91 protein-coding genes and 1 tRNA gene (2 of these 92 running past the window's edge) are annotated in these 115343 nt (G+C 54.4%); 39 read left to right on the forward strand and 53 right to left on the reverse strand.

Translation table 11 applies throughout. The annotated features are described in order from the left end of the window. A protein-coding gene (locus SD425_RS09455; RefSeq protein WP_324677810.1) for a hypothetical protein crosses the window boundary here: on the reverse strand, positions 1-474 show its 5' portion. 21 nt of this gene lie to the left of the window's left edge; only the first 474 of its 495 coding nucleotides appear in the window; the start codon lies at positions 472-474; its stop codon lies off the left edge, out of view. 209 nt (positions 475-683) lie between these two features. Between SD425_RS09455 and SD425_RS09460 the strand changes: the two genes are divergently transcribed. The 7 genes from SD425_RS09460 to acs all read left to right on the forward strand — a co-directional run bounded on the left by SD425_RS09460 (position 684) and on the right by acs (position 9896). After that, positions 684-1106, forward strand: a complete 423-nt coding sequence (locus SD425_RS09460) for a transposase-like zinc-binding domain-containing protein (RefSeq protein WP_324677812.1) — start codon at positions 684-686, stop codon at positions 1104-1106. A 133-nt stretch (positions 1107-1239) separates the two neighbouring features. After that, positions 1240-2736, forward strand: coding sequence for a hypothetical protein (locus tag SD425_RS09465; RefSeq protein ID WP_324677814.1), 1497 nt, complete (start codon positions 1240-1242; stop codon positions 2734-2736). Between the two features lie 78 nt (positions 2737-2814). Further along, a complete protein-coding gene (locus SD425_RS09470) occupies positions 2815-4299 on the forward strand; it encodes an MFS transporter (RefSeq protein WP_324677816.1) in 1485 nt (494 codons plus the stop codon). Positions 4300-4395: 96 nt separating this feature from the next. After that, positions 4396-4617 (forward strand): hypothetical protein, encoded by a 222-nt coding sequence (locus SD425_RS09475; protein ID WP_324677819.1) that lies wholly within the window; start codon positions 4396-4398, stop codon positions 4615-4617. Between the two features lie 66 nt (positions 4618-4683). Next, positions 4684-7431 (forward strand): sensor histidine kinase, encoded by a 2748-nt coding sequence (locus tag SD425_RS09480; RefSeq protein WP_324677821.1) that lies wholly within the window; start codon positions 4684-4686, stop codon positions 7429-7431. A 90-nt stretch (positions 7432-7521) separates the two neighbouring features. Continuing rightward, on the forward strand, positions 7522-7890 hold the full coding sequence (locus tag SD425_RS09485) for a response regulator (RefSeq protein WP_324677823.1): 369 nt from the start codon (positions 7522-7524) through the stop codon (positions 7888-7890). 95 nt (positions 7891-7985) lie between these two features. Then, positions 7986-9896: an acetate--CoA ligase gene (acs, locus tag SD425_RS09490; RefSeq protein WP_324677825.1), complete on the forward strand. Its 1911-nt coding sequence runs from the start codon at positions 7986-7988 to the stop codon at positions 9894-9896. Positions 9897-9969: 73 nt separating this feature from the next. On the opposite strand, the gene SD425_RS09495 is transcribed toward acs, so the two are convergent. Together SD425_RS09495 and SD425_RS09500 are read right to left on the reverse strand one after the other, a co-directional pair. Next, positions 9970-10938 (reverse strand): nucleoside hydrolase, encoded by a 969-nt coding sequence (locus SD425_RS09495; RefSeq protein ID WP_324677827.1) that lies wholly within the window; start codon positions 10936-10938, stop codon positions 9970-9972. Between the two features lie 28 nt (positions 10939-10966). Next, the gene (locus tag SD425_RS09500; RefSeq protein WP_324677829.1) at positions 10967-11482 is read right to left on the reverse strand and encodes an MOSC domain-containing protein; all 516 of its coding nucleotides are present in this window, start codon (positions 11480-11482) and stop codon (positions 10967-10969) included. 282 nt (positions 11483-11764) lie between these two features. Between SD425_RS09500 and SD425_RS09505 the strand changes: the two genes are divergently transcribed. After that, positions 11765-12415 (forward strand): DNA starvation/stationary phase protection protein, encoded by a 651-nt coding sequence (locus SD425_RS09505; RefSeq protein ID WP_324677831.1) that lies wholly within the window; start codon positions 11765-11767, stop codon positions 12413-12415. A 79-nt stretch (positions 12416-12494) separates the two neighbouring features. Here SD425_RS09505 and SD425_RS09510 read toward each other — a convergent pair whose 3' ends face one another. Continuing rightward, a complete protein-coding gene (locus SD425_RS09510) occupies positions 12495-12959 on the reverse strand; it encodes a low affinity iron permease family protein (protein ID WP_324677833.1) in 465 nt (154 codons plus the stop codon). Positions 12960-13218: 259 nt separating this feature from the next. On the opposite strand from SD425_RS09510, the gene SD425_RS09515 reads away from it, so the two are divergent. Continuing rightward, positions 13219-13301: transfer RNA gene (locus SD425_RS09515), tRNA-Leu, on the forward strand. A gap of 57 nt (positions 13302-13358) precedes the next feature. Here the strand turns inward: SD425_RS09515 and SD425_RS09520 are convergent. Beyond that, positions 13359-14906, reverse strand: coding sequence for an NFACT RNA binding domain-containing protein (locus SD425_RS09520; protein ID WP_324677835.1), 1548 nt, complete (start codon positions 14904-14906; stop codon positions 13359-13361). A 428-nt stretch (positions 14907-15334) separates the two neighbouring features. On the opposite strand from SD425_RS09520, the gene SD425_RS09525 reads away from it, so the two are divergent. Next, entirely contained in the window at positions 15335-16126 is a 792-nt protein-coding gene (locus SD425_RS09525) for an FkbM family methyltransferase (RefSeq protein WP_324677837.1), read from the forward strand. A gap of 22 nt (positions 16127-16148) precedes the next feature. On the opposite strand, the gene SD425_RS09530 is transcribed toward SD425_RS09525, so the two are convergent. The 3 genes from SD425_RS09530 to SD425_RS09540 form a co-directional block, all read right to left on the reverse strand. Beyond that, positions 16149-16916, reverse strand: a complete 768-nt coding sequence (locus tag SD425_RS09530) for an MBL fold metallo-hydrolase (protein ID WP_324677839.1) — start codon at positions 16914-16916, stop codon at positions 16149-16151. Positions 16917-17012: 96 nt separating this feature from the next. Next, positions 17013-17390, reverse strand: coding sequence for a response regulator (locus tag SD425_RS09535; RefSeq protein ID WP_324677841.1), 378 nt, complete (start codon positions 17388-17390; stop codon positions 17013-17015). Between the two features lie 57 nt (positions 17391-17447). After that, on the reverse strand, positions 17448-21515 hold the full coding sequence (locus tag SD425_RS09540; protein ID WP_324677843.1) for a PAS domain S-box protein: 4068 nt from the start codon (positions 21513-21515) through the stop codon (positions 17448-17450). 187 nt (positions 21516-21702) lie between these two features. On the opposite strand from SD425_RS09540, the gene SD425_RS09545 reads away from it, so the two are divergent. Beyond that, complete coding sequence (locus tag SD425_RS09545; protein ID WP_324679517.1) at positions 21703-22779, forward strand: glycosyltransferase; 1077 nt, start codon at positions 21703-21705, stop codon at positions 22777-22779. Then, on the forward strand, positions 22776-23711 hold the full coding sequence (gene miaA / locus SD425_RS09550; RefSeq protein WP_324677845.1) for a tRNA (adenosine(37)-N6)-dimethylallyltransferase MiaA: 936 nt from the start codon (positions 22776-22778) through the stop codon (positions 23709-23711). Before SD425_RS09545 ends, miaA begins: the two co-directional genes overlap by 4 nt. On the opposite strand, the gene SD425_RS09555 is transcribed toward miaA, so the two are convergent. Beyond that, on the reverse strand, positions 23708-24346 hold the full coding sequence (locus tag SD425_RS09555; protein ID WP_324677847.1) for a hypothetical protein: 639 nt from the start codon (positions 24344-24346) through the stop codon (positions 23708-23710). The two genes, miaA and SD425_RS09555, sit on opposite strands and share 4 nt — an antisense overlap. Positions 24347-24468: 122 nt before the next feature. Then, positions 24469-25440, reverse strand: a complete 972-nt coding sequence (gene pfkA, locus SD425_RS09560; RefSeq protein ID WP_324677849.1) for a 6-phosphofructokinase — start codon at positions 25438-25440, stop codon at positions 24469-24471. A gap of 253 nt (positions 25441-25693) precedes the next feature. On the opposite strand from pfkA, the gene SD425_RS09565 reads away from it, so the two are divergent. Beyond that, positions 25694-26149, forward strand: coding sequence for a TerB family tellurite resistance protein (locus SD425_RS09565; protein WP_324677851.1), 456 nt, complete (start codon positions 25694-25696; stop codon positions 26147-26149). Here SD425_RS09565 and SD425_RS09570 read toward each other — a convergent pair. From SD425_RS09570 to SD425_RS09600, 7 genes are all read right to left on the reverse strand, one after another. Continuing rightward, positions 26146-27357, reverse strand: coding sequence for an aspartate aminotransferase family protein (locus SD425_RS09570; protein WP_324677853.1), 1212 nt, complete (start codon positions 27355-27357; stop codon positions 26146-26148). The genes SD425_RS09565 and SD425_RS09570 overlap by 4 nt on opposite strands. 231 nt (positions 27358-27588) lie before the next feature. Beyond that, on the reverse strand, positions 27589-28080 hold the full coding sequence (locus tag SD425_RS09575) for a Spy/CpxP family protein refolding chaperone (protein ID WP_324677855.1): 492 nt from the start codon (positions 28078-28080) through the stop codon (positions 27589-27591). Between the two features lie 32 nt (positions 28081-28112). After that, a complete protein-coding gene (locus SD425_RS09580) occupies positions 28113-28571 on the reverse strand; it encodes a hypothetical protein (RefSeq protein WP_324677857.1) in 459 nt (152 codons plus the stop codon). Between the two features lie 30 nt (positions 28572-28601). After that, positions 28602-29144 carry an RNA polymerase sigma factor gene (locus SD425_RS09585; protein WP_324677859.1) on the reverse strand — a complete coding sequence of 181 codons (543 nt, stop codon included), beginning with the start codon at positions 29142-29144 and terminating at the stop codon, positions 28602-28604. A 369-nt stretch (positions 29145-29513) separates the two neighbouring features. After that, positions 29514-31142 (reverse strand): RagB/SusD family nutrient uptake outer membrane protein, encoded by a 1629-nt coding sequence (locus SD425_RS09590; RefSeq protein ID WP_324677861.1) that lies wholly within the window; start codon positions 31140-31142, stop codon positions 29514-29516. An 11-nt stretch (positions 31143-31153) separates the two neighbouring features. Continuing rightward, positions 31154-34213, reverse strand: coding sequence for a SusC/RagA family TonB-linked outer membrane protein (locus SD425_RS09595; RefSeq protein WP_324677864.1), 3060 nt, complete (start codon positions 34211-34213; stop codon positions 31154-31156). 686 nt (positions 34214-34899) lie between these two features. Beyond that, positions 34900-35646, reverse strand: a complete 747-nt coding sequence (locus SD425_RS09600; protein WP_324677866.1) for a DUF481 domain-containing protein — start codon at positions 35644-35646, stop codon at positions 34900-34902. A 245-nt stretch (positions 35647-35891) separates the two neighbouring features. Between SD425_RS09600 and SD425_RS09605 the strand changes: the two genes are divergently transcribed. After that, positions 35892-36479 (forward strand): hypothetical protein, encoded by a 588-nt coding sequence (locus SD425_RS09605; RefSeq protein WP_324677868.1) that lies wholly within the window; start codon positions 35892-35894, stop codon positions 36477-36479. 126 nt (positions 36480-36605) lie between these two features. Here the strand turns inward: SD425_RS09605 and SD425_RS09610 are convergent, their stop codons facing one another. The 6 genes from SD425_RS09610 to SD425_RS09635 all read right to left on the reverse strand — a co-directional run bounded on the left by SD425_RS09610 (position 36606) and on the right by SD425_RS09635 (position 43535). Beyond that, entirely contained in the window at positions 36606-38006 is a 1401-nt protein-coding gene (locus tag SD425_RS09610) for a vWA domain-containing protein (RefSeq protein WP_324677870.1), read from the reverse strand. Between the two features lie 152 nt (positions 38007-38158). Beyond that, positions 38159-39619 (reverse strand): MFS transporter, encoded by a 1461-nt coding sequence (locus SD425_RS09615; protein WP_324677872.1) that lies wholly within the window; start codon positions 39617-39619, stop codon positions 38159-38161. Between the two features lie 78 nt (positions 39620-39697). Then, the gene (gene bcp, locus SD425_RS09620) at positions 39698-40144 is read right to left on the reverse strand and encodes a thioredoxin-dependent thiol peroxidase (RefSeq protein ID WP_324677874.1); all 447 of its coding nucleotides are present in this window, start codon (positions 40142-40144) and stop codon (positions 39698-39700) included. Positions 40145-40201: 57 nt separating this feature from the next. Further along, complete coding sequence (locus SD425_RS09625; protein ID WP_324677876.1) at positions 40202-40759, reverse strand: lipocalin family protein; 558 nt, start codon at positions 40757-40759, stop codon at positions 40202-40204. Between the two features lie 105 nt (positions 40760-40864). Beyond that, positions 40865-42832, reverse strand: coding sequence for a M23 family metallopeptidase (locus SD425_RS09630; protein WP_324677878.1), 1968 nt, complete (start codon positions 42830-42832; stop codon positions 40865-40867). 88 nt (positions 42833-42920) lie between these two features. Continuing rightward, positions 42921-43535 (reverse strand): fumarylacetoacetate hydrolase family protein, encoded by a 615-nt coding sequence (locus SD425_RS09635; protein ID WP_324677880.1) that lies wholly within the window; start codon positions 43533-43535, stop codon positions 42921-42923. A gap of 286 nt (positions 43536-43821) precedes the next feature. On the opposite strand from SD425_RS09635, the gene SD425_RS09640 reads away from it, so the two are divergent. Further along, positions 43822-44613 carry a M48 family metallopeptidase gene (locus SD425_RS09640; protein WP_324677881.1) on the forward strand — a complete coding sequence of 264 codons (792 nt, stop codon included), beginning with the start codon at positions 43822-43824 and terminating at the stop codon, positions 44611-44613. Between the two features lie 25 nt (positions 44614-44638). After that, on the forward strand, positions 44639-45214 hold the full coding sequence (locus tag SD425_RS09645) for a hypothetical protein (RefSeq protein WP_324677883.1): 576 nt from the start codon (positions 44639-44641) through the stop codon (positions 45212-45214). A gap of 171 nt (positions 45215-45385) precedes the next feature. Here the strand turns inward: SD425_RS09645 and SD425_RS09650 are convergent, their stop codons facing one another. Further along, positions 45386-45688, reverse strand: a complete 303-nt coding sequence (locus tag SD425_RS09650; protein ID WP_324677885.1) for a hypothetical protein — start codon at positions 45686-45688, stop codon at positions 45386-45388. Between the two features lie 198 nt (positions 45689-45886). Beyond that, positions 45887-47269, reverse strand: coding sequence for a UDP-N-acetylmuramate--L-alanine ligase (locus SD425_RS09655; RefSeq protein ID WP_324677887.1), 1383 nt, complete (start codon positions 47267-47269; stop codon positions 45887-45889). A gap of 223 nt (positions 47270-47492) precedes the next feature. Here SD425_RS09655 and dnaB point away from each other — a divergent pair, with 223 nt between their 5' ends. The 3 genes from dnaB to ygiD all read left to right on the forward strand — a co-directional run bounded on the left by dnaB (position 47493) and on the right by ygiD (position 50776). Beyond that, positions 47493-49106, forward strand: coding sequence for a replicative DNA helicase (gene dnaB / locus SD425_RS09660; protein ID WP_324677889.1), 1614 nt, complete (start codon positions 47493-47495; stop codon positions 49104-49106). A 96-nt stretch (positions 49107-49202) separates the two neighbouring features. After that, positions 49203-49808 carry a Crp/Fnr family transcriptional regulator gene (locus tag SD425_RS09665; RefSeq protein WP_324677891.1) on the forward strand — a complete coding sequence of 202 codons (606 nt, stop codon included), beginning with the start codon at positions 49203-49205 and terminating at the stop codon, positions 49806-49808. 137 nt (positions 49809-49945) lie between these two features. Next, complete coding sequence (gene ygiD, locus SD425_RS09670; protein ID WP_324677893.1) at positions 49946-50776, forward strand: 4,5-DOPA dioxygenase extradiol; 831 nt, start codon at positions 49946-49948, stop codon at positions 50774-50776. A gap of 172 nt (positions 50777-50948) precedes the next feature. Here ygiD and SD425_RS09675 read toward each other — a convergent pair whose 3' ends face one another. The 3 genes from SD425_RS09675 to SD425_RS09685 all read right to left on the reverse strand — a co-directional run bounded on the left by SD425_RS09675 (position 50949) and on the right by SD425_RS09685 (position 55346). Continuing rightward, positions 50949-52874, reverse strand: coding sequence for a rhamnogalacturonan lyase (locus SD425_RS09675; RefSeq protein WP_324677895.1), 1926 nt, complete (start codon positions 52872-52874; stop codon positions 50949-50951). Positions 52875-53025: 151 nt separating this feature from the next. Next, the gene (locus SD425_RS09680; RefSeq protein WP_324677898.1) at positions 53026-54597 is read right to left on the reverse strand and encodes a glycoside hydrolase family 28 protein; all 1572 of its coding nucleotides are present in this window, start codon (positions 54595-54597) and stop codon (positions 53026-53028) included. 80 nt (positions 54598-54677) lie between these two features. Then, the gene (locus SD425_RS09685; RefSeq protein WP_416381037.1) at positions 54678-55346 is read right to left on the reverse strand and encodes a CatB-related O-acetyltransferase; all 669 of its coding nucleotides are present in this window, start codon (positions 55344-55346) and stop codon (positions 54678-54680) included. Between the two features lie 150 nt (positions 55347-55496). Between SD425_RS09685 and SD425_RS09690 the strand changes: the two genes are divergently transcribed. The 3 genes from SD425_RS09690 (at position 55497) to SD425_RS09700 (ending at position 60022) form a co-directional block, all read left to right on the forward strand. After that, a complete protein-coding gene (locus tag SD425_RS09690) occupies positions 55497-56552 on the forward strand; it encodes an acetamidase/formamidase family protein (RefSeq protein WP_324677902.1) in 1056 nt (351 codons plus the stop codon). A gap of 275 nt (positions 56553-56827) precedes the next feature. Beyond that, entirely contained in the window at positions 56828-59302 is a 2475-nt protein-coding gene (locus SD425_RS09695) for a M1 family aminopeptidase (protein WP_324677904.1), read from the forward strand. 285 nt (positions 59303-59587) lie between these two features. After that, entirely contained in the window at positions 59588-60022 is a 435-nt protein-coding gene (locus tag SD425_RS09700; protein ID WP_324677907.1) for a VOC family protein, read from the forward strand. 170 nt (positions 60023-60192) lie between these two features. Here the strand turns inward: SD425_RS09700 and SD425_RS09705 are convergent, their stop codons facing one another. After that, entirely contained in the window at positions 60193-60633 is a 441-nt protein-coding gene (locus SD425_RS09705; RefSeq protein ID WP_324677908.1) for a helix-turn-helix domain-containing protein, read from the reverse strand. Between the two features lie 99 nt (positions 60634-60732). On the opposite strand from SD425_RS09705, the gene SD425_RS09710 reads away from it, so the two are divergent. From SD425_RS09710 to SD425_RS09720, 3 genes are all read left to right on the forward strand, one after another. Then, positions 60733-61593, forward strand: a complete 861-nt coding sequence (locus tag SD425_RS09710; RefSeq protein ID WP_324677911.1) for an SDR family oxidoreductase — start codon at positions 60733-60735, stop codon at positions 61591-61593. Positions 61594-61927: 334 nt separating this feature from the next. Further along, positions 61928-64558, forward strand: coding sequence for an MGH1-like glycoside hydrolase domain-containing protein (locus SD425_RS09715; protein ID WP_324677913.1), 2631 nt, complete (start codon positions 61928-61930; stop codon positions 64556-64558). A gap of 207 nt (positions 64559-64765) precedes the next feature. Next, positions 64766-65548 (forward strand): S1/P1 nuclease, encoded by a 783-nt coding sequence (locus SD425_RS09720; RefSeq protein ID WP_324677915.1) that lies wholly within the window; start codon positions 64766-64768, stop codon positions 65546-65548. Between the two features lie 61 nt (positions 65549-65609). Here the strand turns inward: SD425_RS09720 and SD425_RS09725 are convergent, their stop codons facing one another. After that, complete coding sequence (locus tag SD425_RS09725; RefSeq protein ID WP_324677917.1) at positions 65610-65813, reverse strand: hypothetical protein; 204 nt, start codon at positions 65811-65813, stop codon at positions 65610-65612. A gap of 260 nt (positions 65814-66073) precedes the next feature. On the opposite strand from SD425_RS09725, the gene SD425_RS09730 reads away from it, so the two are divergent. Further along, positions 66074-66793, forward strand: a complete 720-nt coding sequence (locus SD425_RS09730; protein WP_324677919.1) for a dienelactone hydrolase family protein — start codon at positions 66074-66076, stop codon at positions 66791-66793. 67 nt (positions 66794-66860) lie between these two features. Here SD425_RS09730 and SD425_RS09735 read toward each other — a convergent pair whose 3' ends face one another. Further along, positions 66861-67838, reverse strand: coding sequence for an AraC family transcriptional regulator (locus tag SD425_RS09735; protein WP_324677921.1), 978 nt, complete (start codon positions 67836-67838; stop codon positions 66861-66863). A gap of 301 nt (positions 67839-68139) precedes the next feature. Here SD425_RS09735 and SD425_RS09740 point away from each other — a divergent pair, with 301 nt between their 5' ends. From SD425_RS09740 to SD425_RS09750, 3 genes are read left to right on the forward strand one after another with little or no spacing between them, the layout of a single operon-like run. After that, on the forward strand, positions 68140-68364 hold the full coding sequence (locus SD425_RS09740) for a hypothetical protein (protein ID WP_324677923.1): 225 nt from the start codon (positions 68140-68142) through the stop codon (positions 68362-68364). 38 nt (positions 68365-68402) lie between these two features. Beyond that, positions 68403-69059 carry a head GIN domain-containing protein gene (locus SD425_RS09745; protein WP_324677925.1) on the forward strand — a complete coding sequence of 219 codons (657 nt, stop codon included), beginning with the start codon at positions 68403-68405 and terminating at the stop codon, positions 69057-69059. Between the two features lie 8 nt (positions 69060-69067). Continuing rightward, on the forward strand, positions 69068-69619 hold the full coding sequence (locus tag SD425_RS09750) for a hypothetical protein (RefSeq protein WP_324677927.1): 552 nt from the start codon (positions 69068-69070) through the stop codon (positions 69617-69619). A gap of 16 nt (positions 69620-69635) precedes the next feature. Here the strand turns inward: SD425_RS09750 and SD425_RS09755 are convergent, their stop codons facing one another. From SD425_RS09755 to SD425_RS09785, 7 genes are all read right to left on the reverse strand, one after another. Beyond that, positions 69636-69995 (reverse strand): ankyrin repeat domain-containing protein, encoded by a 360-nt coding sequence (locus SD425_RS09755; RefSeq protein WP_324677929.1) that lies wholly within the window; start codon positions 69993-69995, stop codon positions 69636-69638. Positions 69996-70304: 309 nt separating this feature from the next. Continuing rightward, positions 70305-70895 carry a DUF4202 domain-containing protein gene (locus SD425_RS09760; RefSeq protein WP_324677931.1) on the reverse strand — a complete coding sequence of 197 codons (591 nt, stop codon included), beginning with the start codon at positions 70893-70895 and terminating at the stop codon, positions 70305-70307. Positions 70896-70988: 93 nt separating this feature from the next. Then, positions 70989-72062: a bile acid:sodium symporter family protein gene (locus tag SD425_RS09765; protein WP_324677933.1), complete on the reverse strand. Its 1074-nt coding sequence runs from the start codon at positions 72060-72062 to the stop codon at positions 70989-70991. Between the two features lie 99 nt (positions 72063-72161). Next, entirely contained in the window at positions 72162-72461 is a 300-nt protein-coding gene (locus SD425_RS09770) for a DUF3861 domain-containing protein (protein WP_324677935.1), read from the reverse strand. Between the two features lie 37 nt (positions 72462-72498). Then, positions 72499-73809, reverse strand: coding sequence for a PepSY-associated TM helix domain-containing protein (locus SD425_RS09775; RefSeq protein ID WP_324677937.1), 1311 nt, complete (start codon positions 73807-73809; stop codon positions 72499-72501). Positions 73810-73924: 115 nt separating this feature from the next. Further along, positions 73925-76429 (reverse strand): TonB-dependent siderophore receptor, encoded by a 2505-nt coding sequence (locus SD425_RS09780; RefSeq protein WP_324677939.1) that lies wholly within the window; start codon positions 76427-76429, stop codon positions 73925-73927. A gap of 236 nt (positions 76430-76665) precedes the next feature. After that, positions 76666-77703, reverse strand: coding sequence for an LLM class flavin-dependent oxidoreductase (locus SD425_RS09785; RefSeq protein WP_324677941.1), 1038 nt, complete (start codon positions 77701-77703; stop codon positions 76666-76668). A gap of 203 nt (positions 77704-77906) precedes the next feature. On the opposite strand from SD425_RS09785, the gene SD425_RS09790 reads away from it, so the two are divergent. Beyond that, entirely contained in the window at positions 77907-78668 is a 762-nt protein-coding gene (locus tag SD425_RS09790) for a sulfite exporter TauE/SafE family protein (protein ID WP_324677943.1), read from the forward strand. 8 nt (positions 78669-78676) lie between these two features. On the opposite strand, the gene SD425_RS09795 is transcribed toward SD425_RS09790, so the two are convergent. Continuing rightward, positions 78677-79093, reverse strand: a complete 417-nt coding sequence (locus SD425_RS09795; protein WP_324677945.1) for a hypothetical protein — start codon at positions 79091-79093, stop codon at positions 78677-78679. A gap of 317 nt (positions 79094-79410) precedes the next feature. On the opposite strand from SD425_RS09795, the gene porV reads away from it, so the two are divergent. Next, positions 79411-80526, forward strand: coding sequence for a type IX secretion system outer membrane channel protein PorV (gene porV, locus SD425_RS09800; protein WP_324677947.1), 1116 nt, complete (start codon positions 79411-79413; stop codon positions 80524-80526). A gap of 78 nt (positions 80527-80604) precedes the next feature. Here porV and SD425_RS09805 read toward each other — a convergent pair whose 3' ends face one another. Next, the gene (locus SD425_RS09805) at positions 80605-81096 is read right to left on the reverse strand and encodes a hypothetical protein (RefSeq protein WP_324677949.1); all 492 of its coding nucleotides are present in this window, start codon (positions 81094-81096) and stop codon (positions 80605-80607) included. A gap of 195 nt (positions 81097-81291) precedes the next feature. On the opposite strand from SD425_RS09805, the gene SD425_RS09810 reads away from it, so the two are divergent. The 3 genes from SD425_RS09810 (at position 81292) to SD425_RS09820 (ending at position 85763) form a co-directional block, all read left to right on the forward strand. Then, a complete protein-coding gene (locus tag SD425_RS09810; RefSeq protein ID WP_324677951.1) occupies positions 81292-82326 on the forward strand; it encodes an SDR family oxidoreductase in 1035 nt (344 codons plus the stop codon). A 315-nt stretch (positions 82327-82641) separates the two neighbouring features. After that, positions 82642-84126, forward strand: a complete 1485-nt coding sequence (locus SD425_RS09815; RefSeq protein ID WP_324677953.1) for a M48 family metallopeptidase — start codon at positions 82642-82644, stop codon at positions 84124-84126. A gap of 62 nt (positions 84127-84188) precedes the next feature. Next, on the forward strand, positions 84189-85763 hold the full coding sequence (locus SD425_RS09820) for a DUF6770 family protein (RefSeq protein ID WP_324677955.1): 1575 nt from the start codon (positions 84189-84191) through the stop codon (positions 85761-85763). Positions 85764-85868: 105 nt separating this feature from the next. Here SD425_RS09820 and mutM read toward each other — a convergent pair whose 3' ends face one another. The 5 genes from mutM to SD425_RS09845 all read right to left on the reverse strand — a co-directional run bounded on the left by mutM (position 85869) and on the right by SD425_RS09845 (position 96684). Next, the gene (gene mutM / locus SD425_RS09825; protein WP_324677957.1) at positions 85869-86702 is read right to left on the reverse strand and encodes a DNA-formamidopyrimidine glycosylase; all 834 of its coding nucleotides are present in this window, start codon (positions 86700-86702) and stop codon (positions 85869-85871) included. Positions 86703-86945: 243 nt separating this feature from the next. After that, positions 86946-87839 (reverse strand): PhzF family phenazine biosynthesis protein, encoded by an 894-nt coding sequence (locus tag SD425_RS09830; protein ID WP_324677959.1) that lies wholly within the window; start codon positions 87837-87839, stop codon positions 86946-86948. 117 nt (positions 87840-87956) lie between these two features. Further along, a complete protein-coding gene (locus SD425_RS09835) occupies positions 87957-91661 on the reverse strand; it encodes a PKD domain-containing protein (RefSeq protein ID WP_324677961.1) in 3705 nt (1234 codons plus the stop codon). A gap of 216 nt (positions 91662-91877) precedes the next feature. Beyond that, positions 91878-95588, reverse strand: a complete 3711-nt coding sequence (locus tag SD425_RS09840; protein WP_324677963.1) for a PKD domain-containing protein — start codon at positions 95586-95588, stop codon at positions 91878-91880. Between the two features lie 211 nt (positions 95589-95799). Beyond that, positions 95800-96684: a membrane-binding protein gene (locus SD425_RS09845; RefSeq protein ID WP_324677965.1), complete on the reverse strand. Its 885-nt coding sequence runs from the start codon at positions 96682-96684 to the stop codon at positions 95800-95802. Positions 96685-96988: 304 nt separating this feature from the next. On the opposite strand from SD425_RS09845, the gene xrtK reads away from it, so the two are divergent. Next, a complete protein-coding gene (gene xrtK / locus SD425_RS09850) occupies positions 96989-97522 on the forward strand; it encodes an exosortase K (RefSeq protein ID WP_324677968.1) in 534 nt (177 codons plus the stop codon). After that, entirely contained in the window at positions 97506-100355 is a 2850-nt protein-coding gene (locus SD425_RS09855) for an MSEP-CTERM sorting domain-containing protein (RefSeq protein ID WP_324677970.1), read from the forward strand. Before xrtK ends, SD425_RS09855 begins: the two co-directional genes overlap by 17 nt. 123 nt (positions 100356-100478) lie before the next feature. On the opposite strand, the gene SD425_RS09860 is transcribed toward SD425_RS09855, so the two are convergent. The 4 genes from SD425_RS09860 to SD425_RS09875 form a co-directional block, all read right to left on the reverse strand. Beyond that, positions 100479-102263 (reverse strand): ABC transporter ATP-binding protein, encoded by a 1785-nt coding sequence (locus SD425_RS09860; RefSeq protein ID WP_324677972.1) that lies wholly within the window; start codon positions 102261-102263, stop codon positions 100479-100481. A 179-nt stretch (positions 102264-102442) separates the two neighbouring features. Further along, positions 102443-103936, reverse strand: coding sequence for an efflux transporter outer membrane subunit (locus SD425_RS09865; protein ID WP_324677974.1), 1494 nt, complete (start codon positions 103934-103936; stop codon positions 102443-102445). Positions 103937-104158: 222 nt separating this feature from the next. After that, on the reverse strand, positions 104159-105376 hold the full coding sequence (locus tag SD425_RS09870) for an efflux RND transporter periplasmic adaptor subunit (protein ID WP_324677976.1): 1218 nt from the start codon (positions 105374-105376) through the stop codon (positions 104159-104161). Positions 105377-105448: 72 nt separating this feature from the next. Further along, positions 105449-108805, reverse strand: coding sequence for an efflux RND transporter permease subunit (locus SD425_RS09875; protein WP_324677978.1), 3357 nt, complete (start codon positions 108803-108805; stop codon positions 105449-105451). 392 nt (positions 108806-109197) lie between these two features. Between SD425_RS09875 and SD425_RS09880 the strand changes: the two genes are divergently transcribed. Together SD425_RS09880 and SD425_RS09885 are read left to right on the forward strand one after the other, a co-directional pair. Next, positions 109198-110154 (forward strand): bifunctional helix-turn-helix transcriptional regulator/GNAT family N-acetyltransferase, encoded by a 957-nt coding sequence (locus tag SD425_RS09880; protein ID WP_324677980.1) that lies wholly within the window; start codon positions 109198-109200, stop codon positions 110152-110154. 4 nt (positions 110155-110158) lie between these two features. Beyond that, entirely contained in the window at positions 110159-110569 is a 411-nt protein-coding gene (locus SD425_RS09885; protein ID WP_324677982.1) for a DUF2000 domain-containing protein, read from the forward strand. Positions 110570-110667: 98 nt separating this feature from the next. Here SD425_RS09885 and SD425_RS09890 read toward each other — a convergent pair whose 3' ends face one another. Beyond that, the gene (locus tag SD425_RS09890; protein WP_324677984.1) at positions 110668-110970 is read right to left on the reverse strand and encodes a hypothetical protein; all 303 of its coding nucleotides are present in this window, start codon (positions 110968-110970) and stop codon (positions 110668-110670) included. Between the two features lie 378 nt (positions 110971-111348). Between SD425_RS09890 and SD425_RS09895 the strand changes: the two genes are divergently transcribed. After that, positions 111349-111723: a spore germination protein GerW family protein gene (locus tag SD425_RS09895; protein ID WP_324677986.1), complete on the forward strand. Its 375-nt coding sequence runs from the start codon at positions 111349-111351 to the stop codon at positions 111721-111723. A 27-nt stretch (positions 111724-111750) separates the two neighbouring features. Here SD425_RS09895 and SD425_RS09900 read toward each other — a convergent pair whose 3' ends face one another. The 3 genes from SD425_RS09900 to SD425_RS09910 all read right to left on the reverse strand — a co-directional run. After that, entirely contained in the window at positions 111751-113421 is a 1671-nt protein-coding gene (locus SD425_RS09900; RefSeq protein ID WP_324677988.1) for an MFS transporter, read from the reverse strand. A 241-nt stretch (positions 113422-113662) separates the two neighbouring features. Next, complete coding sequence (locus SD425_RS09905) at positions 113663-114421, reverse strand: OBAP family protein (RefSeq protein ID WP_324677991.1); 759 nt, start codon at positions 114419-114421, stop codon at positions 113663-113665. Positions 114422-114710: 289 nt separating this feature from the next. Then, positions 114711-115343, reverse strand: partial view of a chemotaxis protein CheB gene (locus SD425_RS09910; RefSeq protein ID WP_324677993.1) — the 3' portion only. 384 nt of this gene lie beyond the right edge of the window; only the last 633 of its 1017 coding nucleotides appear in the window; the start codon falls outside the window, past its right edge; the stop codon is at positions 114711-114713.

The following is a 115343-nucleotide window of genomic DNA, read 5'->3' on the forward strand; positions in this document are numbered from 1 at the left end:
CCAGACCCAGCCTACCTGTACGGTAAAGAATGGCTCACCATCTGCGGTTTCAGCTTCCCAATGTGGTCTATTGAGCCCCCATGAACCAAGCTCAGCAAAGTCTTCGGGCCAGTAAGCTTCAACTTGCGCCCGAGCTGTCCAGTGTAGTTCTGTCACTCCCGGCAGTTGTTGGTACTCAGTTGGAAAGGGTAAGTTGGCTTCTGGACCAAAGAAATTCTCATACAGTGTTTTTCGGTCTTCTAAGCCTGCTACGAGTTGTGAGCGGCCAGACTCAGGCTCGAATAGCCAAACGGCTAGGTAGTAATCTGGGAAGTGCGGTACTATTTGCGCGTGCCAGGCGTGATAATCAGCAACAAGTCGGCTCACCCAAGCCTGACGAATCACAAGAGGCGGTTTCTCATTAACTGCCCAAGGAGCTAGGCCTAGCTTTTCATAATCACGGTGCGTCTGTCTGAAGTAGTCAATATCAAACAACTCGGGTATTGCGGCGCGCCGTTGATGGTCGCGTAAGTGGCGCCGAAAGCCACGAATTCGTTTTTTCGTCTATTCAGGTTGAGAATCCTTTTTGCTATCATATTCAATATCACCAATTACGTACAAGGTTGGTTAAAACATATCTTTGCTAATCTAGTATATGTTTGCTCAACAAGTATAGCTAGCTTCCTACTTCTTTTACTTTCCTCATGACCAAGCCTGCTTGTCCCAAGTGCGATTCGACGGAAGCTACTAAAAGTGGCGTAGTGGGCGGTCGACAGCGGTATAAGTGTAAAAACTGCGGTTATCATTACTCCGTCGATAAAGTGGGGCGAGAGGTTAGTTCGTACTACGTCATCAAAGCATTGCAGCTGTACGTGGAGGGGGTGAGCTACCGCGAAATTGAGCGCTTACTAGGGGTGAGCCATGTGAGCGTGATGAACTGGGTGAAAAAGTATGGCGTACGAGCACCTCGGCAGACGGATTACCACCCTACATATAAAATCTTAACGCAGAAAGAGCTAGCTGACTTCTTCCAAAATTCGCAAAACCTGAAAGGCGCAGGCTTGATGGTGACGGAGCTAGGCGATAAGTACATGATGATCCGGTGGGAACGGTTCAAAGAAGGGTAAAGCTATAGTCGTTTAGCAAAACGATAGCGTAAGTGTGCTTTCCGGGCATCAATTCTTCTACTTGGTCGAGTGGGACTGATAACGCTGTATCAGCTCCAGAGAATGTTTGTCCCACTTTCTCTCACCAAGTTTCATGCGAAAACTACCTTATGCTGTTGTCATAGGCAGTTTGCTTACGGCCGGCAGCACGAAGGCTCAGGTCACGCCACCTGTGGGCCAAAAGCCATCTATCCAACCAGCACCCGCTACCGATCCGCAGAACACGCCTGCGCCGCCCCTCCCCGAACCGTATGGATCGGGCTTGCGCGTCGACCTTTCGTCGGATGGGGCAAAGTATCTGCGCTTCATCACCTGGACACAAGTGTGGATGCGCTACAACCAGAACAACACCGGTACGTTGCGCGCCCCAAGCAAGCCGAAAAACGACCAGCTTGACTTTAGCTTGCGCCGTTCGCGCCTGCTGGTAATGGCGCAGCTGAACACTCGGTTTCTGATCTACACCCACCTAGGTATCAATAATCAGACGGCAGTGAGCGGTGGGGTGAATGCCGCCGTCGACGGTAAAAAACCACAAGTATTCATTCACGACGCCGTGACGGAGTACAAGGTGAACCAATACCTAAGCCTGGGAGCGGGGTTGCATTACCACAACGGCATCTCGCGCATGACCAACGCCAGTACGCTGAACATCCTGACGCTTGATGTGCCGCAAACCAACTGGCCTACCATCGAGCAGACCGACCAGTTTGCCCGCTGGCTCGGGGTGTATGCTAAGGGTATCATTGGGCCGATCAACTACCGGGTGTCGGTGAGTGACCCGTTCTTGACCAACCAAACTAGAAACCCGCTGGACCTAGGTATAGCTAATGCGGCTGGTACGTCGAATACCGGCGCAAACGTAGCAGATTACAACCCTCAGAATACCAGTCACGTGTACCAGGCCTATGCTAGCTATGGCTTCTTTGAGCAGGAGCCTAGCGCGCTGCCCTACATGGTGGGTACCTATTTAGGCACCAAAAAGGTGCTCAACATTGGCGCAGGCTTCCTCTATAACAAAGATGGTATGTATTCGCGGCCAACGAGCAGCACAGTAGCCCTTCCGCTCCCCACCGGGGCCGACCCCTTCCTGATTGTACCGACTGAAAAGTATGCTATAAAGCTCTTCGGGGCCGATGTGTTCTACGATTCGCCCTTGGATGCTGATAACAACCTAGCTCTCACAGTGTATGGAGTATATTACCGCTTCGATTTCGGCCCCAACTACGTGCGCTACGTGGGCGGCCTAAATCCTGGTTATGGAGCCGTAGCCACGCGCGGCAACGCCGTGCCGCAATCGGGAACGGGGCACGCGACTTACCTGCAAGCTGGCTTGCTATTGCCTAAAAACCTGCTAGGTCCTAAGGAGCGATTACAGCCCTACATTGCGTATCAACACAGCAGCTACGAAGGCTTGCGCCAAGCTAATGGCGACCGGCAGCCTTCGAAAGTATTAGACCTAGGTGCCAACATCCTGCTCGATGGGCACAACGCCAAGCTCACGCTCAACTACCGCTCCCGGCCCGACTTCACCAACCCGCAGAACATCAACTACCGCCCCGAGATAACCCTGCAAACCATGGTCTTCTTGTAAGGCTAGGTTGCTGCGCAATAAGTTTCTTACATCTTCCCAATTCCCACTTCTCATCACACTTCATCAAGCAAAACGAGTATGGAACAGAGTATCCCTAATGCGCGCGGCTACGTACCCGATGCTCCCGCGGAGCACGACAACAACGCTGTATCGGCCGGCACGATCTGGCAGGTGATTACGGCTTCTTCAGTAGGGACCGTCATCGAATGGTACGATTTCTACATCTTCGGTTCGCTAGCCGCCATCATCGGGCCGGTGCTGTTTGGGCAGGCCGGCAAAATTGAGGATACGTTGCTCGGGGCCTTGGCCGTATTCGGAGCCGGGTTTGTGGTGCGCCCATTCGGGGCCATGTTCTTTGGCCGCCTCGGCGATATGATCGGGCGCAAATACACGTTCCTAGTCACGTTGCTTATTATGGGCGGCGCCACGTTCATTACGGGGCTGATACCTAGCTACGACACGATTGGCATTGCGGCGCCGCTGATTGTGGTGGTGCTGCGTTTGTTACAAGGCCTAGCGCTTGGTGGCGAATATGGAGGTGCGGCTACCTATGTGGCCGAATACGCCCCTGATAAGAAGCGCGGCTACTACACCAGCTTTATCCAGATTACGGCCACTGGCGGCTTGATCCTAAGTATTTCAGTGATCCTGATAACCCGAAAGCTGATGGGCGAAGATGCCTTCAAAGAATGGGGCTGGCGCATTCCATTTCTGCTCTCGGGATTCTTGGTTATTGCTTCGTACTACATCCGTCGCAAGCTGCACGAGTCGCCGTTGTTTGCCAAAGCCAAAGCCACAGGCACGACCAGCAAGAGCCCACTACGTGACTCGTTCATGAACCCCGTCAACCGCCGACTGGTACTGATTGCGTTGTTTGGCGTAACGATGGGCCAAGGTGTCATCTTCTATACCAGTCAGTTCCAGGCTTTCACCTTCATGAACGCCACGCTGAAACTGGATATCGTTGATTCCAGCATCATCATGGTCGTATCCATGTTGTTAGCCACGCCTTTGTTTGTGTACTTCGGCTCGCTCTCCGACCGTATTGGCCGCAAGCGCATCATCATGACTGGTATGATCTGCGGGGCGCTGTTCACTATTCCGCTTTTCTACGGTATCAAAGCCTTTGCTGGGCCACTCACCGAAGTTACCCCGGCCACCGTGGATGCTGCTGGCAAAGCTGTGCCGGCCGTGATGAAGGCCCTTACACCTAATGTGCCAGCCATGATTGCACTGGTGTTCTGTCTAGTCGTATTCGTAACAATGGTGTACGGCCCCATTGCCGCTTATCTTGTGGAGCTGTTCCCCACCAAAGTGCGCTACACGTCGCTATCAGTGCCTTATCACATTGGCAACGGGATATTCGGCGGCTTTGTGCCGCTAATTGCTACTTCCATCGGGGTGTGGGCCGCCGCCCAACCCGAAGGGACCTTTGCCAAGGAACACAGCAGCCTCGTTGGCTTGGTATATCCGGTGGTTATCGCCTTGATCTGCTTCTTGGTAGGAATGGCCATGATGAAGGACGTGCGCAACGTGAAGCTGATGGAAGACAAGGAAGTGTAACAAACTAGTGGGAGTAACTGGGCGATTCGCTGAATGGCTTTGCTCGGTTACTCCGCTATTTGGTTGCTTCTGCAAAGCTGCCCCTTTCGTTAGCCTATGTCTTCTATGCCTCCCCATGAGCAAGCGGAGCAGCGCCGCGGGCAACGGCTGCTCTTCGTGAGCCTACTGTTTACAGTGCTGCTCAACTTCCCGCTACTCGCTGTTTTCGACCACGAAGGGCGGGTGGCAGGCATTCCGGTATTGTATCTATACTTACTACTCGTCTGGGTTGCACTAGTAGTAATCACGGGCTGGCTGGTGCGAAAAAGTACGCCATAGTTAGCGCAGAACTTATCTGCAAGCCACTCACACTGCGCTTATTAGCGAGTTTCTCCTGTTGCCTACATGAATCGGTTGCTGGTTATTGGCTTTTCGCTGGGCTACCTAGCACTGTTGTTCGGGGTGGCCTACGCGGCCGAGCGCCGTTCGGCAGAGCGGCGAAGCTTAGTGAGCAACCCTTACGTGTACGCTCTGAGCATGGCTGTGTACTGCACGGCCTGGACGTTCTACGGTAGTGTAGGCCGCGCCGCGCACTTCGGCCCGGCCTTCGTCGGCATCTACCTAGGTCCTACCTTGCTGGCACCGGCGTGGTGGCTGGTCTTGCGCAAGATCATCCGCATCTGCCGCTTGCAGCGCCTCACGTCCATTGCCGATTTTATCTCCGCCCGCTACGGTAAGAGTGCGTGGCTAGGAGCCCTGGTTACGGTGGTGTGTGTGCTCGGCGTGGTGCCGTACATTTCGCTGCAAATCAAAGCTATTGCTGCTTCCTTCGATATTATCACGCAGCAAGGCGCCTCACTCCAAGCTGCCAGCGCCCAGGCAGGCATTAGTTCAGCTTTCTACATAACGGTGGGGCTAGCTTTCTTCACCATCATCTTTGGAGTGCGTTCGGTGGAAGCCACCGAGCGCCACGAGGGTATGATGCTGGCCGTGGCCCTGGAGTCGCTGGTGAAGCTAGTGGCCTTTTTGCTGGTGGGCGGTTTCGTTACGTTCGGGTTGTTTGGAGGTTTTGGGGATGTCTTTGCCCAGGCCGCCGCTGTGCCTGCGCTCAGCCGACTTTTTACGTTGCAGGAGGCCGGCACGAGCGGCTCCCAGTGGCTTACGCTATTGTTGCTGAGTGTATCAGCTATTCTGCTGCTACCAAGGCAGTTTCAAGTGGCGGTGGTCGAAAATGTGAATGAAGACCACTTGCGCAAGGCCATGTGGCTGTTCCCGCTCTACCTGATTATCATCAACCTATTTGTGCTGCCTGTGGCGTTCGGCGGCGCTCTGCGCTATGCTGGTCGTGGCCTCGACGCTGACACCTTTGTCTTAACGCTGCCGCTCGATACTGGGCATCGTTGGTTGGCGCTACTCACCTACCTAGGTGGTCTTTCCGCTGCCAGCAGTATGATCATCGTCGAAACCATTGCCTTGAGCGTGATGATGAGCAACCACTTGCTTATGCCCGTGTTGGTCCGCATCCCTGCAACCCACGCCGATAGCCGTTGGTTTGCGTACCTAGGTCGGATGGCGTTACAAAGCCGCCGGCTGGCAGTAGGGGGGGTATTACTGCTGGCTTATGGTTACTATGCGGTAGTTGGTCACTTGCTGTCACTGGTTGATATCGGGCTCATCTCCTTCGCGGCGGTGGCGCAGTTTATGCCCGTTTTGCTCGGCGGGCTTTACTGGAAGGGCGGAACGCAGCAGGGCGCCACAGCGGGTATTCTGGCCGGTTTTGCCGTCTGGTTTTTCACGTTGGTAGTGCCCACAATGGTAGGAGCCGGCATGCTGCCAATGGCCATTTTGGAGCATGGTGTTGGCGGGCTATCTGCTCTGCGTCCTGCTGCTTTGTTTGGGCTGCAGGGGCTCGACTCATTGCCCAACGGGCTGTTCTGGAGTTGGTTTTTCAACGTGGGCTTGTACGTGGGCGTTTCGCTAGCTGGGCAGCCTTCAGGGCTGGAACAACGGCAGGCTGCCGTGTTTGTGGATGTATTCCGGTACCGTAGCGTGTTCGAGGGGCCAGCGGGCTGGCAGGGTGCCACGCCACTGCCCGACCTCCGGGCGCTGCTCACGGGCTTCCTCGGCAAGAGGCGCACAAACCAAGCCTTGCAGGCCTTTGCTGAACGCGTACCCGATGCTCCGCTTACCGATACCATTCCGGTGCACGCCGATCCACGCTTGCTCGCTTACGCCGAAAAGCTGCTGGCTGGTACCATTGGACCGGCCTCGGCGCGGCTGCTGCTGGCGTCGGCCGTGGGTGCCGAGGAAGCAATCAGTCTCGATAATGTCGTAGACATTTTGCGCGAGTCGCAGCAGCTAGTAGAAGCCAACCGGCAGCTACAGAAACAGTCGCGGCAGTTGCAGCGCCTTACCGTCGATCTGCGCAACGCTTACCAGCAATTACAAGAGCTAGATACGCGCAAAGATGAGTTCCTGTACACCGTTACGCACGAGCTACGCACGCCAATAACCAGCATCCGTGCTCTGTCAGAAATCCTCTTCGATAACCCCGAGATTGAAGAAGAGGAGCGTCTGCGCTTTTTGAACACGATAACCAAAGAAACGGAACGCCTGAGCCGACTCATCACGCTCGTTTTAGATTTGGAGAAATTCGAGTCGGGCACGGCAACGCTCGACTGCACCACACTCGATGTGGCCGATGTTATCAACGATGCCCTTGACTCGGTGGGGCAATTGCTGCGCGATAAGCAAATCGGCTTAGAGGTGAACGTACCTGCTAGCTTGCCGCCGCTCACCGGCGACCGTGACCGGCTCATGCAGGTACTCGTCAACTTGCTCAGCAACGCGGTGAAATCATGCCGTGCCGATGGCAGCGGCTGCATTTGGGTGGCCGCCGAAGCCGCTGCCGGTGCGGTGCGCATCGCAGTAGCCGACAACGGTAAGGGAATCGATCCAGCCTTTCACGAACTCATTTTCGACAAGTTTTTCCAAGCCCAAAACCAGACCATGCGCAAGCCGGAGGGCTCAGGGCTAGGGTTGGCCATCACGAAAAAGATTGTGGAACTGCACGCCGGCCGTATTTGGGTGGAAAGTGCGCTCGAACAAGGTGCCCGCTTTTCCTTCGAACTCCCCCTCGCGCTCGATCATTAAACTGCTTCTTCCTCCATACCTATTCCGCCCCGAACTGCGGCTGAGTGGTGTAATAACACAACGATCTGAGTACCGCCCATGACTTCCGTTATGAATTCGCCCCACGTATTGATTGTCGATGATGAGCCGAACATCGTTATGTCCTTGGAGTTCTTGATGCGCAAAAATGGCTACCAGGTTAGTATTGCCCGCAACGGCACCGAGGCTTTGGAGGCCATTGACCACACGCCTTTTGCCGTGATTCTACTCGATGTGATGATGCCCGACGTGGATGGCTATCAGGTGTGCTCCCATGTGCGCCAACGCCCCGACCGCCAGGCTACTAAAGTGATTTTTCTGAGTGCAAAAAGCAAAGAAGCCGACATTCAGAAAGGGTACCAAGTGGGGGCCGACCTCTACATTCCCAAGCCCTTCAGCACTCGGCAGCTAATGGAGCAAGTGCGGACGCTAGTTGGGTAAGCTCCAATACATTTTCCTGCGTTGCGCGCTGAAAAGTCTTTATTTGCTCTCGTCTTCCTTGAAATTCCCCACGCTCATTTTAAATTTTTGCCATCATGCCCGCTGAACACCCTCGTATTCGCACGTTTGAAGAGTACCAAGACGCCTACCAGCGTAGCGTCGAAAATCCTGAGCAGTTTTGGTCCGAAGTAGCCGAACCCTTTACCTGGCGCCGTAAGTGGGATTCGGTGATGCAGGCCGATTTGGTTGGTGGTCATAACAAATGGTTTAGCGGTGCCAAGCTCAACATCACCGAAAACTGCCTCGACCGCCACTTAGAGCAGCGCGGCAACAAGCTAGCCCTCATCTGGGAACCCAATGATCCTAAAACGCGTGGCCTGCGCTACACCTACCGGGAGCTGTATCAGGAAGTGTGCAAGTTTGCTAATGTGCTGCACAACAATGGCGTAGAGAAAGGCGACCGGGTGTGCCTCTACATGCCCATGATTCCGCAGCTCGCCATTGCTACCCTAGCCTGTGCCCGCATTGGCGCGGTGCATTCCGTTATTTTCGCGGGCTTCTCCGCTAATGCCATTGCCGACCGCGTCAATGATGCCCAAGCCTCTGTGGTGATTACCTCCGATGGCCTCGACCGTGGCGCCAAGCAAATCCCGGTGAAGCGTGTGGTAGACGAAGCTTTGGAAAGCTGCCCCTCCGTGCGAGGCGTGATTGTGGTGGAGCATGTGGGCTGGCCCGTGCACATGCAGGAAGGCCGCGACGTGTGGTACCACGAAGAAGTAGCCGAGGTAGAGAAAACCTGCCCCGCTGAGGAAATGGAGGCCGAAGACATACTCTTCATCCTGTACACCTCGGGCAGCACTGGCAAACCTAAAGGTGTGGTGCACACCCAAGCAGGCTACATGGTGTGGACCGATTACACCTACCGCAACGTGTTTCAAGTCAACGAAAACGATGTGTATTGGTGCACCGCCGATATCGGTTGGGTAACCGGTCACAGCTACTTGCTCTACGGTCCTTTGTTGGCGGGCGCTACTACCCTCATGTTTGAGGGTGTACCCACTTTCCCGAGCCCAGGCCGCTATTGGGAAGTAATTGATAAGCACGGCGTGAACGTATTCTATACGTCACCGACGGCTATCCGCTCCCTCATGGCGCAAGATATCAACCACGTGCTGGCGTATTCCCTGGATTCGCTGCGGGTGCTAGGTTCGGTGGGCGAGCCCATCAATGAAGAGGCGTGGCACTGGTACCACACCCATATTGGCAAAGACCGCTGCCCCATCGTGGATACGTGGTGGCAGACGGAAACCGCCGGGGTTATGATCTCAGCGCTGGCGGATATCACCCCGAGTGTGCCGGCTCGGGCCGGTTTGCCGCTGCCCGGCGTGCAACCTGTGCTCCTGAATCAAGAAGGGCAGGAGATTGAAGGCAACGATGCCGAAGGCTACCTAGCTATTAAGCAGGCGTGGCCCGGTATCATTCGCACAACCTACGGCGACCATGAGCGCTGCCGTCAAACCTACTTTGGCGTGTATCCCGGCTACTACTTCACCGGCGACGGTGCTCGCCGCGAGCAAAACGGCCTCTACCGCATTATGGGCCGCGTAGACGACGTAATCAACGTGTCGGGTCACCGCTTCGGTACGGCCGAAATCGAAAACGCCATCAACCAGAATAGCCACGTGGTGGAATCGGCTGTAGTGGGCTACCCGCACGATGTAAAAGGCCAGGGCATTTACGCCTTTATCATCTGCCATGACCCTGTAGACGCCGCCGAAGAACCTCGTTTGGAAGCAGGTATTATCGAGACTATTGTGGCAGAAATTGGCCGTATTGCCAAGCCCGACAAGATTCAGTTTGTGTCGGGCCTGCCCAAAACCCGCTCGGGCAAGATCATGCGCCGCATCTTGCGGAAAGTTGCCGAAGGAGAAATCAGCAACCTAGGTGACATCACTACGCTCCTCGATCCAGATATCGTGAAGGAGATTGTAGAAGGTCGGAAGTAAGTCCGCCACCTCCTGCAAATAGCAAGAGCCGCTGACGGTATCGTCAGCGGCTCTTGCTATTTATTACCCTCGGTTACGATACTACTAGGTCCTGCTTCAGCAACTCAAATAAGAACTCATAAAAGCGTTCTTTCTGCACACCAACGGCCGTTTTTACCCATTGCCCTGAGCTAGGCTTGCGATACGTATTGCCGGCATCAGCGCTGCTGGGCGAAACTTCTAGTTCGATCATCTCAAATTGAAAAGCTTCCGGGATAGCTAGGTAGCTGGTGGTGAGTACGTCCCACATGAAGTAGGTGTACTCATACGCTGGAATAGTGTCGATGGTAGTAGCCCAAAATTGCCCAGCTAGGTTAGAAAAGAAGTAACCTGCTTGCGAAGCTAGCTTCTTCAAAAAGTCGAAACTGACAGGAACGGTGTTCGTGGTATCCAAAGGCACCAGCGTAATCGGCAAGCCCGACCGGAATAGCTTGTGTGCCGACATGGGGTCCCAAAACACGTTCCATTCGGCAGTACCGTTGTGGTTGTAGGTTTTTACATTGCCAATTACATCAACGGCGCCACCCATCCACACCACCTCGGCTATCTTCTCGCGTAGGCTAGGCGCCTGTTCAAGGGCGTGCACCAAGCTGGAGCAAGGTCCAGTCATGAGGAATGTAACGGGCGCGGGTGCTGCTTCCAGCCGCCGGATGATGAACGCGGTGTTGTCGTCGTAGTGGGCTGCATGAGGGCCTACTTCCACGTTAATCATACTCGGCAACGCGTTCAAGATCTTTGGCTTGGCGCGCCAATCGGAAGGGAAGGCATTCATGCCGTGGTAGTTGCCGCCGCTTACTTCTACATCATTGCGTTGAGCAAGCGCAAGCAGCTTATGCGTGGTGAGCAACGCATTTTCCAGGTAGCAGTCTGCCGGCGTTACCGATACCCCCAGCAGTTGAACGTGGCGCATGTGCAGCAAGAGCAGCAGCGACAGGAAATCATCGACCCCACCATCATGGTCGAAAAAGACAGGTGTTGTAGCAGGCGAAGAGCTAGGTTGCATCCGTAATTACTGTCCGTTTAAAAGAAGGTTAGTCTAACACCCGCACTATGTCGCCCACCTTGATTACGCCACCATGCAGGATGCGAGCCGTAAGCCCCCCGTGGCCCCGCATGGCATTGTAGCCACCAGGGCCTAGCTCCTCTTCCATGCGCGAGCAGGGATGACATTCGCCAGTAATTTCTAGCTGTACCTCTTTACCGATCTGTATTTTGCGATTCTTCAATGACAGTAAGTTCAAGCCGCGTATCGCTAGGTTGCGGCGCAGGCGGTCAGGGGCAATCGGCTCCGACAGACCTAGGTAGCTTGCTACCGCAGCTAAGTCCTCGTGCTGAATGAGGGTTACTTGCCGCTTGCCACCCGGCTTGGGCGTCGCGTGGTCACCCTGAATGTGACGGTCTGTCTCAACGGTTGCTTCCCGCATGGCGACCAGCGGCGCACGACGTACCGGCCGAATGCCTATCCACTCTAAGTGGCCCACCTGAGGCAGGGTTTTTAGCAAATTAGCGATAGTCGATTTGTCATCGCCGGCGAATGGGAAAGCCATGGTGTGTTAGCGGTAAACGTGAGGGGTAGGAGAGAGCTAGAACGCTAATTACTTAGGTGCAGCCTTCTGGCTAGCAGTTACAAGCTTACACGAGCTAAACAAGTCGTATAAACCAAAGCAACAGCTTTCTTGAATTCCAAATAAGTGCGGAAGGTAACCTCACTTTGCCCATAAAATATACCAAGCAGGCTCAACCTGAGGATAGCATATGCGTAAAGGAGGTATCCTTGCACGAACCGTTTAATTCGGGCAAGCTCCTCATCCGTCTATAATATCTGCATCATGGCAACCGCAACCAAAGCACCTGCGAAGAAAGCAACCCCTAAAGCATCAAACGATCAAGCTGAGCAAAGCAACCCTGCTGTTAGCGTTCAGCCTATCCTCAATCAACAAAAGTTAGCTCCTGCTCCCTTGCAGCGCTTCGGCACCGTATCGCAGCGCCTCCCCATCGGCCTCGACGAGAATGTGCGCCAAGAGAGTGTAGACATGTTGAACCTGCTGCTAGCGGACACTTGCTCGCTGCGCGACATGTACAAAAAACACCATTGGCAGGTAGTAGGCCCTACGTTTTACCAACTACACTTGCTCTACGACAAGCACTACGAAGAGCAAGATGCCCTAATCGACCAGATTGCGGAGCGTATTCAAATCTTGGGAGGCATCGCAGTAGCCATGGCTGCCGATATTGCCGAAACCACCAGCATTCCTCGTCCTCCACGCGACCGGGAAGAAGCTCCAATCCAAGTTTCGCGCTTGTTGGAAGCACACCAGATCATTCTGAAAAACTGCCACGAGTTCGCCAAAAGAGCTGCTGATAGCGGCGACGATGGCACCAACGACTTGATCGTGAGCAATGTAATGCGCACGAATGAACTGCAAGTGTGGTTTGTATCGGAGCACGTAGTTGATTCGCCCCTAGCGCAAGCCGAGTAGAAAGCTTTAGTAGCTTGATAAAAACAAAAAGCCCTGCTTCTAGCCAGAAGCAGGGCTTTTTGTTGAATAATTGCCGTGCTTAATCACGATGAGCACTCAACTTCTCGGCATGATTCTCTTCCGCTTCCTCTACTGAGTGCGTCTGACCTAGGTCATTGTCGAGCTTTGCCTTTTCTGCCAACAAGCAATAGTATTGGTGAATGAGGTTGATTTCGCTTTCGGTAAAGTCCTGGGCATTAATCAGGCGGTTACTTGCGCCCTTAGTAGCTGCGATGAGTTCGTTGAGCTTCAGGTGCAGTACAAGAGAATCTTTGTTTTGCGCCCGCTGGATCAAAAAGACCATCAGGAAGGTGATGATGGTCGTGCCGGTATTAATGACAAGCTGCCAAGTTTCCGAGTAGTGAAAAATAGGTCCTACAGCAGCCCAGATAACAACAAGCGCCAATGCGCTACTGAAGGCTATCGTAGAGCCGGAAAACTTAGTAATACTTTCAGCGAAGCTGGCAAAAAAGGACGAAGACGCGGAGGAGGGCTTGGTGAGCATAAAAGGGCGTGACTAGGGAGATAGGGGAGGAGAGAAACACGAAAATGCCCTTTGATGAATAAATTTCTGATGAAGCTTAGTGGCTGAGTCATAAGCACGAACCTCCGTCGTAGTAGCTAGGCCAAGGGAAAGAAGTAGAAAAAACTAGCTTGGATACTTGCACCACGATACCGCAGTAACTACTTTTGTCCCCACTTCGCCACCTCAGCGAAGCGAGAAGCTCAAAAGCTTCTGTTGAATACCAGACTTAAAGTCAACTGCGCACGTGGTGAAACTGGTAGACACGCCATCTTGAGGGGGTGGTGCCCTCCGGGTGTGGGAGTTCGAATCTCCCCGCGCGCACAAAAAAGCCCAACCATTATTGGTTGGGCTTTTTGCTTTCCAACGCTATACGCCAAGCTAACTTATGCGCTCAAAAGGGTTAGCGGGTACTACCAGTACTACTTTCTCTCGCTCTACAATTACGGCGCCTGGCGCCGCCCCCTTGGGTTTGCGCACAAATTTCTTAGGCGTCACCGTGACTGGGCACAATGAGTCGTTTTTGCGCCGCGAGTACCAGGCTGCTAGTTGCGCTGCGCGCTCTATCACAGGTTCCGGTACCACCTGCCCGGCTTTGTGCCGCACTACAACGTGTGAACCAGTTACATCTTTCGCGTGCAGCCAGAGGTCGTCTTTGTGGGCGTAACGCTGGGTGAGCAAATCATTGTTTTGCGCGTTGCGGCCCACCATTATTGTAAAGCCATTGTCTTCAAATACCTTAAACGGTAACTCAGTGACCGTAGGAGCTTTCGTTTCGGGTTGAAGGTTGTGCGTTTTGCGCCAAGCGCGTAGGGCTCGTAGGTCGGTTATAGTAGTTAGATCCTCCAGTCGCTCCAGGCACCAAAAGGCCTCGGCCTCGCGCCGCTCCACACGCTCTTGTAGCTCCTGAACTTCAATTTTCTGGTTTTTTGCTTTCCGGTATAAGTTCTGCGCGGTGCGCTGTGGCGTTTCAGTCGCTTTAAGCTTCAGTACGCGTGGCTGGTCTTGGTAAAAGTCATACACCTCTACCTGCGTCGCACCTACCGGAATCTGGGTCAAATTGGCCATAATTAGATCGGCAGTTTGGCGGTAACCAGCCGTGTGCTCCAGCGCGTGCAAGCGCGTGCGCGCCTGGCCAGCACTCACAGTGGCTTCTTCGGCTCGCCGCTCCAGGAGTTGACGTACCTGGCGTAGCTCAGTCTCGTAAGCACGCCGACCTAGGTACGTGGGCACAAACAACTGGAGGGCTGCAATCGGCTCCGGCGCCAAAGTCTGTTCTATCTCGCCTATAGGCAGCAAACTGAGCCGCGTACGGCCATCCAACATGATTAGGTAGAAATGAGCTGGGTTCTCCAACTCAGCTACAACAGCCTGTACCATTTCCTCCTTCTGGGTCTGAGAAACTTGGTCATAGCCTTGAGCACGTAGAAAGCGTGGGGGCAAGTCGCCTAAGCTAGGATATTGCTTGAGCGGGTCTGCTACTGCTGGGAGAGCAACAGAAGTAGGCGCTAGGTCTGCGTCGGCCGCATAGCGTTGGTGGAATAGCTCGGCTGGGGCGTCAGGTGCCGGTCGGAAGACAGCATTGGGACGTGGCCCGTAAAGTTTAATTAAGAGCGTAGCGCCGTCGGTGAGGGTAAGAGTAAGTACCCGGTCATTTGGAAAAACACCGAAGCTAGCTACCGTGCGCCCTAATAAGCCGGGCAGCAAATCAACTGAGTTGGTACGGGCTCTATTAAATGTTTCCGGTAGTGCCAGCACTGGAAAACTAGCCGAAAGCTGCGCACGTAGCCAGAATTCCTGCGAACCATTTTCCAACCCGATTACTAACTCATCCTTCTCTTGTGAAAAGCAGGTGACTATGCTATAGCCAGCTAGCTTCTGCGTGAGAGCCGGTGCCAACTGGCGTAAGAAGTAATAGTTATTATGCATGAGATGATGCCATAGCTTGGTTAGTACAACCTCGCAGACGTTTCGTAAAAAGTAGGGTGAGTAGCACCAAATTAGGACAGATTATTGTACATAGCTGCTACTACAAGTCATGTTTTAAAGATTGTAGTTCTTAGTAGGAATATATTTTAGTAGAATCTTGAGCTAACAGCTAAATAACTTATTAATAGTTATAGAATAAAATACTGACAAAGCAGCAAATTTATCTTACTATAAATAGAGTATGGTTGCTCTTTCAGAAAGAGATCTACACGCAAGTCATTATAAGGTATGAGCAAGCTATTTTAGTATGCAATACACAAGTGTGTTTAATTAAATATTAAAATAAATATATTTTTTATTTTATCTTATTAATCAGTTATTAACCTCCTCGCATTTTACTTCTAACCTATAAACACACACTGATTTTCATGCAAGCATTAAAGAATCTGGCAAAGAAGTTTGTTGCCCTCAAAGCCCAGGAGAACGTAGTACCATTAGAGAAATTGGTTTACCTAGGGTCCAACTTCCAAGGGTATTACGTTCCTGATAATTATCTAAACGCCTGTTCCATTTGCTATTGTGTAGGAGCAGGTGTTGATATTTCCTTGGATGTTGAGTTGGCTACTATGTTCAACGCCCAGGTATTTATTTTCGATCCGATGCCTTATGCTTTGGATCATTTTAACACATTAATTGAAAAAACAGAGCGAGGTGAAAAATTCAGCGCGAGTGGGGGAGATGGTAAATACATTTATACAGTAAAACGTTCGCAGTTTGATACTATCCAATTCCTCGCAACTGGTGTTTGGAATGAAAAGAAAATAGTTAAGTTTTACTCTCCATCTAAAGAAAATTATCCTGGACACTCAATTACAAATCTTCAAAAAACCGAAGATTACATTGAAGCTCCAGTAGATAAGTTGGTGAACATCATGCAAAGCTTAAATCACCAGCATATAGATCTATTAAAAATAGAAATAGAGGGCTCTGAATACGTAGTAATCGAAGACCTACTTCGTGACCAGCTAGATATCAGAGTCATCTTGGTGGAGTTTGATGAATTTCACCATCGGGAGGGTAAAGTACTAGCTACGATAAACCGTATCAACCAGACTACTAATAAGCTTCTCAAAGCTGGCTACAAGCTGGTGCATTCTCTTAGCTTTTACAAGCGTACGTTTGTTAGAGCTGATGTATTTGACGCTTTGAAAAATAAGTAGAGCATAAGTGTCACGTATAGCTTTACAGCTGTACGCGCAAACCATCGTAGGCCAGACGAACAAAATCAGGCAGGGTCGCTTCCACTTCGCGGTGGCGACCTAGCATGTGGCTAATGTGTGTAAGGTATGCTCGTTGCGGAGCTAGGTCCTCCAGAATAGCTACAGCTTCAGGGAGCGAAAAATGGGAGATGTGTGGTTCATTCCGCAAGGCGTTTAACACAATAACCTCGGAACCACGCATTTGCTCTAACGCTTCCGGTGCCAGATAATTAGCATCTGTTACGTAAGTAAAACCGCCAATACGAAAGCCGAGTACCGGCAGCTTATAGTGGAGAGCTCGAATAGGCTGCACCTCTACGCCCTGAACCAAGAAGCTAGCTTTGTCACTCTCAAGCGGCATAAGCTGCACTTGTGGTACGCCTGGGTATTTTTTATCGGCAAAAATGTAAGCAAATTCTTGCTTCAATTGCGCCAGTACCCGCGGCTCAGCATACACAGGCATATCTTGCCGTTGCCGAAAATTGTAAGCCCGGATGTCATCAAGGCCAGCCGTGTGATCCTTGTGCTCGTGCGTGAACAGCAGCGCATCTAAATGGTCAATCCGTTCGCGTAGCACCTGCTGGCGAAAGTCAGGGCCAGAATCAATAATGAGGCTTTTGCCTTGTACCTGCAAGTGGACTGAGACCCGCAGACGTTTGTCGCGGTAGTCTATGGAGCGGCACACGGCGCATGTGCACCCAATGACCGGGACGCCCTGAGAAGTGCCAGTGCCGAGAAAAGTGATTTCCATCTATTGAATAGCTAAACGATTATATGAGCAAATGGTTGACTACCCTAATTACATGTTAGGATGGTCAACCATTTACTTATTTAGCAATTCAACGGGTTATCCCACGTACTGCTTCACCACGCGTACTAATGCGTCGAAGTCGAGGGGCTTAGGCAAATAATCTGTAACGCCAGCCTCTTTAAACTGCTCCATCGAGTAGTTGTTGGCGTTACCGGTGATGGCAATAATCGGTAATTGGGCAATACGCGGATCTGAATGACGACGGATCTCGCGAGTGCACTCCATACCATCCTTCACGGGAATATTGATATCCATCAGAACACAGTCGATCGGTTGTGCTTCTACTTGCTTAATAACCTCACCGCCGTTCTTGGCCGACACAATGCGATAACGCTGCAGTTCTAGGATCTTTTTAGTTAGGTTCAAAATAACGGAGCTATCCTCCGCAATTAGGATTGTTTTAGAATCGGCCATGGAAATGAAATTAGAAATGCCGGGTATGGTGGATGAATAAAGTGTTACGTTGTTGAGTTAGGCAGCGTTAATTAGCGAAGGATAAGCAGCAACGAACTGTGCAAAGTAACGCAGCAAGAGTTGAAAATCCCGCTCAACATTATCGTTTTGTCCTTTTTTTAGGTCATGTTCCAAGCTTTTAGCCTGTTCGGCTACCGGATTGATGCCGAGGGTAAAGCCAGTACCTTTCAATTGGTGTAAATGAGGTAAAATCTGATTGTAATCACCGGAAGTAACTAGCTCAGTTGCTTCTTTGAGTAGCTGTCCAGCTTCTATTTCGAAGTCATTATAAAGCTGTGCCGCAAATTCGGGGCCACCAAGTTGGCGAAGCTGCTCTACCACGTCAAGATCAATCAAATCGGCTGTGGGTATCGCATCCGGTTCAACCACCTCTGTCGCTATTTGTGTAGCGTCGGAGGGGGCGGTTTCAATAGGTAACGCTACGTTAGGTGAAGTCCACCGCCGTAATACTTGGTACAGGTCATGCGTTTTTACTGGCTTCGACACATAGTCATCCATGCCTTGCTGCACAAAGCGTTCGGCATCCTCTTTCATCGAGTATGCCGTCATGGCTACTATGGGCGGGCATTGGTTCCCCAGACGTTGCCTGATCTCCTGCATCGCTGTAACGCCGTCCATTTCGGGCATCTGGATGTCCATAAAAATTACATCGTAATGCACTTTAGGGTCAGTTGCCCGGCTAATTGCCTCAAAACCATCGTTTGCAACGTCGCTCTGGCAACCTAGCTTATCGAGCAACCGCACCGCTACTTTCTGGTTGATAGGGTTATCATCGACGAGCAGCACACGCAGTTCCGTCTCGAAGCGCACCACTTCGGGAGTACGCTCCCGAGAAGCTACACGCTCTTGCACAATCTGCGCTTCGTTGGGAGCTATGCGGCAGCGGATAGTAAACCAAAACGTGCTGCCCTCGCCTTCATGCGAGAACACGCCAATTTCGCCCCCGAGTAACTCCGAAAGCTGCTTGCTAATCGCCAAACCTAGGCCCGTACCCCCAAATGCTTTAGTCGGAGTCGTATCTAGCTGGGTAAAGTTTTTGAAGAGAAGCTTCTCATTCTCTTCTGAGATGCCGATGCCAGAATCTTGCACGGCAAAGCGAAGCGTATGCTCATCTCCGTCGATGGCAACCGATGATATCTGTACGCTCACTGATCCTTGCGCCGTGAATTTTATGGCGTTAGAAGTAAGATTCGACAAAATCTGCAGCAAACGGGTTTCATCGGTAATAATGAAGCGTGGCGTTTGTGGCGTGATATGGTATGTAAAATCAAGATTCTTTTGGCTCGCCCGGTTGGCAAATAGCGAGTGAATTTTGTCGAGTGTATAGTATAGGTCAATACCCGACTCACTGACTTGCAGCTTGCCTGCCTGAATTTTGGATAGATCCAGAATGTCGTTGAGAATAGCTAGCAAGGCCTCCGACGACTTCCGGAGTGTGTCAACATATTCTTCTTGCTCCTCTGACGCTACCGTCTGATGCAGCAGATCAATCATGCCGATGATGCCGTTCATGGGCGTGCGCAACTCGTGGCTCATGTTAGCCAAGAATTGCGTTTTGGCTTCTAGGGCTGCTTCTGCCTCGTCTTTGGCGGCTCGCAGGTCGTCCTGCATTTGCTTGAACTCCGTGATGTCACGGCCAATTCCTTCGGAGCCACCGCCGCTCACCTGCCGCGCATTCACTAGCACACTTACCGAGTGCCCGTCCTTGTGGCGCATGGCTAGCTCAAAGTTGCGGGCTGCCCCTTGGCTTTGAAGGCTGTTTACAATACCATCACGCTCCTGTGGGTTCACGTAGTAATCGGCAATGAGCGTGCCCGTGACTTCCTCGGGGGTGTACCCCAGCATATCCTGTACCGACGGGCTGACGAGCGTAAGAATACCCTGGTCATCGGTGCGATAGTACACGTCCTGGAACGATTCGAAGATGGCGCGGAACTTCTCTTCCTGTGCAGCTAGCTCCAGCTGGGAGCGTTTCTGCTCCGTAATGTCGTGTGCAATCCCTGAAATTTCTTCGAAAGAACCATCGTCTAAGTAGATGGGGTTCAGGTAGATTTCGTGCCAAGTGTCCTGCCCTTTTACGTCGTTTAGGCGCACTTCGAAGCGTTGCGGACGGCCTTCGAATGCTTTGCGGTAATTCTGGGCAAATAACTCCCGTGTTTCCTCAGCTATCATCGCCAAATCAGCCTGCCAGAGGTTGATATTGAGGGCGGGATAAACGCCGTTGCGCCGCAAGAAGTAAGCGGAATAGTTGCGGTTGAAGGACGTCAGACGAGAATGTGTATCTACAGACCACATCAAGTGAGAGCCGCTCTCGAAAATAGCGTTTAAGCGGGCGTTCTGCTTATTGATCTGCACTTCATTGCGCTTCCGCTCGATGGCTAGCGCAACTTGGTTGGATATGAAGTGCAGAATCTCGATGTCACCCGCTGCGTAGGCGTCGGCCTTGTGGTAATCTTGTACGGTAATTACTCCAATAATCCGCTCGCCAATGCTTAGTGGTGAACAGAGCATTACTTCCGGCATCAGACCGTAGGCCGTAATGGTCCCGTTGGCAATGAGTTCTTGCAATTCCGCTTTGAGGAGAAACTGCGGGCGGCCCGTGCGAATGATGTATTCAGAAATACCCGATGAGAACGGCCGCGACCTGTTATTTTGGTCGCCTTGTGAGTTCTGATCTACAAAGTATGCAAACTGGAGCTGCGTACGTTCTTCATCGCAAAGCGCGATATAGAAGTTATTGGTTTCAATAATCTTGCTCAGCTCCCGGTGAATGGCGCCGTACAAAGAGTGCAAGTCTTTGGAGCTAATGGCTAGGTTGGCAATGCTGTAATATACCTTCTGTAGCCGCTCTGCCTTGATTCGGTCCGTGATGTCGTGCAGGATTGCGCGCGTAGACACGGGTTCTGCATCTTGCCAAGAGCAGGAAATACTACCGATCAAGTGCACCGGCTTACCCGATTTCGTTAGGAAAACGGTCTCAAGCTTATTGACTTTCTCGCCCTTGTAGAGGTTACGTAGCTGATAAAGCAGCTTGGCTTTGTAGTAAGGATGTACTACGTCGCCGAGGGTGAGGTGGGGCAAATCGTCGTCGTCATACCCTAGCTTTTCCTTCCACGCCTTGTTCACAAACAAGAAGCGGTTGTCAATGCTAAGATTTTGAATCAGATCGTGCGCATTGTCAAAGAAGTCCTGCAGCCGGTGACGGTTATCTGACAAAGCGCGAGCCGTGACATGCCCATCGGTAAGATCACGCCCAACTATAAAAATTCCGGAGATAGTGTGCGTCTCGTCGTACGTGAACTCGGGGTGCCAGTACACCATACGCGTCTGGCCAGACTTCGTAAGCAGTGCCCGTTCGTAATACTCTTGTAGCTGTCCTTCCTGAATGAGACCTAGGTAGCTGTTCCGACGAAGCTCTCGTTCTACGGGAGGGCTGAATAGATCGTAGTAGTTGCGGCCAACTACTTCTGCACGCGTGTATTCTGTGAAGTCTAGAAAATAATCGTTTACATCCTGAATAATACCTTCGCGGTTGAGCATCAGATAGCTCAAGCTGGTATGAGTTAGCAGGTCACGGAGCTGATGACGGCTTTGGTCTGCTACGAGGGCCTTACTTGGTTCTGGGGCTTGCGGCGCAGGTACTGTTTCGCGCAATGTGAGTTGTACGCGCACCAAACCGCCCGGTAATACGACGCGGTGCAGGGTCGCCCAGCCATCGAGCGCAGACTTACCCCGCCAACCATGCCAGCCTTTAGAAAACGACTGCCCTGTTCGTGCCGTGCGAATAACGGCTTCGTGTAGCACGGTAGCTGAAAACCACTGGTCTAGCTTCTCTTCGGTGGCAGTGGCTGCGTAGGCCATCAAGCCAGAGGCCAAGAGCATCGCACGCGTTGTGCCTAAGAAGCGCAGAATTGTTTGATTGCAGTCAAGCAATACGCCGTGCTCATCGTAGAGCAGCAGACCATCATAGGCCTCTTCAAACAGCGTACGATAAAACGCGTCCGGCGAAGTAAGCCCAGGCTGAGTGGCAGGAGCAGTAGGAGAGGGGATGGAGCGAATAGGCATTGATAAGGACGGCAACGACCCCTTGTTCAAGGTAAACAGGCGCCTCGATTTTACCCCTAAATTTGTCGAAAATATCCCAGATAAGTTCTTTTGTCTGTGATAGACTACACGAAAAAATGGAGCAAGAATATTCTTTATGAGTTTAGTACTATTTACAGTTACGACTGATTTGAATTATGATCAACGAATGCAGCGTATCTGTAGTAGCTTGGCCAGTCATGGCTACGAGGTACTATTAGTTGGAAGAGTATTGCCCACTTCTTTACCCCTAGCTCCGCAACCATACCGACAGCATCGTTTGCGCTGTTGGCGCACGAAAGGGAAGTTGTTTTATTTGGAATTTAACCTGCGGCTTTTCTTCTTTTTACTGCGCCAGCAAGCAGCTGTTTGGTGCGCCATCGACCTCGACACAGCGCTTCCTGTGTGGCTGCGCGCTATGCTAGGTGGGCAACCTTTTGTGTATGATGCCCATGAGTTATTCACGGAAATGCCAGAGGTGGTGGCGCGTCCCATTGTTCGGCGCCTGTGGCGTTTAGTAGAGCAGATAGTGGTGCCGCGCGCTACTCTCGCCTACACCGTAGGACCAGCACTAGCAAGGCTGTTTGAGCAACGGTACGGCCGACCATTTGAAGTGATTCGTAACATCAGCTGGCTTGCCGAATCGAAGTTGCCACCCGCACCCATGGCGGCGCCCGCTGGTGGCTACATTCTTTATCAAGGTGTGTTGAACGTCGGGCGGGGGCTGGAAGCGCTACTGGATGCCATGCCGCAGGTAGCAGGAAGATTAGTACTCTGCGGAGAAGGCGACTTGTCGGTAGCGCTACGAGAGCGGGCTGCGCACCTAGGGTTATTAGCTAGCGGGAAAGTAGAATTTAAAGGCTTTGTGCGGCCCGAGCAATTGCGGGAGATAACACGCCAAGCGGCAGTAGGAGTGATGCTATTGGAGCCCCAAGGGTTGAGCTACTACTATTCCTTGGCGAACAAGTTCTTCGACTATTTGCATGCTGGAATACCACAAATAGTAGTCGACTTTCCGGAGTATCGGCAGCTGAATGACCAGTACGAAGTGGCTGAAGTAGTAGAGCTAACTTCCGGCGCTATTGCAGGAGCACTCAACCGATTGCTGCGCGACGAGCCTAGCCGCTATCATCAGCTGGCTACTAACTGCCGCCGTGCGCGTCTTGAATTGAACTGGCAACGTGAAGAGCAACACTTATTAGCGCTCTATGCGTCGCTTAAGAAACCACAACCCGTATCTATATGAGTGCCTTACTGCGTCCTGCTGAGCCAACGTTGCTGGTGGTAGCTGGCCCGACTGCCGTGGGCAAAACTGCTTTGTGCGTGCAGTTAGCGCAACACTACCAAACTGAAATTGTGTCGGCTGACTCGCGGCAGTTTTTTCGGGAGTTAAGTATTGGCACCGCTAAGCCCACCTCTGAAGAAATGCAAGGCGTGCCGCATCACTTCATTGACTCGCATAGCATCAGTGAAGACTATAATGCTGGCCGCTTTGAAGAGGATGCATTGCAAGTTTTGACGGAGCTATTCCAACGGCATCAGCTTGTCATCCTGACGGGTGGCTCGGGTTTGTACCTGCAAGCCGTGACCGAAGGGCTCGATGAGATGCCCATAACTGACCCCGAAGTACGTGCCGCACTTCAGCGCGAACTACAAGACCTAGGTCTGGAAACGCTGGTAGCAGAGCTAGCCCGCCTCGACCCAGTAACATATGCCCGCATTGACCGCCAGAATCCGCAGCGCGTTGTGCGGGCGCTGGAAGTTACCCGCAGTACAGGGCAGCCTTTTTCGAGCTTTCATACCCGCAAAAGCGAGACAGCCCGACCATTTCGCACCCTGAAAGTGGTACTCAACCGCGAGCGAGAAGAGCTGTATCAGCGCATTGACCAGCGGGTAGATCAGATGCTCGCCGCCGGGTTGCTGGCCGAAGTAGAAGGCTTGCTGCCGTACCGCCACCACAATGCGCTGCAAACGGTTGGTTACAAAGAGATATTTGATTACCTCGACGGCCTCTACGACTGGCCCGAAACCGTGCGCTTGCTCAAGCGCAACACTCGGCACTACGCCAAACGCCAGCTCACTTGGTTTCGACGTGACCCAGCGTACACCTGGCTGCATCCGGATGAGGCTGAAGCGCAGATCACCAAGCTATTAGCGGAGCGAGATGCCTCGGTTTAGAACCGCCGACCTAGCTTCAACTGCAATGCTGCTAGGGAATTGCCAAAGGTGTCGTTCTGGAACGAAGCTTTGCCACCAATTAACCACTTTCGGTTCTGATCTAATGCTACGTCAAGGTTAAGAGAGAACAGGTAGCCGACGTGCAAACCACGCTCGTGGTCGAGGCGTACTGTTTGGGTACCCGTTGTGAAATCCCCATAATTTTCAGGGGCACCATATCGATTGGAATAGCCAATGTATCCGCCACCACCTAGGGCAAATAGTACCTGCTTATCGTTGCCAAAAGGATACACGTAGATTTCCTGCTCTACGTTGGCTGCCTCGTAGCTCATTACGAAAGGAATGTTGATGCCAACTCCTATGCTATTGAGTGAAGTACTGTAGATCGTATTAATCGACTCACTACTACCCGCCACAAAAGCCAAGCGCGTGCCTGTACCTAGGTAGCGACCAAATAGCGGCGCGTACTCTACATGTGCTTTGAAACACATATAATCTCCGGTGCCCATACCTGCCGAACCTAGGCCTAGCTGCCAAGTGGCGCGGGCAAGTGGAATAGAAAAGTCCTGGGAAAGAGCGGGAAGGGCAGCGCTCAGTAATGCGGCTAAACTGATTGTGCGGTAGAAGTTAAACATAGGTAGTAATAGAATGAGAGTGATTTATAGTAGTGGCAAAGTATTGATTTAGAGTATAAAAAAATAAGCGCAACCCTTTGGGAGTGCGCTTATCAGAGCAGAAGTCAGCAAAAACCGAAAAATTATACACTCAGAATCTCAACCATGCGCATGAAGCTTTGGCTCAGCATCTTCTTTTTATAGATGGTGTCCTCGAACGGAGTGTATACGAGCTTGCGGTCGACGATGCCGGCCATCACGTTGCGCATACCGTTCATGAGCCCTTCCACGGCTGCAATGCCGATCTGGGAAGCTAGCAAGCGGTCGGAAGCGGTGGGAGCGCCGCCGCGCTGCACGTGGCCGATGATAGTTACGCGGGCGTCGAGCTCTGGAATAGCTTCCTTCACCCGGGCGGCTACGTGGGTTACGTTGCCTTCCTTTTCGCCCTCAGCTACCACTACGATAAACGAGGTTTTGGAACGACGCCAGCTGTTGCGTAGCGTTTCGATAACAGCTTCTTCCGACATCTGGGTTTCCGGCACCATCACGATTTCGGCCCCGCCACCAATGGCGCACGGAATAGCGATATAACCTGAGTCACGGCCCATTACTTCGATAAAGAAGCAACGGTCGTGAGAGTCAGCAGTATCCCGAATCTTGTCGATGGCCTCCAAGGCCGTGTTCACGGCCGTGTCGTAGCCGATGGTGTAGTCGGTGCCGAACAGGTCATTGTCGATGGTGCCAGGGGCGCCGACCGTTGGGATACCAAATTCCCGTTCGAAGATCATGGCGCCGGTGAATGTGCCGTTACCGCCAATGGCGACTAAGCCCTCAATGCCGTGGTTGACCAATTGATCGAACGCCTGTTGGCGTCCTTCCTTGGTCATAAACTTCTGACTGCGTGCCGATTTAAGAATCGTGCCGCCACGCTGTACGGTGTTGGCAACCGAAGCTGAGTCGAGTTTGATGAACTCGCCCTTGATCATGCCGCTATAGCCGCGCATGATACCATACACCTCGATGCCGTGATACACGGCCGTACGCACGACAGCTCGCACACAGGCATTCATGCCCGGCGAATCACCCCCGCTGGTAAAAACTCCTATACGTTTCATGGTAATGTAATAAGCGGAAAATGCCCGAAGCGGACAGGGCAAAGGTGGGAAATCCCTTCCGAAAAAGTACAGGCATTATCCAATGCAAGCATAAATGATGAAAACAAACGGCTTTTTTTCTGCTGCATACGTATGCGATGCTGTTGGAATTGAGCAACCTAGGCGCTAACTTACCTGCCCTCCGACCCAATTTGCGCTTTGTTCTACAAGGTTAGCTTCTTTAACACTCCACCCCTTTTAAGCACCGGTTTGTATGTTTGGTTTTTTTGAAAATGAGCAGACAAAGAAAGTAAAGAGCCACCTCATCAACCTGGCAACCCTAGCCAAAGCCGATGGACATATTGACGAACGCGAAATGAGCTTCATCGTGGCCGTCGGCAAGAAAAACGGTATGCGTCCCACAGAGGTTCGCAATATTGTGGCCAATGCTGGTAGTGTCAAAATGCTCATTCCCGATAACGATTCAGAACGTTTCGACCAAATATTTGATCTGGTAGACATGATGCTCGCAGATGGTATCGTGGACGAAAATGAGATGGATTTCTGCATCGTGATGGCCGAACGCCTCGGTTTTCGCAAGGCAATTGTAGGAGTGCTCGTGCGTAAGATTTCGATGGGAGTGAAAGACGGCCTGCCTCGCGAACAGATCAAGGAAGATACCCAAAACTTTCTCCGCTTCGAGTGCAACGATCAGAATAGCAAGGGCTAGGTAGTCGCAGCTGTCTGTTCCGTTACATACGTTATGGCTCGCAATAGGGCCGCACAAGCTTCATCAATTTCCTCGTTGGTGATAATAAGCGGCGGCGCTAGACGCAAGGAATTGTCGCAGAACAGAAACCAGTCCGTCAGAATACCCTCATGCTCGAGTGCTCGGTCAATAATGGGCTTGAGCACATCATAGGAATCAAACTCAATCGCCATCAGTAGTCCGTGCCCACGCACTGCCCTAATGGCTGGATGTTGCAAAAGCCGCCGAAACCGGGCGGCTTTTTCGTGCACACCCGCCAGCAATTGCTCTTCCTGAATGACGCGTAGGGTCGCCAGCGAAGCCGCGCACGATACCGGATGCCCGCCAAAGGTAGTGCAATGACCTAGCACTGGATTCGTCTTGAAACCAGCCATAATTTGCTGGGAGGAGATGAACGCGCCGATGGGCATTCCGCCGCCCATTCCTTTGGCGCACACCAGAACATCAGGCCACACACCAAATTGCTCGAAGGCCCAAAAAGTGCCCGTACGACCAAAGCCACACTGAATCTCGTCCAGAATCAGCAGGGTGCCGGTGAGTAGGCAGCGTTTGCGCAACGCTTGTAGATAACCGTTGACGGGCACCCGCACGCCTGCTTCCCCTTGTATGGTCTCGATAATCACGGCGGCCGTACGCTCCGTAATCGAAGCTAGGTCTGCGAAGTCGTTGAATTCGATATGGCGCACATCGGGTAGCAATGGACGGTAACTCCGCTTGAAGCTCTCGGAACCCGTAACCGACAAAGCACCTTGCGTGGAGCCATGGTACGCTCGGTGGCAGGAAATCAGCTCCGTACGGCCCGTGTGACGCTTCGCCAGCTTCAGGGCGCCTTCTACCGCCTCGGCACCAGAGTTCGTGAAATATATATTATCGAGGTGCGCGGGCAAGGTTTGATGTAAGGCCTCTGCTAGCTCGGCGGGGGGCGCTTGCACCAACTCACCGTACACCATCAGGTGCAGGTATTTATCGGCTTGGTCTTTAATTGCTTGCACTACTCGCGGGTGACGGTGGCCCACGTTGCTAACACCAATGCCCGAAATCAAATCGAGGTAGCGACGGCCATCAGGCGCGTACATATACACGCCCTCTGCACGCTCAATCTCGAGTAAGAGCGGGAAGTCAGACGTTTGGGCTTGATGACGAAGAAAGAGTTGGCGCGGCGTAAGCATAATGCTCTACAAACAAATGTAAGCCGCAAAAGTATGCATGCCGAAGAATAATTGGGTAATAAGACAGCGGATTAACTGGTTAGTGCTCGTGTCTGAAAAAATTGTCAGCGTACTCATAAGATAGCCGCTAGGGTAAGGTAAGGCATTGAAGCTGTGATGAGAATGGTTGAACCATGAAACAAAAAGAGGCTACCGAAGCAGCCTCTTTTAGCGTTGGGTGTGTGGTTTGTATCAGTTAGCAGCCCCCGCTGGTGAGGGTGGACCACCTCGGCGGCCACCACCTAGCTTTTGCAGAATTTCGCGAGTAAACTCACGCTCCGCTACTAATAGCTGCCCGGTCTGCCGCACCGAAAGTACTTTCTGGAACTTATCGTAGTATTCTTTTTCCAGATTGACTTCATTCTGCCGCAGCGTGACATTCTGCTTGATCAAGTCCCGAATCTGCTGGTCATTAAGCGATTCTACGTTGGTACTCCGAAGCTGCCGCTGTCGTTGACCTAGCTCTTTCCGCTTGTCCGTAAATTCATTGTAGATAGGCCAAAAACGTTGTGCCTGCTCTTGGGTGAGCGACAGTTTATCGGTCAGGAAAGCAATTTTCGCGTTTTCGATCCGGCTCATCCGCTCTTGGCGTTGGTCAGTAGTCTGCGCGTGTACTTGGATTGTGCCTACCAACAGCAGCGGTAGGATCAGCGTATAGCGAAGGAGTCGAAGGAAGTGATTCATAGGAGTAAGAAAAACGTCATTAACTACTGACGCTAGAGGTAATTGATTTCGCTAGGCTGTTCATCCATAGCAGCTTGTACTTCGTCGGGCGAAGCTTGAAGGTACTCTTGTACCAGGTTTTGGTCGGCGACGGGCAACTCGGAAAGGTCGTTGATAGAGACCCGCTCATCACTGGCTAGCAGGTACTGCACCATTTCAGTACGGGGCACGGCGGTTAGGTTTACGTGGGCCAAGCGGGCACCTGTAACCGAGGTGTCCGGCTGATTGAGCAAGAAGGTAGCCGCAAAGCTTCCGAGCACTGCTACCGACGCCAAAGCGGTGCGCAGTGGCATGGAAAGCGCCCGGAACCAACCAAAAGCAGTTGACTCTTGCTCGGCCGGCTGCACTCGCGCCATGATTTCGGTGGGCAGCCGATCGAAGTAGCCATCCGGGGGCGGCGCCAGCGGCTGCGGCCGGCGCGGATGATCATCCAGACGAAAGGGAGTATTCATATTCCTTAGAGGCCGCACAAGCGGCTAGGTTTAAGACGGTTCGTTAATGTATTGCTCTATTTTTTTCACCGCGTGGTGATAAGAGGCTTTGAGCGCTCCTACCGACGTGCCCGTTACCTCGGCCATGTCCTCGTATTTCATATCCTCATAGTATTTGAGGTTGAACACCAGCCGCTGCTTGTCGGGCAGGCGCAGAATGGCTTTTTGCAGCTTCAGCTCTACTTCGTCGCCGGCAAGGCTAGGGTCGGCTTCCATTTTGGCCGCTAGCTCTTCCCCTACGTCGTTGAGCGGTAAAAAAAACTTACGCCGCTTCGACGACAAGAAGTTCAGGCATTCATTGGTGGCAATGCGGTAAATCCAGGTGTAAAGGGAGGCATCCTGCCGGAAATTTCCGAGGTGGTTCCACACCTTCACAAACGTATCCTGGGTGAGGTCGTCGGCATCGTCGTGGTCAACGACCATCTTTCGCACATGCCAATACACTTTCTGCTGGTACTTGCGCACCAACTGATTGAAGGCCAGATTACGAGAGGCGGGATCGGCGAACTTAGCGAGGATGTCCTGGTCTTCCAAGCAGGAGTGGGAGGGTAGAGCAGTGAAAAGTAAGTAGCAGTTAGACGTAGGAGCGGGCCTCAGGTTTAATCAAGAGCAAAAAGTAGCGTTATATAAAAGGACACCGCCCAACGTACCGCACGTTCAGCAGAAAGGCGTTGCAGGTAGAGAGCGATTGAAAAGAAGGAGGTAAAAGGCTTTCTAGATAGCTTCGGATGTAGATAATTATAAAAATAAAGCTAGCACCCCGGAGTGGGCATGCTAGCTTCAAACAGTTGCGCCGGGCAGCCACAGATAAGGGCAGACCCGGCGCACGCTTATTTCATTGATTTTGCAGTAGGCTGTTGCCCTACTTTGGCTTTACCGATGAGACTCAACGGTAGTCAGCCGTTACTTAGCCGGATAACCAGGATTCTGCACCAAATTAGGGTTTGCGGCCAACTGCCGTTGGGGTATAGGAAATAACTCCTTGGTTTTGTCGGTGGGCTGGTGGTCCCACCAAGAAGCCGTGGTGAAGGCCCCAAACCGGACCATATCCGTGCGGCGCTTTCCCTCGAAGATAAACTCCCGGCTGCGTTCGGCCAGAAGTTCCGGCAGCGTCAGGGTGGCAGCGGTGTAGGCTTCCTTCGCCACATCGGCCGGGCGGAAGGCGCGTTTGCGCACGTCGTTGATCAGTTGAACCGCCTCAGGCACGGCTGAGCCGCCGTTTTTGCGCATCAGCGCTTCGGCCTTGTAGAAGTAGATGTCAGTGAGGCGGTACAGAATCCAGTCGTTGCTCCAGTACTTGGCCTCCGACTGACGGCCAGGCCGGTACTTGTTGAAGCGGGCACCGCTGTTTTCTTCCCCATCAATCATCGTGGAACTGGTCTTGTTCTCGCTAGCCCGCCGGATTTCCTTCACAAACACCAGCTGTTTATCGCGGTACTCTTCCGTACCGAGTACGGGTTTAGTAGGGTCGGCTGCTTGAAACTGCGGGCCGATCAGCATCCAAGTTGATTTGCGCAAGTCATTGTCTTTGAAGACATCATAGGCGGAGGGAATCACGACTACGCCGTTGTTGCCGTTGGCGTCGCCATCGTAGATCAGGCGCTGGGCGAAGTGGTAGAAGTCGCTGTTCCAGCCGCAGCGCGTAGGCGTTGCTTGGTAATCGTAGGTAAGCTGGAAGAGGGCCTCCTTGGAGTTGTCGTTGGTGTTATTGTACGTGGACAACAGGTCGGTATCTAACGTGGGTATACCGTTCAACCCGCCCGTTTCGCCCTTGCTGATCTTGTCGCAGACGGCAATGCAGTCGTCCCACCTAGGGGTGCCGGACCATACTTGCGCGTTCAGGTAAAGCTCAGCTAGCATAGAGTAGCCGGCGGCTTTTGTGAGGCGCCCAATCAATGCCTTGCTAAGGTTGGGTAACAGATCAACGTTTTCTTTCAGCTCCTTTTCCACGAAGGCAAAGACCTCGGCCCGCGGTGCCGTGGGCGGACTGAGCGGCTGGCCTACCACCGTTACGATGGGAACGTTGCCGTACAGGTCCATCAACTTCATATAATGGTAGGCCCGAAATACCTTCAGCTCGGCAACAAAGGCAGCCTTTTCCTGCTCGCTGACGCCCGCCTTGGCAAAGTCTACCCGCTCGAAGTCGCCTAGGGTACTGTTGCAGAAGCCGATACCGGTGAAGATGAGGCTCCAAGGGTCCCACACGTCGTTTTCGGTGTATACCCAGCTATGGCCGTGTAGCCGGATCCACTGGGCGTCGTCGTAGCCGTGGCGGCCCTTTTGCGGCCAAGCTAGCTGGTCGGCTGATAGCTCGTTGAGGCGCCAGTAGCTGTTCTGCGCGGTGGGCGCCATCCACGCATTGGCGTGGGTATAAGGGCGCAGCACCCCCGACAGGATTTCCTGGCGGTTATTGTAAAACTTGTTGGCATCGATCTGACTGTACAGGGTTTCGTCCAGATTCGTGCACGAGTTCGTGCTTAGGAGCAGGGTGAGTACGCCCGCGAAAAAATAACTTTTATGCAATCGTGTCATGGAAGTTCCGATTAGAAGCCAATGTTTAGACCTGCCGTGAAGGAGCGCGTGCGCGGGTAGAAGCCACGACCATCGATGCCGGGTGCTAGCCCTGTATCGTCCACTTCGGGGTCAACGCCGCGGTACTTGGTGAAGGTGAGCAGATTTCGGCCCGTCAGGTACAAGCGCAGGTTGCGAACTAAGGGCGTCTTAAACTTGAAATTATACCCTAGGGTCACGTTGTCGAGCTTCACAAAGCCGCCGGGCTCCAGGTAATAATCCGAGAATTGGAGGGCATCGTTGATCTGATTGTTGCGCGTAATAGCGTCTTTCAGCACGTTGTTAGGCAGGTACACCTTATTACCGAAGAACACTTGTTGCAAATTCAGGATGTCGTATTTGAATTTGCCCCGAAAGAACAGCGTCAGGTCCAGGTTTTTGTACTGGAAGCGGTTGTTCCACGACATATAGTACTTCGGAATACCGTTGCCGATGTAGGCGTAGTCGTCGTTGGGTACAATCTTGTCGGCCGTCACGGCCTCCCCATTGGCTTTGTTGAACAGCCAGCGGCCTTCAGGCGTGAAGCCGGCAAAGCGCTTGCCGTAGAAGCTACCCAGTGGTCCGCCTTCGATGGTGCGAATAGAAGGTCCTAGGGCGCCGAAGCCGCCAATGTCGCCAAAGGTTAGGAAGGTAACTCTAAACACATCGTCGGAGAATGAGACCAGCTTGTTGCTCTGGGTGCTGCCTGTGAAGTCCATGCCCCAGCTGAAGTTTTTCTTTTTCAGCACGGTACCGCTCAAGGTCAGTTCCACCCCGTTGTTATCAATCACGCCGACGTTGGTGTACAGCGAAGATTGTACGAAGGGGGGCAGCTGCGTATTGAAGTTGCCGAGCAGGTCGGAGGTGCGGCGGCGGTACACGTCCACGGTACCGGTCAGGCGGGAATTAAACAGGGCGAAGTCGACGCCGACGTTGAACTCCTTTTTTCGTTCCCAGCGCAGATCGGGGTTTGGGTTGTTGTTGGGGCCGTACGTCTGGCGCCAGATGCCATCATCGTTCAGGTACTGATTGCCCGTACCGAGCCGCACCACCGATTGGTAATTCGGGATGCCCTGGTTGCCAGTGATGCCGTAGCCAGCGCGTAACTTCAGGTCATTTATAACCGTGAGCCCGCTCATGAAATTCTCCTTACTGATCGTCCAGCCGATTGACGCGGCGGGGAAGTCGCCGTACTTGTGGTTGGCTCCAAACCGCGACGAGCCCTCGTGGCGCAAAATGAACTGCGCAATGTATTTGTCTTTGTACGAATAGTTTACGCGACCGAAGAAGGCAATTAGCCGGTTGTCCTCCTTATTGCTGCCCAACGACGATTTGCCGAGCTGCAGGAAGTTGCCGGCACCTAGGTTGTTTTCTTGAAACACGTCGTTCAGGAAGCCGCTGTTAGATCCCGAAAACTCCTCAAACACCCGGTACTGGTAGCTGTAGCCCCCCAGCGCCCGCAGGGTATGATCTTCGTGGATGGTACGGTTGTACTCCAGTGTCGACTCAAACGTGTAGTTGTTTTCTAGGTAATTACGCTTGCGGGCGTAGGCCGTGCCTTTTACCGGCGTGCCGTTCAGGGTGCCGATCTGCGAAAAACGTGAGCCTGCCTGCCGGTATTCATTATCATTCTGCGCGTCCCGGATTAGGGCGCCGAAGGCTGTAGCCCGCAGGCCTTCAATGGGTTCGAGCGTAAAGCGTACGTCGGCGGAGGTGGTGTTCTGGTCTCGCCTGTTTTTTTCCTGGTTGAGGCGCCCGATAGGGTTTGTTGTGGATCCTTCTTCGTAGTAGGTACCGTCGGGGTTAAAAACCGGCTGCGTGGGGTTGCGACCCAAGGCATTTTCGAAGTCGCTACTCTCGTTATTAGGTGAGGAAACAGCTCGAAAATCGCCACCTCGGCCACCGAGTAAGTTGGCTTGGTTAAAGTTGGTAGCTAGATTGATTTGGGCGCTGAGCATGTCGTTAAAGCCCCGTTGGTTGAGGCTCAAACGACCGCCGTATTGCTTACGCCAGTTTTGGATGGCGATAGGATCGGCGTCATTGTAATACATGGAAGCCCGGTAACTGCCCGTGTTGCTCCCGCCCGACATGGCTAGGTTGTGGTACTGACTAAGGTTGTCTTTGTTAATCAGTAGGTTATAAAAATCAGTAGAGGCACCTAGGTCCCGCATCTGGCTGGCTTTCGGATTATTAGGATCGGCGCTGTAGGCTCGCCACTCTTCCGCGTTCAGGAACCTAGGCCGCTTTGCCACGGCTTCGTGCTGCACGTAGGTCGAGTAATCAAAACGAGCGGGTCCGGCTTTGCCTTTCTTCGTTGTAATCAGGATGACGCCTGCGTTGCCGCGCGTGCCGTAGATGGCCGCGGCGGATCCGTCTTTCAGTACATCAAACGATTCAATATCATCTTGTTGTAATAGGTCGAGGTTGCCGCCGGGTATACCATCAATTACAATCAGGGGGGCTAGGCTGCCATTCACTGATACAATACCGCGTAGCTGAATAGCCGGACTAGAGTTTGGGTTGTTGCCTTGCGTCCGAGTTACAGATAGACCGGCTACTTTGCCTTGAATCAGGTCCAGGGCGTTGCGCGTGCCGCCCTGGTTGAAGTCCTCTGCCTTTACCGTAGACACGGCCGAAGTCACTTCGGCTCGCCGCTGCGTACCGTAGCCTACCACCACTACTTCGTTCAGTGACTTGACGTCTGTTTTCAAGGTGATATCGATGGTCGTTCGGCTGCTGATAGCTACCTCTTGGGGGGTAAAGCCAATAGAAGACACTACTAACGTACTTGCACCATCGGGCACATCTAAGGTGTAATTGCCATTTGCATCGGCTGCAGCAGCGTTGCTAGTACCCTTTACCAAGATGGTTGCCCCTGGGATAGGTTTACCTAGCTCGTCCACCACGCGTCCTTTGACGGGAATGGAAGCTTGGTTAAACGTTTTAGCAGTAGGATAAAAGGTTTTAGCAAGAGAATGAAATATTAGTGTCTTTTTAGCTTCTTGACCCGTAGTGTGCTTTGCGTCGTTAAGCTTCGGTGTAGCGTGAGCCATATGGATGGCTGCTATGCTGGCAGGAGTGAGGACAAGGTGCAGCCCGGAGACGCACAGCGTGACCTTGACATTCCTCCACCAGACCTTGCCTGGGTATATGTATTGCATCATGCTTTAAAAATTTATAGTAAAAGGGTGATATTTTATAAGGATGCACAGGATGTGTGCTGCGGTGTTAGGCTGTAGGCAGAACATACCTATAGCTAGCACCAGCTACATGGACTCATACCAACTGGTGGTTCGTACACAGCCTATTTCGCACGAAGACAACCGTCTACGAAAGCTACAAGCAGCTACTTGACCTTGAGAAAGATCAACCAGTCGGGCAATAAGGCGTGAGTGTAAGGCTAGATCGATAAATCTGTGCAACAAAGCCAAGTCTATTGGACTTTGTGACAGGCAAGATAGGCGGGTTACGCGGCGATGCTATGTTTCTTATTGGTCAAACATAACAATTGCCACGAAATATCTTCATTAATCTTTTATATAATTTATACTTATAGCACTACTATAAGCGTACACGCAGTATTGACCAGCTTCACGCCAGACTGAAAAAGATACTAGACGCATGTCTCAGCGAAACTTAGCGCTGAAGCACGTCCAAAAAATGTTCGAACTGTGCCGGCCTCCTTGTTACTCCCGAGCGAGAGCAGACTTTGTGTTGAAGACGTGTTCTGTTCAAGTTCTTATCGCCGTGTGGTGTAGGATATACCTAGGGTCATGTTGGTATTATCCGGCACTTTGCCTTCGCTGTATTGGCTTTCGTGCGTGTAGTTGTAAGAGAAGTTGACCGCCAACGCCTTCGTCAGCTTCAGCGCTAAGGTGGTTAGGTTGCTGAAGCGGTAGTTATTGAAATCGGCTAGCGAGGGTTGATAGAAGGTGACAGAGCTGAGCGTCAGAATCTTGATGGAATAGGCCACCTTTAGGCGCACGGAGTTACGCGCCGTTAGTTGAGTGGTGCCATCTAGGAAGTTGGTTCTTTCCCGAATGATCAGGTTGCTCACTGATACTTCCCGCCCGAGCGTATCGGAGTAGAAGGCCCAGCCTGGGCCACCCCCTAGCTGCACCCGATCGGTGATGCCGCGCAGGTTGCTGCGCTCAAAACCACCAATGGCATACGCCCTGAATCGGCCTTTGTAGTAGTACGGCGTGGCACTCAGAAGCAACTCTCGCTCTTTCAGGAAGCCATCTTGCTTACCGTAGATAAAGCTGCCGTTCAGGGGCAATCCGTAGTGTTTGCCGCGGGTGAAGGTAACCGCGTGTGTAGTGGAGAGCAGCGCGCGGTTGACGCCGCCCCGGCTATACGCCCCTGTGAGCTGGCCGTTGTACACGATGAGCGTGGTGTCGCGCTGTTGCTGGTTTTGGGCCTGGGCGGAAGAAGCTAGGAGCAGATAAGAGAGAAGTAGTACACAACAAGTAACAAAATTTGACATGACAAGCAGCTAGGGCAACCGGGCGACCTTTGTACAGAGCACGGCTGATTGGCGGAGAGCTGCAAAGGTAAGTTACCAGAAACAACTGCTTGGCCGCTGGTGTACTAGAGTGGCAATTATATGCGCGGCTAGATAGGGATAGGTATGTTGATGCTATAAATCTATCTTGCGATAGTGCCAATGCTAATAAGAATTAATAGACCTAATAATATTTAAAAATTTAAATATTAATGCTGAATCTTTGCGTGACTTTTGAAAGATGGTATCTTGGTGATGGAACCTATCCACCTTTACATAATGGGCAAAAGGTGAATCTTTCGTTTTACGTTTCAACAAATGACTTAAAGATTGATAATACTCAGCTTTGCTATTTTAAGCAGCTATATAATTCGGACTATTCGTTCTGTGGGCAGATAATACGTAACTATCAAGATGAAGATAGTCAATTGGTAATAATTGATACTTCAACTGTGAAGTTTTATATAGAACTCCCTATTCAGGAATTTAAAGCTGTTGTCGGCCAGTTTGTTTCTGGTACAGGGCAATTACTCGTAGATTACTATATGTGGGTAGAAAATTTAGAAAATTATCAAAACCCGCCCAATCTATTTTATAATTTTATAGTAGATAAAATAAGGGAAGTAATTGTGCCTGAGAAATATATTATTAGAGCTGATAGATCAATATCCTATCCTTCGTCACTGTCAGCAAAAGACTATTCTGAGAATGACATAGTTGAAGTCGAGAGTATGGATAATAACAGTGAGAATATCTCATTCTATTTGCTTGACCTTAAAGAAATTGCTGAAGACGTGCCAAGGACATTTTATTGATAATAAATTAGTGCTTTAGAGAACCATAAAATAATAAGAAGCTGTTTAGTTGGGTTGAGCTGTGTTCTCTATTGCTAGACACAAAGAGATTTAAAATATATAGAGGCGAAGTAATTGCTGATGCTCCTACTTCCCGAAGATACTTACCGAAGTTGTCTGAGCGGAGCGGATCGTGAAGTTGCGGGTGTCCGTGAACTTGCTGCCAATGCTGGTTCTAGAGCGAAACACGAGGCGGTAGGCGCCCGGCTGCATGGCCAAGTTGACCTTGCTGCTGGCCTCGGGCAGGTTATATACCCAAGTCTGCGATTCGTCATCGTTGAGGCGGTAGATGCTGCCGTACCCTTTCAAGTCCGTCACGATGTTGAGGGTGCCCGGCGCTTCGTAGGTGACGGAGGTTTCCTGGCCCTGCTTGATACTGATGCGGCGCGTGATGCGGGGCAGTGTGAGCAGCTCCACCTCGTAGTTGCCGGCCAGCAACTTTTGCTTCGTGCCGAAGGGCAAAGCCACTACCGTCGTTGGGTTGCCGGCGGCACGCACTACTGCCTGCACCTTGCCATACGGGTTCGGCGTGAGGTTGGGCGACTGAAGACCTAGGGTGCCTTGGGGCGTTTTGTAGGTCAGCACGTTGGCTTTGCCAGCGCGGATAGGCAGGTTCTGCTGACGCACAGGCGGCACGGTGTTGATGACCAAGTCGTAGCTCTGCAAGGCGTCGATGTCGAGCACGTCGGGTTTGCCCTGGTCGTCGCGGTAGTGCACGTAGTTGTATTCGGGCTGCTCGGTCACGTTGTTCACGAAGGTCATGTTCACGTTGCTTTCCACAGGGCGGCCGTTCTCGTCGGTTAGGTTCACGCTCACGGTCGTTTTCTGGAGCGTTTGAGTGATGACGTTGTCGAGCACCGAGCGGAAGGTTTTTACGTCGGCCGCGTTGTAGTACTGACCTAGGCATTCGAGTTGTTTTCCAAATTCCTTTTCAGCCCCAATACCAATAACAAAGGGCTTCAGAAACACGCGCTTACGCTGTAACGCTAATGATGTAGCGCACGGATCGCCCTTGCAAGACTCAAGCCCGTCGGTTATCAGAATCAGTACGTTGCGGGCGGTACGGTCGGCAGGAAAGTCGTTGGCTGATTGCTGAAGAGAGTACGTAATGGGCGTGTTGCCGCGGTTTTGCAAGGCTTTGAGTTTAGCTTTGATAGCCGCTGCGTTGCGGGCTCCGAATGGCACTTCCAGCTTCGAGTCTTCGCAGTTGTTCTCCTTGGCCTCGTGCAGATGGCCGTACACGCGCAAACCTAGCTCTAGATTAGGGTAAGTATTGAGGGAGTCGGCCATCTTCGCTAGTAAGCTCTTGGCCACTTCCATGCGCGGACGCCCTTCCCACGGCGCATTCATTGAGCCGGAGGCATCGAGCAGGAACAGAATGCGGGTGATGCGAGGCTTCTCAGGCGGCGCTTTTTGGGCATGTGTAGGCCCAGCGAACACCATAAAGCTAAGGAAGAACAGGCAGTAGCGCTGTATCAGGTAAAGCATAGCCGTAACCTAGCTGCTGGAAAGGATATAGAAACGCGCCACGGCGCATTCTGTCGTTGAACGACTGACAGGAGCCAGATGGTACATTTGCGTTCTGATGAGAACTGCGTAGGCAAACAACCGGACTGTACTTGCCCAAAGGTTAGTTATACCTACGCGGCAGCAGGTTGCGCCATAGGTTGGTCGGCGGCCACCGTTTTGGTAGCGCCGCGGGAGAACGAGATGATGGCTCCTAATACTACCAAACCACTCATCACCAGATAAGCGTTGTGCATGCCTTGTACCTGGGCGGCCACGCTTTCCGGGGTTAAATCATGCGCCAGCGCGTAGCGGTTGCGGGTGCTGTACCACACGGCAGCCGCCAGTGCAATGCCCAACACAAAACCTAGGTTGCGCATAAACGCCAGCAAGCTGCTCGCCACACCGCGCTGGGCTAAAGGCGCCGCACTAAGAGCACTACTGCTGTTAGGCGACTGAAATAAGCCAAAACCCATGCTAATCAGGGAGCTGCGCCACACTACGTTTTGCCAGCCCCAATCGGGTTGCAGACGCGAGAACATGAAGTACCCGAAAGCTGCCAACAACAAGCCTGCGGTGGAAATCCAGCGGGCATTAATCTTGTCTGACAAGTAGCCACCCAAAGGAGCTACCATACTCAGCGTCAAGGGCCCCGCTAGCAGCACCAACCCGGCACGTTGGGGTGTGAAGTGTAGTAGCTGCTGAAGGAAGAACGGAATAATAAACAGGTTGGAGCCAGAGGCCACGAAGCCGAGCAGCGCCGCGCAAATAGCCGCCGTGTACGGGTAATTGCGAAAAAGCTCCAAGCGCAGCATGGGCTCTTTCACCCTAGCTTCCCAGAAAAGAAAAGCAGCAAGTAGTACCACACCGCTACCAAGCAAGGCTAACACCATCGGATGATCCCAGCCGTATTGCGGCTCGGGACCGAAATCCAGACCGATCAGCAGCGTCACAACGCCAACCAGAAAGAGCCCGGCACCAACGAGGTCGAAGGCTTGCTGCGGTTGTTTGTTGCCCTTAGGTAGCACCGTCCAGGCACGCCAAATTCCGATTAAGCCAATGGGTACGTTCACAAAGAAGATGCTCGACCAGCCAAAATGGCCTAGTAGCAAGCCGCCAATAACCGGCCCCGCGCTACTGCCTGCCGCCACAATCGTCCCGATAAGACCTAGGGCCCGGCCGCGCTCTTGCGGGATGAAGGTGTCGCTGACGATAGCCGGCGCAATGGCGAAGATCATGGACGCCCCAAGGCCCTGAATGACCCGAAAGAACACAAGCGACCAGTTGCTCCAAGCTAGCCCGCACAGTAACGAGCCACCCACAAACACGGCAAAGCCGGTGATGTACAGCTGCCGCCGACCCACCAGATCCGATAGCTTGCCCATGATCAGCAGCGTGCTAGTGGTGGCGAGCAAGTAGCTGAGCACGATCCACTCTACACTATCGCCGGCGTTCAGCTCTCGCCGAATGGTGGGCAAGGCGATGTTGACGATGCTACTATCGAGCGTGGCCATGAAGGTGCCAAAAGCTAGGGTAGCTAGCACCATCCATTTGTTTGGTGCAGAAGTGGGAGCAGACGCAGGGATTTCGGCCACAGGTAAAAAGCAAACGGGGTAAAAATAAACTGTCATCCTGCCGAAGGCAAGATGACAGTCAGTACGGGCGAAACCGGGTTAGAGTAGCTGCGTCGCGTGGTTTTTTGTGTCTACCTTCTCGATGATCTTCTCAATAATACCTTGTTCGTCAATGAGAAAGGTAGTGCGCATGGTGCCCATGTATTTGCGGCCGTACATCGATTTTTCCTGCCACACGCCGTAGGCCTCCACTATTTTCTTGTCGGTGTCAACGAGCAGGGGAAAAGGTAATTCGTATTTGAGCGCAAACTTCTTGTGCGACTTTTCACTATCGACGCTCACGCCAATTACCTGTACGTTCTTGGCCGTTAGCTCTTCGCTGTGGTCGCGCAGGTTGCAAGCTTGGGCGGTGCAGCCAGGGGTGTCGTCTTTGGGGTAAAAGTAGAGCGCTACCTTCTTGCCACGCAGATCGGTGAGGCGAATAAGGTTACCATCTTGGTCGATGGCTTCGAAAGAGGGGGCGGGGTCGCCAACTTGGAGTTGCATGAGAAAATGGAGCGAAGCTTTTGCTTCGTGTATTGTTGAATAATGGTAGATGGAAAGCTAGGCTTCCTCACCAACGGGCTGCCCCGTATAAATCAGGTTTTCGACCGGAAAACCTAGCTCCCGTGCTTTGGCAATAAGCCGGTCGCGGATGGAGCGCTCCAGCTGGGGCGTGCGGCTTAGCACCCACAAATACTTGCGACCCGGCTCACCTACCACGGCAAAACGATAATCGGGGTCTAGCTCCAAAATCCAGTAGTCGCCTTCGAAAGGCCAGAAGAACTGGACTTTCAGCTTGGCGTTGGTCTCAGAGTCGACGACGCGAGCAACGCCTTTAGCCGTATCTACGGGGCCGTTTACGTCGTCCTTGTGGCAGGTGTTAAACACATCAACTTTGCCATCGGGGCGCAGCCGGTAGGAGGCCGTGACGTGCTCACAATTCTTCTCGAAGCGAGCAGGTAGGCGAGCAATTTCGTACCACACGCCCATGTAGCGCTTCAGATTGACGTGAGGCACCACCGGCAGCGGGGCCCGCCGGGCTTTGGAGTATAGGAGAGCAGAAGCGGCAACAACAGCCGTAGCGGCGGTGGCAACCAGAATAGGGCGGCGAGGTTTCATGGAGTTTGGCGCTTAATGCGAAATACTGAACGTATACGGAACTCCGCAGTACAGCGCTAACTCCTGGTTTGGGACGGCTACCTAGGTGGCCGCCCACACCAGGAGTTAGATCCTGAACCGCAGCACTTTCTCATTACCGGCTTGGTCGGTGAGGTGCAACTCGGCGTCGCCCGCCAGGGGCACGGTATGATCCTGCCGGTCGGTGAAGAGGGTGGCGTTCTTGTACTCGTAGCGCAGGAGGCGCCACTGCCCGTTTACCAGCAAGCGGTAGCTAGCTAGCCCCGAGAGATTGTCGCCTACCACAAACGTGACGCCCGCCGCCGATTTGCTCACCAGCCTGGCCGAGGGAGGAATCGTGTCGGCGAGAATCCGAAAGGAGCCAAATATTTTGATTGGCACCGTTATCTGATTGCCGTCCCACTTGCCCCCTTGGTAGATGCGGCCTCCGCTAGCATTGATCATGTATACGGCCGAGCGCTGCTTGTCTACGACTTCCTCCTCGGGTTTCAGCGTCAGGCGCAACGGCTGGAACAGCGGCGTGCGGGTGCTTTGGATGGTCCAGAGTCCTTCCTTGTAGACGGTTTGCAAGTACAAGGTGTCGAAGATCGTACGCGGGCCAAAAGCTAGGTTCAGCACGTTGTTGGAAAAGGAAAACTCCTGACCTGCTGGTATCATAGCCTGCCGGTTGAAGCGCTGCGCTACCCGACCAAAACGGAGCGAGTCGGGCAAGCCGGCGCGCAAGTCGTAGAGGTACACGTTCTGGCTTTGCACGGTGTAGCTAGGTTTCACTGCCAAGCGCCGACCATCGCGTAATAGCGTAAGGTTAGCGGGCTGGCTAGCCGTGTCGGGGTCAGCAACGGTCACCTTCAGGATGTTGCGCGTAATCTCGTAGCGCATCGATGGTTGGCGGACAGCCGCGCTGCGCGTTTTGTGGTACACGGGCTCTTGGCCCCGTAGCACGTAGCGCAGCGGCGTCATGTTGCCGTACGAGTCGAGTAGGTTCACCTCTACGGCGTAAAGCTGTCCGTCTTCCACCCGCAGCTTGCCTTTGCTAGGTCCGGTGGTGTAAATGGGCAGGTTGTTGCCGTCGTCCACGAACAGCTTCTCAAGGGTGCGACCCATGGTGTGCTGCCATTCATAGTCGATGTGGTCTGAAATCTCACGCGTATCGCTGAAAGGCACTCCATCAATAACATATTGATACAGAGGCTGCCCATTTACGCGCACTTCCACGCGCTGCAAGCCGTTGCGGTTCCAGGCCGTGTCGAAACGGTCGAAGGCCTGCACTTGCAAGCCGACCGTGCCGTAGCAGTTGATGGTGTCGGGCCAGGTAATCTGCACGCCTGGCCCCACCGGGAGCTTGGGCGCAAATACCGCTTTGTCGAAACGGCCATTCACCCGCGCGTCGATGCTGAGCGGCTCTACAGCAAATGCCTGAATGGTAGGTGGCACGTGGTCCTGGATTTCATCGAAACCGCCCCATTGCAGTGGGTTCAGCTGCGCATCCTGGGCGTCGCGCACTTCCCAGTGCAAGTGCGGCCCCCCCGAACCACCCGTGTTGCCCGACAGTGCCACCAAGTCGCCGCGCTTGATTGGGAACTGGTCTTTGGTGAAGAACAGCTCTAGCTCAAAGGTTTGCTTCTCGTACTGCTGCTGCCGCATGTGGTCGGCCACCGGGCCTAGGAAGCGGTTCAGGTGGCCGTACACGGTGGTCAGGCCATTGGGGTGCGTGATGTAGAGCACATTGCCATAGCCGAAACTCGATTGCTTCATGCGGGAGATGTAGCCATCGGCGGCGGCATACACCGGCAAGTCCACGCGGCCATCGGTCTTGATGTCGAGGCCGCCGTGAAAGTGATTCGGGCGCAGCTCGCCCATGCTACCGGCTAGGTAGTTAGGCTTGCCCGGCTTAATAGGAAACAGAAAGTAGCCTTTCTCCACGTTGGGATGTGAAGAAGGACCTGCTTGCGGCTGCGGTGTGCCGCTACCAGCAGGGCCACTAGTGCCCCTGTGCTCCTTCGCAGGCGGCGCACTGGCCCCAAACGGCGCCGGGCGCAGGCTGGTAGTGGTCATCAGTAGCAAGGCGCCTACTGCTAACTTGTTCCAAGAAAAAACGCGTGAGCTAACCGGCTGCAAAGAACTCACGACCGGCAATCGAAATTTATTTAACCGCAACATCCAACAGTTTCTCGTCCTCAATATACCCCGTTAGCTGGTCGCCGATCTTCACTGGGCCCACGCCGCTGGGCGTGCCCGTGAAAATCAAGTCGCCCATTTTGAGGGTAATAAAACGCGAAATGTAAGAGATTATGGCCGCAAACGGGTGCAGCATCAAGCTAGAGTTACCTTGCTGGCGCACTTCGCCGTTCACCTCCAAGCGGAAGTTGATGTTACCTAGGTCGGCAAAATCCGACACAGGTTTGAAGGTAGTAGAGAGTGGCGCCGAACCATCGAAACCCTTAGCTAGCTCCCAAGGTAAGCCTTTGCTTTTGAGCTTGCTTTGCAGGTCGCGGGCGGTAAAGTCGATACCTAGGCCAATGGCGTCGTAGTAAGTGTGGGCGAACTTTTCTTCGATGTTCTTGCCGTTCTTACTGATGCGCAGCACCAGCTCAATTTCGTGGTGAATATCCTGAGAAAAATCGGGGTAGAAGAAGGGCTGATTGCGCTGGAGCAAGGCCGTGTCGGGCTTGGCGAAAATGACGGGCGCGTCGGGCGTTTCGTTCTGAAGTTCAGCGATATGTTCGGCGTAGTTGCGGCCGATGCAGAGAATTTTCATCTGTTCGAGTTAGGCTTGATGCCTGATACTTAGTGCGCAAAACCTAGGTCTGGCGCTTGGTTGGCTTCTCCCGTTTTGGCTACTGAAGCATCTGGTGCCCAAAACTAAGCACCAGGCACTAAGGATCAAGGCAAAAACTGGCTACGCTAGCCATTTGCGTAGGGTTATGACGCTAGGCATATAGCTGATTAAACATTTTACCTAGGCCTCGACGTATAGTCTCCTAGCGTCAGCTTAAGGCTGCTCCCCATGCCTTGCCGACATCTTTTCAAAGCCGTTTTTCGCCATGTTCAAGAAATTCATTCTCGCTAGCTCGCTCCTGATAGCAGCGGGCTGCACCACCGTTCCCATCACCGGCCGTCGGCAACTCAGCCTAGTTTCCGACAGCGAAATGCTCACACTTAGTAACCAAGAATATCAAAAAACGCTGAGCATAAGTAAATTATCGACCAACGCCAGCCAGACGGCCATGGTGAAGCGCGTGGGTCTGCGCATTCAACACGCCGTGGAAGAATACATGGCCCAGACCAACAACACGGCGGCTCTAGCTGGGTACCAGTGGGAGTTCAACCTAGTAGAAGATAAACAGGTGAATGCCTGGTGCATGCCTGGCGGTAAAGTAGTGGTCTACACCGGAATCTTGCCCATCACGCAGGATGAAAACGGGCTGGCCGTAGTGCTTGGCCACGAAATTTCGCACGCCGTAGCCAAGCATGGTAGCGAGCGGATGAGCGACCAACTAGTTGCGCAATATGGCGGCGCGGCGCTGCAAACTGTTACTGGCGGCAATCCATCGGTAGCAGGCAGTATGCTCATGACAGCCGTAGGAGCGGGCTCACAGCTAGGATTGCTCCACTTTAGTCGTCAGCAAGAAAGTGAAGCTGATCACTTAGGCTTGATTTTTATGGCCATGGCCGGTTACAACCCTGAAACAGCTGTTGCGTTCTGGCAACGGATGGCGGCCCAGAGCCAAGGCGGTACGCCTGCGTTCTTATCTGATCACCCCGCTGACCAGCAACGTATTGCGGACATCCAACGGTTGATGCCAGAAGCTCAGAAATACTACAAGCCTCGCTAGAGAGGCTTGTCCTTTACCAATTCGAATGAAATCTCTCTCCCTTGTTGTCGTGCGTACGGCGCTTTTTGTTTGCCTAGGTCTGGCAGGAACACTTACTGCCTGCGAAACCAGCAAACACAGCTTCCCCGAAAAAGGTATGCCCGCCGACGACCCGGATGCCGCTGCCGCACAACGCCGCCGTGAAGCGGTGAACAGACAGGTAGCCACCATCAACGAGGGAAAAGTAGAATATACAGTGCCGCGTAATCAGTTGGCCACAGCTTTCATTCGGCTGTTCAACGATGGAACGGTCATCGACAAGACTTCTGTACAGAAAGTGCAGGAGAGTAAGAACGACAAACCCGTCTATTACTTGGTGGGTATCGGGCTGCGCAACGGAATGTACCGGGCCATGGCTATTCCGCTGCAAAGCTCTTCCGACAACAGTTTGTACTTGAGTTCCAGCGCCGAACGGTACATTCTTACGAGCGTAGGCTGCACCTTTTGTTCTTTCTCCTTCGAGAAAAATCGTATCGTGGGTACTACCTGCGAGGAAAATACCGGCGGCAGCCGCTGCGACCTTATTGTGAAGGAATACAACGAATTTTTCATCCGCCAATGAACCGCAAATGGATCCTGCGCCTAAGCCTTACTGCGCTTGCGCTGTTACTGACTACCGATAGGCGGCGGCCTAAGCCCGCCAAAAAAACAGAAGACAAAGAAGATAAATAAGAAAAGCCTGCTCAGAGCAGGCTTTTCTCGTGTAGTGAAAGTCCGTGCGGCTCAGGGGCAGCTAAGCGCTAGGTCGGTTATTTTCATCTTCGCGGCGGTGCATGTAGTTCTGCGAGCGAAGCCACTCATCGGTGCGCTCTTTCTGCTCAGGATATAAAAGCTGGCGCAGATGCACATCAATGGTGATGGTGATATTAGTAGCCATTAGCCGGCTGATGCGTTGTGCTTCCTCTTCTAGGGGAATTTGTTGCGCATCTGGGCGTAAAGAATCTTTTTTTAGCTCTATTTCTGCGCGTAGATAGTCTGAAATAACCTGCGTAAGGGTAGTAGTCAAATGCTGTTGTAGCTGAGACTTCTTGTCCATCTAAAGGTTTTGTAAAAGACAGTGAACTAGTACAATAACTAGGGTGAGCTAAGCAAAGCTAAAAGGAAATAAACGGCCTGCATGGCATCATAATGAAGTTTATTTTCATCCAGGACATAGCTAGTTTTAACGAGAAAAAAGCCCCTTTCACGCTGCTACCAGCGGAAAGGGGCTTGCTCTTTTATAATAGATAGTCTCCTAGGCAACAACTGCAGCCGCCAGTTTTGCTAGGTCAAGCCCATCGAAAGTACCCGACGACATCATCAGCAGATTAGCGTTGGCCCAGTTTTGTTCGTGTAGAAAAGTCGCCAAAGCTTGGCTGTCGGTAAAAACGTGCAGGTCGGGACGCTGAAAAGCGGCTTGCACTGCCTCGGGTGCGAGGGGAGGCAGGCGCTTGTGCTCCAATACATGCGGGTTGAAGTACACTACCGCTACATCCGGCGCGTCGAAAGTGTGGGCGTATTGTGGCAAGAAAGCCGGGTTGAGGCTGCTGAATGTGTGAAGCTCCAAACACGCCACTAGGCGCCGCTGCGGGTACTGTTGCTTCAAGGCCGTAGCGGTAGCCTTAAGCTTGGAAGGCGCATGCGCAAAATCCTTGTACACCACCGACGCTTGGCTTTCGCGCACCAATTCTAGTCGCCGTGCCGCGCCCTTGAAAGTTGCAATAGCTTCGTAGAAGTCTTTGCCTTTGATGCTGAGCTGTTTGCAGACTTCCCGGGCCGCCGAAATATTGCGCAGGTTATGCTCGCCGAATATTTGAACGGGTACTTCTTCGTCCTTCTTCGTGAGCAGGTACGTGCGACCTTGCCGAATAACGTGCTCGTGCGGACCGTAGCCAACGTATCGCACATCAGGGCTGGTGGGTACCGTCACGAGCTGCACCTGCTCGTCATTTTGGTCGTAGATGAGCACGCCGGCTTTGGGCGTCATCTCCGCAAAAACGCGGAACTGCTCACGGTAATCTTCCTCAGTCGGAAACACGTTGATGTGGTCCCAACTAATGCCCGAAATTACCCCAATGTGGTGCTGATATAGGTGAAACTTCGGTCGCCGGTCGATGGGCGAGGAGAGGTACTCGTCGCCCTCAATGATGATAATGGGCGCGTCGTCGGTAAGCTGCACCATCAGATCGAAGCCTTCGAGCTGAGCACCCACGGCGTAGTCGAACTTGCGACCATGGTAGCGCAGCACGTGCAAAATAAGCGAGGTAATGCTGGTTTTGCCGTGCGAGCCGCCAATGACGATGCGCTGCTTGTCTTTGCTGGCCTCGTAGATAAACTCAGGAAATGAATAAACGCGCAGACCTAGCTCTTGGGCGCGTAGCAGCTCGGGGTTGTCGGCGCGAGCGTGCATGCCCACGATAACCGCATCGAGGTCAGTCGTGATTTTCTCCGGAAACCAGCCTTCTGCTGCGGGCAAGATATTCGCAGCGGCTAAGCGGCCACGGGCTGGCTCAAATATTTCATCGTCGGAGCCCGTTACCTGTACGCCACTGCGATGCAAGGCGAGGGCTAGGTTGTGCATAATGCTACCCCCGACGGCAATCAGGTGCAAGCGTTGGAAGGAGGGAAGGGAGGCCATTCGGAAGCAGTAAGCAGGAAAAGGCCGTAAAGGTAAGAACCGGCAGCACAGAGTTGGGTCTGCCGTTTTGGGAAAGTACGTCCAACTCCTGGAAAAAAGAGTAGAAGGTTACGCTAAGCATTCTGGTAAGATACCTAAAAGAAAGGATTGTGACACTTTGCTAAATCTAAGCTGTAGCCGCTAGCTTTGTGCCCCTTTTGCGTTAGATTTGTTGAGTACCCCTATGAGTGACCGAATGGATGACCGCCTGAAACAATCGGCCTCGCGGGCCAAAGCCGCTTGGAATAGCCGGCCGCCCGTGCTGACCTTGGCTTCGCCCACTGGCAAACTGCCGCCCCAAGCCCGGGAGCTGGAATCCGCCGTATTGGGTGCGCTAATGCTGGAGAAAGATGCCCTGACAACGGTTATCGATATTCTGAAGCCCAACAGCTTCTACGACGATAAACACCAGCGCATCTTCAAGGCTATCCTTAACCTGTTTGATAAGTCAGAGCCTATTGATATTCTGACCGTTAACCAGGAGTTGCGCGAAATGGGCGAGCTGGAGGCAGCCGGTGGTACGCATTACGTAGCCAACCTCACGTTCAAGGTTAACTCGGCCGCCAACATCGAGTATCACGCCCGTATCATCACCGAAAACGCCATCAAGCGAGAGCTGATCCGCATTGCCAGCGACATCCACCGCGACGCATTTGAGGATACGACGGACGTTTTCAATCTGCTCGATCAAACTGAACAGTCGTTGTTTGAAGTGTCGGAATCTAACATTCGTAAGAACTTCGACGACATGCGTTCGTTGATGGGTAAAGCCATCAAAGAGCTGGAAGAAAAGAAGAATCAGAAAGACGGCCTAACTGGGGTACCAAGCGGCTTCTCGGCGCTGGACCGAGTGACTAGTGGTTGGCAGCCGTCTGACTTAGTGATCATTGCGGCTCGACCGGGCATGGGTAAAACAGCCTTCGTGGTATCCGCCATGCGCAATGCGGCCGTCGACCACAAAAAGCCGGTAGCTATCTTCTCGCTCGAAATGTCGTCCATTCAGCTCGTGAATCGTCTGATTTCGGCGGAAGCGGAGCTGGATTCGGAGAAGATCAAGAAGGGTAACCTAGCCGACTACGAATGGGCCCAGCTCAACCATAAAATTTCATCTTTGTCGTCGGCCCCGATTTTCATCGACGATACGCCTGCGTTGAGCATCCGGGAGCTGCGTACCAAGTGCCGCCGCCTCAAGGCCCACCACGACATCCAGATGATCATCATCGACTACTTGCAGCTGATGACGGGCAACTCGGATGGCGGCAAGGGCGCTGGCAACCGCGAACAGGAAATTGCCTCTATCTCGCGGGCGCTCAAGGGTATTGCCAAAGAATTGAACGTGCCGGTGCTAGCCCTGTCGCAGCTCTCGCGTTCGGTGGAAACCCGCGGCGGCGACAAGAAGCCGCAGCTGAGTGACCTTCGTGAATCGGGTTCTATCGAGCAGGACGCCGATATGGTGGTCTTCTTATATCGTCCTGAGTATTATAAAATTACGGAAGATGAAATGGGTAATCCCACGCAAGGCATGGGTGAGGTTATCATTGCCAAGCACCGAAACGGCTCGCTCGAAACGGTACAGCTCAAGTTCATCGGTCGCTTCACCAAGTTTGCCGACCTCGATGGCGGTGGCTTCGGCGGCGACGAGTTCAACACCGGCGCCTTCCCCGCCAGCACCTTCGACGACGACGCGAGTGGCTTCGCTCCCAACACCATCCGCCTAGGTTCGCGCATCAACAACGACACGCCTCCTCCCCAAGCTTTTCCACGCAGCAACTTCGGCAACGAAGATCCGCCGTTTTAAAACCTATTTACCGAAATTGAAAGCGCCCTCTGGAAAACCATTGGGCGCTTTTCTTTTTATCATATTCAAGTCCTCAACCGCAAAACCTAGCTCCTGGTGCCGCATCCAACTGACAAACAGGCGATGTACGAACGACTACGTGCGTATTTCCAACGCCAGCTCGCCATTTCCGACGCGCAGTTTGAGGTGGTGAAGCAGGCATTAATACCAAAGGTGTTGCAGAGAAATGAACTGGTCGTGTGGCAGGGTGAAGTGGAACGACGCGGCGCTTTTGTGGTGAAAGGGTGCCTGCGCAGCTACGTAGTCGACAAGAAAGAGAAAGAACATATCATTCAGTTTGCGCCCGAGAACTGGTGGATATCCGACCAGCACAGTATGCTGCGCGGCTTGCCCGCTATGTGTTCCATTGAAGCGGTAGAGGAATCGGAGGTACTGCTTTTCGGCCCCGACTTCTTTCCGCTATTGCAAACGCTTGGCCCAGCGTTTCAGGCGTTCTTTCATACGCTGTTGCAAAACAGCATGGCCGCCATGCAGCGGCGGTTAATCGCGACGCTCAGTGCCACGGCCGAAGAGCGTTACTTGGAGTTTTTACAGATGTATCCGACCCTTGTGCAGCGCTTGCCGCAGCGCATGATTGCGGCCTACCTAGGTGTCACACCGGAGTCGTTGAGCCGGATTCGGAAGGAGCTAGCTAGATCGTAAGCGGTAGCTGATTTCTTATCCTACATCAAGGCGCCGACGCTTAGGGGGCGGTAATTTTGTAAGGTAATCAAAAGGGTAGTTTTATGCAACGCAGTCATTTTCTGAAGATGCTAGCTGCCCTGCCTTTTGCTTCGACCATGAAACTGAACGATTTATATTCCACGGCTACTTCTTTCCGGAAGAGCGACAAGATGCCGGTGCTGTTTGTGGGGCATGGCTCGCCGATGAATGCGCTGGAGGATAACTCCTTCACCCAAACCTTGCAGAACCTAGGGCAGCAGATCCGGCTCGACCACCCGCCCACGGCCATTCTGGTGGTGTCGGCACACTGGCTTACGAAGGGCTCGTTTGCCACGCTGAACCCGATGCCGGAGACGATTCATGATTTCGGCGGCTTTCCGCAGGCGTTGTTCGACATGCAGTACCCGGCGCCCGGTTCGCCAGAGTTTGCTCAGCAACTTATCGACATGGTGCCCGATGTGCACGGCTCCGACGAATGGGGCCTCGACCACGGCTCCTGGACCATCTTACACCACCTGTTCCCGCAGGCCGACATTCCTGTGTTCCAACTCAGCCTCGACTACACCAAGCCCCTGGCGTATCACTTCGAGCTAGCCCAGCAACTTCAGTTTTTGCGCGAGCGGGGTGTACTCATCATTGGCAGCGGCAATGTCGTGCACAACTTGCGCTTGAGCGTTCCCAAGCTGATGATGAACGACAACACTCCGCACGATTGGGCCGTGGAGTTCGACTCGTGGGTGAAAAACAAAATCGACCAGCGCGACTTCCGCAGCCTCGTGCACTACCAGCAAACCGGTCAAGCTGGCGCGCTGGCCGTACCAACCGTCGACCACTACCTTCCCATGCTCTACAGCCTAGGGGCCACCGACGCGAAAGAGCCAATTAAGCAGGTGTTTGAAGAGGTGTCGTACGGCGGCCTGAGCATGCGCACGTTCATGGCTGGGTAGAGTTAAAAACAAGAGCTAGGGCTAAAGCTCCCCTCCTTTTTTAAGGAGGGGGTTGGGGGTGGTTAGCTAGCGCTAGAAAACTAGAATTAGTATTGTTCAACGTCAAGGAACCACCCCCAACCCCCTCCTTAAAAAAGGAGGGGGGCTTTAGTTCTAGCTTTATGTTGTCTTTCTACTGAAGCTTTTTAGCCCCTGTCAGTACGATTTTCGGCTGCGGGGGCTTTTTCATGCCGGTACCTAGGTAGAAGCCGGTATGCGGGGGCTGGTTGTAGCTCGTGTTTTGCCAGGCGATGCTGAGCCGGTATTGTGGGTCGTGCATGAGCGTGTAGAAGCGGTGCTCGGTGGGGATGGTGGTACTGTAGATGCGGAGTTCTTGGCTGTCGGGGGTGCGCCAGATAACTTCTTCGCGCCAGTCTCCTAGGATGTCGGCGCTGAGGGTAGGCGTGGCTTTGGTGCCGTTGTTTGCCACGCAGCCTTCGGCGGTGAGCAGGTTGCGGGTTTCGGCTTTGGTCCAATCCCACTTGTCGATGCGGTTCTTGTCGAGCAACTCGCGGGTGAGGTCGCCATCCCACCACACCAGGAAGTTGGTGGAAGAGGGCGTTTTCTCGGTGATGGTTTTGCCGTGCACGTCGCGCAAGCCGCCGGGGCCGCCCCAGTTCTCAAAACCTAGGTGCGTCGGGTCAATGTCGGCGGCTACGCCGCGCCCGACGTCGACGCCAGGGCTTTGGCTAAAGAGAATCTTACCGGTTTTGGCATCGTACATAGCGACGCCGGGCGTATTCAGGGCTAGCGTTTTCTCCTCGCTTTCATGGATGCCGAACACCTCTAAGCCGGGGTGATCCGGATCTAGGTCGGTGAGGTGGATGGCATCGCCATGGCGGAGGCCCGTGGTGTAAAGACCTTGGCCGTTATCATCTACTGTCATGGCGCCCACGCAGATTTCGTCGCGACCGTCCTGGTCTACGTCGGCTACGGTGAGGTTGTGATTGGCCATGCCCGAGTAGGAGTTGCTGCCATCTTTCGAGTCAAAAATCCAACGTTGCGTGAGCTTGCCTTGACGCCAATCCCAAGCTGACAACACCGTGCGGCCGTACCAGCCACGCACAAACACCACGCTTGGGTGCACACCATCGAGGTAAGCCACGCAGGCGGTGAAACGGTCGGGCCGTCCGCCGTTGACGTCGTTGCCACCATTGCCGCCGATACCGCCCCAGCCATCAAGCGGGTAGCGGGTCGGGGTGTAGGGTTGGGAAGCTAGAGCTGCGCCGGTCAGGCCGTCGAAAACCGTCAGGTATTCCGGCCCGTCCACGATTTTACCGTATTTCGGGTCAGAAGCTGTCGTGAGGGTGCGCCAATCTTTGCTTGCGTCGCCAATAGGTTTGCCGGCTCCATCTAACGTTCCATCACCCGTTTTGCACACAAGCTCGGCCCGGCCGTCGCCATCCAGGTCGTACACCATGAACTGCGTGTAAGCAGCACCCGAACGAATATTTTTACCTAGGTTGATGCGCCATAAACGCTTGCCTGCCAGATTGTAGGCGTCTAAGAAAGTCGGACCCGTAACACCTGGTTGAGGCGGGTTCTTGCCGTTCGACGGGTCCCACTTCAGGATGATTTCGTACTCGCCGTCGCCATCTAGGTCACCGACACTGGCGTCGTTGGCACTATAGGTGTAGGCGCTACCTAGCTCCTCGCCGGGCGGTGGCACCTGAAGCGGGATGGAAAAATAAGGCCGCGCTGGGGCCTGAGCGGATAAATTACAAGCAGCGCTGGTGGCTTGCTCAGTGCCTTTCAACACAGGCTTCACGAAGTACGACCTAGCCTCGGTTGTGTTAGCTTTTGTATCGAGGAAACTAGTGCTTTTTGTAATCGGCGCTTTATTCAGTTTGATGGGCGCTTGGTCACCGGTTTTGCGATACAAGTTGAACGCGACATCCTCTGGATCAGTACCCAGCAAACGCCAGCTAACGAAGGTTGAGTCGCGACTCTTTTGGATTGCTACTACTCCGCGACCTAGGTTCTCCATCTGTCGCTGCGCGAAGGTTGGCTGGCTTGCAAAAGTTAGGAGGACGGCAGCGGAAAGCACGAAGTATTTCATAGAAAGCTTGCGGAAAGCATGTTATTAGAGGGGAAAGTCAGTCATGCTAAGCTTGCCGAAGCATCTCGCGTGCAGCCGTTGAACGGTTAAGATTACTATTGCACGTGAGATGCTTCGGCAAGCTCAGCATGACCGTTCTACATACAGCTGACTACAGCTCCGTATGTGTAGCTTTCTTGACCGTTTTGTCCTTCACCGCTGTCGACCGCAGCACGCTAAAGTCTTCCACTTGGTCGAGCACGTAGCTAGGTACGCCCGCGGCCGTTTTTGTCTTAATGGATTCAAATTCGATCTGCTGCACATCGTTCAGCAGGATGGCGGGGCGTTGGTCGGGGATGATAGGAGTGAGGTCGACATTGCGGACGGTCACGTTCTTGGCGTGACGGATAAAGAAGCCGTACGCCGGCAGCTCACCGAACATTACGGGGTCGGGGTAATCTTTCTCGGCTTCGGGTACTTTGATCTTGGCTTGGGCGGCTGTGCCACCGCCAGCGTAATAGATTTTGATGTTGCTCAGGCTCACATCCTCAATGGGGTGGCCGGGTATGCCGCTGATGATGGACGCGTACCTAGGATCAGCGTTGTAGACCACGATATTGCTGATATTGATGCGGCGCAGCACACCGACTGGCGTACCCTCCGGCCCACGCATCCGGGCCCCGAGACGGAGGAAAATTGGCGAGCTAGATAGGTCGCGCATGGTCAGGTTCGTCACGCTGACGTCTTCCAGAATGCCGCCATCGACGGTTTCCAACGCTAAGCCGCGGCAGAACTCAAACACGCAGTTGGAGATGGTTACGTTCTTGAAACCGCCGTTCGATTCAGTGCCGAACTTGATGCGGCCGGTTACGCCGTCGTGGTCGGGGACGAGGTCGGCTTCTTTGCGCTCGTAGGTGCCTTTTAGCAGGGTGCCGCGGTCGTAACCGCTCACTTGGCAGTTGGTGATGGTCACGTTTTCGGTGGCGCGGGCGTAGCCGAGGCCGAAGGAGCTTTTCAGGCAAATAGCATCATCGAAGGGCGAGTTCACGGTGCAGTTCGACACGCGCACGTTGCGGCAGCAGTCGATATCGAGACCGTCGCGGTTGGTGTCGAGGCGCAGGTTGTCGATGGTCATGTTGTCGACGCCGGTGGCCAGCAGCACGAAGTGGCCGCCGTAGAGCACCGTGAAATCACGCAGCAACACGTTGCGGCACAGCTTCAGGGCAATGGTTTTGTTGCCGATACCAGGTTTTTTAGGCGTCTCGCGCGTCAGGCCCTTGGTGCCGTCAATCATACCCGGACCTAGGATGGACACATTCTCTAGGTTCTCACCCCAAATCAAGCTGTTGTGCCAGTGACTGTGGCCAAAGTCCTGAAACTTATCGGAGGCGTTCGGCTCAGCTAGATCGTAGAGGCCCTGACCGGTATTGGGGTCGGCGGCCAACAAGGTGGCGCCTTGCTCTAGGTAGAGGGAAATGTTGCTCTTAAGGCGAATCGAAAACGATGGATAGGTGCCCGCCGGGAAATATACCTGCCCGCCGCCCGCAGCGGCCGCCGCTTCAATGGCGCGGTTGATGGCCGGCGTATCAAGCGTTTTGCCGTCGCCGACGGCTCCGTATGCTTTGATGTTGTAGACGCTGGTAGGTGGCGTTTTCAACGTTTGGGCGGTGAGGCTGCCGGTAAAGCAAAAGAAGCTCAGCAACAGCCAAAGCTTGCGACAAGCGTAGTTTTGAGAAAGGCTCATTAGGTGGTTAGGTGTAGCACAACCGCGTGAGTGGAAAGCTAGGTTGCGCGTCAATAATAAGTAACCAGGCTCGAATGGGTCTACTGCACTGTGCTGGACCCGGAATCAGATGCAGCCTTTTCCAGCGCATCTAAATCGATAGAGTTGAGTAGCTGCACGTTGCGCGTGATCTTTTCCGCGTCCCAGTTCCACCAGGCTAGGGCATTCAGCCGGGCAATGGTCATGTCATCAAAACGCTTGCGGATGAGCTGAGCCGGATTGCCGCCCACAATGGCGTAGTCGGGTACGTCTTTCGTGACGACCGACATGGTCGCGATGATAGCACCGTTGCCGATGCGCACGCCGGGCATAATGGTAGCGCCGTGGCCGATCCACACATCATGGCCTACCACGGTGTCGCCTTTAGTTCCGTACTTCTCTGCCGCAGTGAGCCCTTCGGTGACAACCTCCCAACCTGCCCGAAAAATGGCAAATGGGTATGTAGACAGGGGCTTGGTTTCGTGGCCGCCACCATTCATAATGAACTTCACCCCCGAGGCAATCGCGCAAAAGTTGCCAATAATGAGCTTGTCACCCAGAAACTCGAAGTGGTAGAGTACGTCGCGCTCGAAGTTAGCCGGGTCTTCAAAGTCATCATAGTAGGTGTAGTCGCCCACGATGATGTTGGGCCGGGTGATGAGGTTCTTGAGAAACACCAGCTTTCGATGATGCGGAAGCGGATGCAGCGTGTTCGGGTCGGGGCCGTGCATAGAGGATGCTAAGGACTGAGGCAAGAGTTGTAGACCTAGGTAAGACGTTTTACTGCCAAAGTAAAACGTTGCAAACTTCTGGTGGCAAGCAACGCCGTGTGTTGTCCTTAAGTCTGTAGCTTGATCATTGCAAGCCTACCAACTTACCGCATGAAAAACCTCTACCTGCAAAAGACGACGCTTCTTGCCCTGGGTATCTGCGCGCTCCTGACGACGAATGCCCACGGCCAGCAAAGCAAACCCACGACGCACCAACTAAAAGCAACCCCGAGCACTGTCGCCTGGGGATACTACGATGCCGCCGCGAAGCCCGTGTTGCGTATCAAATCCGGTGATGCGGTGGACGTGGAAACGCTGATTACCAACAGCCCAACACGTCTGGAAGGCGCTGGCGTGAAGCCCGAAGACGTCGAGCAGTCTTTGCGGGATATTTATAAGGACGTGACTAACAAAGGCCCTGGCGGCCACATTCTTACCGGGCCTATCTACATCGAAGGCGCCGAGCCGGGCGACGTGCTGGAAGTGCGCATCAAAAAGATCGACCTAGCTATTCCGTACGCCTACAATGCCTTTGGCGCTACCAGCGGCTTCATACCAGAGGATTTCGGCTACGCCAAAATGAAGATTATTCCGCTGGACAAGAAGAAGAACGTGGCTCACTTTGCGCCCGGCATCGACATACCGTTGAAGCCGTTCTTTGGCAGCATGGGCGTGGCGCCGCCCCCCGCTTCGGGCCGGGTCAATAGCGCGCCTCCCGGTATTCATGCTGGCAACTTAGACAACAAAGAGTTGGTGGCTGGCACTACGCTCTACATTCCGGTGCACGTGCCGGGCGCTTTGTTTGAAGTAGGCGACGGACACGCCGGCCAAGGCAACGGCGAAGTGGATATTACCGCGTTGGAAACGTCGCTGCGCGGCACCCTGGAGTTCATCGTGCGCAAAGACATGCACCTGACCTGGCCCCGCGCCGAAACGCCCACCACCTACATCACCATGGGCATCGACGAAGACCTGACCAAAGCCGCCAAAATTGCCGTGCGCGAAATGGTCGATTTCCTCATGAAGGAAAAAGGTCTTTCCCACGACGAAGCCTACATGCTCGCCAGCGTTGCTGCCGACCTTGATGCTACGCAAGTAGTCGACGGCACCCGCGGCGCCCACATGATCATCCCAAAGAGCATCTTCAAGAAAACGGCGAAGAAGTAGCTAAGCTAAACTAGCAAGCTCCCCTCCTTTTTTAAGGAGGGGTAGGGGTGGTTCCTTGTCGTTGAACGATACTAGTTCTAGTTTTCTAGCTCTAGCCGAACCACCCCCAACCCCTCCTTAAAAAAGGAGGGGAGCTTGCTAGCTCTAACTCTAGTTTTCTTACTTCAAGTAACTTAAGTTCTAGTAACAAGCATAAGGCAACTAAATGCTAGGGCACGGCATCTGATCAGTTATACTACCTTGCCATTCAGTTCAGACCTGCTCCTCTCTGTTACATGAAGAATCTTTGCCTGCTAGCTTTTGCGTTCGCCATCGGTACGTCGGCTTCGGCGCAATCACCTAGCCCCACGCCTGCTGGCTCAGTCGCTACCAGTTACCGTGCGACGGTTGCCAAAGTCAACGACTTGGTACACACCAAGCTGGATGTGCGCTTCGACTATGCCAAGCGCTACCTCTACGGCAAGGAGTGGGTGACGCTAAAGCCGCACGGCTACGCCACCGACTCCTTGCGGCTAGATGCCAAAGGAATGGACATCAAAACCGTGGCCTTGGTGCAGAACAGCAAGCAGCAACCGCTCAAGTACGACTACGATCAGCAGCAATTGCTCATCCACCTAGGTCGGACGATGAAGGTGGGGGAGAGCTACACCATTTACCTGGAGTACACGGCCAAGCCCGACGAGCTGGAAGCCAAAGGCAGCGCCGCCATTAGCGACGCGCGAGGGTTGTACTTCATCAACCCCGACAGCACGGTGAAAGGCAAGCCCGTGCAGATCTGGACGCAGGGCGAATCGGAGTCGAACTCGGCGTGGTTTCCCACCATCGACAAGCCCAACCAGAAAACCACCACGGAGCTCAGCATGACGGTGCCTAGCAAGTACGTCACGCTGAGTAACGGCAAAATGGTGTCGCAAACGCCAGCCGGCGCTGGGTTGCGTACCGACACATGGAAAATGGACCAGCCCTACGCGCCCTACCTCGTGATGATGGCCATTGGGGACTTCAAAATTGCGAAGGAGCAGTGGCGCGGGAAGGAAGTGAGCTACTACATGGAGCCGCAGTACACCGCACAGGCGCAGCGGATATTCGGCCGCACGCCGCAAATGCTGGAGTTCTTTTCGAATAAGTTAGGGGTAGAATTTCCCTGGAATAAGTACGCGCAAGTAGTCGTGCGTGACTACGTGAGCGGGGCTATGGAAAACACCACGGCTTCCTTGTTTGGCGAGCAGGCCCAGGGTACCGCCCGCGAGCTGCTCGATTGGGAATACGCTGGGGTGGAGCGCGAAATTGCCCACGAGCTGTTCCACCATTGGTTCGGCGATTACGTGACCTGCGAAAGTTGGAGCAATCTGACCGTGAATGAGTCTTTTGCCAACTTCTGCGAAACCGTTTGGGCAGAGCACGCCTTCGGCACCGACGCCGCCGAGTCGCAAGGCTTCCGCAGCTTGTCGACTTATTTCCGGAATCCCGCCAACTACACCAAGCCGCTCGTGCGGTTTCAGTACGCCGACAAAGAGGACATGTTCGACGCCGTGACTTACCAGAAGGGCGGCAACATCCTGAACATGCTGCGAGTGTACCTAGGTGATGACGTGTTCTTCAAAGGCCTCAATCTGTATCTGAAGCAAAATGCCTACGGCAACGGTGAAGCCCAGCAGGTACGCCTAGCGTTGGAAGAAGCTTCGGGGCAAGACCTGAATTGGTTTTTCAACCAGTGGTACTACCGGGCCGGCCACCCCATCGTCACCATCGACTACCGCTGGGATGCGGCGCGCAAGATGGAAGAAGTGACGATCAAGCAAACGCAAGCCGGTCAGCCATTTATCCTGCCCTTGAAGGTGGATGTGTACATGAACGGCAAACCCGAGCGCCACACCGTATGGCTGCGCGACGCCGTAACCACGCTCCAATTGCCGGCAGCTTCCAAGCCTGACTTAGTAAACGTAGATGCCGAGAAAGTGCTAGTCTGGCAGAAAACGGACAACAAGAGCCTGGCCGAATACGCCTACCAGTATGCCCACGCCCCGCGCTACCTCGATCGGTTCGAAGCTTTAAAAGCGAGCAAGGAAAAGCAGACGGAAAAGCTAGCCCGCCAAACGGTAGTAGCCGGCCTCAGCGACAGATTCTACAACATCCGCGTAGCCGCCATCGAGAACCTGGACCTGAAAAACAAAGCCACTCGCAAAGCCGCGGCGCCAGCCTTGCAGAAGCTAGCTTCTGCCGATTCTTCAGTGAAAGTGCAAGTAGAAGCTCTCCGAGCACTGGCGGAGCTCAAGGACAAACGCTACGAAAAAACTTTCGCGCAGGCTCTTGGTAGTCAATCGTATGCTGTGCAGGGGGCCGCGTTAGAGGGGTTGGCTTCCGTTGACATCAAGGACGCGCTAGCGCGTGCCAACGCGCTCCAAGCCGACACCAAAGGGGCACTGACCGCCGCGATTGTAGGCGTTTACGGAAAGAGTGGTGAGGTGAGCAAGTGGCCCTTCGTGCTTGCCCGCTTCGATGCGGCTAGCACCAACGACCGGTTCAACATGATGCAGGGCTTCGCGGAATTGCTTGAGCGATTGCAAGATCCTGCCGCATTTGCCGAAGGAGTTAGCCGGATTCAGCACATGGGCGTGCAGTTCAAACCCTACGGCGTTGATAAGCGCCTGCTAGCGCTGCTAGAGTCGTTGAAGGCGAAAAGGACGGATAATGCCGCTGCGCAGCAAGTTGTGGATCAGGCAATAAGCGCCATCCAAGCAGCAAAGTAAATAAGTGCTTTTTAGCGCTAATTCTTGGCGCTAAAAAGCTAGCTCCCTTCTGTTTGAATTCTGCGTGGCGCTTCGGCTACTGGCTCGTTGGGGCCTCTAAAAACTGAAGCAATCACCATTCCGGCGGAAATATTCACCATGCATTCTGCATGAGCACGTTGGACCTTTGTACTGCCTAGTCGACTTGGCCTTCTGCATTCCTCGCCTTGCGTGAGGAGTGTTTATTAATCCATCGAAACGGCGGCTCTTGGCCTGCTCAAAGTGAAAAACAGAATAAACAATAGTATGATTGAGATGCCGGAGAAAAAAGCTCAAGGCATCAACGGAAAAATGCGAGCCGCCCATATCGGGCTACGCACCACCGACTACGAGGGCACCATTCAGTGGTACACGGAAAAACTAGGGTTCAGGACGCTCAAGAAATGGACAGTAGGAGACTTGCAATTAGCTTTCCTCGCACCAGCAAATGACGATAACTTTTGGATCGAAGTGCTGAGCAGCGCAACAGCTAGCACTCAACAGGATCTTTCCCAATCGATTATTTCGGGCTTTCAGCATTTCTGCTTGGAGGTTGAAAACGTGGAGGAGACACTGGCGGTACTGCGTGACAGAGGGGTCAAGGTTCTTCGAGAGCCCTTTGACGTGCCGTTGATCGGGAAACGTTGCGGGTTTGTCGCTGACCTGCACGGCAACGTAATTGAGTTTGCCGCGAATATTTAAGTGATTTTGCTCAGTGTGCTAGCTTCTTTGTTTCGGAGAGGTTCTTTCCACAGAGTGCCGCTTTTAGCAAGTAACGTAGGTACGAGCGGGAAGTAAGAGCAGCAAGGCAACTAACAAGCGAAGATGCGCGGCGTTTAGAATGGTGGAGCGCTAGTGCTGTAGCGTAAACGCTAGCCTTCTGCTTCTACCTTCTCTCTGGCCGCAAAGGATTTGCGTGCTTGTGCAATAGCGGGTGCGTGTTGGCTCGCCCAGTTGCCAAACTCAATTACAGCCCCTAGCAAGCCCTGACCTAGCTCCGTCAGGCAATACTCTACGCGGGGCGGCACCTCGGCGTACACAGTGCGCGTCACGAGTCCATCAGCTTCCAGCATGCGCAGCGTGACGGTGAGCATCCGTTGGGAAATACCATCGATGCGCTTGCGTAACTCGTTGAAGCGCAAGCTGCCGGCACTACCTAGGTGTAAGATGGAGAACAAGGACCACTTGTCGCCGATACGGTCAAGGATATCGCGCACGGGACACAGGCCAGGGCCGCTTTCCGGGATGGCAAGGATTTTTTGTGCGGCAGCCGCAATTTTATCTACTTGATTATCAGCGTTAGTTACGTTCATGTGCCTTAGGAATCAAAAGATACCTTCTTGCGTCTGGCAACCGAGCCAGATACCTTTGAGTTACTAAAAGTAACCATTGGCTTCTAATCATCCAAACGTATGCTAGCTATTACGGGCGCTACCGGCCATCTGGGCCGTGCCACCATCAACGCTTTACTGTCTAAAACTTCTGCTGATAAAATAGTTGCGCTAGTGCGCGACCCGCAGAAAGCTACTGACCTCAGCCAGCAAGGCGTGCAAGTGCGGCAAGGCGACTACAACGACCTAGCTTCCCTGGAAGCCGCTTTTCAGGGCGTAAATACGGTACTGCTCATTTCGGGCGACGACTTAGCTGCTCGCACTCAACAGCACAAAAACGTGATTGATGCCGCGAAAAGCGCTGGCGTGAAGCACGTTATCTATACCAGCGTGGTGAAACCCTCACGCGAGTCGCATTTCCCCGCCTCGCCCAGCCACGTGGATACAGAAGAGTATCTAGCAGCTTCCGGCCTAACGTACACACTGTTCCGGAATGCGCTCTACCTCGATTTCGTGCCGATGATCGTCGGCCAGGACGCAGTGCCAAGCGGTAAGATCTTCTCCGCCGCCGGCGACGGCAAAGTAAGCTACGCCCTACGCAACGATATTGCCGAGGCATTGGCTAACGTACTCACTTCCAGTGGGCACGAGAATAAAACCTACGACATTAGCCTAGGTACAGCGTATTCCATCCAAGATGTAGCTACGGCATTGAGCGACGTAACGGGTAAAACCATTGAAGTCGTTTCGATTTCGGGCGACGATATGGCCGCCGGCATGCGCCAGCACCACGTGCCCGAGCCGATAGTGTCGATGATGGTGGGCATGACCGAGGCCATGAAGCAGAACGAGTTTGATGTACCTAGTGCAACGTTCGAGCAGTTGCTCGGGCACAAGCCCACCGATTTGAAACCTTTCCTGACTAGCGTGTACAGCAAGTAACTGCCTAATCGAAAAGCGCGGCCGCAACTTCTGCGCTTTACTCTGCATCGCCAACGGGGCGCCAAGAACTAGTTCTTGGCGCCCCGTTGGCGATGTCTTTGTTTGGGGCACGCTATCTACTTTATAAAAAGATTAACCCTAGCTTCACGAAGCCGTACGGCAAATCAACATAGCTAAAATTCTATGGTTGAGCTTGTTTTAGGCCTCAGCGGATAGAGAACTTGGCCGCGTTAGATAGAAGTAGGCTAGCTAGCTTACCTCCCGTACTTCACTGCCCGACCCGTAGTCGGCCGCCCCAATTAAGGAGCCGAGACGCGCGTCCCACCTACGTTGCATGACACAAGAACAAATACGCTTAGCGGAAACCAAGACCAAGGAAATTAATTGGCAGCGCTTTGGCCCCTACCTCTCTGAGCGGCAGTGGGGCACTGTGCGCGAAGACTATAGCTCCAACGGCGACGCTTGGAACTACGTGACCCACGAAGCGGCTCGCAGCTACGCCTACCGCTGGGGCGAAGAAGGCATCGGCGGCATTAGCGACCACCGCCAGCTGCTGTGCTTTTCCGTCGCCTTATGGAATGGGCAGGACCGCATTTTAAAAGAGCGCCTCTTCGGCCTGACAAATAATCAAGGTAACCACGGCGAAGACGTGAAGGAGTGCTACTACTACCTCGATAGCACGCCTACGCACTCCTTCATGAAGATGCTCTACAAGTATCCGCAGCAGGAGTTTCCGTACGTGAAGGTACGCGACGAAAATATGCACCGAACGCGTCAAGATCCTGAGTATGAACTGATGGACACAGGCATATTTGACGATGGTCGGTACTTCGACGTCTTCATCGAATATGCTAAAGCGGGCCCCGAGGACATTCTGATCAAGATAACCACGCATAATCGCGGCCCCGAAGAAGCTAGCCTGCACGTGCTGCCGCAGCTGTGGTTTCGTAACACCTGGGCCTGGGGCTATGATCCTTACAAGCCGCAGTTCAGTACGTCCGCTTCGGGCGTGGTGCAGATCGACGAGCGGGAGCTAGGTCGCTACAAGCTGTACTGCGAACAGTCGCCCGATTTGTTATTCTGCGACAACGACACCAACGGTGCTAAACTCTACGGCCTCGACCCGGATGGACATTACTTCAAGGATGGCATCAACGACTACCTCATTGAAGGTGATACCGAGGCTATCAATCCGGAGCAGAAGGGGACGAAGGTCGCTGCGCACTACCCATTAACCCTAGAGCCGGGCGAGGCCCACACAGTACGCTTGCGTTTGAGCAAAGGTCGGCAAGAGAATCCGTTTGGAGATTTCGAGCATCTGTTTGCCCTGCGTCAGCACGAAGCCGATGAGTTCTACAATTGCATTCAGCAGGAAATAAAAGACTCCGACGCGCGCAACATTCAGCGGCAGGCGTTTGCGGGCATGATGTGGAGCAAACAGTTCTACTACTACGACGTATCGCAGTGGCTCGATGGCGACCCGAACGTCGTAACGCCCCCGGCTGAACGCTTGAAAGGCCGCAACAGTACCTGGCGCCACCTCTATAATGCCGACATCATCTCGATGCCGGACAAGTGGGAATATCCCTGGTACGCCGCCTGGGACCTAGCTTTCCACTGTATCTCGCTGGCTATGATCGACTCGCAGTTTGCTAAGAGCCAACTGCGCCTGCTCACCCGCGACTGGTACATGCATCCCAACGGGCAGCTGCCCGCCTATGAATGGGCACTTGGCGATGTGAACCCCCCAGTGCACGCCTGGGCTACCTGGCGCGTGTACCAGATGGACCAGAAGCAGAACGGCGGCCAAGGCGACACGGCCTTTCTGGAATCGGTGTTTCACCGCCTCACGCTCAACTTCACGTGGTGGGTAAACCGTAAAGACCGCCACGACCACAATATCTTCGAAGGAGGCTTCCTAGGCCTAGACAATATTGGTGTGTTCGACCGCTCGGCGCCGCTGCCTACTGGCGGCTACATCGAGCAAGCCGACGGCACTTCTTGGATGGCCATGTACGCCCTGAACCTGATGCGTATGGCGCTGGAGCTAGCCAAAACGAGCCCTGTGTACCAGGACATTGCAAGCAAGTTTTTTGAGCACTTCCTCTACATCGCCGAGGCCATGACTAAGGTGGGCGACGAAGCATTCAACCTCTGGGACGAGGAAGATGAGTTCTTCTACGACGTGCTGCACACCCCCGATGATCAGCGCGTAAAACTTAAAGTGCGCTCCATTGTAGGGCTGATTCCGCTATTCGCCGTGGAAGTGCTCGACGAGGAGCTGCTGGAAAGCATGCCCGATTTTACGCGGCGCCTGAAGTGGTTTCTCGAGAACCGTCCGCACCTGGCCGAACTGGTTTCGCGGTGGCAGGAGCCGGGCAAGGGCGAGCGGCACCTGCTATCATTGCTACGGAGCCACCGCATGAAGAAGCTGCTGGAGCGTATGCTCGATGAAGGAGAGTTCCTGGCCGATTACGGCATTCGGGCGTTGTCGCGCCATCACTTAGGCAATCCGTATGTGTACCGCACGCTGGAAGCCGACTTCACCGTGAAATACGTACCCGGTGAATCGGAATCGAGCCTGTTTGGGGGGAATTCCAACTGGCGCGGCCCGATCTGGTTTCCCATTAACTACTTGTTAATCGAGTCGTTGCAGCGGTTTTATTACTACTACGACGATTCTTTTCAGGTGGAATACCCCACGCGCTCTGGTGAGCTGCATTCGCTCAAGGAAATTGCCGGTGCACTTTCGCAGCGCCTCACCCGGCTGTTTCTCCGCAACGAAGAAGGCAAGCGCCCTGCCATGGGCGACAACCCCGTACTGCAACACGATCCGCACTTCCGCGACTATTTGTGGTTCCACGAATACTTCCACGGCGAGAGTGGTTGCGGCCTAGGGGCTATTCACCAGACCGGTTGGACAGGCCTTATTGCCAAGCTGTTGGAGCCAAACGGAAAGGATTAGCAATAAGATGGTCCTGGAGAGTGAGTACTCAGTGACGAGTCAACAAGTTTGAGGAGAAGACTAGCCTGCTGCTACAAATTCTTGCCTAGGTATGCAGCCTTTGTAAAGCTAGGTTGTTCTTGTGCTTTACTTTTCCTCACGACGTCACTCTCTAAAGAACGAGTCTTATTACTCCTTACCTAGTACTTACGACTCTCACACACCTGCATGCTTAAGAAATATTGCGCGCTGTTTTTGCTGGCGCTGTTGCCTTTCAGCCTTCGGGCTTGGGGCGTAATGGGTCACCGCACGGTGGCTAAAATTGCCCAGAACCACTTGAAAAAGAATACCAAGCGGCAAATCGCCCTGCTACTTGGTACGGAAACCATTCCGCTGGTAAGTACGTGGGCTGATGAAGCTCGTTACTCATCCGAGTACAAAGAAACTGGGCCGTGGCACTTTGCCAACCTGCCCGACGGGCTAGGTTACGAGCAGTTCTCCACCCAGCTCAAAGCCCTCACGGTGCCGAACGCTTACCAAGCGTTGCAGCAGAATATTCAGATCCTGAAAGATCCGACCAAGACCAAGGACGAGAAGATCATTGCGCTCAAGTTTGTCATTCACATCGTTGGCGACGTGCACCAGCCCATGCACGTAAGTCGGGCGGAGGACCAAGGCGGCAACAAGATTCAGGCAAAATACCAGGGTAAAGAAACCAACCTGCACAGTCTCTGGGACAGCGGGCTAGTTGAATACCAGGGCTATACCTACAGCGAAATGGCGCAGGCTTATGATCATGTGCGGGGAAGCCAAAGGAAGAAGTGGCAGGCTGCCGACCCCGTGCAGTGGATGTTTGAGTCGTACGAAATTAGTCAACAACTCTACGCCGAGGCCGCCAAGGGCACTGACTTCGATTTCCGTTATACGCCCGCGCATTTGCCTACGGTGCAAGCACGTATCACGCAGGCTGGTATTCGGTTGGCAGGCGTGCTAAATACTATATTCAGCTAAAAGCCAGCTAAATACCTGGCGCTTACCTAGGCCGCTACTCTCTTGGAGAGTAGCGGCTTTTTTATTTTTTGCGGTTCTGTACTGTGATAACTGATTTGCCGGCGGTGTCGCGGCTAGAGATGTGGCGTTGCTGCGCGCGTTGCTCGTCTGTTTCGCTATGGATGGTGTTCTCCTTCGTGGCCCAGAACAGCGCCAACACCGCTATTACTACCATCAGAACGTAAATGATCCGGGTCTGTCGTGGGATAATCTCGCTTGGTTTCATTGTCGAAGGCGATAAGTCCAACTCCCTAACGAGGAATGCGCGTTGGAGTTGCTAAGATGAGTTAAACAGTCAGGTTTGCAGGTGCTTGGGAGCTAGGCTGTTCTGTAATTAAAGATTGGAAAGCTAAGTTACCCTTCGAAACCGAGAGCCAGAATTTGAGTTTACAGCTAGCAAACGCGCAAACCAACCTAGCCTAACTGCCGCCCCCAAGCGAGGTCGGCGCTTAAAAGCAGTATCAACCAAGCCCTCTACATCAACTTATGAGTTACCCCAATGCTGTGTCGTTGCAAGTGAGCGACGGCACCGAAATGCAAGCCTACACGGCGCGCCCCCTTACCACCGGACCTACCCCCGGAATCATCTTGCTGCAGGAAGCCTTTGGTGTAAATCACCACATCCGCAGTGTGGCCGACCGGCTTGCGGAAGAAGGCTACGTGGTGGTAGCGCCAGAGCTGTTTCACCGCACGGCCGCGCCCGGCACCGAGATTTCGTACTCTGATTTTGGCAGTGCCGCACCGCACTACCAAGCTATTAACCCCCAAGGTCTTACCGCCGACTTGCAGGCGGCGCATGCGTGGCTGCAAGAACAACCCAACGTGGTGACGGATCGGATCGGAAGTATTGGCTTTTGCCTCGGCGGACGCGTGTCGTTCTTGGCAAATGCTGTGTTGCCGCTCGCAGCGGCTGTTTCGTACTACGGCGGCGGCACGCATTTGCTGAAAGATCGGGCGCCAGAGCTGCACGCCCCGCACCTGTTCTTCTGGGGCGGCCAAGACAAGCACATTACGCCCGAGCAAGTAGCTGAAGTAGTGCAAGCGCTGGATGCCGCCGGCAAACCGTATATCAACACCGTTATTTCCTACGCCGACCACGGTTTCCACTGCGACGAGCGCCCCAGCTATAATCGCGAAGCGGCCCAAGAAGCGTGGGCCCTAACCATGAGCTTCTTCAACGAAAAGCTCCGCTCGCCCGAGTTCTAAAGCTAGGCATCAGTTTCTATGCAAAAAGCGCCGAACCTTTTGGTCCGGCGCTTTTTTGTGTTCCTACTTAACGCAGCTCCCGCGGCGACACACCAAACTTCTTCTTGAATGCCGTGCTGAAGTGCTGCAGCGACGAATACCCTAGCTCAAAAGCTAGCTCACTGGCTGTTTTTTGGCCTCCAATTAACTGCGCCTTGGCTTCTGCCAGCCGAAAATCGGCCAAGTAGCCGAACACAGTTTGACCGAACTGCTCCTTAAAGCCCTTCTTCAGCTTGAACTCGTTGAGGCCGGCCAAGCGGGCTAGCTCGGGTAGCGTAGGTGGTAGTTGCAGGTGCTGAATGAGGTAGTCGCGGGCGAAAAGCAGCCGTTCTTGGTCGTACTCGGTGCGGGCAAAGCGGCGGGGCGTGTCAGCTTGCGCAAAGGCATCGGTTTGCAAAACAAGTATTTCGATTGCTTTAGAATACAGGAACAGCTTTTTGAGTCGACCCTGAAAACGGCAGGTAAGCACCTCTTGAATAGCCGTATGCAAAGCCAACCCTAGGTGCAGATTTTCTTCGCCGAGCACTGCTGGCCGGCCGCACCGGATGTCGTCGGCGAAGCGGCGCAGGGGAGCAGAGGCATCCTGCGCCAGTGCCAAGAAAGCTTCCTTGGTGAATTGCAGAATAAACGTTTCCGACTCTAGCTCTTCGTAGCGCATCGTGGCCTCGAACCCCGGATGATAGGCTAGGTAGTGCTGGTAGCTAGCCATACGGTGCACCCGCCCCGACCGCTTATTCTCAATAACAACCCGACCGCGTAAGTTGAAGTGCAGGTGTACCACGTCAAGGTCGGTGCGCCAAGCAGTTTCGAAAGGCTGATGATAATGCCAGTGCGAGTAGCCCATCCGGATGCCATCGAAGTACCAATGCGCCAAGTAGCCGCGGCCCACAGGCAAGTCTAGGGTCTGCGAGGCCTCTACCAGCTCCGACGAGTGAAAGTCTGAGGCAACGTAGGCGTTCTGATGAACGAGGCTTAAGTCAGTACTGTGGCGAACTTCAAGCGGCATGACAGATCAAGCAGAGAAGGTAGCTGACGGTAGATAAATACAAGCTTACTCGACCGGATATAGCGCCAAAGGCGCAAACTGCCTTGTAACCTAGCACATAAAGGTGCAAATAATAGTTATGAACTTGTTGTAAATAAAGGAGTTGAGCTTACACCAGACGGAGCTTTTGCTTAGCGAGAGGCAAGCACCAGATTAATTCCGGCTCTTGCAACTGAGATTCCCGCTTGTGTAACGCCTAACCCTGTGGCCCAACGCAACTTTGCTAGTGCTCCGAGAAGACTAGCAAACGGAGCCCGTGGCTATGCAAGAAATAGAAGTCTTCCGGACCAACGTAACGTGCCGTCGGGTGGCGGTAGGGCTCCTGCGGCAGTTGCAGGCGCACTATCCTACCTGGGGCATCAGCTTCGACCTCACCGACTGCGACCGGGTACTGCGCGTGCAAACCTCTGGCTGCCCCGTCGATTGCCCTTTTATCATCAACGTACTGCGCGCCAGTGGTTACCATTGCGAACCGCTGCCCGAATGATCTGCCTTATGGTTTCCTTTAAACAACTTCGTCAGCTTATGAAAACGCAAGGAAGCGGCACCATGGCCGTACAGCAGCAACCAGTTAGCTCGTTTACCCGCCTGCACCTGAGCGTGCGCGGCACCGTAGAGTTGCACCAAGGTGCGGAGGAAAAAGTGGTGGTAGAGGCCGACGATAACCTACTCGACTACGTGCAGGTAGTCAACTCGGGCCGAACCCTCTACGTGACCAGTGAAAACAAATTGCGGGCGCCGGCCTTCACTGACCTGCGCGTCCAAGTGTATTTGCGCCAAATCGACGAACTATACATTGCCTCTCAAGGTGCAGTAATTTGTGCAACGCCCTTGGTGAGTACCGAAGCGCTGACGGTGAAGGTTTACTCGCAGGGCAATACTGCGCTACGAGTAGTCGCCCCAACGCTCACCCTTACTGCGGCCAGCCAAGGCAACTTGAGCGTAGCTGGCCAAGCCGGTGAGGCCGTAATCAAGCTAGCTAGTGAAGGCAACTTCGATGGTCGCGACTTGTGTGCTCAGCACTTGCGCTTGCGCAATATGTCGGAAGGCAACATTGACTTGTATGCCGAACAGACCATTTCGCTCACTCACCTAGGTCAGGGGTATATCCATTATGCAGGTCCCGCCCGGCTGGCCGACGTGCGTCAATACGGCGCCGGTGAGATCTGCCACGTAGCCTAGCTTGTACCATGACTCCAAAGCGAATCCTTTTGCTTGGCAAACGCCCTGATGTGATGCAACGCCTTCTGCGGCAAGTACACGAGGCTGGTTTGCAGGCCCAAGGCAGCACTGACCTACCCACCTTTCACCAACAGTTCAACGCCCTCGACTTCGACCTTATTGGCCTAGGTGGTGGACTAGAGCAGCCGGAGCGCCAAGCGTTACTATTGGCGTTCCGCCGCCACAATCCTGCTGTAGAAGTTGTCGATCTGGTGGCGCCGTTGGTGGTAGAACAACTGCGCTACCATACCCAAAAAGTGGCCGCTCCTCTGCTATCAGACTTGCGGGTGCGGGTACCCGATGACGTAGAAATCAGCTTCATCGCTGCAGATGCGTGCAGGCTCGAAGCTAGCTTCTATCACTACAATCCGCAGCCGGTGGAGCAAGTGGTGTTTGCCGGAGAAGTGCCGCAAGGAGTCAACGTGGTGGAAATCAGTAAAACCTCCCTAGGTCCTGGGCCGAACTTTGTGGCGCTAAAAACAAAAACCGGCGAGATTCTCGCCGGTCGGATTGAAGCGTAGCACGGGCAAAGCCGACTTACTTCATCTTTTGTTCTATCAAAGTTGCTACGTCTTGCTTGCCGGCTTCTTTGGCCATAGCTAGAGCATCCTTGCCATCGTCGTCTTTGGCTTTTGCATCGGCGCCGCTAGCTAGCAGCAATTCCACAACAGATTTATGTCCTTTGCCGGCCGCTGCCATCAGCGCCGTTGCTTTGAACGCATCCGCTTGATTCACTTGAGCTTTATGCTTTAGCAGGAGCTTTACCATATCTAGGTTGCCACTACCAGCGGCTGTAATGAGGTAAGTGGTTGATACGCCAGGCACAATCTCAATAGCCGTGTTGGGATTTGCTCCCGCTGCCAGCAGGGGCTCGGCCGCAGCAGCATTATTTTTCATGATAGCGGCAAAAAGCTCTTTGTTCTGGGATTGAGCCTGGGTTACAAGCGTAAAACACAAAAGTGTAGCAATGAGTAGTAAACTCTTCTTCATTTTTATTGTATAGGAATAAGTCAAGTTTTCGGCGAAGGTAAGCACAAAAATCAAAGAATAATATCTGTGCTATATTCAGCCAAGTTGAACGAAAAGCAGGGAAGATAGCGCAGACAACGCTACTTCCCCAAAGCCTACTCCACTTGCAATAAGCGTGCTGTATTGACGAGAAAACGTCATTTGTACAAGAGCAGAAGTAGCGCTACTGAGCCGCTTCTATGCTAGCGCCTTGGCTACCAGCGCTTGCGCCGAGGCTGGCATATCCAATTGTAAAGCTAGCGCATGACCTTGCGGCGTCATCTTGCGCCACGTCTTTTGTACAATATCGATTACTTTCTCTTCTGGATACTGTTTAGCAAAGTCGAGAAAGTAATATTCCAAAAATACCAGGCAGATAACGTCCTCTAGCAACTGCATCTCAGGGTCGGTTTTCAACTGCTGTTTTTGTAGCAGCGTCTGCACCCGGCCTATGATTTCGGCGTCGTAGCCAACCTCTTGCATGATTTGTCCGGCGAGTTCAGCGTGGAGGCGTTTGAGGCTGTTACGCCACTTGTGGTAGCCAGCTGTATCCATCGGGAAGGCATTGCGTGGAATGCTCCAGCGCCGAATGTGCTGGCACCTAGCTGCCAGTTGCAAAGCCTCCGAAGCATCGGGCGCCACTCGGCCCAAGCAGGCGCTCATACGGTGGGCGTATAGCACCTCCTTGGGATAATGCTTGCCGTCAGCAATTTCTATCGTGGGGTCTTCGCTGTTGGCTTCGTCAAAGCGCCGAAGGGCCTCGTCAAAGCGGGGTTTGTTAGTAATCATACGCGCAGCCATTTCAGGCAAGATAAAGAGGCAGTGGCAGAATGCTGCCAGTTTAGGCGTAAAGTAGCACAACAACTCCCACGTACGAAGGCATTATGCCGACCTAGGTGGTGCGCTGGCTACAGCAGCAGCTTGCTCGTTTTGCCTGCCCTGAGCCCGCGCAATAATGCTGGCAATCAGGATTTGAATGGCGTGGTAGAGCATGAGCGGCAGCAACAAAGCACCCGTCGCTGCTGTGCCGGGAAAGAGCAGATTGGCCATCACCGTGCCATGTACTAGCGACTTTTTGGAACCACAAAAAACGGCCGTAATGCGGTCTTCTTCACTAAAACCTAGCAGGCGACTGATCAGCGTCACAATTCCATAGACCAGAAAAAACAAGCCTGCCATGCCTGCGCTCAGCGCCACAATACCAAGGGCGCTGTAGCCCTGGAACACGTGGCGTGCGAAGGATTCGCAGAACGCCGTGTACACAATCAGCAAAATCACAAACTGGTCGGAGAGGCGCAAGGCATTACTGTGCTTGGCAGCAAAAGCGCCCAGGCGTGCATTGAGCAGCACACCCGCCACGACTGGCAGCACCACTTGCAGGAGTAAATCGGTGACGAGGCCACCTAGGTTCGCACCCTCCGTGTTGGTGTTCAGCACCAGGCTGGTGAGCAGGGGCGTGGCCACAATGCCGATAAGGCTCGAAATGCTAGCGTTGAAAATAGCCGCCGGAATATTGCCGCCCGCAATCGACACCATCACTACCGACGTGGAAACTGTGGAAGGCAGCGTTGTCAGGAAGAAGATGCTGCTCCAAAGCGTGGCGTTTTCTTCGTGGGCGAACAGGGGACGGGCAGCGAGAGCCAGCAACGGGAATAATACAAACGTGGTGAGCTGCACCAGCACGTGCAAGCGCCAGTTGCGCATACCTACCCGCAGCTTCTCCATACTAAGCCGCAAGCCATAGAAAAAGAAAATCAGCCCGACGCCAATGGTCGTAATCTGGTGCCACGGGATGGGGCTTTCGTCACTACCGATGCTCGGGGCTAGGTACGCTAGGCCGACCACGCCGGCCAGAGCCAGGAGAAAAGGATCGAGCCCGATACGTGCGAGCAGTCCCGAAGAACGGGTGGCAGGTACGAGTTGGGGTGGAGTAGCAGGAGGGTTCGTTGTAGGCATGTGCTATCCTACGACGACAACTACGAGGCGGTTGGAAAGCAATACGCCGCACCTGGTTCTCCAACCTAGTGCGGCGTGTGACAATACCAAGAACAGCGCTTACTCTTTATTCAAGGCTTTTAGCTTCATAATCAGGTCGCGGAACGGACCGTGAAAGTCAGCAAAGAGCGGATTGTCGCGGTAGGCAAGCTGGGCATTGCTCAGCAGCTTCACGCCCAAGGCCAGCGAGGCGGCGTTTTGAGCGTCGAGGCCGGAGTTTTGCTGCACTTTCTCCAAGATATCAAACAGATTGTCGTGGTTGGTGAAGGTGTAGGTGAACGGTTCGTGGGGTGTTTGCTCGCCGTTGGAGTCAGCTAGGTGCTCCAGTGTGAGCCGATATTCGTGGTGTCGTTTAGCCATGGGAAGGTACTTGAAGAAGCCACTGAGCTTTGGGTTGCTAGGATAATGCAACAGCTAATGGCTTCTGTTGCTTTTTCTTGCTCTTGTTTGTGCGGTTCCACCACAGAATGGTACCTGTGATTGGGAAGGTAGCGCCCAGTAACACAATGATGAACGCTAGTATTTTGGTGGGTAAGCCGAAGATGGCGCCGGTGTGGACGGGCTTGAACAGACCGCGGATTTTCTGGCCGGCTGGGCGCTCGGCGTAGGCTTGTTGCCGCAGGATTTTCCCCGAATACTGATCGAGGTATACTTCGTCGGTGGCATTTTCGGTTGGGGCACCCGGGCGCAGCATCGCCACGCGGATGCTACCGGTGGGCTCTTTGGGAAGCTGCACCGAGAAGCTTTCGGCATCAGGAGCCTGCTGGCGGGCAAAAGCTAGCACGGCATCAGCTGCCATGGTGGGAGTGCCTGCGCCCGTAGCAGTGGAAGTAGGCGGCTCAGGCCGCTGTTGAGGCGAGTGGGTGAGAGTGTTGATCGTTTTGGTTACCCAATCAAACGACATACCCGCACCTGTAAGGGCCATGATGAACAAGAACAGTGAGCTATAGAAACCTAGCACAATGTGAAAATCGTGGTTGAGGCGCTTCCAGCTGCTGCCCCACTTTATCGTCAGGCGCTGGCTGAACATGCGGCGTGCAGTAGGCCACCACAAAACCAAGCCGGTGCCGAGGATGAAGAGGAAGATAATGGAGTTGATACCCATTACCGTTTTGCCAATGCGGCCCGCTACCAAGCCCCGGTGAATCTGCTCAACGGAATGGAAGAACGACTCGCGCGGATTCATCTCGCCTAGCACGGCGCCCGTGTAAGGGTTTACAAACACCCGAGGACCATTGTCGCCGCCGCGGCCTCCTTTGCCACCGGGCCCACCTTTACCGCCTGCTGCGCCTTGCTGGCCTTCACCCCGTTGCTCGCCTTGTTGCCCGCGCATTCCTTCCTTCTGGCCTTCGCCACGCTGTTGGTTCATGCCCTCGCTACGGCCTCCACCGCCCTGCTCACCCTTGCCAGCCCCACCAGGACCGCCCGGTGCACCAGCCAAGCTTACTTCCACGCTGCGAGTCGGGTCGGCATACACCTTCACCCCGCTGATTTTGGCTTTAGGCTTATAGGTGCGCACTGCCTCGGTAATTTGAGCAAGCGAAAGGCGGGGCGTAGCGGCGGCTTCCACGAAGTAGCGCTCAGCGTGCCAGGATTGTTCCAGTTCTTTCTCGAACACCAGAATAGATCCGGTGAGGCATACTATCACCAAGAACAGTCCCGAAACTAAGCCGAGGTACAGGTGAATGCGACGAAAAAACACTTTCATAAGAGACGAACTGAGTAGCAGAGTAAAATGGACAGGCTAGGTTTTTTGCGACTAACCCACCGGACAACGAAGTGCCCGGTGGGTGTAGCATATAAGACAAGGTTTGAGGTAGAACTTACAGTTTGTAAGACACTGTAGCCGAGAAGTTACGAGGCGCAATCGGATTCACGCTGTTGTCATCATGTAAGTTATAGCTTAGCTCATCAAGGATGTTAGCTAGCTTCACACGCACTGCGAAGCGGTTGTAGTTGTAGCCTAGTGAAGCGTCAAACAGCACATAGTCGGGGATAGAAATGAGCTTAAAGGCGTCAGCGGAAGCAGCAATTGGCTTGCCATTCACGAAGGTGCGTGGGTTGCGGCCCGCAATTTTATCACCCACGTAGTAACCCGTTACGCCAGCTGTTAGCCCTTTTAGGAAGGTGTTGTCGCCGAAGGAGTTGCTGAAGTTATAGAACATGCTCAGGTTAGCCGTGTGGGCGGGGTTGTAGCGCAGGCGGCTGCCGTTTTCATAGAGGTTGCTCTTCGTGTAAGCGGTGTTGTTGTAGCTGTAGCCGGCAATGAAGGTCCAACCTAGGTAAGGCTTGCTTTGCACATCAACTTCCACACCTTTGCTGGTCACTTGGCCAGCTAGCTCCTGAGCCGTTGGGATGTTGACGTTGTAGTTCGGGGCGCTTGGTAGAATCGTCTGCGACTGGTTGCTGTTCACGATTTTGTAAGCCGTTACGTTGGCCGACAGCAAGCCGTGGAACAAGTCGTTCTTGATACCTACTTCGTACTGGTCGATGACTGAAGGAGCTAGGTTCTGTCCCGTTGCGTCGATGCCAGAGTTTGGCGAGAAGGAGTTGGAGTACGAAGCAAACAGCGACGTATTCTTCAACGGCTGGTACACTAGGCCAAGGCGAGGCGAGAAGGCATTGTCGTAGCGGCGATTTTCCACCACGGTTGTTGCGCTGCCTTGCTTGTAAGTGTACACATCGCTCGGCGTTTCCTGGTAGCTCCACCGTACGCCAACCAGCGCCTTCAGCTTTTCGCTGAGGCTCAACAGATCTTGCGCATAGAAGCCAGCGCGGCGCGTGTTGCCCTTGGTGAGCGTATTGCGCAGCAGCTCGTCGTAGCCGCCTACGCGGGTGCGGGGCTGTCGCAGCTCCGTGTTGCGGTTGAAGACGTTAATGGAGTCGTAAACCGCGCTTGTATACGCTAGGGTGTTCGTGTTGTACTGGTCAGCATCAGCGCCGATCAGCAGCGTGTGACCGAGGAAACCGGTGCGGAAGGTTCCGCTCAGGTCAACTTCAGCTAGGTAATAGTTTTCGGCCGTTTGGGTGCGCTGCAAGCTGCGCTGCCAATCGCCGTAGTATTGGCCGGGCTTGGCCACAATACCGATAGGACGGGAGGCGCTGCGGAGCTGGTTGTCGTAGCGCTGGAAGCCGGCTACCGTGCGTAGCTGCCAAGCGTCGGTGAGATGCGTGGTGAGGGTAGCGGTGGCGCTGGTTTGCACCGTCGCATTCTTCGCACCTAGCGCGTTCAAAAAGCGGTTGCGGGAATCCTGGATTTCGTAATTGATGGCCCCGATGCCAAAGTCCGGCGTGCGATTATCGCGCAGATAGTCGCCTTCCAGTACCAAGTTGGTCTTGGGTGTGAGCTTGAAAAGCAGCGAAGGATTCACGTACACACGGTTCGACTTTACGTCGTCGCGGTAGCTGTCGGCGCGCTCGTAGGTGCCGTTGAGGCGAAACGCTACTTTTTCGCTTTGACCTACGGCGCCGTACACGTCAAAAATTGGCTTCACCAGTCCGAAGCTGCCAGCGCGCAAGCTTACCGAACCACCCCGCTCGAAGCGTGGCTTCTTAGTAACAAGGTTGAGCACGCCGCCGGGGCCTACGTTGCCGTATAGAATGGCGGCGCTGCCTTTTAGCACTTCCATGCTCTCCAAGGAGCTAGCTTCGGGCATTACGCCGTTGTTGAAGCGCACACCATTCTTGAAGGTGTTGTTGCTATTGTAGGCAAAGCCGCGGCTACCTAGCTCTTCCTGCGTGCCGCCCGTGGTGCTGGTGACGTAGATGCCGCTCACGTTCACAATGGCGTCGCTGAGGCGGAGCACCTGCTGTTGCTCCAAGGTTTCCTGGTTAACGGTCACCACGCTCTGCGGCAAGTCGAAGGGACGAATGGGCATTTTGCCCACGCCCGTAGGCCGCTGATTGATCGTGCGCGTCTCGGTAACAGTTACTTCCGATAGCTGCTGTGCACTCTGCGCGAGCTGCACGGTAGGCAGCGTCGTTGTTTCGCCGGCTGCTACGCTTATGTTAAACTCTTGAGGCGCAACACCTAGGTAGCTCACAACGAGTACGTGGCTACCAGCCGGTACTGCCAGCCGAAAGCGACCATCAGTCCCTGTATTGGTGCCGAGCGAAGTGCCTTTAATCAGAATGCCCACTTGCTCAGCTGGTTGGCCGTCGCTCGTTGTTACTTTCCCCACGATAAGCCCCTTATTCTTGTCTGGTACGTCTGAGCTAATCAGCTCATGCGACTTTGGTGTAACCATCGCTAACTCGTGCTGCGCTTGGATCGTCAGCGGCATACCTAATAAGAAGAGAAAAGGCCAGATCGGGGTAGAAGAGGGCATAAGTTTATTTAGACTGTTTAAAAACAGTACAAATGAACGGTCTATTTAGATTCGCTCAAAATAGCTTGCGCAATTTTTTAAGATTATTTCTAAATAAGCCTAGCTGTCAATACCAGATGGTTAGGTAAGTGGTTGATGCTATTGGGCTTGATGGCCAAATAAAAAGAGCGCCTGATACGAATATCAGACGCTCTCTACCTAGAATCAACTTATGCAGAATCTCTGCTTGTCGGTTTTTACACCGCCATGGCTACCTGCGCTGTTCGGGGTGTTAGCTCAAATACTTGTGCGAGTAACTCATAAGAGCGGAGCCGGTCAGCGAAATCGTGGGTGATGGTGACGGCTACAATCTCATCTACGTCGTAGTCGGCGGCTAGCTTGGTTAGTTTGGCGTGTACCTGCTCGGGAGTGCCGCTCACCATGCGCTTCCGCTGGTGGGCCACGCGGCCTAGTTCCTCATCGGAGTAGCGATAAGCCTTAATTTCCTCGTAGGGCGGAAAGCCAACCCGCTCGCCCCGTTCGAGGCGCATCATTTGCAGCACCATCGTGTCTTCGAGCTGCTTGGCCTTCTCCGCCGTATCGGCGCACATCACAAAAATGGCAAAGTTGGCCTGTGGTGCACGCAACAATGGCGAGGGGCGAAACCGCTCCTTGTACATGCGCATCATCTGCGGGCCGCCGTTGGGGTTAATGAAGTGCGCAAAGGAAAACGCCCACCCTAGGTAAGCGGCAAACAACCCACTTTGCCCGCTGGAGCTGAGCAGCCAGCGCTCAGGCACCGTGTCGGTGACGGGAGCAGCCTGCACAAAAGGTCCTTCGCCCTGCTCATCGGTGAGGTAGCGGTCGAGGTCCTGGAGCTGGTCGATGAAGTCGTTTTCATCAAACTTGTTGGCGGGGTTCAGAATGGAAGCTGTCAGCCGGTCGCCACCCGGCGCCCGGCCAATACCTAGGTCGATGCGATTGGGGTAGAGGGTTTCGAGCATCCGGAAGTTTTCGGCCACTTTTAACGCACTGTAGTGCGGCAGCATCACGCCACCTGAGCCTAATCGTAGGTGCTCAGTTTCGGCGCCGAGACGCGCCAGTAGGACCTCCGGCGTAGTGCCCGCCAACGACCCCGCGTTGTGGTGCTCCGATACCCAATAACGGGTGTATCCCAGACGGTCGGCAAGATGCGCTAACTCAATAGTATTTTGAATAGCCTGCCGTGCAGTAGTGCCCTGAGGAATAGGCGACTGATCGAGCACGCTAAGGCGGATTTGCTTTGTTGCGTCCATAGCTATGAAAGTTATACTTGGTTAAACAAGCAGCCGCAGCTAGGGTTCAACAGACAACAAGCCCGTGGGCTGCGTAAGGAAAAATAATGGGATTGGGGTAGCTTCTACGTAGAATATTCGTGCCAAGTAGCGCCCAATGTAAGGGTAAATCTGAGGCGGCAGTTCGGATTAAACCTACAAGCTAGGCTACCTTCGCGGGCATTATGACCCTCACGCTCGTTCTGCTCTGCTGTTTTGCCTTCTTAGCCGGCTTCATCGACTCCATCGTGGGGGGCGGTGGTCTTATTCAGACGCCGGCCATGCTGCTATTGCTGCCTACGGTACCCGTGCCCACGGTGCTCGGTACCGGCAAAGTGTCTTCTATTTCGGGTACGGCTATGGCGCTTCAGCGCTTCGCCGGCAAAGTGCCGATCCGCTGGCGCTCGGTTGGGGTAGCAGCGTTGGTGGCGGGCATTATGTCCTTTGTGGGCGCGCGGGTGGTGTCGCTGCTGCCGTCGGAGCTGCTGCGGCCGTTGGTGCTAGGCCTGCTCGTGGTAATTGCCATTTATACCTTCTGGCGCAAAGATTTTGGGGCCATCCACGCTCCGCGCCTCGACGACCGCCGTGAGGTGCTGTTCGGTATCGGGATTGGGCTGGTCATCGGGTTTTACGATGGCTTTTTTGGGCCGGGCACGGGCAGCTTTCTGCTGTTTGCCTTCGTGGGGATATTCGGTTATGACTTCCTGAGTGCATCGGCCTCTTCGAAGGTGGTGAACGTGGCTACCAACCTTACGAGCCTAGCTTACTTCGCTTATACTGGTCACATCATCTGGCACATCGCCTTGCCTATGGCTGTCTGCAACGTCACGGGCTCAGTGCTCGGCACCCGGGTGGCGCTGAAGCAGGGGGTAGGCTTTGTCCGGATACTATTCCTGGTAGTCGTCTGCGGAATCATCATCCGGCTAGCCTACGACACCTTCAAGTAAATCGGGCCTTATTTCTTGTTGGAGGCTGCCGACGCTGCTTGATAGGTTTTGCGCGGCGCATCAAAACATAAGCCTTGGTCGATGATCAGCACCCCGTCGTGCAAAGAGTAGCTAGCCGTAGGAGTGTAGCTGGGCCAACTAAAGCTGATCAAGGTAGTGTCCGTGGTGCAAGTGGTTGAGCCTTTAGTTAACGTATAGGTGCCGGTTTGTTGGACTTGTCCGTCCTTATACGTCGTCACTTTTCCATCAGCATCGAATGCAATGGCTTCGTCGGGAGTAGGCGTATTGGCTGGGCAGTAGCACTCTAGGCGCGTAAGCAACCAATAGCCAACCAGACTGGTTGGTTTGGGCGTATCCTTATCAGACTTGCAGCTAGCTACGCCTAAGCCTAGGAGCAGAAGGACGGAGTGCACATGCGTTTTCATGGCCAAAATAGGTGTGTGGGACTTTTGTAAGGAAGAGGCTTTGTGGCTGTTATTTGGTTGCATAGACCCCGCAAAAGTTCTTGACTGAGCAGCGCCTGATAGTCTGGAGGTAGAAAGGTTTCGCTTCTGCCGCTGCGTAAATTAATATACAACCTTGTCGCAATATTCAGGGTGTCTAGTAGTTAGGTTATGGTTGCTGGACTACGCACCGTTTATAAGATCATAGTCCGATGACGGCACCTTGGGTTGGTCATATAGTTTATTCTTCCCCAACCAGAGTGCACTTGCTAGCCAACTACCATTCTTACCCATATTTTATGTTATCTACACCAACATCTTGGCGCTTGGCGCTACTCACCGCAGGGCTGCTAGGGCCCCTATCATGGGCGGAGGCGCAACAGCGGTATAATCCCATCGTCACGGCCGTACCTTTCCTCTCGCTCAGTCCCGATGCGCGTTCATCAGCACTAGGGCAGGCGGGGGTAGCGCTCAGCCCCGACGCTAACTCGGCGTTCTACAATGCAGGCAGGCTAAGCTTCGTGCCAGCCGACTACGGCCTATCAGCCTCGTACATTCCGTGGCTGCGAAACCATAATTCCGCTACTTGGCTAGGTTCGATGGCTGGCTACGCCCGCCTGAGTCAGCGCTCAGTAATCGGTGCCGATTTGCGGTATCTCAACCGTAGCTACAGTCTTGCCAATAGCGGCGCTACCAGCGAGTACGCCGTCGGGGCATCCTACAGCTATCAGTTGAACGAGCATTTGGGGGTGGGGATGACGGTGCGTTACATCCGCGTCAATACCGATAGTACACAAACCCCGGATCAGTCGGTGGCGGCCAGCCTAGGTGTATACCACCACAAAGACCTAGGCACCGGGCCATACAAGCTAGGTTTGGGCGCCGCCATCAACAACATCGGCTATATGCTGGCTTATACCCGGCCTGCTTATGCTAATCCGCCGCGTGCTGACTATCTGCCCACTACCTTACAGATTGGCGGGGCCCTCACTCGGACGTTTACCGTCAACAGCACTCTTACGCTGACTGTTGATGCCAGCAAGCTCTTAGTGCCGACGCCACCCAGCCAGATTAACCCCGCGGCTGCGAACAGCGTATTTGATAGCATGGTCGCTTCGTTTAGCGATGCACCCGGTGGCGCGCGAGAAGAAGCGCGCGAAGTCCGGCTGTCGACCGGCGTTGAGTACGCCTATAAGCAGATGATATTTGCGCGAGCCGGGTACTACTACGAAAACAAGTTGAAAGGCGACGGGACATACGCCAGCGTTGGGTTTGGCGTACACTACGGGTCTCTCGGCTTCGATGGGACTTATCTTATTCCGGACAGCCGTCAAAATCCCTTTACGCAGGTGTTCCGACTATCGCTGCATGCTACTTTGCACAAAGCGCAGCCCGCCGACCCGCAGCGTACCTAGCTTGACTGGGGGTTAAGTAACCCTACATGTAGAAACCAAAAGGCCCGCTAAGCGGGCCTTTTGGTTTACGCGGAGCGCTTATTCTTCACGACCCGCTGGCAAGCCAGGCGCGGAGTTGCCTTGCGCGCCACGCGTGCTGGGTACGCCCATCTTTTGCTCGCGCTTTTGCTGGTAGCGGTTAAACTGATCGGGGGTAAGCACATCTTTCAGCGCCGCCACGCGCGAAGCACCAATGTCCTGGGCCATACGGTTCAAACCCGGCAAATCTGCTTTGTAGCGGTTGCTGGCCGTTTCCATGTTGCGCACGCTGGTCAGATTGATCTGCCGCACTTTCTCTACTTGCTGAGGAGTGAGGGCTAGGCCTTGGCGCATGTTTTCGGTAAGTGCATTGGCACGCTCCTCGACGCGCGCCGAGCTAGGTGCCGGTGTGGCGCTGGCAGCCGGCAACGTTACTTTGGTTTTCTCGGAGGGGCCAGCAGTAGGTTTTACTTTGGTCTTGACGGTGGTTTGTGCCTGGCTAGCTACCGAGAAACTCAGCGCAAATAGCAAGGCAAACAGAGAGGTTTTCATGAGGTGGAAAGAAGCGGAGAACAAGAAAGTCAGGCTAACAAAAAGGAAAGTCAGTGCAAAAACTGAGCAATTTACCGCCAAAAGTAACAGCGTTTTGTCGCTAACGTTCCCCAATACTGCTTTCATGTGCCGTTGTGCCAAAATCTGACAGGCTGTAAGCGCAACCTTTCCGCCTCCGTTTCCTTACAAGTTGGTATGAAGCGAGAAAATCAAAACAACTGGCTTGTGGCCGCGGCGGCTGCAGCCGTTTTCGCGGCCGCTACCGTGTGGCGCAACCGCCGGGGCTCCTATGATTTAGAGGGCCGCGTGGTGCTCATCACCGGCGGCTCGCGCGGGCTAGGATTAGTGCTAGCCCGGCAAGCTGTAGCGGAAGGCGCGAAAGTGGCCATCTGCGCCCGCGACGCCGAGGAGCTGGAGCGGGCCCGGCAGGAGCTATCCGCCGCTGGTGCCGAAGTCATTGCCCTACCCCGTGACCTCACCGATGCCGATGCCGTGCGCACGCTGGTGGAAGAAGTTCAACAAAAGCTAGGTCCCGTTGATGTGCTGGTGAACAATGCTGGCATCATCACCGCCGGTCCGCTCGATAACACCGAACTGCGCGACTACCAAGACTCAATGGATACGCACTTTTGGGCGCCGCTCCACGCTATGCAGGCCGTGCTGCCTTCTATGCGCCGGCGGGGCGAGGGCCGTATCGTAAACATTGCTTCGCTAGGTGGCAAAGTGGCTATTCCGCACCTTGCTCCTTACAGTGCCAGCAAATTTGCGCTGGTAGGCTTGTCGGAAGGTTTCCGCGCCGAGTTGTCCCAGCATGGCATTATGGTCACGACAGTATGCCCGGGCTTGCTGCGTACGGGTAGTGCCCGTCATGCCATCGTAAAGGGGCAGCATAAGAAGGAGTACTCCTGGTTTACGATTGCCGACTCCATGCCGTTCTGGACGCTGAGTGCTGAAACGGCTGCTCGCCAGATCTGGAATGCCTGCCGCCGCGGCGACGGCGAAATCATCCTGAGTGTGCCCGCTAAAGTGCTAGCAGCTTTCCACGGCCTCATGCCTGGTGCCGCCACCGACATCCTAGGTTGGGTAAACCGCAGCCTGCCCGATGCCAGCGAACGAGGCAACGAGCGTCGCCACGGCTACGAAAGCGAAACCCCGCTCACGCAATCGTGGTTGACCACGCTTACCCGCAAAGCTGAAAAGCAGAACAACGAGTTGAGCAGCAACCGATAAGCTAGGTCTGAATAGCAGACATACAAAGCTCCTTATGCTATGCTGATTGAAGCTTAGTATAAGGAGCTTTGTATGTCTGCTAGAGTCAAGCGTTTGTTTGGGCAGGTTCATCACCGAGGCGACACACCTATAAGTGTGTTCTGTTTTTTCTTCTAAAGTGGATTGGTATAGAAGGTGAATAGATTGTTGTGTTAACAAAATAGTTATACAATCCAAAAGATATTTTATTAGTAAGGTTACCATTATTCCGCTGCGTCGGCACAGATTTGGATATATTGAAAAGTATATATTATTAGGTAATCCTGTAGTGCTTTTATGCTACGATTAGTATGTGGTTTGCTACTGTTGGTAGGATGCTTACACCAAGTTTGTGCGCAAGATCAATCGTATCTTCCTTATTACTCCAAGGATACTGCCCGGGTATACCAATTGGCCGTACTGCACCGCAACGCCATAAAAGCACACTTTGTAGTGCCTAAAAGTGGCAACAAGGAGTACCGCGAACATTACCAGGAAGTAGTTCAGCAAACGTCGAATGACGTCTATAACTCCATCCGCTACTCAGCGCTGCTCGACGCCGAGTTGGAGCCCTATGCTCAGCAAGTCTTCAGCCGTATTCTGAAGGCTAACCCAAACCTGCCGGCCACAGCAAAGCTAGTACTCACCAAGAACCCCGAACCTAACGCTTATGCCGTAGGCAATGGCACAGTGGTACTGAACGTTGGGTTGCTTCCCCGACTTGAGAACGAGAGCCAGCTAGCTTTCATTTTGTGCCACGAGCTAGCCCATGTCAAGTGCCAGCATATGGAAAACGGCATCCGGGAGCAGCTAACGGCTCTGCACAGCCACGAGGTGAAACGGGAGGTTCGCCGCATTATCAATTCGCAATACAATATCAGCTCCAAGATCAAGGCACTAGCGCTAGGCTTTTCGCTGAACAACAACTATCACAGCCGCCGATACGAAAAGCAGGCCGACTCATTAGGCTACGTACTGCTGACCCACACCTGCTACGATGCTCCCCAAGCCTACCGCGCACTACAACTACTTGACACCATTGACGAACCCGAAAATACAGGCTCTGTGCCGCTGCCGACTTACTTTAGCTGCAGCAACTTCCCCAAATCGTTCGGAGTAGCTCCCGCTAAGTCGCAGTCTATTTTCACGGTGAAGACACCGCAGAAAACAGCCCTGGAAGCTACCGATACGCTGAAATCGCACCCAGACTGCGCCAAGCGGATGCGCTTTATGGAGGTTCTAGCCCAAGGCCATGTAGCAAAGGGGGCACAGACTGCGAACGGGGCAGCCTATAGCCGCATCCGGCACATCAGTCGGTTAGAAGTTATCCAAAGCTGGTTTGATTACGACTGCTACGATCATGCCCTGTTTGAAGCCCTACAGCTACTGCCCCAGCAGCCGCAGAGTACATACTTGCGCTCGGTCGTGGTGCTGAGCTTGTATGCCTTACGGCAGCATCTAGAGAACCATACCTACTACGAAGTGGTAGCGAACATCTCGCAGCAGAATCCCGCTAGCTTCAATGAGTTGCTGCGAGTGCTGCACGACCTTCATTTTGATGATTTCAAAGGTCTGAGCTCCTGTTTCGTGCAAACGACGGGTCTGGAAGCCGCTGCTCCCAGCAATGAATACGATTTGGCGGCTTGCTACGCCGCCCGAGCCCTAACCGCCGAGACAACATCGGTTTTGAAAGCGCAATATCAAAAGCAGTATGCCGGAGGGAAATTCGAGAAGCTACTATTCTCTACCTCTTCTCTAAAGACAACTACTTCGTCTCGCTAAAGCACACATTATTTCACTTCTCTCATAAGAATCTTATCACCAACTTTTTACCTAGTTATTTAATGTTGTTTACTAAACGTGCGGCTCTCGCCGCCATCTTCGCGTTGTCGGCGGCAGCTGGTTTCGCGCAAACCAGTACGCTGAACGGTATTGAGCAGATGTCTCGTTCGGCGCTGTCGCCTATTTATAGCGGTAACGAGGTAAAAGGCTACATGATGTTTGGCCACGGCGATAAGGCCGACCGGAAAAACGATAATTATTTGCTCGACTTCTACGACCAGGATCTAGGCAAAGTATTAAGCGTTACGATTCAGAAGCCAGCTAACCGGTTTGCCCTGCTGAAAAATAGCTTCAACGGCTCCGCTTTCGCCTTCTACTTCTGCAATTTCAAAGACGAGACGCTCGAAATTGAAACGTACGACACCAGTCTGAAAAAGCTAGGTACCAAAGTGATTGAGGATTTGTCGAAAGTCGACAAGATGATTATCCAAAACCAGCTAAAGCAGAACGGCGAGACGGATAACTTTCAAGGTACAATGAGTCTGTTCGCGGTGCCGGGCCACGGCTTCGTGCGCAACAGTTTCTCCGGCATGATGAAAGGATATGCCTTGGTGATGTACGATGATAACCTCAAGATAAAGTGGCGGCTAGCTTCCGACGAGAAGTCGAAGCAGTACGAAATGGTTAGCCTCACCGAAGCCACCGACAAGTACATCCTCGGTATGATGGTCCGCCGGGATGGCATGATGTCGAAGCAGGTAACGTCCTCCATGGTGGCCATCGATGCTACTACCGGAAAGAAAGTAATGGACTTGCCCGTGGAAACTAGCAAGACCGAGCAACTGTCGCTGAGCTCCTTTACGTTCGACCCCGAGAAGCGCGAGTTTGTAGCGGTCGGAGAATACTATAAGCTAGATGACAAGCCTTTTGTAAATAAAAGCCAAGGCTTCTATATCAAGCGCTTCTCCGAGGCGGGAAAAGTTGTGAGCGCCAAAAACTACGGTTGGCAGAAAGAAGTTATGTCACTCATGCCAGCCGAAGCAAAAGCTAGCTTGGAGGACAACTTCGTGAACTACACGCACTCTATCGTGAAGGGCGCCGATGGCAAGCTGTACATTGTAGCCGAGCAGTACAAGATTGTCGCCGATGGTATGGGAATCGCTCTGTCCGCGCTGGGTGGTGGCAGAGGTCCTAGTGTATCGAAAGGTAAGATTGGTAACCTGCTGGTATTCGAACTCGACCCACAGGCCAAGCTTTCGAGCGTGAAGTTTTACCAGAAAGATCCCTCTAATGCCACGTTGCCTCCTGGTACGGGCTTCATGAGCGCCGGCATCCTTGGCCACGTGATTAAGTCACAAGGTGGCTTCGACTATCAGTTCTTGCAACGTAACGACGCGAATAGCCAATTCAATGTCGTGTACATCAACTTCGACAAGGAGAAAGGTGAAGGCACGAAGCGCATCATTGGTAACATTGCGTTTGGCGACAATGGCAAGTACGCAGTAGATAAAATCGACTTCACGAGCACGGCTAATTATTCCTATCTGTATCCAGCCAAGCCTGGCTACGTGATGATTGCCGATTACTACAAGAAGAAAAATCAGCTTGGAATGAAGCTGGTTAAGCTGAATATCTGATACTAGCTACCAACAAAAAAGCCCGGTTATAGCCGGGCTTTTTTGTTGGTAGCTTATCTTGTTTTTAAGCAGGGGTTGGGGATAGCACTTTCGTTGAACGAGAAGCTAGCTAGCTTCTTCCGCCGGTACTGGCTGGCAGACGGGGCAGAAATAAGTAGCCCGGCCGCCCACGTACTTCTTCTCAATCTCGACCTTGGGGTGACGCGGACAATACTTATGCTGGTCGGTGCCGGGCGTGGCGGAAGTGTCCCACTCGCGGGCGTGGATGAGGAAGGACGCGGGGAAGTGCCGGTAGGTGGCTTCGTGCCGAATGGCAGTGGTGAGCACAAGCTGAATGGCTCCGCGTAGATCTTCAAACTCCTGATCAGTCAGGGTGTTGGCGCGGCGTTCGGGGTGAATTTTGGCTTGGAACAGCACCTCGTCCACAATCCAGTTGCCCAGGCCAGCAGTGATACCTTGGTCGAGCAGCAGCGGCTTAATGAGCTGCTTCTTCGCACCCAGCACTTTCTGCAAGTGTGCCGTCGTCACATCAAGTGCGTCGGGACCTAGCTTTTTGGCTTTCTGATACTGATCTACGCTGTCGGCTAGGCGGATACGGCCGAACTTGCGCGGATCGATGAAGGCAATGCGTAGTCCGTCGGCGAGGTGCAGGGCCACGCGGGTGAAACGCGGGGCATCGTGGTCGTCACGGTAGGCGCCTACGTCGCCAGTCATACCGAAGTGTAGGGCCAGGGCTGTGCCGTCGGAAAGCTCCAGAAAGCAGTTCTTGCCAAGCCGACGAGTGGCCGTAACATGTTGGCCGACCAAGCGTTGCCGTAGCAGGTCTTCGTCGACGGCTAGCACGTGGGCGTCGCGTACTTCCACAGCGGTAATAGGCTGGAGCAGGATGAGTTCGTCGAGAAAGCGACGGTAAGTTTCAACTTCGGGTAATTCGGGCAAGGGGCGGAAGCTAGGTGGAAATACTGCGACAAGAGGTTGTCTTTGGTAACAGCATTCCGGCGCCCGAAGTTGCCTAGCTCATGTAACGCAAGCACGAAGTTAGCGCCGCCCGACTCGCGCCTGCCGGTCCGACGCCCTAGGCGTCCGACCGGTTGCCGTGAGAATAAGCTTCCGGGATGACCGTCGTGCATCTAGCTCGTGCAGGCACGAGTCGTTCAACGACGTAAACAAGCAAGCTCCGCACTATAGCTTCAGTGTTCCTTCCATGACCACTACGGCCGGCCCACCGATTTGTACTGCTCCAATGTTGTCCCGTGGACCTGCAATGATTACTTGCACCGAACCTGGGCGGCCCATCCAGTGTCCTTGCTCCGCCACAAACTGCGAATGTTCTAAATAATCGTAGTGCCACAGGTAGGCTGCCATGCCGCCCGTCGCCGACCCTGTAACAGGGTCTTCTGAGATATCTGGCGGTGTGCCGAAGTGCCGGGCAAATGTTTGGCCCGCAGAAGTAGCACCGCCCAGACAGAATAGGTGCGGACTGAAAAAGTCGCTGCTGGCGCGGTAGCTACCTAGGCCGGCGGTATCGGCAACGTGGGCGCGTCGTAGGGCATCGTGGTCGCGCAGCAGGATCATGAGCTGAGGGGTGCCGGTGCTCACGGTTTGGATAACGGCGCCAGGCAGCACGTCGTTGGGTGTGAGGCCGAACAAGGGCATTACCACAGCCGGATCGTGCACTGCACCAAACACCGGACGGCGCTGGGTCATGCGGATTTGCTGCGGCTGCCCGGCTGCGGCCGCACGTACCTCAACTCGAATCGGACCATCTAGCAGTTCCAACTGCAGCATCGTGCGGGCGCCGGTGAGTGGCAAGCGGCCGGTGTGGACCAGCGCCGATACGGTTGCAATGGTAGGATGCCCCGCCAGCGGAATTTCCTCGGCGGGTGTGAAGTAGCGCACACCAAATTCGGCCACTTCCGAGCGCCGCACAAAGGCCGTTTCCGATTGGTTGAACTCGCGGGCTAGGTGCTGCATCATCTCAGGCGTCAGGTCGTCGGCGTCGAGTACCACTGCGCACGGATTGCCACCTAGGGCCGTTTGGGTAAAGGCGTCGACGAGAAGAAAGGGGTAAGGCATTGCTAAGCCGGGGAGAAGCTAGGTGAGTTAAACGGGGAGCGAAAGTAAGGAGCTACCTCAACAAAAAGCCGGCCTCTCTGGTTGAGAAACCGGCTTTTTTAGAAGGCAAAATAAAGCTTATTGTACGACCACGCGTCGGGAGAAGAGTTGTCCGTCGGCAGTGCGGCAGAGCAGTACATAGATGCCGGCTGAGCGCACGCTCGTTAGGGTATAGTTGGTGGACCTCGTGCTATTCAGCTCCACTTGTCCCTGCCAGCAATTGCGACCTACGGCATCCATCAACTGCACGGTGGCAGTGCCTTTTACGGCCGGGAGCTGCAGCGTTAAGGTGGCGCCACCTTGTACGGGGTTGGGGTACACCTGCAGTGCCGTCGACTCTGCCACGGCCGACTTGGTAGCCAGTACAATATTGTCTACTCGTACGTTGCTCAGGTACAGATCATTGCCAAATTGGTTGAAAGCAACGAAGCGCAGATACACCAGCTGATTAGCGTAGGCCGAGAGGTTTACGTCCTCCTGTCGCCACTGGCTGGCTGCAGTAGGCACGAACAAGGTAGTGGGCAGTGGCGTGGTAGTGCTCAAGCCCGTCAGCCACGATTTCAAGTAGGCTCGTCCGAGGCGAGTGTTAGTGCAGGCTGCGTACACATCCACCGACAGTGAGTCGTTGTAATCATTGTCGCCGACGCCGGCGTAGGCAACGTCGAAGTGCAGAGATGCTTGTGGCTGGCCGCGCAAATCAATAAAGGGCGTCTGTAAGGAGTCACGCTGACCCACATTGGCATAAGGGCCGAAAGGCATCCGGGTGGCTATACTCTTGCTGCCATCTTTGAGCGTAATGTTATTGGCCGTCGTCCAAGTAAGGTTTTTATCAGGATTGAGGACCGTCCAGGCGCTAGGTATGCCTGTAGCAAAGTTCTCCGCATAGGGCAGCGGTGTCGCCTGTACCCGTACTGTAGCAGTTTGGGTGGTAGAGCCGTTGACGTTGGTGGCTGTGAGCGTCACCGTATACGTGCCAGCCGTGGCATAGGTCACGGTAGGGCTAGGAGCTGTGCTGCTGGAAGGGCTACCCCCTTGAAAGCTCCACTGGTAGCTCACCGGGCACAGCGTCGACGTGTTGGTGAAGGTAATAGAGCTGCCCGGGCAGATGGGGCGCTGCCGGAAGGTAAAGCTAGCTGTCGGCGGCGCGGTCGTTACATTAATTACATTCGATACCGTGCGCGTAGCTGTGCCGTTGGCATTCGTCACCTGCAGCGTCACGGCGTAGGTGCCCGGCGTAGCATAGGTCACGACAGGGTTCGAGATGGTGCTGCTGGAAGGCGTGCCACCGGGGAATGTCCACAAGTAGCTGGTGGCGCCATATAGAGAGGCATCCTGAAACTGCACCGCTGTGCCGGGGCAAATGAGGTCAGCGCTGACCGAACTGGTAAATAGTGGTACCGGGGCTAGGGTAGCCGTGGGGCCCGTTACATTGATATCGTCGAAGGCGCGGCCACCCAAGCGAGTAGAAGCGTACGAATCGACTTGGCCACGGCCGTAGCGCTGGAAGCGGATGCGCGTGTCGGCCGTGAGCGTTAGGCCTTGGGCCTGGGCAAACTGGGTCAGGTTCACACTCACGGTCTGATAAGCGGTGGTAGCAGCCGTGCCGGTCAGGTCCACTAAGCGGTACCAAGTGTTACCATCTACGCTGATAGCTACGCCATCAGTAGCGCTAGTGCCGGTGAAGGTAGGCGGCATTTGCTCATCGGTTTCCCCCGCAAACTTCTTCTGGCGGAAGGTAAATACCCAACCACCTGTTGTGGCAGAAGATAGATTTAGGTGCAGCGTGGCCTCGTTGGTACCCCGGCCAACCGAGTAGTATGGGAATATGTTGTCGAGCACAAGCTGGCCGGGCGCCGACGCCGGATTGTAGTCGGAGCGGACCAACGTGCGGGCAGCACCGCTGCCGCCTATTTCCCAGGCCGGCGATAAACCTAGGCCATCGAAGGACTCTAGCAGCGTAGGCGTTGCCGCCACCGGATTGCCATAAATGGCGCGGTAGGCGTTGATCAGACCAGCGCCCGTTAAATCATCAACACCCGCCGTACTGATATCCTGCGCGGTGGCTTTCAGTTGGGCGGTGAGTTGGGCTGGGGTGTAGCTCGGCCTAGCTTGCCAGAGTAATGCGGCTACCGCAGCAGCATTCGGAGCCGCCGCCGAGGTGCCAGCGAAATAGTAGCCATCCTTCGGATCGGGCGTAGCCGTGTAAAAGAACGAAGTGCTGACAAAATCGACCGATGTGAAGTCAGGCTTGGGGCGTGTGGTAGCCGCAACGGGGTTACCTAAGGCATCAAAGAGAATGGTGGGAGAGCCTTTCGAAGTATATGACTCGGGTACCAGACGATCGTAAGAAGGGGTCGCCGCTACAGCCATCGAGTTTAGGGCCGCGTGGTGCCCCACGATGGTGCCGCTGCTCGTCCAGTACTCCGTCGCGATATGGTCGCTGAAGCTGAGGTACTTCAATCGGGCAGGGTCAGCGGTGTTCCCGCGCCGCCGAATGACGAGGTCGAAAGTGGTAGCAGTACCCGAATTAGTGTAGGAGAGTAGCTCGGAAGGAGTTTGATTGCCGATATTATTATCAACGCTGCTGGCTATAACGATGCCGTCGGCGCGCTTCAAATACATGTCGAGGTCGGTCTTCACCCCATTCGTAGTGTAGAACGGGTCGCTCCACTGCAAGACCATCGTGAACGTCTGGCCCGCCGGAATGTTGAAGCGCTGCAAGGTATCGACGGCGCCGGTTGGGTTGAAGTTCAACACGCCGGTGCTCGTTGGCGTGGCCGCTACAAACGCGGGCGTTGTGTACTCGGAGGAGTTGCTGCCACTGTTGCCAGCCGAGGAGAAATAAGCCACGCCGCGTTGAGTTGTTACTTCTTCTACTGCCTGCGCAATAACGCCGTCTTGGAACATGGGCTCCTCGAAGTAGCTCACATCGTCCACCAAGATCTTGCAATTGCCAATGCTAGGGTCGGCGAGGCGCCGTATCTGTTCGGCGAAATCGGCTTCGCCAAAGTATACGCTACTGAAAGCTAGGCCCGCGCCGGGGGCAATATCGTGCACCAGTTCCAGCATAGCACGGCCTTCGTCGGTGGCGCCGGTGGCGTCTTGCAGCACCTGCACGCTGGCCGGCAGCTCGCCAGCAGCCACGCCGGCCGCGGCCGTACCCAGCGAGTTATATGAGTCACTCATCACGCCAATGCGCACGCCCGTGCCATCGTAGCCGGTGGGAGAGGCATTGCGGACGCGGCTAGCTTCGAGCACAAAATCCGCTTGGTTCTGCACCTTGCCCGCGTGGTTCTGGGGCCGTGCTATTGGGCGCACTCCTAGCATGCCTTGCGAAGCGAGGCTACTAATACCTGCTGTGCCCGGTGCCAACTGGCTGAGTGGCAGCAAGCCTTCGATAAAGTGCAACTTACTTTGGTCCGACGTAACCACAAAGCCACGGGCCACAAGCGAAGGCCGCAACGCCGCCACGTCCTTGGCTGTGATTCGTACTAATACCGTCTGCTTTTCATTACTGACAACCAGGTCCGGAAAGGTGCTTTGCAGCTGTACCGCAGTGCCTCCGCGGGCAACTCCTGCCCCTTGCCATTCTTGATAGAGCTGCTGCAAATTGCCGCCAATACGTGAGCCAGGGTCAATCTGCGCTTTAACAGTCGGCGGCGTAACGGCCACCTGCTTGGTTTGATGACGAGGTGAAAAATTTCCTTTAATAGGATTATCTGACTGAGCGAATAACGGCCGAGAAAGCAGCGTCAGAAGCAATGCCGTAGCAAGTTTCTGCATAAATAAGATGATGGTTAGAGAAGAATTAGCAGCAGGAAAAATACGCTATGAAAAGCACAATTAGACAAGTAAAGTCATATTTTCCTGGTTTATTCTTCCACCACGGATTAGTTACCGATTAGCGCCTGCTTTTCATCGATGATTCCAATTAAGCATAAAAAAGAGGGCGACCCATTTGGGTCGCCCTCTGCTTAGTCTATTGTACAGTAATACAGCTTATTCCACCACCACGCGGCGGGAGAAAAGCTTGCCGTCGGCGGTGCGGCACAGCAGCATGTACACACCAGCTGATTGTGCTGTATTGAGCGTGTACGTAGTGGCAGCAGCGCTGTTCAGCTCCACTTGTGCTTGCCAAATCCGACGACCTAGGCCATCCACTAGTTGCACGCTAGCAGCACCTTTAACGGCTGGCAGCTGCAAAGTCAACTGGGCGCCTCCGCGTACGGGGTTCGGGTACACTTGCAAGGCTGAAGACTCAGCCACTGCTTTGCCCGTTGCCAGTACGATGTTGTCGACGCGCACATTGCTTAGGTACAAATCGTTGCCATACTGGTTGTAAGCAACGAAGCGCAGGTAAATAGGCTGGTTAGCGAAGGGCGACAAGTCGGCATTTTCCTGGCGCCACTGGGTAGTAGCACTCGGTACAAACTTGGTTGTTTGGGCCGCCGTAGTGGCGAGGCCTGTGCGTACCGACTTGATGTATACCCGACCTAGGCGCGTGGTCGTGCAGGCTGCGTACACATCCACCGACAGCGAGTCGTTGTACGTGTTGTCGACAGGCGCATAAGCAAGGTCGAAGTGCAAGCCGGCGCGAGCCTGCGTGCTGAGGTTCAGCACGGGCGTTTGCAGCGAGTCTTTCCGGCCGGTAGTGGCGTAATCGTAAAAAGGCATGAACACGGCGCCACCACGGGTGCCGTCCTTACGCACGACGTTGGTAGCGGAGGACCATGTTAAGCCATTGTCAGGGTTAAGCACCGTCCAAGCACTAGGTATGCCTGAAGAGAAGGTCTCCGCAAATGGCACCGGCGCAGGAGCCTGCACGCGCACCGTGGCCGTTTGGGTAGTAGAGCCGTTGGCGTTAGTGGTCGTGAGCGACACTGTATAGGTGCCCGCAGCGACAAACGTTACTGTGGGGTTAGGCACCGTGCTGCTGGAGGGAGTACCGCCAGGGAAGCTCCACATATACGTCTGGGTACACGCAGTAGGAGCGCTGGTGAACTTAATGGAGCCACCAGGGCAGATCGGCGTCTGGCGGAACGTGAAGTCCGCTGATGGTCGTGCGGCTGAGATGTTGACTACGCCTTGTACCGTGCGCGTGGCCGTGCCATTGGCATTGGTTGCTTGCAACGTCACGGCATACGAACCAGCAGTTGGGTACGTCACCGTTGGGTTTGGCAAGGTGCTGCTAGAAGGCGTGCCGCCAGGGAACGTCCAGCGGAAGCTAGTAGCATCGAACAAAGACGTGTTTTGGAATTGTACTGTCGTGCCGGGGCAAACTTCAGTAGTTGTAACCGAAGCAGTAAACAACGGCACAGGTGCAGCTGTAGCCGTGGGGCCACTCACCAGAATGTCGTCAAAGGCCCGCCCGCCAAGGCGAGTAGAAGCATACGAGTCAACTTGACCACGGCCGTAGCGCTGGAAGCGTATGCGCGTGTCGGCCGCGAGCGTCAGCCCAGCCGCTTGCGCCGCTTGGGTCAGGTTCACACTCACCGTTTGGTAATTGGTAGTAGCAGCCGTACCGGTCAGGTCGACCAAGCGGAACCAGTTGGTGCCGTCCACGCTTATGGCTACCCCGTCGGTGGCACTGGTGCCAGAGAAAGTAGCGGGCATCTGCTCGTCGGTCTCACCAGCGAACTTCTTCTGACGGAAGGTTAGCACAAAGCCACCAGCCGGGGCCGAAGCTAGGTTCAGGTGCAGCGTGGCCTCGTTCGTGCCAACCCCGGTTGGGAGACCGTTAAGGGTGCCATAGTAGGGGAATACGTTGTCGAGCACGAGTTGGCCAGGTGCCGACGACGGATTGAAGTCGGAGCGTACCAGTGTGCGGGCAGCCACCCGGTCGGTTAGCTCCCAAGCTTGGCCGAGACCTAGGTTGTCAAACGTCTCCAGGAAAGGCGCCGCGGCGGCCACCGGGTTGCCGAAAATGGCGCGGTAGGCATTGATCAGACCCGCCCCCGTTAGCTCATCAAAGCCGGGCGTGTTTACGTCCTGGGCCGTGGCTTTCAACTGCGCGATAACCTGGGCCGGGGTGAGGCTAGGTCTGGCCTGCCGGAGCAAAGCCGCCACAGCAGCGGCATTGGGCGCAGCGGCTGAGGTGCCGAAGAACAAGTAACCATCTTTCGGATCGGGAGTGAGCGAGCCGAAGAAGGTGTTACTGCTGCCATCAGTAGCGGCCAAGTCAGGTTTGGGGCGGGTTACTGGCGTAGCCAGTGGGGTGCCGGTCGGACTGAACAGGATGGTAGGAGAGCCTTTCGAGGTGAAGGGCTCAGGCGTGAGGCGGTTTCCCGACGACAAAGCGCCCGTAGAGCCAGCACTGAGGGCCGCCGTGTGGCCGTAAATAGTGCTGCTGCGCGTCCAATACTCAGTTGGAGCCGCTGAACCGCCGTTATTGAAGATGACATATTTGACGCGGGTCGGGTCAGCTGTACCGGGCCGACGACGGATTACCAGATCAAAGGCCGTGCTGCTCGTCGAGTTCGTGTAGCTGGTGTACTCGGAAGGGACCTGGTTGGCGATGTTTGAGTCATTGGCGCGCGCCACAGTGTCACCAGCCGCGTTGATCAAGAAGTAGTCAAGGTCCGTCTTGACGCCATTCGTGGTATAAAACGGGTCGCTCCACTGCAAAACCAGCGGGAATCTTGCACCAGCGGGAATGGTGAAGCGCTGCCGGATATCGGCCGTGCCCGTTGGATTAAAGTTCAGGTAACCGGCCGCCGTGAAAACCGGATTCGTATACTCCGAAGAGTAATCTGCATTGTTGGCTGCCGAAGAGAAATACACAGCGCCCTGTGCGGATACCTCTTCCACCGCCTGGGCAATGATGCCGTCCTGGAACATGGGTTCCTCGAGGTAGGAAACGTCATCGACCAGCACTTTGCAGTTGCCAACGCTGGGGCTAGCTAGGCGGCGAATCTGATCAGCGAAGTTCGCTTCGCTGATGAAAACGCTGCTGAACGCCAGGCCTGCGCCGGGTGCAACGTCGTGCACCAGTTCCAGCATGCCACGGCCTTCGTCGGCGCCAGCGGCATAGTCCTGTAGTACTTGTACGTTGGCGGGCAGGTCGCCGGAGGCAACGCCACCGGGCGCGCCACCTAGGGCGTTGTATGAGTCGCTCATCACCCCGATGCGCTGCCCCGTGCCATCATAGCCCGTCGGTAAGGCGGCGCGTACGCGGTTGGATTCCAAGATATAGTCCGCCTGGTTCTGGATGCGGCCTACGTTGTTCATGGGGCGGCTCACCGACTTAATCCCCAACAAGCCATTTGTGGCTAAGGCACTAACGCCTGCTTTGCCAGGAGCAAGCTGACTTAACGGCAGCAGACCTTCGATAAAATGCAGCTTGCTTTGGTCAGAAATTACTTTGAATCCGCGCGCAGCCAGCAGCGGACGAAGCGCCGCTACATCTTGCGCCGTGATGCGTACCATCACCGATTGCTCATCATCATTGATGTTCAACTGCGAAAAAGCAGTCTGCATCGAGGTAGCCGCCCCGCGCGAGGCACCTGCGTTCTGCCATTGAGCGTACAGCTGCTGCAGAGAGCCGCTGATGCGTGAGTTCGGGTCGGGGCGTTTTAGAATAAGGTCCGGCGCTGCTGCCGTCACCTTGCTGCGTTGTAGCAAAGGATTATCTCCTTTGGCCGCGCCGCCGGTTTGTGCCAGCAGCGGACTAGAGAACAGCGTTAACATGAACACTGTAGCAAGTTTTCTCATAGGGTAGAGGTTGTGGTCAATAATAAAGTGCTGGGGTTGATAATGGCGGGTAAAGTACCTTATTAAAAGCCAATTAAAAATAAGATCGATAATAAGATTTTGGGTTGCTATGGTTTAGTTGTAAAAGCCCACCCTCAACGAGACTAGTAGACGCAAAAAAGCCGGCTTCCTCAGACGAGAAAGCCGGCTTTTATCTTTTGAGGTGAGTTGGCTAGGAAGGATCAGATACCTGTCCTACTTCTTCCCCGCGGTTGTTATACACGCCACCTTCAGCACTCACATACAGCCGACGCTCCTGGCCGTCGATCAGAATATAAGGGAAGGAGTTACTATTGGAGCGCGTCAACTTGCCTACTACTTGGACAGTGCGTGAGTCTTGGCGTAACCGCACCACACTCAGCTTGTTAGTGAGATAGTACAATTCGTCCGGACTGTCGTGGAATGTAATTTGACCGACCACGCTCATCGGGCTAGCCGACGTTTGCTGAACGGGAGTAGGCGCCGGACGGCTAGCAACCACCGCTGGTTGGGCCGAAGGTGCAGCCACACGCGTGCTAGCTGTAATCTGGTCGCTAGCTCGCTTCCAGCCATCACCGATGGCTTTTAGGCGCGGTGCCCGGCCGGGGTGCGTAGGTGAGGCTTCCTCATCCGATACAATCGCCATAGCTGATTGCGCTTGCGCTAGGCTAGCTCCCATTTTGCGCAGCACAAACCCCGAGAACTCATCGGCTTCCAGCTCGTCGCTGGGGTTGCTGCCGCCGCTGCTTAAGGTGTGGCCGTTGAGGTGGTGGCCCATCTCGTGCGCCAAGATGCTGATGCCCGCCCAGTCGGTGTGGCCGGCGCGGTTCACGGCTGCCACAAACTGAGGGTTATAGAGTAAGTAGCGCTTGCCGTCGTACACGACAGCTGCCGCATTTTGCACGTCAGTAGTGGCCCGCAGTTCAAAGCGGGGCTTGAGGCCGACCACATCCGTGATTTCACGCAAGATGTCGCGGGTACCGGTCGTGGTTTGCGCCACAGCCGAAGTACCCGTCAAGAAAAGCCAGCCGGCAAGCAACAAGCCTGCGCAGTGGCGGAAGATGCGGTTGGTTTTCATGAATGTTTCCTGGATTATGTGGACTATAAGAAGACAAAAATCTTGCCGAGCGCAAGCGTTCTGCCACTTTGGCCCTGTAGTCATATAACGTAAGATAGGCATGTTTTAGTGCCTGAATTGTGAGCAGCAAATTTGGCTTTATGCCTCTCTCGATTAGAGGAGAGCTAGTAGGAGGTACTATGTGATAGTTACTTGAAGCCAACTTTATAATATATGGAAAAGTATTTCCATAAACTTTGAAATACAAAGTACTTTACAATACATTTGCTGCCGTTGAGCCTAGCTATTCACCATCGTCTTTAGAATGAAACAGCGCCCTCTTTGGCCTTACTACGTTGGCTTAGCTATCGGCTTTGCCCTGCTCAAAGCCGTCTACGTCCACACGACCAGCACGGACTTACTCATCCTGCTAGCCCCAACTAATTATCTGGTAGAAATAGCGCTAGGCTCCGCATCGGTATTCGATGCCGCTGCTGGGTTCATGCACCCGGATCTGCACATCAGCATCGATAAATCCTGCTCCGGCTACAATTTCTGGTTGTTGTGCTGGCTGCTACTCAGCGCGACAGCCGTGCAGCAGCGCCTGTACCCGCGTCTGCTTATGCCTATGCTCGTGCTCATGCCTTTTGTGAGCTACGTGCTGACGCTGTTAGTCAATACGTCTCGCATTCTAACGGCTGTTTTCCTGCGCGGCTTACTGCCTCCGGCCATTCAGCAGTTTTCGTGGCTGCATCAAGCGGAAGGTGCGCTTTTGTACCTGTTTTTTCTGGTCCTGATTTATCTGGGTTTTATCTCTAGTTGTTCTTATTTCCAAGCTCGTCATGCGCACGCTGCTTAATCCTAAATGGGTATTCGGAATTACTATTCTGCCGATAGTAGTGCTCATAGGCCTACTCTTCGGGCAGTATGAATTGATAAAAAGCCTGCTCGAGCCCGAGAGTGTATTGCGCTGGAAAGTCTTTGGGGGCACGTTAATCTTGCTTGCGGTGCTTCATGCTAGCTATGCGGCGTGGTGCATTCAGAAGCGAAAAGCCTTGCCCGTTGCGCATGGGATAGGCGTACTCGTGGCGTACATCGGCTTCCTGTACCTCTACATGGATAACACTCGCGAACTGTTCCCGTGGACGATTCCGCGCTGGATGCTCTCCGATGATGTGTTCCTGTATCCACTCACGTTTTTGATGCCGACCCTAGCCCAAGCGGTCCTTACGCTGATTGTTTGGTTTACTCCCGAAAACAAGCTGCACAAAGCTGGCTACAACTTTGCCGGGGCGGTGGCAGTGCCGGTTACGTGGTATCTGATTTTCCTGGTGATAGTGCCGCTGTGGCGAGGGGTAGAGGGTAAGTTTGGTGAGCATGTGCTCGTCGTGGCGCTGATTGCCGGTACCGTGGTGTTCTTGTTTTTGCTGGCTCGCGGCGTATACATCCTCGGCGCACAAAAGGCCGGCATCTGGACAAACTATCAACTAGTCTGGAAGGTGCTGCTAGGGCTGGTATTTCCATTATTGGGATTAGCGGTCAACAATGGCCTCCTGTTTTCTCCGAAGCTTTCTTTTGAGAGTGGCATCTTCGGCAACTTCACGAGTCTTTGGTTTTATGGCCTAGCCTTGCTCAATGGCATCTTGCTGTGCCTGCCTGCGCCTGCGTCTGCTAAGCTACACCTGTTGCTCTACCTAGGTCGTAGCATCATGCTGTCGTACACGCTGTATTTCTTTCTGGTATTCCTGCCGTTTTTGCCCGTGTCGGTGCTGGCGGTACTGGCTATCGGGACGGGGTTTCTCATGCTCACGCCTTTGTTACTACTACTGGTGCAGCTATGGGAGTTGACCAATGACTACGCATTTCTGCGGCAGCATTTCACTCGCGGCTTACTGGTAGCATGTCTGCTGGTAGGAAGCGTGGTGCTGCCTGCTGTCATCACCTTTTCGTACTGGCATCAGCGCCAAACGCTACACCAAACCCTAGCCTACCTCTATCATCCTGATTACACACGCCATTACGAGGTCGATACAACTGCCTTAGCCATTACGCTTGATGCAGTGCGGCACCATAAAGACAGTAGAAATAACTCATTGTCTGGCGCGTATCTGCCGTATTTATCGACGTATTTCAATTGGTTGGTGCTGGATAATCTGACGCTCTCGAACGAGAAGATAGCGCGCATAGAGCAGGTGTTCTTTGGGAAGCTTCCCAAAAACGAGGTGGTGGTTGAGCAGTCTGGGGTTGATGTGCCAACTCCGACTATTACTAGCCTAAACAGCCGTAGCACGTATGATGCCCAGCAAGGAGCTTGGGTGAGTTGGGTAAATCTGGAAATTAAAAACCCCGCAGATGGTTCTTCGCAAGCTGAATTTGCCACAACGATGTCGCTGCCTGTCGGCTGCTGGGTGAGCGATTACTACCTATATGTAGGGCAGCAGCGCGTCAGGGGATTGTTAGCTGAGAAGAAGGCGGCCATGTGGGTTTTCTCACAAATCAGAAATGAGAATAAGGACCCTGGCATTCTGTACTACACCGGCGCTAATCAGGTGATGTTGCGCATCTTCCCATTTGCCGCGCCTGAAGCTCGCCGGACGGGAATTCAGTTCCTGCACAAAGAGCCTGTGACCTTGCAAATAGCCGGGCGACGAGTAACCCTAGGCCATGCAGCCCAAAATCTGCAACCGATACCCGTAGCTACACGTCAACAGCCAGAAGTAGTGTACGTGAGTGCACAAGACAAAGCGAAGCTGCCGCTCGTCACCCGGAAGCCGGTCTATCATTTCATCCTTGATGCGTCGGCGCGGCAAGCGGGACGCAAAGGGCACTACGCCGCCCGCATACAGGCCTTATGCAAGGAGTATAACCTAGATCCGGCGCAAGCGCAGTTCAGCTTGGTTGATACCTATGTCACGCCGTTAGGCGCCAGCAAAGTCTGGCAGCAAGAGTTAAACAGGCATGCTAACACAGGTGGTTTTTATCTGGCAGGAGCGTTGCAGCGCATCCTTGCAGACGCAGCTACCAAGCCCCAGCCTACCTACCCAGTTATTGTGGTCGTGACAGACAGCTTGCATCAGGCCGTATTAGATACCGACTTCTCCGATTATGCCGCGGCTTACCCGGAAAGTGACTTGTTTTACGTGCTCGGGCTGGATGGTACCTTGGAGGCGCACTCACTTCGGCATAAGCCGTGGCAAGTGGCATTTACCACGGGCCAAGTGCTTTCGTCAGTCGCTCGCGTGCGGGCTTGGCCGAATGCTCAACATCCCAAAGCCTATTTGCCCGAAGACGAACAAGCTAGCCTTGTGTTACGCTCGGCACGGGTGAACCTGGCAGAAGAGAACCTAGTACCCGGAGGCTGGGAGAGTGCGCTATTGCTACATGGGCACTGGCTGGCGCAAGTACTGCACCCCGAAACGAGCGCGCCAGAGTTTAACCGCGGCGTGCGGGGCAGCTTCCAGGCAGGTATCTTGACTCCGCTCACATCCTATTTAGTGGTTGAAAACGAAGCGCAACGAGCCGTTCTGCGCCGCAAACAGGAGCAAGTATTAGCTGGCAACGACTCCTTGGACCTAGGCGAGGACACCCAGCGCATGACCGAGCCGAGCGAAATTATCCTGCTTTTGTTATTAGCTGCCTTGCTGCTGATACGTCGTGCCCGCGCCAAGTACAAGCTAGGTACGCAAGCGTAAGCAGAAAATGCATGTAGCGCGAAGCCTGCGTTTCGCGTGTCGTTGAACGATTAAGGTTAGCAAGTATTCTAACGTAAGTCGTCTAACGACACGCAAAGCGCAGGCTTCGCGCTACAAAGTGTACTATACCAGCTGAGGCGCAACGGCCGCCGCGGGCCGCTCACCAATCTGCTGGCGCCACATGGCATAATAGAGGCCTTTCTGCTCCAGCAATTCCTCGTGGCGGCCTTGCTCAGCGATGTGCCCACGCTCCAGCACGAAGATGCGGTCGGCGTGGAGAATGGTACTCAGGCGGTGGGCGATGAGGATGGTAATGTGCTGGCGCGAGCCGGACAAGTCGCGCACCGTCCGCCCGATTTCCTCTTCCGTGAGCGAGTCGAGGGCCGACGTAGCTTCGTCGAACACGAGCAGGGTAGGCTTGCGCAACAAGGCACGGGCAATGCTCAGGCGCTGCTTTTCACCGCCCGATACTTTCACGCCGCCTTCGCCAATGATGGTGTCAAGACCTAGGGGCGCACGCGCCAAGAGGGTATCAGCAGCAGCTTGGTGCAGGGCGCGAAGGCATTCTTCGTCGGTGGCTTGCGGTGCTACAAAGCGGAGATTCTCGCGGATAGTACCAGCGAAGAGCTGCGTATCCTGGGTCACAAAGCCGATCTGTTCCCGCAAAGCATCTAGGTCGAGCTGGGCGCCGGGGATGTCATTGTACAAAATCTGGCCGCTGGCGGGCGGATAGAGGCCGACTAGTAGCTTCACCAACGTCGTTTTGCCTGAGCCGGATGGGCCTACGAAGGCAATCGTTTCGCCGAGTTTGGTGGTGAAGGTGATGCCCGCCAAAGCGGGGATGCTAGCAGAAAGGTGCTGGAAGCGAACCTGCTCGAAAGCTAGGGTCTGAATCTTATCAATGTGCTGCGGCTGCGTAGGTTTTACTTCCTTCGGCGTATCGAGGATCTGCTGGTAGTTTGCCAGAGAAGCTTCCGTTTCGCGGTACACGTTGATGATGGTACCCATCTCCTGGAGCGGCCCAAAAATGGCGAAGGAGTAGATGAAGAACGAGAAGAACTCGCCCACCGAAATGATCTTCTGCACCACCAAGAACAGCAGCATGAGCAGAATGATGTTGCGCATCAGGTTCACGAAGGTGCCCTGCACGAACGACAACGAGCGCAAGTAGCGCACCTTCTTCAGCTCTAGCTTCAGGATCTTGTCGGTGGTGTTGTTCAAGCGTAGCGTTTCCTGCTGTGCAAGACCTAGGCTCTTAATTAGCTCGATATTGCGCAGACTCTCGGTCGTAGAGCCCGCCAGCGCCGTGGTTTCGGCTACGATGGTTTTCTGAATGACTTTGATGCGCTTGCTGAGCACCAAGCTTAGTGAGCCGAGCAACGGAATCGTCAGGAAGTACACCACGGCAATGGGCCAGTACACGCTCACGGCATACCACGTCACGAAGATGATGGCTACCAGCGAGATAAATAGCACATTGACAAAGCTCTGAATCAACTTCTCTACATCGGTGCGGACCTTCTGGAGCTTACCTAGGGTTTCGCCGGAGCGCTGATCTTCGAATACTTGATACGGCAGCTCCAACGAGTGCCGCAAGCCATCGGAGTACAGCTGCGCGCCCAAGCGCTGGGTAATGACGTTGGTGTAGTAGTCCTGAAAGTTCTTGGCAATGCGCGACACCATAGCCACGCCCATAGCCTTGAGAATGAGGATGCCCGCCCCAGTAGCCAGAAATTGCCAAAAGCTAGGGCGCAAGGAGCTGCCTAGGGTTGGCGTGACATAGCGGTCAATGATTTGCCGCAGAATGTAGGGGTCGAGGAGGGAAAATATCTGGTTGATGGCCGCCAGCAACAAGGCCAGCGCCAACAGGCCCCAGTAGTTGCGGAGGTAGCTGTAGAGAAGTTTCATGAGAGGGGAAAGGGCAATACTACAAAGATAAGCGCCGAGCTAGGTAGAAGTTTCAACAAACGCAGGAACGCGCCACGGCGCGTTCTCGCCAGAACAATGGACACTAGCGCTAATAAGGCGCCACTTATTCCATTTCGTTCAGCAAGAACGCGCCGCGGCACGTTTTTACAAATGTAAATCTATTCCCAGCCGCCGCCGAGGGCTTTGACCAAGTTCACCGAGTAGCGGAGCTGATCGGCCTGGGTTTGTACCACCAAGCGGGCCGCTTCCAAGGTTTGGCGGTCGGCATCTACTACCTCGAAATAGTTGGTGAGGCCACGGTTGTACCGTTCGCGGGTGAGTAAGCCAGCGAGGCGCGCCGAACGCAACGCACGCTGCTGGGCTTCGAGCTGGGCGGCGCTTTGCTGCACGTCGGCTAGGGCGGTTTCTACTTCTTGGAACGCTGTAAGCGCCGACTGCTGGTAGCTAGCCGTAGCCGTGTTGAAGCGCGCTTCCGCCAACTGCTGGTTGGAGCGCAGCCGCCCGCCATTGAAAATTGGAATACCAAGTGTGCCCCCTAGGTAGTAGGTGTAACTCTCATTGAGCCGCGCTATTTCGCTGAACTGGGCGCTCTGCGGGCCAATGTAACCGTTGAGGAGCACGGTGGGGCGGCGGGCTAGCCGGGCCGCATCAATGCGGGCATCGGCGGCGGCTAGCTGACGCTCGGCACGCTGCAAGTCGGGCCGGCGGGCTAGGAGGGTAGTTGGTACGTTGGTAGGCACGGTGGGTGCTACTAGCACCGTGGGGCGCGGTGCTACGGTGAAGCTGCTGGCCGGCTGACCGCATACTGTAGCTAAGGCGGCCACGTAGCCAGCGCGTTGGCGCTGCACTTCTATGCGGCTAGCATCCACGTTGGCTAGCTCGGTTTCAGCGCGGCGCACGCCGATTTCGTTGTCTACGCCGGCTTTGAAGCGGGACTGCACGAGCTGTAGGTTCTGCACCCGTGCTTGGCGGGTACTGTCGAGCACCCCTAGGTCGGCGTCGAGGCCGCGGATGGTGAAGTAGTAGCTGGCCGCATCGGTGGTGAGCGTGAGCTGCACGACGCGCACGTCGGCTTCTGCTGCTTGCTGGTCCGTTTCGGCGGCGCGCACGTTGCTGCGAATTCGGCCCCATACGTCCACCTCGTAATTCACATTGATGGGAATGTAAAACTGCTGTTGGCTGATGCCAATCACAGTGGCATTTGGAAACTGCACCGGTCGCAAGGCCGACAAGTGGCTCTTATACACCGATGGGTTCAGCGTCACTTCCGGCGTGCGGTAAGAGGTGGCATTGCGCACCGTGGCCCGAGCTTCCTCCACCCGCGACACGGCGGCCCGGGCGTTGAAGTTGTTGGCGAGAGCCTGCTGCTCCAGCGCGTTCAGCTCGGGGTCGTTGTAGAGCGTCCACCAGGATGGCGCTTGCGGCGCCTGGTTGAGGGGGGTGGGCGTTGCGGGTACTGGAGTTGGACTGGCTGGCTGCGGTGGGGTCGCAGGGTTCGTAATAGGAGCAGAACTATTGTTTTGCCACTGCGTTGGCGTTGCTACATCAGGCGCTTTGTAGTGCGAGGTAGTAGCACAACCAGCCAGCCACAACCAGCCGATACCGAAGCTCAAACGAAGAAAGAGAGAACGGGGACTATCCAAAAACTTCATTGCGAAGTGGTGAAAGCTAGGTAAGAGGGAGATAAGGATAGTTGATAACAAGATAGTTATGACTATAAGGCTAGTAGCACGGCGTAGAGACACATACTTGTGTCTTCATCGTTGCTGATGTTGTTTCGCCAGCAATCCTAGGTCATCCGTCAGTCAGACCCGAGTCGTTCTGCACCGCGTCGTTCAACGACGAGACACAAGTATGTGTCTCTACGCCGTTCCTTAATGGGCATCCGCCACCGGCGACGACACGCGTGGACGGTCAGGGTCGTAGGGGCGGTCGGGTGCGGCAGGCTTCGCGGGGCCTTCGGGCTTTTTCGGCGCCTCGGCTACTTTGGTCTGCACAATCTGGCCTTCCTCCAGCGTTTCGGCCGGGTTGATTACTAGCAATTCGTGGCCCTGTAAACCCTTAGTTACTTCCAATTGCGCACCAAAGTCGCGGCCGGGTGTGATGGGCTGGTAGTGCACTTTCTTATCCTGAATCACCACCACTTGCGGGTTCGTGCCGCCGGGCACCAACGAGTTAGCCGAGATAATAACGCTAGGTGCCGTGCGAATCAGTTTGAAGCGAACTTGGGCAAACATCCCCGGTAGCAGCTTCTGGTCGCGGTTCGGAATCTTGACCTCCGTGCGCATGGTGCGAGTTGAGGTGTTCAGAGCACCTGCGGTGCGCGACACGATGCCTTCAAACTTACGGTCAGGGTATTCGGGCACCAGTACGTCGGTGTGCATACCAACTTTGATGCTTGGTACGAAGTTTTGCGGCACTTCTACGAAAGCACGAATCGTGTCGGTTTGCTCGATCTTGAACAGCTGCGCGCCCTCGGCCGTGGTGGGCGACACCAGCGAGCCAACTTCCACGTTACGTTGCGTCACAATGCCGTTGAAGGGCGCAATAACTTGGCGAAAAGCTTGTTGGGCAATCAGGCGCTGCACGCCCGCCCGTTGCGCGGCATATTGGGCTTGGCTTACATCGAGCTCCTGCTTGGAAATAGCGCCCGGCAGCTCCACACTTTGCAAACGGTTGTAGCTGGTTTGGGCCAGACCTAGGTTGGCGCGCGCCTCAGCGATCTGCTGATCGAGTTCAGGGGTAGAAATTGTGGCGAGCTGCTGCCCCCGACGAACGCGGGTGCCAATGTCTACAAACCACGATTTCACAAAGCCATTCGCCTGCGCAAACACGAAGGTTTCGCGGTTCGAGCGGGTGTCGGCCGGAAGCTGTACTTGCGTGGTATCGGGGGAAGGCTTGGCAGCTTGCACCGTCACGATGGGGGCCGCCGAGGCTTCTTCGTGGGCTTCAGCCTTTAGTTCCTTGTCGTGGCGCAGACGCGGTAGCAGACCTACTAAGAGCAGGCCGCCGAAAACGAGGAGCACAATAAGAATGGTAATCCAAAAACGGCGTTTGCTGCGGGGCGCGTTGTAATCAGCAGAATTGTCCATAATTCTATTTTCGAGTTTCTCGTAGCCGTTTGCCCAGTGAATCGACGCAAACCGCTACGAGAAATTGACTTTTTAGTGTACGAGCTCAGGCTCGGCAGGCTGTTCTTCGACCGGCTGTTCTTCCTGCTTCTTCAAGTAGCTAAACATGATAGGCACGAAGAACAAGGTGGTCACCGTAGCCAGCATGATGCCGCCAATCACGGCGCGGCCGAGCGGAGCGTTTTGCTCGCCACCTTCTCCTAGGCCTAGCGACATCGGTAGCAAACCAATGGTCATGGCCAGAGCCGTCATCAACACGGGGCGCAGACGGGTGTAACCTGCATCCAGCGCCGCGTCGAGCGGCGACAGGGTCGGCTCTTCCTCGCGGCGCTCATTGGCGAAAGTCACCAGCAAGATGCTGTTGGCCGTTGCCACCCCGATGCACATGATGGCTCCCATGAGCGAGGGCACACTGAAGGTCGTCTGGGTCACAAACAGCATCCACAAGATACCCGACATAGCGCCCGGCAAGGCGGTGATGATGATGAAGGGGTCGAGCCACGATTGGAAGTTGACCACCATCAGCATGTACACCAATATGATAGCGCCAATCAGACCGATACCTAGGCCAATAAACGACGTGCGCATGCTGTCTATTTGACCGCGAACCGTGATGGTAGTGCCTTTTGGTAGGTTCTTTTCGGTCTCAGCGATAATCTTGCGAATATCGGTGCTGACGCTACCTAGGTCGCGGCCTTCCACGCTGGCGTACACATCCAATACGCGCTGGATGTTGTAGTTGCTGGCGACGGCCATTGTTTTGGTACGGCGCACCACGGCGAAGTTGCTCAGCAACTGCGTGGTATTCTGCGTGGCGCTGGTTACGCCAATGTTCTGCAGTTCATCTAGCGTACCTAGTTCCCTGGTGGGCGTTTGCACGGCTACGGTGTAGTTCACACCGTTTTGTGGGTTGAGCCACTGGTTCGGGTTGGTCTGGGTGCTGGAGCTGAGGTTCACGAGCACGTTGTTGGCAATGTCTCGCTGCGACAAACCAGCTTGCTGGGCCCGCAGGCGGTCCACATCCAAGCGAATCTGCGGCTGGTCGAAGGCTTGGTACACAAAGGCATCTACAACGCCCTCCACATCGGCAATCTGCTCTTTCAGCTTGGTGGCAATCTTCTGGTTAGCCTCCTTATTGCGGCCTACTACTTGAATGTCAATCGGAGCAGGTAGACCGAAGTTCAGGGTCTGGTTTACGATGTCGGCGGCCTGAAAGAACACGCTCAGGTCAGGCTGTTCCTTCCGCAACCGGCGACGAATCTCAGTGATATACTCGGCCGTGGGGCCGTGGTCTTCCTTCATCGACACCAGAATCTCGCCATCGCCGGCACCAATGGTCGGGTTGTCGCTCAAAATCAAGTTGATCGGTACTACCGGCAGGCCAATATTATCGAGCACGAGGTCTAGCTCATTGGCCGGAATAACCTGGCGAATCACTTTCTCTACTTGGGCAAAGCGCCGCTCCGTTTCTTCTACCCGCGTGCCGGTGGGAACCCGAATGTGCAAGCGCAGTTGACCCGCGTCAACTTTCGGGAAGAAGTTCTGCCCAATGAACGGGTACAAGCAGCCCGAGCACACAAACAGCACGGCGAAGCACGTAACTACGGTGCGGCGGTGATGCAAAGACCACGCGAGGGCACTCCGGTAATTTTCGCGGAACTTCTCGAAGCCGTGGTCAAACCCCTTATGCACGCGCCACACCCAGCTACGTTCAATGCCTTCGGAGGCACGGCGCTCGGCGTCGGTAATGGGCAGCTCGTCGTCTTCGTCGGGCGTCATGCTGGCGTGCTGCTTCTCGTAGTTTTCACGGAGCAACTGCTCCAGGCGGGCTTCCTGGGCGCTTACCGGGTGGTCGTCGCGCACTTCGGAGCTAGGTAGGTGGGCGCCGCCTTCCTTGTGGTAAATAGGCAACTCCTTGCGGAGCAGGTACATCACCATGGTGGGCACTAGCGTCCGGGAGAGGAGGTAAGAAGCTAGCATGGCGAAGATGACAGCCATGGCCAGAGGCGCGAAGATCGACGAAGCCGCGCCCGCCAGGAAGAACACCGGCACGAACACAATACAGATAGCTAGCGTGGCTACCAGAGCCGGCGTAGCAATCTGCTGAGCCCCGTCGAGGATCGAGCGTTTTAGCCCTTTCTTCATGCCCATGTTCCGGTGAATGTTCTCGATTTCCACCGTCGCGTCGTCCACCAGGATACCCACGGCTAGCGACAGGCCGCTCAAGGTCATAATGTTAAGCGTCTGGCCGAGCAGCTTCATCACGATGATGCTGACCAAAATTGACAGCGGAATCGATAGGGCAATGATGAGCGTAGAGCGCCACGAACCTAGGAACAACAGGATCATCAGACCCGTGAGGGCAGCCGCAATACACGCCTCCGTGACGACACCTTTAATAGAGGCTTTCACGAAGAACGATTGGTCAAACAGCAGCTTGATATTCAGGCCGGGAGGCGCTGAGGCTTCAATCTTGGGCAGTTGCTCCTTCACCCGATCAATAATATCGAGCGTACTGGCAGCACCGGTTTTCAGAATCGGGATGATGGCCGTACGGCGACCGTTCTGGCGCACAATGTTTTGCTGCACCGCGAAGCCTTCGTGCACAAACGCCACGTCGCGAATGTAGATCGTGCGGCCGTCTACTTGCTTGATGGGCAAGTCATTGAGCGTGGCAATGGCTTCGGGGCTACTATTAAGCTTGACGTCGTACTCGCGGGTACCAATCTTGGCCGAACCGGCGGGCAGCGTGAGGTTCTGCGACGTGAGGGCATTCACAACGTCGTTAGCTGACAAACCCCGGCCCGATAATGCCTCCGGGTTCAAGTCCACCATGATCTGCTTGGGCTTGCCGCCGTTGGGCTGCAACACCGAAGCGCCCTGCACCACGGCGAGGCCCGGACGAATGAAGGCGTTACCCGCATCGTATAAGTCCGACTCACCTAGGTTGTTGGAACTCAAGCTAGTTTGCGCAATCGGCACGTTGGAGGCCGAGTAGCGGATGATGAGCGGCGGGGTGATACCAGGAGGTAGCACGCGCAGCAGCGTTTGAGTGATGGCTGTGAGCTGGGCTACGCCGGCTTCCACGTTGGTGCCCGGCTGAAAAAACACCTTAATCAATCCCACCCCCTTGAGTGACTGAGACTCAATATGCTCGATGTTGCTTACCGTGGTGGTGAACGCCCGCTCGTTGATGACCACGATGCGCTGGTTCATCTCCTCGGGGCTGATGCCGGCATACGTCCACACCACGCCGACTACGGGAATGTTGATTTCCGGGAAAATATCGACCGCCATATTGCGGATGGTCATGATGCCGCCCAGCAAGATCAGCAAGGACATCACCACGAAGGTATACGGGCGCGACAGCGCCAATCGAACTATCCACATAAACTAGGATACAAAAGTGGCTTCGACCAAAGGTCCACCGCAGCGGATGAGGGAAGTGTGAAATCGGGAGTTCTTGCTCGCTAGCGACTGGACAAGTGCCAGTCGGTGCTAATCACCTTTCACTGCATAGACATTGTTCTGCTGGAAAGGACGCATCCTAATCGCAAAAAAAGCAAGCACAGATAAGGCATAATCGTACGGAGCTTCTATAACTACTTCGCCTAGCTGATGTTGGTGCGACCATGCCATTTATAGGAAATTGGCTGTGAAAAGACCCGGTTGGTAAACCAGCCTAAGAGGGCACATCATCGCTAGCTAAACAGCTATTAAATGATGGATGTAAAAGTAATAATAATTATGTAAGTACTTACGTAATTACGTAAATTTGTTCCATGAATCTCTTTGACGAATTAGGACCAGCTGTACTAGGGAGCCGATTGCGACGCCTGAACGAGGTAATGACCAGCCAAGCGGCGGAGGTATATGCTCTTTACCAAGAGATACCCTTCGAGCCGCGCTGGTTTCCCGTTTTCTACACGGTAGCGTCGCAGCCAGGCTTACATGTGGGCGATGTGGCTGAGCGAATAGGGCAGACGCACGCGGCTGTAAGTCAGGTAGTAAAAGACCTAGCTAAGCACGAGCTGGTTAGTGTGCAGCGCGGGGAAGTGGATCAGCGCCGCAGCGTAATTTCTCTTACCGAGAAAGGGGCGAAGTTGTGGCCGGTTTTGCAGCAGCAGATTGCTGACGTGCGGCAAGCGAATGAGGCTTTGCTCGCCGAAACTCGCCACAATCTTCTATTAGCCATAGAAGAAATGGAGTACGCCCTTTCACGCCAGAGCCTAGCTAGTCGGGCGAAAGCCGTCCGTGACGCACGGGTAGCAAGCGAAGTCCACATCCTAGCGTATCAACCGAAGTATCAGGCCGACTTTAAACGGCTGAATATTGAATGGATTGAGCAGTACTTCCGCGTAGAGGAAGCCGACTTGAAAGCTCTCGACCACCCCGACGAGTACATTTTGCAGCGGGGCGGACACATTCTATTAGCCGAATACCAAGGCCAGATCGTGGGGGCGTGTGCGCTGCTCAAGATGGACAACGCCACCTATGAATTAGCTAAGATGGCTGTTTCACCAACGGCGCAGGGGCTAGGTATTGGGTTTCAGCTGGGGCAGGCGGCCATCGAAAAGGCGCAGCAACTCGGGGCGCAACGGCTGTACTTGGAAAGTAACACGAAGCTGGTACCGGCCATTCGGCTGTACCACAAACTAGGCTTCGAGAAAACCGTGGCTGGTCAGCCGTCGCCGTACGAACGGTGCAACATTCAGATGGAATTGCGATTAGCCGCCTAGCTACATGTACGACCACAAAATTGCTATTGTACTCAGCCGCGACTTGCTCGACTGGCAGAAGCTCAACGTAACGGCCTTTCTGGCCAGCGCCATTGCTATTCAATTTCCCGAAACGCACGGCCAACCGTTGGTGTCGGCGTCGGGTACGCAATTTCTGCCTTTCTTGAAACACCCAATTCTGGTGTACGGCGCCGACTCAGCAGCGGAAGTGCGTAAAGCCTTCGAGCGGGCACAGGAGCGAGGCGTGCACCTCGGCGTGTACCCGCGCCCGCTCTTTGCGACGAAAAACGAAGAGGAAAATGTGCACGTGCTAGCCCAGCAAACCGATCAGGAGCTGGACCTCGTGGGTATTATTCTGTACGGGGAAAACAAGCTGGTCGACAAGGCGCTGAAAGGCTTAAAGTTTCACCCATAGGCGTGCCAGGACTAACTAAGTCAGCGTCCCGATTTAGCGCCTACAAATACCACGTAACGTAGGCCGTCACCGGTGTTTCGTGGTGTTGCCCTCGGCTTTTAGGAAATAAGGAAAAATGAATCGAGCCGCAGCAAGTGTAAGCAGCGCCGCAAAACGGGGTTGACGTTGCGGAGCCAAACGCTGGCGCCGCTTTGGCGCAACAGTAGCAGTTGCGAAACTACGTGACTAATACCTAGGGTCCGCTGGCAGCGTAAGTTGTCGCAGTCCACTAGGAACTGGGACCGGGAATGCTGCCGTAGCGCATGGGAAAGCTGCGCGGTATCCACCGCATCTAGGTCCACGGTGAAGATTGAAGTAACAGGTTCTGGTCTGAGCGAGTCAGTTAGAGAAGAAGTGGGCATAAGGAGGATGGTTGTGGAGAAGGTTGAAGAAACTGGCTCAGCGACAGTTGCGCCACGAAGCGCAAGCCAATAGTGGTTTACATGCTCTATCAAACGCCCCGTGCCGCGAGATGGGTCCGGGGTTTGTACGGGTTTTCGTCCCAGACAAACCCTTAATTTCTTCTCCGTAATTCACACCTAGCTCTTGATTATCTGTGCTCCGTCGGTGTTAAATGCATTGGTTCTTGCCCTCGCTAAATCCTTTTGCCAACTAGCGGAAAGCCAGTGAGAAGGAATAAGGGTGTAATCTTTCTGTTGGCACCCGCCGTAGGTGAACCTGCACCGACCGACTTGTAGGCGCAAGGCCGGCTCTACATCCACTTTGTTGTTACCAGACTTATGAGTGCTTCGCCAGACCCACAGCCATTGCTGAATCGTTTTCTCGACCAATTCGTGCACGCCGCTGGGACACGGGCGGTCTTTGGGGAGCCTGTTGTGCTGCCGTACGCTACCGTTGTGCCCGTGGCTAAGGTCATTTGGGGCCTAGGAGCGGGGTTCGGTGGGGGAGGGCGCACGCAAGCACCTGATAAAGCAGACGCTACCGGAAGCGGCGGCGGGTACGGCGGCGGCGCCAAAGCCTATCCAGTCGGTGTGCTCGACATTCGCCCCAAACGCACCCTTTTTATCACCACGCCTAGCGCAACCCGCCAAGTGCTGTTGGGAGTTGTGCTAGGTGTAGCGCTCACGCAACTGCTAAAGCTTAGCAATAAGTAGAACAAGGTTGACCAACCTAGATCGAGGCTAGGGCAAGGCTTCGGTTGGCGTATTCATGATGGCTGGTGGTGGCGGCGAGTACGACTGCGCAATCAAGTGGGTGACTTTGGGTATCTCCGCGCCTTGGTGAAACTTGCGCGCCTGTGACAACAGATCCGCTTCTTCTGCGCCGAGGCCACGCTCATGTTGCTCCTCGTGCTCGGCCCACGAATCTACCACGAAGTATTCCACCATGCGCTCGGGGTCGGCTAGGTCGGCGTAGAGGCCGACGCGCATGGCCCCCTCACGGCGGCGGATGCGGCTGAGCTTGCGCATAACGGCCGTAAAACCGGGCCGGTCTTCGGGCGCGATGCAGTAGGTGATGGTTACCAGCACGGGGCCGTCTTTTTCCCTAGGCTCATACAAGATGGTAGGCTCGGCCCAGTGTTGAGCGATGGTAAAATCAAGGTTTTCGCCGTTGCGCAAGGAGAAGCGGAACACCAGCAGCAAAGTGAGCAGCATCCAGGCCGCAGAAGCCAGCAGGGCCACGGGTAGGCCAAACTCGTCGGCCACGGCGCCCCAGGTAGCGCTGCCCAGGGCCATGCCGCCCTGAAACACAAAGATGTAGACGCCCAGAATACGGGCCTGTACCCAGTTGGGTACCACCGTCTGAATAGCCACGTTGAAGCTGTTCTGGCTCATCATCCAGGCCGCGCCGCCAATGGTAAGCAGCACATAGAGCGACCATAGCGGCACGTGTGGGGCAAAAGCCAGCCCTAGACTAACGACCGCAAACAGCACCGCCGCTAGGTTTACCCGAGAGTCGATGCCGAATGCACGATTCAGGCGGGGCAGCAGCAAGGCCGTGACCACCGCTCCGCCGCCCATGCACGAGAGCAGCGCCGAGTACACGCCGCCACCTAGGTGCAGCATCTTATCGACTACCGGCGAGAGCAGGGCAAACACGATACTTGCCCCAAACGTGTAAGCAAAAGCCCGGACCAGAATATTCTGCACCGGGGGCGAGAACCGGGCGTAGCGCACCCCGCCCCGCAACGCGGACAAAATTCGTTCGCCATCCAGCCCTGAAAAGCTCAGCCCTTGGTTTTCGCGCTTCCAGGTATACACCATATAAATGGTGGCTAGGAAGGACAGACCGTTCAGCAGAAAAGCTAGGCCCGGCGACGAGTACGCCACCACCAACCCTCCCAAGGCTGGGCCTAACGCACGCGCCAGATTGAAGCTAATGCTGTTCAAGGTGATGGCGCCTGGCAGCAGCGGCCTCGGTACCAGTTCCGGGGTTGTAGCCCGCCACACGGGGTTATTTAGTGCGCCGCCTATATCCAGTAGGAAGGTCAGGAACAGGAGACCCCAGGGCGAGATGTGCCCCAGCAGCGTGACGGCGGCCAGCAGCATCGCCACGACGCCCATCCAAGCTTGGGTAAACAGCAGAAACCGGCGCCGGTCGACGAGGTCGGCGAGGGCGCCGGCGGGTAGGCTGAGCAGGAAAACGGGCAGGGCCGAAGCAGTTTGCATAAGTGCCACCAGCACCGTAGACGTGGTCAGGTGCGTCATGAGCCACACGGCGCCCACGTTTTGCATCCACGTGCCGATGTTCGACACGAAGGAGGCAATCCAGAGCATCCGGAAAAACTTCACCCGGAGCGGCGCCCACGGCGAAATAGGTGGTTTTTCAGCTACAGCGGAGGATTCGGGCATGAGGGGAAAGTCAACTTAGGGAAAGCCAGAGGTTGCTTACGTAGCCAGGGTAAATGAGGTGCTAGGTTTTTGAGGCGGTAGAAGCTAGCGCTAGCACGAAGCTCCCCTCCTTTTTTAAGGAGGGGTTGGGGGTGGTCCCTTGTCGTTGAACGACTAGCTAGCTTTAGTTTCCTAGCTCTAGCCAGACCACCCCCGACCCCTCCTTAAAAAAGGAGGGGAGCTTCGTGCTAGCTTTTAGCTGTTAGTGCCCATGATGTCGCGTGGCTGGCTCGGCGCTGTTCACCACTTGCAGCTGCCTTACCTCGCCTTTCTCCCAGGCGTTGGCGCCGGGCAGCACCGGCGGAACCTGGATATCGGCGCGCTGGCGACGCTTCTCGGTCATGGAAACGTGCATGCGCCGGTCGCGCTGGCCCACCATGGCCGTGTCGATCTGTCCGTCGGCGGTGAAGCCTGCCATGAGCAGGGGCGTGCCGAGAGGTAGCTCTTTGTCGCGGTCAGTGTGCCAGGTGTGGAAGGTTTTGCCATAGGTAGAGGCTAGCTGTTCCATCAGTTCGTGCTCGGCTACGTCGGGGAGCCCGGGCGCTACCAGCTCGCCCGATTTTACCTCGTAGGAGTGGCTGTGCCAGAGCTTCTTTTCCTCGGCCGGGAGCTTTTCGAACAAGCGCCGCGAGATGATGTACTCGATGCCCATGATCTTGGCATCTTTGCCGTTGCCGTCGTAAATGACCGACTGAATCACGTCCTCGTTGAGCTTGGCGCCGAAGTGGTGAGCCTCCATCTGCCCCGATAAGTCGCCGTTGTAGAAGTGAAAGCCATCCAGATAGATATCGAGCTGGCGTAGGGGGGCTTTGCCTTGCAGTACATCGGCGCCTACTTCCAGCACTTTCGTCTTAGCCGACTTTTCGGCGCCGGGGGGCGTCACGGGTGATTTGGTATTTTGGTCGCCGCACGCCGCGAGCAGGGCAATAGCGGGTAGGAGCGGGAGAAGATAAGTACGCATTGGATCAGTAAGTAGATAGAAGACCTAGCTCTACCTACTGGCAAATGCCACTGCGCGTTCTGGTTCAGCTTGGGCATTTCTGCCACCGCTCAGATGCAAATAGGCACGGCCGCAAAGCTCCTTACCTGAATACAGAGGAGCTGAATTCGTGTCGTGCGAAGCATCTGGCGGGCCCTCACACTGTAGCGCAAGCGATAGGAGTTGCCTACTGCTATAAACGCACCTCGCCTAGCCCGCGTAGATCGTGGGCTAGGCGACGTATCTAGCTAGCTTAGGTAAGCAAGGCAGCCTAGCGGTTGTGCTCTACCGTGGCACGGGCCGCCCCATCTACGTCCTTGCCGTTGAGTAGGAACTCGCGCAAGCGGTTGATGTGGGCTTTCATTTCGTTCACGCGCTCTTCTTGCTGCACGCTCCAGTAGCCCTCGCCACGGCTGGCCATGCCGGTGAGCAGGTTTTTGCGCTCCTCCATCATGCGGAGCGCTACCCAGAGCGTTTCCTCCAGCGAATCTTGGGTGCGGTCGAGCAGCGACTCGGCGGTGTAGGAGTGACCCGTATGGCAGCGGTAGCGCAGCACCTTGCCCTTGTCAATCTGCCAGAGGTTACCTCCGCAGTCGGGACAAGTCAGGGCTACTTGGTGACCTATCTTGTTTACATCCTCGATTGATCCCACGACTCGTTCCGCAATAGCGGCCTCCATTTTTAGGTCCTCTGGAATACTATTATTGGGGTCGATTTGCTGACGCACCAACTCCTGCAGCAGCCCTCCCATACGGGTCAGGGGTACCACGTAGTCGATGGGCACGCTGCGCAGGGCGCTTTCGGGCATGCTCGCAAACTCGGCGTCGTTTGGATCCTGCACCACCGTAATACCGCCGCAGCGCCGAATAAAATCGAGGCCAGCGGTACCATCGTGGAGCATACC

It is taken from the genome of Hymenobacter sp. GOD-10R, from assembly GCF_035609205.1.
Classification (GTDB): Bacteria; Bacteroidota; Bacteroidia; order Cytophagales; family Hymenobacteraceae; genus Hymenobacter.

What these genes read in the sequence shown, in the direction of transcription:
- SD425_RS09815 (WP_324677953.1), top strand. Translation starts at nt 82,642, where the DNA reads ATGCTACGATTAGTATGTGGTTTGCTACTGTTGGTAGGATGCTTACAC.
- SD425_RS09650 (WP_324677885.1), bottom strand. Translation starts at nt 45,688, where the DNA reads ATGGACAAGAAGTCTCAGCTACAACAGCATTTGACTACTACCCTTACG.
- SD425_RS09805 (WP_324677949.1), bottom strand. Translation starts at nt 81,096, where the DNA reads ATGAAAACCTCTCTGTTTGCCTTGCTATTTGCGCTGAGTTTCTCGGTA.
- SD425_RS09880 (WP_324677980.1), top strand. Translation starts at nt 109,198, where the DNA reads ATGAATCTCTTTGACGAATTAGGACCAGCTGTACTAGGGAGCCGATTG.
- SD425_RS09525 (WP_324677837.1), top strand. Translation starts at nt 15,335, where the DNA reads ATGCAAGCATTAAAGAATCTGGCAAAGAAGTTTGTTGCCCTCAAAGCC.
- SD425_RS09635 (WP_324677880.1), bottom strand. Translation starts at nt 43,535, where the DNA reads ATGAAAATTCTCTGCATCGGCCGCAACTACGCCGAACATATCGCTGAA.
- SD425_RS09545 (WP_324679517.1), top strand. Translation starts at nt 21,703, where the DNA reads ATGCAGCGTATCTGTAGTAGCTTGGCCAGTCATGGCTACGAGGTACTA.
- SD425_RS09735 (WP_324677921.1), bottom strand. Translation starts at nt 67,838, where the DNA reads ATGCCGCTTGAAGTTCGCCACAGTACTGACTTAAGCCTCGTTCATCAG.
- SD425_RS09640 (WP_324677881.1), top strand. Translation starts at nt 43,822, where the DNA reads ATGTTCAAGAAATTCATTCTCGCTAGCTCGCTCCTGATAGCAGCGGGC.
- SD425_RS09570 (WP_324677853.1), bottom strand. Translation starts at nt 27,357, where the DNA reads ATGCTTACGCCGCGCCAACTCTTTCTTCGTCATCAAGCCCAAACGTCT.
- SD425_RS09870 (WP_324677976.1), bottom strand. Translation starts at nt 105,376, where the DNA reads ATGGACAATTCTGCTGATTACAACGCGCCCCGCAGCAAACGCCGTTTT.
- SD425_RS09610 (WP_324677870.1), bottom strand. Translation starts at nt 38,006, where the DNA reads ATGCTTTACCTGATACAGCGCTACTGCCTGTTCTTCCTTAGCTTTATG.
- SD425_RS09675 (WP_324677895.1), bottom strand. Translation starts at nt 52,874, where the DNA reads ATGAAATACTTCGTGCTTTCCGCTGCCGTCCTCCTAACTTTTGCAAGC.
- SD425_RS09485 (WP_324677823.1), top strand. Translation starts at nt 7,522, where the DNA reads ATGAATTCGCCCCACGTATTGATTGTCGATGATGAGCCGAACATCGTT.
- bcp (WP_324677874.1), bottom strand. Translation starts at nt 40,144, where the DNA reads ATGCAACTCCAAGTTGGCGACCCCGCCCCCTCTTTCGAAGCCATCGAC.
- porV (WP_324677947.1), top strand. Translation starts at nt 79,411, where the DNA reads ATGTTATCTACACCAACATCTTGGCGCTTGGCGCTACTCACCGCAGGG.
- SD425_RS09860 (WP_324677972.1), bottom strand. Translation starts at nt 102,263, where the DNA reads ATGAAACTTCTCTACAGCTACCTCCGCAACTACTGGGGCCTGTTGGCG.
- SD425_RS09875 (WP_324677978.1), bottom strand. Translation starts at nt 108,805, where the DNA reads ATGTGGATAGTTCGATTGGCGCTGTCGCGCCCGTATACCTTCGTGGTG.
- SD425_RS09740 (WP_324677923.1), top strand. Translation starts at nt 68,140, where the DNA reads ATGCAAGAAATAGAAGTCTTCCGGACCAACGTAACGTGCCGTCGGGTG.
- ygiD (WP_324677893.1), top strand. Translation starts at nt 49,946, where the DNA reads ATGAAACTGAACGATTTATATTCCACGGCTACTTCTTTCCGGAAGAGC.
- SD425_RS09495 (WP_324677827.1), bottom strand. Translation starts at nt 10,938, where the DNA reads ATGCAACCTAGCTCTTCGCCTGCTACAACACCTGTCTTTTTCGACCAT.
- SD425_RS09580 (WP_324677857.1), bottom strand. Translation starts at nt 28,571, where the DNA reads ATGAATACTCCCTTTCGTCTGGATGATCATCCGCGCCGGCCGCAGCCG.
- SD425_RS09840 (WP_324677963.1), bottom strand. Translation starts at nt 95,588, where the DNA reads ATGAGAAAACTTGCTACAGTGTTCATGTTAACGCTGTTCTCTAGTCCG.
- SD425_RS09750 (WP_324677927.1), top strand. Translation starts at nt 69,068, where the DNA reads ATGACTCCAAAGCGAATCCTTTTGCTTGGCAAACGCCCTGATGTGATG.
- SD425_RS09520 (WP_324677835.1), bottom strand. Translation starts at nt 14,906, where the DNA reads ATGCATAATAACTATTACTTCTTACGCCAGTTGGCACCGGCTCTCACG.
- SD425_RS09810 (WP_324677951.1), top strand. Translation starts at nt 81,292, where the DNA reads ATGAAGCGAGAAAATCAAAACAACTGGCTTGTGGCCGCGGCGGCTGCA.
- SD425_RS09590 (WP_324677861.1), bottom strand. Translation starts at nt 31,142, where the DNA reads ATGACACGATTGCATAAAAGTTATTTTTTCGCGGGCGTACTCACCCTG.
- SD425_RS09500 (WP_324677829.1), bottom strand. Translation starts at nt 11,482, where the DNA reads ATGGCTTTCCCATTCGCCGGCGATGACAAATCGACTATCGCTAATTTG.
- SD425_RS09465 (WP_324677814.1), top strand. Translation starts at nt 1,240, where the DNA reads ATGCGAAAACTACCTTATGCTGTTGTCATAGGCAGTTTGCTTACGGCC.
- SD425_RS09895 (WP_324677986.1), top strand. Translation starts at nt 111,349, where the DNA reads ATGAGTGCTTCGCCAGACCCACAGCCATTGCTGAATCGTTTTCTCGAC.
- SD425_RS09730 (WP_324677919.1), top strand. Translation starts at nt 66,074, where the DNA reads ATGAGTTACCCCAATGCTGTGTCGTTGCAAGTGAGCGACGGCACCGAA.
- SD425_RS09695 (WP_324677904.1), top strand. Translation starts at nt 56,828, where the DNA reads ATGAAGAATCTTTGCCTGCTAGCTTTTGCGTTCGCCATCGGTACGTCG.
- SD425_RS09780 (WP_324677939.1), bottom strand. Translation starts at nt 76,429, where the DNA reads ATGCCCTCTTCTACCCCGATCTGGCCTTTTCTCTTCTTATTAGGTATG.
- pfkA (WP_324677849.1), bottom strand. Translation starts at nt 25,440, where the DNA reads ATGAAACGTATAGGAGTTTTTACCAGCGGGGGTGATTCGCCGGGCATG.
- SD425_RS09555 (WP_324677847.1), bottom strand. Translation starts at nt 24,346, where the DNA reads ATGTTTAACTTCTACCGCACAATCAGTTTAGCCGCATTACTGAGCGCT.
- SD425_RS09475 (WP_324677819.1), top strand. Translation starts at nt 4,396, where the DNA reads ATGTCTTCTATGCCTCCCCATGAGCAAGCGGAGCAGCGCCGCGGGCAA.
- SD425_RS09630 (WP_324677878.1), bottom strand. Translation starts at nt 42,832, where the DNA reads ATGACCACTACCAGCCTGCGCCCGGCGCCGTTTGGGGCCAGTGCGCCG.
- SD425_RS09710 (WP_324677911.1), top strand. Translation starts at nt 60,733, where the DNA reads ATGCTAGCTATTACGGGCGCTACCGGCCATCTGGGCCGTGCCACCATC.
- SD425_RS09770 (WP_324677935.1), bottom strand. Translation starts at nt 72,461, where the DNA reads ATGGCTAAACGACACCACGAATATCGGCTCACACTGGAGCACCTAGCT.
- acs (WP_324677825.1), top strand. Translation starts at nt 7,986, where the DNA reads ATGCCCGCTGAACACCCTCGTATTCGCACGTTTGAAGAGTACCAAGAC.
- SD425_RS09745 (WP_324677925.1), top strand. Translation starts at nt 68,403, where the DNA reads ATGAAAACGCAAGGAAGCGGCACCATGGCCGTACAGCAGCAACCAGTT.
- SD425_RS09705 (WP_324677908.1), bottom strand. Translation starts at nt 60,633, where the DNA reads ATGAACGTAACTAACGCTGATAATCAAGTAGATAAAATTGCGGCTGCC.
- SD425_RS09460 (WP_324677812.1), top strand. Translation starts at nt 684, where the DNA reads ATGACCAAGCCTGCTTGTCCCAAGTGCGATTCGACGGAAGCTACTAAA.
- SD425_RS09700 (WP_324677907.1), top strand. Translation starts at nt 59,588, where the DNA reads ATGATTGAGATGCCGGAGAAAAAAGCTCAAGGCATCAACGGAAAAATG.
- SD425_RS09865 (WP_324677974.1), bottom strand. Translation starts at nt 103,936, where the DNA reads ATGAAGTTTTTGGATAGTCCCCGTTCTCTCTTTCTTCGTTTGAGCTTC.
- SD425_RS09775 (WP_324677937.1), bottom strand. Translation starts at nt 73,809, where the DNA reads ATGAAAGTGTTTTTTCGTCGCATTCACCTGTACCTCGGCTTAGTTTCG.
- SD425_RS09575 (WP_324677855.1), bottom strand. Translation starts at nt 28,080, where the DNA reads ATGAATCACTTCCTTCGACTCCTTCGCTATACGCTGATCCTACCGCTG.
- SD425_RS09855 (WP_324677970.1), top strand. Translation starts at nt 97,506, where the DNA reads ATGCGCACGCTGCTTAATCCTAAATGGGTATTCGGAATTACTATTCTG.
- SD425_RS09785 (WP_324677941.1), bottom strand. Translation starts at nt 77,703, where the DNA reads ATGGACGCAACAAAGCAAATCCGCCTTAGCGTGCTCGATCAGTCGCCT.
- SD425_RS09540 (WP_324677843.1), bottom strand. Translation starts at nt 21,515, where the DNA reads ATGCCTATTCGCTCCATCCCCTCTCCTACTGCTCCTGCCACTCAGCCT.
- miaA (WP_324677845.1), top strand. Translation starts at nt 22,776, where the DNA reads ATGAGTGCCTTACTGCGTCCTGCTGAGCCAACGTTGCTGGTGGTAGCT.
- SD425_RS09795 (WP_324677945.1), bottom strand. Translation starts at nt 79,093, where the DNA reads ATGAAAACGCATGTGCACTCCGTCCTTCTGCTCCTAGGCTTAGGCGTA.
- SD425_RS09625 (WP_324677876.1), bottom strand. Translation starts at nt 40,759, where the DNA reads ATGAAACCTCGCCGCCCTATTCTGGTTGCCACCGCCGCTACGGCTGTT.
- SD425_RS09720 (WP_324677915.1), top strand. Translation starts at nt 64,766, where the DNA reads ATGCTTAAGAAATATTGCGCGCTGTTTTTGCTGGCGCTGTTGCCTTTC.
- SD425_RS09845 (WP_324677965.1), bottom strand. Translation starts at nt 96,684, where the DNA reads ATGAAAACCAACCGCATCTTCCGCCACTGCGCAGGCTTGTTGCTTGCC.
- SD425_RS09885 (WP_324677982.1), top strand. Translation starts at nt 110,159, where the DNA reads ATGTACGACCACAAAATTGCTATTGTACTCAGCCGCGACTTGCTCGAC.
- SD425_RS09760 (WP_324677931.1), bottom strand. Translation starts at nt 70,895, where the DNA reads ATGATTACTAACAAACCCCGCTTTGACGAGGCCCTTCGGCGCTTTGAC.
- SD425_RS09535 (WP_324677841.1), bottom strand. Translation starts at nt 17,390, where the DNA reads ATGGCCGATTCTAAAACAATCCTAATTGCGGAGGATAGCTCCGTTATT.
- SD425_RS09685 (WP_416381037.1), bottom strand. Translation starts at nt 55,346, where the DNA reads ATGCACGGCCCCGACCCGAACACGCTGCATCCGCTTCCGCATCATCGA.
- SD425_RS09715 (WP_324677913.1), top strand. Translation starts at nt 61,928, where the DNA reads ATGACACAAGAACAAATACGCTTAGCGGAAACCAAGACCAAGGAAATT.
- SD425_RS09690 (WP_324677902.1), top strand. Translation starts at nt 55,497, where the DNA reads ATGAAAAACCTCTACCTGCAAAAGACGACGCTTCTTGCCCTGGGTATC.
- dnaB (WP_324677889.1), top strand. Translation starts at nt 47,493, where the DNA reads ATGAGTGACCGAATGGATGACCGCCTGAAACAATCGGCCTCGCGGGCC.
- SD425_RS09600 (WP_324677866.1), bottom strand. Translation starts at nt 35,646, where the DNA reads ATGTCAAATTTTGTTACTTGTTGTGTACTACTTCTCTCTTATCTGCTC.
- SD425_RS09765 (WP_324677933.1), bottom strand. Translation starts at nt 72,062, where the DNA reads ATGCCTACAACGAACCCTCCTGCTACTCCACCCCAACTCGTACCTGCC.
- SD425_RS09830 (WP_324677959.1), bottom strand. Translation starts at nt 87,839, where the DNA reads ATGCCTTACCCCTTTCTTCTCGTCGACGCCTTTACCCAAACGGCCCTA.
- SD425_RS09755 (WP_324677929.1), bottom strand. Translation starts at nt 69,995, where the DNA reads ATGAAAAATAATGCTGCTGCGGCCGAGCCCCTGCTGGCAGCGGGAGCA.
- SD425_RS09835 (WP_324677961.1), bottom strand. Translation starts at nt 91,661, where the DNA reads ATGCAGAAACTTGCTACGGCATTGCTTCTGACGCTGCTTTCTCGGCCG.
- SD425_RS09505 (WP_324677831.1), top strand. Translation starts at nt 11,765, where the DNA reads ATGGCAACCGCAACCAAAGCACCTGCGAAGAAAGCAACCCCTAAAGCA.
- SD425_RS09480 (WP_324677821.1), top strand. Translation starts at nt 4,684, where the DNA reads ATGAATCGGTTGCTGGTTATTGGCTTTTCGCTGGGCTACCTAGCACTG.
- xrtK (WP_324677968.1), top strand. Translation starts at nt 96,989, where the DNA reads ATGAAACAGCGCCCTCTTTGGCCTTACTACGTTGGCTTAGCTATCGGC.
- SD425_RS09900 (WP_324677988.1), bottom strand. Translation starts at nt 113,421, where the DNA reads ATGCCCGAATCCTCCGCTGTAGCTGAAAAACCACCTATTTCGCCGTGG.
- SD425_RS09790 (WP_324677943.1), top strand. Translation starts at nt 77,907, where the DNA reads ATGACCCTCACGCTCGTTCTGCTCTGCTGTTTTGCCTTCTTAGCCGGC.
- SD425_RS09905 (WP_324677991.1), bottom strand. Translation starts at nt 114,421, where the DNA reads ATGCGTACTTATCTTCTCCCGCTCCTACCCGCTATTGCCCTGCTCGCG.
- SD425_RS09510 (WP_324677833.1), bottom strand. Translation starts at nt 12,959, where the DNA reads ATGCTCACCAAGCCCTCCTCCGCGTCTTCGTCCTTTTTTGCCAGCTTC.
- SD425_RS09725 (WP_324677917.1), bottom strand. Translation starts at nt 65,813, where the DNA reads ATGAAACCAAGCGAGATTATCCCACGACAGACCCGGATCATTTACGTT.
- SD425_RS09655 (WP_324677887.1), bottom strand. Translation starts at nt 47,269, where the DNA reads ATGGCCTCCCTTCCCTCCTTCCAACGCTTGCACCTGATTGCCGTCGGG.
- SD425_RS09470 (WP_324677816.1), top strand. Translation starts at nt 2,815, where the DNA reads ATGGAACAGAGTATCCCTAATGCGCGCGGCTACGTACCCGATGCTCCC.
- SD425_RS09565 (WP_324677851.1), top strand. Translation starts at nt 25,694, where the DNA reads ATGTTTGGTTTTTTTGAAAATGAGCAGACAAAGAAAGTAAAGAGCCAC.
- SD425_RS09890 (WP_324677984.1), bottom strand. Translation starts at nt 110,970, where the DNA reads ATGCCCACTTCTTCTCTAACTGACTCGCTCAGACCAGAACCTGTTACT.
- SD425_RS09530 (WP_324677839.1), bottom strand. Translation starts at nt 16,916, where the DNA reads ATGGAAATCACTTTTCTCGGCACTGGCACTTCTCAGGGCGTCCCGGTC.
- SD425_RS09820 (WP_324677955.1), top strand. Translation starts at nt 84,189, where the DNA reads ATGTTGTTTACTAAACGTGCGGCTCTCGCCGCCATCTTCGCGTTGTCG.
- SD425_RS09595 (WP_324677864.1), bottom strand. Translation starts at nt 34,213, where the DNA reads ATGGCTCACGCTACACCGAAGCTTAACGACGCAAAGCACACTACGGGT.
- SD425_RS09645 (WP_324677883.1), top strand. Translation starts at nt 44,639, where the DNA reads ATGAAATCTCTCTCCCTTGTTGTCGTGCGTACGGCGCTTTTTGTTTGC.
- SD425_RS09680 (WP_324677898.1), bottom strand. Translation starts at nt 54,597, where the DNA reads ATGAGCCTTTCTCAAAACTACGCTTGTCGCAAGCTTTGGCTGTTGCTG.